Here is a 114086-nt window from a genome sequence, read left to right as displayed (position 1 = left end):
GGGGAGGTCGTCATCGCCGGGAACGGCGGCAGCGGCATCTTCGCCGAACGGCTCAGTGGCGCCCTGGCGCCCGACTCGAGCTTCGGCTCCGGCGGCCTCGCGACCGCGCTCACCGGCCAGTCGGGGACCGCGAACGCGATCACGATCGCCCCGGGCGGCGACATCGTCGTCGGGGGCGCCGAGAACCCGCCCGACACCCAGGCGGTCGCCGTCGAGTTCACCCCCTCCGGGGCGCTCAACGGCGCCTTCGGCAGCGGCGGCATCCAGACGGTCAGCACCGGCTTCACCGCCTTCGGCGGCGGCTACGCGCAGATCAACGGCCTCGCGGCCGAGCCGAGCGGCCAGATCGCCTACGTCGGCAGCCAGACGACGACCCAGGGGATCACCAACGGCGTCGTCGGCATCTTCAACGCGAACGGGTCAAACGACGGATCGTTCTCCGCCGCCCCCTACCACTACACGCCCGCGGGCGGCTCCTCCGGCTACACCGACTTCCAGTCGGTGGCGATCGCCCCCGGGGACGAGATCATCGTCTCCGGCGTCGACTACGGCGGACAGAACGCGCTCATCCTCCGCTACACCCCCTCCGGCAGCCTGGACTCGAGCTTCGCCAACGGCGGGGTCGCGGTGATCCCGGCGGCATCCAACCACAACCCGGACTCGGCCGTCGGCGCCTACGGCGTCGCCCTCGCGGGCGGCGACACGGTCGTCGGAACCGGCCAGTTCGAGACCTCGGCGACGAACTACAGCGGCGCGGTCTGGGGCCTGTCGAGCAACGGCAGCTTCGACAGCGGGTTTGGCAGCGGTGGCACGACGATCGCACCGGTCGGGTCGAGCAGCACGCCGTATGAGGCCTGCGGGATGACGGTCGCCCCGGACGGGACGATCTACACGGTCGGCTACACGCCGACGGCAACCCCGGACCCGTACCCGTGTGCGGCCAACGCCGGCTCCGCCGGCGGCTTTGTCGCCAGCTTCGTCGGCAACGGCCCGCCGCCGGTGATCGGCGCCGGATCCGCGCCCGCGGTGAGCACCGGCAGCGTGAGTGCGCTGACGAGCAACAGCGCGACGGTGACCGGCACAGTCAACCCGGACGGGCTGGACACCACGTACGCGTTCCAGTACGGGACGAGCACCGCCTACAGCTCAGAGACCACCATCGAGAACGCCGGGGCGGGCACGAGCGCGACGGTGCTGAACGCCACCCTCACCGGGCTGGCCCCCGGGACGACCTACCACTACCGGATCGTCGCCACCAACGCCGACGGGACCGTGGACGGGGCGGACATGAGCTTCACCACCCCGACCGGTCCGTCGGCCCCGCCACCCGGCGGGGCGAAGCCGACGGTGAGCACCGGCGGCACGTTCAAGGTCGGTGAGGCGTCTGCCCGCAGCGTCGGGATGGTCAACCCGGACGGGCTGGCGACCACCTACACGATCCAGTACGGCAAGACCATCCGCAACGGGCTGCACACCGCGACGTTCAAGCTCGCGGCGGAGACGAGCAGCGTCAGGACCTTCCCGGTTCTGATGAGCCGGCTTGCCCCGGGCACCGTCTACCACTACCGGCTCGTGGCGACCAACGCGGACGGCACCGTCTACGGCGCCGAACGGAGCTTCAAGACCGCCCCGCGGCTGAAGACCTCGCTGCGGATCAGCCACATCGACGTGCTGCACAACCGCCGTCTCATCGTCGGCGTCACCTGCAGCGCGACCTGCAACGTGTACGGGGCGCTGAAGCTGTCCGCGCCGCTGTCCCGGGCGTTGCACCTCGGCCGCGGAGTGACGACGGTCGCCTCCGGCCGCGGGCACCTCAACCGCCGCGGCCTGCTGCACCTGTTCATCACCGCCCCGATCAAGGACGCCCGCGCCCTCGCCAGCCGTCACGGGCTCACCGGGGTGCAGCTGCTCGTGATCATCCGGCCGAACATCAGCGGCCCGGCCGTCTTCGCACGGCGGAACCTGCTGCTGCGCGGCTAGAGCCAAGCAACGACGGACTCCGGGGTGCGGGCGACCTGCCTGCACCCCGGCCCGGCGTTCAGCGGATCCTGGGGCAGACGGAGAACGCGGTCGCCGGCGAAACGCGCGTGACGAACCTGAGGTGGTCAGCGAGCAGGCCGATCAACCCCGGAATCTCGGGTGACCGCCAGTCGTAGGTCATGGTGGGTACAGCCAGCTTGAAGCTGATGATCGAAGGTCAGCACGGCCTCGATCGTTCCCTCCTTGTGCAGCTCGACCGCGGCCTGCGGGTCGATCGCGTCGATGATCGTTGCAGCGTCAGGCTCCGCGAGCAGCACGCGCCCCAATGCCGAGGTGTCGACATACAGGCCGCCCATCAATAGGGACGATTCCGGTCAGCCTCGAGCAGCCGATCGGCCGTGCCGGTTGCGTCGAGCACGACGTTGTCGGGAGCTGCGGCCAGACGGAGGTTGCTCGTGAGCGGCACCACGACGGTTGTGGAGATTCGGCTCGCGTTGAAGCTATCGCCCTGGACGACCACAACGGGCCGGCGAAACCCGGGCCCGAGCCGGTGGGAGACTCCAGCGACGCCCAACAGACGTCGCCCTGGCTGATCACCATTCGTCGCGTGCGAGCGCGCGTCGCGCAGCCTCAGCTGAGAAGCCGTGGCGCTCAGTTGCCAGGCCGTCGGCAACCTCGTTCAGGGCCGCGGTGACGGCTCCCGTGTCGCGGCGCGCGACGTAGTCGGCGAGCGCCTCCCGGTAGAGCTCACTGCGGCTCTTGCCCAGCCTGCTGGCGAGCTGGTCTGCGCGCTCAAACAGATCGTCGGGGATCGACACCGCAGTCTTCATACCAGAAGTATGACCGTCTGCCGACGATCAGTGACACGCGAAGGCTCTCCCGCCCCTCCACCTCCATGCGGCCTGGCCTGGCCGGGCCGCTCACGCCTCACCGCTCATAGCCGACGAACACGAGCTCACACACCCCGCTGCTCTGCACGCTCACCCGCCGGGTGCCGGGGGCGACGGTGACGGAGCTGTAGGCGTGACCGCCGGGCCCCTCGCGGTGGTGGATGACCTGACAGTCCCCGGCGAGGGTCCTCACGGTGAGGATGACCGGGTCACCGTGGGAGGTGACCGACCCGAGCACGATCCGCTCCGTCGGGGCGGGCAGGTCGATGACGAGCTCGGCGCCGGGGCGGGTGAGGATGAGGCGCTCCTCCGCGCTCCAGCCGACCGCGGTGCTCGCGCACGTGTCCGCCACCCACGGGGTCAAAAGCGGCGGGCGGCGTTCGCGCGGGGCGGGGGTGAGGATCACGTCGAGCCAGTAGCGGGACCAGTTGGGCGCCAGGTCGGGGCGCATCCGCCCGAGGTAGCGGGACAGGGTCACGTCATCAGCGTGGACGGGCCGCTCACCGAACAGGAGCGGGTCATAGCTGGAGGCGATCACGTGCCCGGCGAGGTCGCCGAAGACGAGCTCGAACTCATGGAAGCTGACCCCACGCCCCCAGCGGGTGAGCGCCTCAGCGGCCTCCGCGGGACCCTCGGCGGCGGCGGCGCTGATCGCATCGGTGAAATCCCGGCGCGGTGAGTGACGAGCGTAGGCGAGGGCGACCTCGGCGGGCAGCATGTGCAGGTAGGGGATCTGGCCGGTGTGATGGTCAAAGCTGATCAGCCGGTTGGGGGTTTCGGCGACGACGATCACCCCGCCGGGGCGGACGACATCGCGGGCGAGCGTGAGGACCGCCACGCGTTCCTGCGGGGTGAGGTGCTCGAGCACCGCATAGAGCAGGAAGACATCCACCTCCCCGCGGTGGGCGGCCACCGCCTCCAGGATCTGCTCCAGCGGGTGGTGGGCCAGCTCGAGGTTGGTGAGGCCGCGCTGCTGGACGTGGGCGCGACCCTCACTGACCGCGTCCGCGTCGATGTCGACGCCGATGTGGCGCCGCACCCGGGGCGCGAAGGCGCAGGCGACGGGCCCGTTGCCACAGCCGTACTCGAGCACCGTCGCCCCGTCCAGCTCGACGTTCTTGGCGATCCAGGGGAGCAGGAACCCCTCCGCTCGGCGGCGGCGGCTCTCCCAGCTGTTCGGGTCCTCCCCGGCGGCCAGCGCCAACCCGCGGGCCGGGGTGGCGAGAATCGCCGTCTCCAGCGCCGCCTCCGGCGGCAGGCCGGTCCCGAACGCGGCCGCGCCCGCGGCGGCGGCGTGCTGGAGCTCGAGCTGCGCGGCGCGCTCCTGGGCGACGCGCAGCTCATGGCTGAGACCGCGGACGCGCTCCTCCAGCTCGGCCTGGCGGGCGACCGCCGCCGCGGCCGCCGAGCCGCCCTGGCCGAGGTGGCGGCGGGCGAGCCGGGCGTTCTCGCGCCGCAGCCCCCACACGCCGAGCTTGAGCCCCTCTGACCAGCGGTTGAAGATCGGGTTGGCCGCCAGGCTCATCTCCCCGTGCACGGCGGCGGACACCTCGGCGGCGGAGAAGCCGACGGTGATCAGGAAGTGGTTGGCATACGCCGGCTCGGGGGCGGGCGCCCCCGCAAGGGTGACCGTCACCCCGTCCGCCCCCGGCGGGGCGATCAGTGACCCCTCCGCGAGGAACTGGGGCAGCAGCTCGGCGCCGGGGAAGCGGGCCGCCAGCTCCCGCGCCTCGTCATAGCCGAACACGGTGACGTGGAAGGGGTTGGTCACGCCGGTGAGGCGGTCGTTGGGGACCGACAGCAGCAGCCGGGCACCGTCCTGCGCCCGGTGGCCGAGGACGGTGAGGGTGGCGTCGAGGTCGGGGAGGTGCTCGAGCCCCTCAAAGCAGACGATCAGCTCGGGGACGGCCGCGGCGGCGGGGCCGCGCAGGTAGGCGAGCGCGTCCGCAGCCTCGAAGCGGACGTTCGGCCGGGTGGCCGCGACGGTCCTGCGCGCCGTCTCGATCGTCGCGACGTCCGCGTCGACGCCGGTCACCTCCGCGGCGGTCTCGGCGAGGATGGCGCTGCCATAGCCGCTGCCACAGCACAGGTCGAGCACCGTCTGACCGGCCGCGAACCCGGCGGCGAAGCGGTAGCGGTGGCGGTGCTCGGCGGCGAGCATCGTGTCCTCCTGGGCGGCCTCGAAGGTGAGCCGCTCTACGCAGTCCATCGCATCCCCCTTGCTCTCACGTGGGCGTTGATCTCCCCGAGCAGCCGCGCCCGGTGGGGCCGGGCGACGGTCGCCTGCATCGAATCGTCGCGGAGGCGGTAGCCGAGCAGCCGTTCGGGGATCACCGCGCCGTGGTGGCCGGCGGCGGCGAGGTGACGGTAGAGCGCCCAGTCCTCGAAGCTCGTCAGCTCCTCGCTGTAGCGGAACCCGAGATCGAACAGGCGCCGGCGCCACAGCGCGGCGGCGTCCCCGGCGACGTTGTCCTCCACCAGCAGGCTCGACCAGTTCCCGAGCGGGGCGTAGCCGACGTTCGGTTCCGGCCACGGGTTCCCGTCCGTGCCGATGTAGCGCGACCAGGGGGTGACGTAGGCGACCTCCGGGCGGGCCTCGAGCACCGCGACGGCCCGGGCGGTGAAGTCGGGGGCGATCACGTTGTCGGCGTCGAGGGGGAGGATGTAGGGGCCGACGCTCTGGCCGATCCCGAAGTTCCGGGCCGCGCCGAGACCCTGGTTCATCTGGGTGACCACGAGCACCGGGAAGCGGGCCGACAGCTCCGCGAGGATCCAGTCGGCGTCGGTGAAGGAGCCGTCGTTGACGAGGACGATCTCCATCCGCGGATGGGTCTGAGCCAGCAGCGAGTCGACGGTCGCGCGGACGTGCGCCTCGGCCTGGAAGTAGGGGACGATCGCGGAGACGAGCGGCACCTCCGCGGCCCGCGGGCGGGCCGGGTCAGCCGGGGCCGCGGCGGTCGGGTCCGGGGCGGCGGGGCGGGCGGGGGCGGCGACCGGGCGGGTGAGCGGGGTGGCGAGCAGGCGCCGGTAGGCGTCGAGGATCTCCTGATCGGGGGCGAGGGAGCGGGCGTGAGCGAGCGGCGCGCCGGAGACGACCATCTCCGCAAGCCCCGCCCGGTCCTCGAGCACGGTGATCAGCGCCTCCTCCAGGGCGGCGGCGTCGGTTCCCGCCGCCTGCCAGCCGCTCACCCCGCCCTGGACGATCTCGACGAGCCCGCCGACCGGGGTGGCGAGCACCGGCCGGTTGAGGTGCAGGGGCTCCAGCGCCGCGTAGGGCCAGCACTCCCATGCGGACGGGATCACGATCACGTCGTGGGCGCGGATGAGCGCGGGCAGCTCGGTCGGGTGCACCCCGCCGAGCAGCGCCATCCGCGGATCATCGGCGATCGCGAGCTCGAGGTTGGCGGCGACCGACCCGCCGAGCGGGGCGGTTGTGGTGTCGGCCCCGGCGAAGGTGAGGGAGAGGTCCTCCCGGGGCAGGCCGGCGACCGCGCCGGCGAGGGCGAGCACCCCCTTGCGCCGCTCCAGCCGGCCGAGGTAGAGCAGGGACAGGGGCCGTCCGGACGGATCGAAGTCGGGGTCCGGACCGGCGCTCGGGCCGGTGAACGGGTAGCGGATGCGGGTGGCGGGGGCGATCGCGGCAGCCCCGTAGAAGCGTTCGTAGGTGGCGAGGATGTCCCCGCCCTGGAAGATGACGTGGTCGGCGTGTCTGAGACAGAAGCGCTCGAACTCATAGATCGCCCGGGCGGAGAAGGCGGACGGGCAGTAGCCGTTGAGCAGGTCACACAGCTCGGCGGTCGTGTGGATCCGCACGGCGAGGTGGGTGCGGGCGAGGAACGGGTCGAGGGTGTGGGCGGCCTGGAGGGTGACGAACCCCTCCCCCAGGTAGTCACAGAACTCGATCAGCTCCGGCGGCGCCGAGCCGTAGTGGGCCTTGAGGGCATCGAGCACCCGGGCGCTGTAGGGGTGCATCACCGTGTAGGCGACCTCGGTCTCCTCCGGGGTCGGCTCGGGCACGAACACGATCTCCACGCCGGGCGGCGGCAGCGCCGGGTCGGCGGCGGCGACAAGCTCGGCGTGACGGGCGGTGTAGACGTCGGTGGTGAAGATCGTCACCTCCGCGATCTCGGCCAGCAGCGCCGCGGCGGCGGCGACGTAGCGGCCGATCCCCCCGCCACAGAGCGGGTGCACCTCCCGGGAGACGAGCGCGATCCGCACGAGCAGACGAGGGCCGGACGCCTCAGCCGCGCCGGGGGCCGAGGGCGCCCTTGGCCGCCCGCAGCGGTCCGGTCAGCTTCCAGCTCGGGGAGGCGAACACCTCCGTGAGGATCCGGTCGAGCTCCTCCCGGCGCTCCCGCTCGTGGGCGTGCCCGTCCCGGGCCGCCGACAGCTCGGCCCGGGTCTCCTGCAGCTGGGCGGTGCAGCCGTCGAGGTGCTCCTGGACCTGGCGGAGGTGGACGAGCTCGTCCTGGAGGGCGAGGGCGCGCAGGCGCAGCGCCGCCGTCTCTGCCCGGGCGGCCTCCAGCTCGGCGGTGAGCACGCCGACGGGGTCGCCGTCCGGGTCCGCGAGGCGGGCGGCCTCCCGGGCGAGCCACAGCGTCTTGGCGAGGCCGAGCAGCGGCGCGGTCGGCCGGTAGCGGGGCTCGAACACCTCGGGCCGAGCGAGCGCGTCGGCGCTCGCGTCGACGAGCACGAGCCCGAGCCCGTACCACAGCTCATCCCGCAGGGACGGCTCGGCGAACATCCGGCCGGGCACCCAGTCGAGGTCGACGTAGGTGACCTTCGGCCAGGCGGCGAAGCGGACGGCGTCGACGCCCTGGCGGACCCGCTCGTTGGCGGTGTCGTGGATGAGGATGACGCTGTGGGCGACCGCCGGGGAGTCGAGCAGGTCCTCCAGGTCCTGGCGCACCCCCTCCGGGGAGTGGTCGCCGTCGACGAGGATGAAGTCGACGTTCTCACCGGCGGCGGCGAACTGGGCGAGCACGCCGGGGAGCAGCTGATGGGAGTCACCGGTGTGGAGGGTGACGTTGGCGGGCTGGGGCAGGGTCGGGGGGGTGAGGTCGAAGGAGTGGACCTCCCCGCTGTGGGCGGCGATCTGGCGCAGGCAGGCGCCCTCCATCGACCCGATCTCGATCGCCCGGGCGGGGGTGAGCTGGGAGAGCAGGCCCGTCAGCGCCGCCCGTTCGCCCCAGGCCATCTGCCAGACGGTGTCGGAGAAGATCTCGATCGGCACGGGGCCATCCTACGAGACCCCGGCGGCGGGGTGAGGGCCACGCGGGCCTGGCGAAGGCCCGGGGCGGGGTGAGGGGAAGGGCCCGGGGGCGAGATGAGGGCCGTTGAGGGCGGGGTGAGGGGCCCTGGCCGCCGACGCGTGAAGCGGCGCTCCCCCTTGAGAACGACCCAAACCCGGCAATCTCGGGCCGCCCGGGCGGGCCGGCGGCGGGCCGCGCGGGCGGGGCCGGACGCCGACGGGAGTCAGCCGCGGCCGGACGCCTCGGTGATCTCCGCGAGCCGGCCGGCGTCGGCGGCGCCGAGCGCCCGCGCGGGCATCTGCCAGCGCCAGTTGCCGCCCGGCCGGCCCGGATCGTTCATCCGCGCCTCCGATCCGAGGCCGAGGACGTCCTGGGCCTGGACCATCGCGACCTTCGCCGGGGAGGCGTGGGCGAGGCTGATCAGCCGCCACCACGACTGGGCGGGCAGCCGCAGGCCGAGGGCGACGCTCGCCCCCGTCGCCGCGCGGGTGACCCGGTCGGCGGTCGCCTGATCGAGGCTCTCGAACCAGCCGCGGGCGGTGTCGTGGTCGTGGGTGCCCGTGTAGACCCAGCGGTGCTCGGGATGGTTGGCGGGGGCGTGCGGGCTGTGGCGGTCCCCGGCGCTGAAGCCGAACTGGAGGACGAGCATGCCCGGGAGGCCGAGGTCGTCCCGGAGGCGCTCGACCGCCGGGGTGATCACCCCGAGGTCCTCGGCGATCAGCGCAAGCGCGTCCCCGAGCTGGGCGGAGAAGGCGTCAAACAGCGCCCGGCCCGGTCCGCGGCGCCAGCGGCCGCCGCGGGCGTCGGGGTCCCCGGCGGGCACCGACCAGTAGGCGACGAAGCCGCGGAAGTGGTCGAGGCGGGCGGCGTCGACGAGCGCGAGGGTGTGGGCGAGGCGCCTCACCCACCATTCGTACCGCTGCGCGGCCAGCCGGCCCCAGTCATAGAGCGGGTTGCCCCACAGCTGCCCGCGGGCGGTGAAGGCGTCCGGGGGCGCCCCTGCGACCGCCCCGTCCTGGAACAGCTCCGGGTGGGCGCGATGGTCGGCGCTCCCCGGAGCCACGTAGATGGCAAGGTCCCCGCACAGAGCGACGCCGCGGTCGTGGGCGTAGGTGCGCAGCGCCGTCCACTCCCGCTCGGCGCGGACCTGGTCGGCGACGACCTCATCACGCCGCCCGCGCTCGAGCCGGGCCCAGTCGGTGATCCAGTAGGCGTGCCGGTCGGTGAAGTCGATCCGCTCGGCCGCGCTCACCCGCGCCCGCGGGGCCGCGAGCAGCCCCGGCCAGATCGCGAAGGCCGACCGGGCCTTGTACGGGGAGCCGTAGCGGTCCGGCGGGGCGAGGGGCAGCACCTGCCACCAGCGCTGGCGGGCAGCGGCGAGCCAGTCGACGAACGTGAAGGCGGGCGCGCCGAGGCGACCGCCGGGCAGGGAGGTGATGTGGCACTGCACGCCGGCGGCGCGCTCGGCGGCCGGGGTGGGGGGCGGGGCGGGCATCGGCTCGCCTGGGGTGTTTAGCGCACGATGAGGAGGGCAGAAAGGGGGCATGCGCGCGACCGTCACGGCCCCGGAGGGAACCCGGTTTACTTCCGGGTCGGTGAACGCCCCCCCACGGATCGTGATCGAGGCACCGGCGCCCGCCGTCGACGGTGGCCGCTATGCGCCCAAACGCTGCGTCGGGGACGACGTGACCGTCAGCGCCGACATCTTCAGAGACGGCCACGACCGGCTCGGCGCGGCCGTCCGCTTCCGCCGGGTCGGGACCGACCCGTGGGGGGAGGCGCCCCTGACACCGGTCGACGCCCACCACGACGGGGTCCGCTGGGCTGGCCACTTCAGCGTCGACGCGGTCGGGGACTGGGAGTACATGATTGACGCGTGGGTCGACCCGGTCGCCACCTGGCAGCAGGAGCTGACCCGCAAACGGGAGGCCGGCCAGAGTGACCTGCGCGGCGAGCTGTCAGAGGGCGAGCGCCTGCTTGGGATCACCATCGACGCCGACGCGCCCGACTGGGCGGCCCTGCTCGACCCCGCCACGATCCCGGACGGCCCGGCGCGGCGCACCGGCGGCGCGAGCCTCGGACCCCTGCCGCTGCGCGTCGACCGGATCCGCGCCCGCTACGGCAGCTGGTATGAGCTGTTCCCCCGCTCCTGGGGGGGCCTGGCCGGGGTCCGCGCACAGCTGCCCGCCTTCGCCGAACTGGGCTTTGACGTCCTCTACCTGCCGCCGATCCACCCGATCGGATTGACGAACCGCAAGGGGGCCAACAACACCCTGCAGGCCGCCCCGGGCGACCCCGGCTCCCCGTGGGCGATCGGGGATGCGACCGGCGGCCATGAGGCGGTGCACCCCGAACTGGGAACCGTCGCGGACCTGCGAGCGCTCAGCACCGCCGCCGCCGAACTGGGGATGGAGGTCGCCCTCGACTTCGCGATCCAGTGCAGCGCCGACCATCCGTGGCTGACCGAGCACCCGGAGTGGTTTCACCGCCGCCCGGACGGGAGCCTCAAGTACGCGGAGAACCCGCCCAAGAAGTACCAGGACATCTACAACGTCAACTGGGACACCACGGAGTGGGAGGCACTGTGGGCCGCCCTGCTGGAGATCGTCCTCGGCTGGGTCGACTGCGGGGTGAAGATCTTCCGGGTCGACAACCCGCACACCAAACCCGCCGCGTTCTGGGCGTGGCTGATCGCAGAGGTCCACAACCGGGATCAGGACGTGATCTTCCTCGCTGAGGCGTTCACCCGCCGGCGGGTGATGCAGCACCTCGCCAAGGTCGGCTTCAGCCAGTCCTACACGTACTTCACCTGGCGCAACGCGAAGTGGGAGCTGACCGAGTACCTCACCGAGCTCGCCCACGGCCCCGAACGGGAGTACTTCCGGCCGAACTTCTTTGCCAACACGCCCGACATCCTCCACGCCTCCCTCCAGCACGGCGGCCTGCCGGCGTTCGCGGCCCGGCTCGTCCTCGCCGCCACCCTCAGCCCGAGCTACGGGATCTACAGCGGCTTTGAGAACGCGGAGAACGTCGCCGTCGCCGAAGGGTCGGAGGAGTACCTGCACTCGGAGAAGTACGAGATCAAACCGCGCCGCCTGGAAGGACCGCTGCTCGGCCTGATCGGCCGGCTCAACCATGCCCGCGCAGCCAACCCGGCTCTGCAGCGCCTCGACAACCTGACGTTCCTGGAGACCGAGAACGACCAGCTGATCGCCTACGCGAAGCAGACGGGCACCAACACGGTCATCTGCATCGTCAACCTCGACCCCCACCACCGCCAGGAGGGGCTCTGCGTCGTCCCCGCCGAACTCGGGACTGCCCCGGTGTTCGGGGTCGCCGACGTCGTCGGCGCCACCCACTTCCAGTGGCGGATCGGCCGCAACTACGTCGCCCTCGAACCCGGGGACGCGCACGTGGCGGTGCTCGAACGGTGAGCGGCGCGGTCTCCCCCGACCCGGCGGGCCGGCCCACCCCACGGTCCGCCCCACGGCCCACCCCGGCGACCCCGCAGGTCGGCCCCACCCCCGGCCCGCCCCCGCGCGACCCCGCTGCCGCCGCCCCCGGCTTTGCCCAGACGAGCCAGTGGTTCGAGGGCGACCCGCTGTGGTTCAAGCGGGCCGTCTTCTACGAGATCCACATCCGCGGGTTCTTCGACGCCAACGGGGACGGATCCGGGGACGTGCGCGGCCTCACCGAGAAGCTCGACTACCTGCAATGGCTCGGGATCGACTGCATCTGGCTGCTGCCCTTCTACGAGTCGCCGCTGCGGGACGGCGGCTATGACATCGCCGACTTCCTCAAGGTCCACCCCGACTACGGCAACGTCGACGACATCAAGCAGCTGATCGACGCCGCCCACGCCCGGGAGATGCGGGTGATCGCCGACCTCGTGATGAACCACACCTCGAGTGAGCACCCGTGGTTCCAGGCGTCCCGCTCCGAGGGGCCCGACGGGCCCAAACGCGACTGGTACGTGTGGTCGGACTCCCCCGAGCGCTACCGGGACGCGCGGATCATCTTCGTCGACACCGAGCAGTCGAACTGGACCTATGACCCGGTCGCGGGCGCCTACTACTGGCACCGGTTCTTCTCCCACCAGCCCGACCTCAACTACGACAACCCGGACGTGGCGGCGGCGATGCTGGAGGTGCTGCGCTTCTGGCTCGACCTCGGTCTGGACGGGTTCCGCCTCGACGCCGTCCCGTACCTGTTCGAACGGGAGGGGACCAACTGTGAGAACCTCCCCGAAACCCACGCGTACCTGAAGCGGGTGCGGACCGAGATCGAGGCCAACTACCCGGACCGGGTGCTGCTCGCTGAGGCGAACCAGTGGCCCGCAGACGTCGTCGAGTACTTCGGGGACGGGGACGAGTGCCAGATGGCCTTCCACTTCCCGGTGATGCCGCGGATGTTCATGGCGATCCGCCGGGAGGAGGCCACCCCGATCTATGAGATCCTCGAGCAGACCCCGGCGATCCCCGAATCCTGCCAGTGGGGGCTGTTCCTCCGCAACCATGACGAGCTGACGCTCGAGATGGTCACGGACGAGGAGCGCGACTACATGTACGCCGAGTACGCCAAGGACCCGCGGATGAAGCTGAACGTCGGGATCCGCCGCCGGCTCGCGCCGCTGCTCGACAACGGTCGCGATGAGATCGAGCTGATGACCGCGATCCTGTTCGCCCTACCGGGCTCGCCCGTTCTCTACTACGGTGATGAGATCGCGATGGGAGACAACGTGTTCCTCGGTGACCGTGACGGCGTGCGGACCCCGATGCAGTGGACCCCGGACCGCAACGGCGGGTTCTCCCGGGCTGACTTCGCCCAGCTGTACGCGCCGCCGCTGATGGACCCCGTCTACGGCTACCAGGCCGTCAACGTGGAGGCGGAGCTGCGCACCCCCACCTCACTGCTGCGCTGGATGCACCGGTTCATCGCCCTGCGCAAGGAGCACCCCGTCTTCGGACTGGGCAGCTACGAGCCGCTCGCCTCCGACAACCCGCGGATCTTCGCGCTGATCCGCCGCTATGAGGAGGACGTCGTCCTCTGCGTCCACAACCTCTCCCGGGCCGCCCAGTTCGTCGAGCTCGACCTGTCGGCGATGGAGGGCACCCACCCGGTCGAGATGCTCGGCCGCACCCGGTTCCCGCGGATCGGCCAGCTCCCGTACCTGCTCACCCTCGCCCCTCGCGGGTTCTACTGGTTCACCCTGGAGCCCGGCGATGAGTGAGCTGACCGACTGGCTGATCCAGCAGCGCTGGTATGCGTCAAAGAGCCTGGAGATCGCCCGGGTGCAGGAGCTCGACGCCGCCCCGCTCCCCGGCGGTGAGGAGCTGCGCCTGATCGCCGTCTCCTTCACCAACGGCACCCACGCCCTCTACCAGCTCGTCCCGGCCCTGTCCGCCGGGGTCCCCGATGCGATCGCCGCCGCCGGCGAGCACCGCACCGAGCACGGCCTGTTCTGCTTCCGCAGCCTGCTCGGGGACACGGCGCTGGCGCGCCCGGCGCTCGCCCCGGTCGGCGCCGAACAGTCGAACACGTCGGTGATCGTCGATGACACCTACGTGCTGAAGGTGTTCCGCCGGCTCGAGGCGGGCATCAACCCGGAGCTGGAGATGCTGCGCTTCCTGAGCGCCCGGCACTACCCCCACATCGCGACGCTGCGGGGCTGGTATGAGTATGAGAGCCCGGCGCTCGCGTGCACCCTCGGGGTGCTCCAGGACCTCATTCCCGACGGGCACGACGGCTGGCAGCTCGCCCTCGCCGAGATCCCGACCGCGCCCGACAGCTTCCTCGCCCGCGCCGCCTCGCTCGGGGAGGCGACCGCGACGCTGCACAGCGTCCTCGCCACCGACCATGACGACCCGGCCTTTGCCCCGGAGGAACCCTCGAACGAGTCCGTCGCGCTGCTGCGCGCCAAGGTCGACGAGGACATCGAGCGGATGTTCCTCGCCCTCCCCGACAATCCGGCGCTCGCCCCGCTGAGCGGACGCGGCGCCGACGTCCGCGAACGGCTCGCCGCCTGGCCGCAGATCAGCGCGATCGGAAAGATGGTCCGCCTCCACGGCGACTACCACCTCGGCCAGACCCTCGCCCGCCCCGACGGCAGCTGGGTGCTGCTCGACTTCGAGGGCGAGCCCGCCCGGTCGCTCTCCCAGCGGCGGATGAAACGCTCCCCGCTGCGGGACGTCGCGAGCATGCTGCGCTCCTTCGCCTACGCGGTCGCCGCCGTCGGGCTGGCGGGCGAGACCGCCCCGGACGGGATCGAGACGGCCGCCCGGGAGGCGTTCCTGTCCGCCTACCTGGACGCGGTCGACCCGAGCCTGCTGCCCTCCGGCAGCGCCGCGATCGACAACCTGCTCGGCATCTTCGAGCTCGAGAAGGCGATCTACGAGCTCGGATATGAACTTGACCACCGTCCCGACTGGGTGTCGATCCCGGTCGCGGGCATCGAAGCGCTGCTGGCGGCATGAGCGGGGTGCGCAGCTACTCGCCGCTGGTCGGCGAACTGGACCTGCACCTGCTCAACGAGGGCCGCCACGAGCGCGCGCATGAGCTGATGGGCGCGCACCTGCGCACCCATGACGGCGTCGACGGCACCGCGTTCCTTGTCTGGGCCCCGAACGCGCTGGCGGTCAGCGTCGTCGGCGACTTCAACGGCTGGGAGGTCGGCGCGGACCCGATGCGACCGCTCGCCGACGGCCTGTGGGAGCTCTTTCACCCCCACCCGCTCGAGGGCGAGAACTACAAGTACGCGGTCTGTGGGGCGAACGGGCAGGTCAACCTGAAGGCCGACCCGTGGGCCCAGGCGACGGAGATGCCGCCGAAGACCGCAAGCGTCGTCACCGCCTCCCGGCACGTGTGGGCCGACTCGGAGGCCCGCTGGGCCGCGCGCCGGTCCGCCGGGGCCCCGCACGCCCGCCCGCTCAGCGTCTATGAGGTCCACCTCGGCTCCTGGCGGCGCAACCCGCTGGAGCAGAACCGGTCACTCAGCTACCTTGAGCTCGCCGACGAGCTCGCCGACTACGTCTGCGACCTCGGTTTCACCCACGTCGAGCTGCTGCCGGTGATGGCCCACCCGTTCGCCGGCTCCTGGGGCTACCAGGTCACCTCCTACTTCGCGCCGACCCCGCGCTTCGGCAGCGCCGACGACCTCAAGGCGATGATCGAACGCCTGCACGAGCGCGGCGTCGGGGTGCTGCTGGACTGGGTGCCCGCCCACTTCCCCCGTGACGCGTTCGCCCTCGCCGAGTTCGACGGGGGGCCGCTGTATGAGTACGCCGACCCGCGCCGGGGCGCCCACCCCGACTGGGGGACGCTCGTGTTCGACTTCGGCCGCCGGGAGGTGCGTAACTTCCTGATCGCCAACGCCCGCTACTGGCTGTCGGAGTTCCACGCCGACGGCCTGCGGGTGGACGCGGTCGCCTCCATGCTCTACCTCGACTACTCACGGGCCGACGGCGAGTGGGTGCCCAACATCCACGGCGGCCGCGAGAACCTCGAGGCCGTCTCCTTCCTCAAGGAGCTCAACGAGCTGATCCACGCCGTCGAGCCGGGCGTCATCTCCGCCGCGGAGGAGTCGACCGCCTGGCCGGGCGTGTCACGGCCGACCTACCTCGGCGGGCTCGGGTTCGGGTTCAAATGGAACATGGGCTGGATGCACGACACGCTCGAATACTTCGCCCAGGACCCGATCTACCGCCGCTACCGCCACCATCAGCTCACCTTCAGCCTGATGTACGCGTTCTCGGAGAACTACATCCTGCCACTCTCCCACGACGAGGTCGTCCACGGCAAGGGGTCGCTGTATCAGAAGATGGCCGGCGACCACTGGCAGAAGCTCGCGAACCTCCGCACCCTGTACGCGCACATGTGGGCCCACCCGGGCAAGAAGCTGCTGTTCATGGGCACCGAGCTCGCCCAGCCGACCGAGTGGAACCACGAGACCTCCCTCCCCTGGCATCTGCTCGAGCACGCCGACCACGCCGGCGTCCAGAGCCTCGTCCGTGAGCTCAACCGCCTCTACGTCGCCGAACCGGCGCTGTGGGAGCTCGACGGCGACCCGGCCGGGTTTGAGTGGCTGGAGGCCAACGACGCCGACAACAACGTCGTCGCCTACGTCCGCCGCTCCCTCGGCGGCGCCCGCCAGCTCGTCTGCGTCCTCAACCTCAGCCCCGTCCCCCGCCACGGCTACCGGATCGGCCTGCCCCGCCCCGGCGTCTGGCGCGAGGCGCTCAACAGCGACGAGCACGCCTACGGCGGCAGCGGCGTCACCAACCCGGCGGCGCTGGCGACCGAGCCGATCCCGTGGCATCGCCAGGACCAGTCCGTCGCCCTCACCCTGCCGCCGCTCGGGGCGCTCTGGCTGATGCCCGATGGTCACTGAGGCGGGCGGCCACCGGGCCGCCCCCTCACCGCTCCCGTGGCTGGAGCGCCTCGGGGCCCATCCCGTCAGCGCCGAGGAGACCGCCTTCCGGGTGTGGGCCCCGGCCGCCCGGGACGGGGTCGCGGTCATCCTCGGCAACGGCCGGCGGGTCCGCGCGGAGGCGATGGCGCCCGCCGGCTACGGCGTCTACACCCTCACCACGACCGCCCCGGCGGGCACCGACTACCGCTTTCAGGTCAACGGCCGGCGCCTGCCGGACCCGGCGAGCGCGAGCCAGCCGACCGGGCTGCGCGGCCCCAGCCGCGTCTGGGCGCCCCCCGCCCCAGGACCCGCGCAGACCGGCAGGTTCTCGCCCGCCCCGCTGGCCGAGCAGGTGATCTACGAGCTGCACATCGGCACCTTCTCAGAGGCTGGGACGTTCACCGGGGCGATCCCGTATCTCGCCGGCCTCGCCGAGCTCGGGGTGACCGCGATCGAGGTGATGCCGATCGGCGAGTTCCCCGGCGCCCGCGGCTGGGGCTATGACGGGGTGTACCTGTCGGCGGCCCAATCGACCTACGGTGGCCCGGACGGGTTCCTCGCCCTCGTGGAGGCCGCCCACGCCTGCGGGCTGGCGGTGATCCTGGACGTCGTCTACAACCACGTCGGCGCCTCCGGGGTCAAGGCGCTCGAGGCGTTCGGGCCCTACTTCACCGACCGTTACGAAACCCCGTGGGGCCGGGCGCTCAACTATGACGACGCCGGGGCTGACCCCGTGCGGGAGTGGGTCTGTCAATCGGCGGAGCGCTGGGTCGGGGACTTCGGGGTGGACGGGCTGCGCCTTGACGCCGTCCACGCGATCTTCGACGCCTCCTGTGAGCATCTCGTCGCCGAGCTCAGCCGGCGGGTCAAGGCGATCGACGTGCGGACGGTCGTGATCGCCGAGTCGGCGCTCAATGACCCGAAGGTGATGCGCCCGCCCGACCGTGGGGGCTGGGGTACCGACGCGAGCTGGGCCGATGACTTCCACCACGCCGTCCGCACGCTGCTCACCGACGAGCATGAGGGCTACTACGCCGACTTCGGGGCCGTCGGGGACCTCGCCAAGGCGCTCGGGCGCCCCTTCGTCTATGACGGCGTCTACTCCCCCGTCCGGGACCGGGTGATCGGCGCCCCCGCCGGGGACCTGCCCCGCCACGCCTTCGTCGTCTGCACCCAGAACCACGATCAGGTCGGCAACCGCGCCTTCGGGGACCGGCTGGCTGCCCCCGCCCGGCCGCTCGCGGCGATGCTCACCCTGCTGTCCGGGTACGTGCCGATGCTGTTCATGGGGGAGGAGTACGGGGAGGACGCGCCGTTTCAGTTCTTCTGCGACCACATCGACCCGAAGATCGCCGAGGCGACCCGGCAGGGCCGGCGCGCCGAGTTCGCCGCGTTTGCCTCCTTCGGCAGCGAGATCCCCGACCCGATGGCCCCCGACACGTTCGCCGCCTCCACCCTCACCCGCCGCGAGGACCCGCAGCTCGCCGCCCTCTACCGGGCGCTGCTGTCCCTCCGCGGTGAGCTCGACCTCGGCGACCCGACCGGCCTGGAGTGGGATGAGGATGCCCGGCAGCTGACGGTGACCCGGCCCGGCTGGACGCTCGTCGCCAACTTCGGCCCTGAGACCGTCACCCACCTGGCCACCGGGCGACGGCTCGCGCTCGGCTCCGACCCGGCGGTCAGCGTCGCCCGCGGGACGCTCACCCTGCCGGCCTGGGGCGGCGCGGTGCTCGTCGACGAGACGGCGGCGCGATGACGGAGGTGTGGCCGGGGCGCCCGTTCCCGCTCGGGGCGACCTGGGACGGGCAGGGCACGAACTTCAGCCTGTTCAGCGAGCACGCTCAGGCGGTGACGCTGTGCCTGTTCGATGAGGACGGAACGGAGACGCGGGTGCCGGTCACCCAGCGCCGGGCGATGAGCTGGCACTGCTACCTGCCGGGGATCGGCCCCGGCCAGCGCTACGGCTTCCGGGTGCACGGCCCCTACGACCCCGTCAACGGTCACCGCTTCAACCCGGCCAAGCTGCTGATCGACCCGAACGCGAAGGCGATCGACGGGGTCGTCAACTTCCATGAGGACGCCAACCTCCTGCCCTACGTCCCCGCCCCCGAGAACCCGGACGCCGACCTCACCGCGGACGGGGCCGATGACGCCCGCGCGGTCCCCAAGTGCGTCGTCATCGACGACGCGTTCAACTGGGAGGGCGACCGGCCGCCGCGGACCCCGCTCGCGGACACCGTCATCTATGAGGTGCACGTCCGCGGGTTCACCCGCCGCCACAGCGGGGTCCGGGCGGACCTGCGCGGCACCTACGCCGCGCTCGCCTCCCACACGGCGATCCGCTACCTCACCGACCTCGGGGTGACCGCCGTCGAGCTGCTGCCGATCCACCACATCGCGGATGAGTCGTTCCTCGCCGACCGTGACCTGACCAACTACTGGGGTTACTCGACGATCGGGTATCTCGCCCCCCACTCCGAGTACGCGGCGACCGGTCGCCGCGGTGAGCAGGTGCGGGAGTTCAAGGGGATGGTCAAGGCGCTGCACCGGGCGGAGATCGAGGTGATCCTCGACGTCGTCTACAACCACACCGCCGAGGGCAACGAGCTCGGGCCGATGCTGTCCTTCAAGGGGGTGGACAACGCCTCCTACTACCGGCTCGTCCCCGACGACAAGCGCCGCTACATGGACTTCACCGGGACCGGCAACAGTCTCAACCCGGTCCACCCGAGCGTCCTGCGTCTGATCATGGACTCGCTGCGCTACTGGGTGCTCGAATGCCACGTCGACGGGTTCCGCTTCGACCTCGCCTCCGCGCTCGCCCGCGAGTTCTTCGACGTCGACCGGCTCTCGAGCTTCTTCGACATCATCCACCAGGACCCGATCCTCTCCCAGGTGAAGCTGATCGCGGAACCGTGGGACGTCGGCCCGGGCGGCTATCAGGTCGGCAACTTCCCGGTGCTGTGGTCTGAATGGAACGGCATCTACCGGGACACGGTGCGGGACTTCTGGCGCGGGGAGGCGAGTTGCGGGGCGTTCGCCCAGCGCCTCGCGGGCTCCTCGGACCTGTATCAGTCCGACGGGCGGGACCCGTTCGCCTCCATCAACTTCGTCACCGCCCATGACGGGTTCACCCTGGCGGACCTCGTCGCCTACAACGACAAGCACAATGAGGCGAACCTCGAGGACAACCGGGACGGGACCGATGACAACCGCTCCTGGAACTGCGGGGTGGAGGGACCGACCGATGACGCGGCGATCCGCTCCCTCCGCGCCCGCCAGCAACGGAACTTCCTCGCCACCCTGATGCTGTCCCAGGGCACCCCGATGCTGCTCGGCGGGGATGAGTCCAACCGCACCCAGGGCGGCAACAACAACGCGTGGTGCCAGGACAATGAGACCTCCTGGTTTGACTGGGAGTGGACCGAGGAGGCCGAGAGCCTGCACGCGTTCACCCGGCGGCTCATCCGCCTGCGCCGCGAGCACCCGGTGTTCCGGCGTCAGGCGTTCCTCGTCGGCTCGAACGTCAACGACGACCCGGGCGGGGCCGTCGGGGAGTCCGACCTCGCCGACGCCTGGTGGTTCCGGCCCGACGGGGAGAAGATGGAGCCCGCCGACTGGGACGGGCCCGATCACGCCTTCGGCCTGTTCCTCAACGGTGAGGCGATCCCCAACCTCGGCCCCCAGGGCGAGCGGATCACCGACGCGAGCTTCCTGCTCCTGTTCAACGCGTGCGCGGACAACGTCGACTTTCACCTCCCGCGCCGGTACGAACGGATGCGCTGGGCGCTGGAGATCTCGACGATGGCCCCGGGGGCGCTGGCGGGCTCGAGCGTCTATGACACGGACACGCCGGTGGAGCTGATCCACCGGTCGATGGTCGTCCTCAAACGGGTGAGCTGACAGGGAGCCTGCCGATGCCCCCGACACCATCCCCCCGTGAGCTGCGCGCCACCTACCGGCTCCAGCTCACCCCTGCCTTCGGGTTCGCCGCCGCCGCCGAGCTCGTTCCCTACCTCGCGGAGCTCGGGGTCTCGCACCTCTACCTGTCCCCCTGCCTGCAGGCCCGGCCGGGCTCGACCCACGGCTATGACGTGGTCGACCCGTCCCGGCTCTCGGACGACCTCGGCGGTGAGGACGGCTTCCGTGCCCTCGTCGGCACCGCCCACACCGCCGGGCTCGGACTGATCCTCGACGTCGTCCCCAACCACATGGGCGCCGCGGAGGAGAACCGGTTCTGGGCCGACCCGGAGCTGCGCGCGACGTTCTTTGACATCGACCCGGCGACGGGCGCCTGGCGACGCTTCTTCGACGTTGACGACCTCGCGGCGATCCGGGTCGAACGGGAGGACGTGTTCGTCGCCACCCATGCGCGGCTGCTCGCCCTCGTCGGCGACGGGCTCGTGGACGGGCTCAGGGTCGACCATCCGGACGGGCTTGCCGACCCTGAGGCGTACCTGCGCCGCCTCCGGGACGCCGGCGCGACGCGGGTGTGGGTGGAGAAGATCCTCGCCGCGGACGAGCGTCTGCCCGACAGCTGGCCGGTGTCGGGCACCGTCGGCTATGAGTTCCTCAACGACCTGACCGCCCTGTCGGTCAACCCCGACCCGGCGGCGGAGGCGACCTTCGACGCGCTGTGGCGCGACGTCGCCGCAGACCGGCGGCCCTTCAGCGCCTGGGCGTGGGAGGCCAAGCTGGCGGTCGCGACGTCCACGTTCACCGCGGAGGTCGACCGGCTCGCGCGGATCGACGGCGCCCCGGGCGCGGAGGCGATCGCCGTCGCCCTCACGAGCCAGCCGGTGTATCGCAGCTACCCGCCACCGCACGCCGGCGAGTTCCTCACCCGGTTTGCCCAGACCGCCCCGGCGGTGATGGCCAAGGGGGTGGAGGACACCGCCTTCTACCGCTACGCGCGGCTGATCGCCCTCAACGAGGTCGGCGGCAGCCCGGAGCGGTTCTCCCTCCCCGTCGGCGCCTTCCACGCCCACAATGCCGAACGGGCCCTCCGCCACCCCGAGGGGCTGTTGACGACGATGACCCACGACGCGAAGCGCTCCGCGGACGTCCGCGCCCGGATCGTCGCCCTCACCTGGTTCCCGCAGGCGTGGGACCGGTTTGCCCGACGCTGGCTCGGGGTCGACGCCGGGACCGGGGCGGGGACCGAGGCCCGGGCCGAGGCGGACGGACCCGACCTGATCGACCGTTACTTCATCCTCCAGACGCTCGTCGGGTTCCCCCCCACCCCCGAGCACCGCCCGCGGATCGACGCGTACCTCGTCAAGGCGCTGCGCGAAGCCAAACGCCACAGCAACTGGATCACCCCGGATGAGGCCTATGAGCGGGCCGCCCAGGCGTGGGTCGCCGGCCTCGCCGATGACCCGGCCTTCGGCACGGAGCTGGCGGCGCTGCTCGCCGACGTCGAGCCGCTCGGCGCTCAGATCTCGCAGGCGTGGGTGGTCCTCAAGCTGACCTGCCCCGGCGTCCCGGACATCTACCAGGGGGACGAGCTGACCTTCCGCGCCCTCGTCGACCCGGACAACCGCCGGCCGGTCGACTGGGCGGCCCGGCAGGCCGCCCTCACCACCCCCACGCCCGAGCCCAAGCTCGCCCGGATCCGTGAGCTGCTCGCCCTCCGCGCCCGCCTGCCCGAGGCGTTCGGGCCCGCCGGCGCCTACCAGGCCATCCCCGCGCCCGCGGGAACGGTCGCCTTCTGCCGCGGGGACCGGGTGGAGGTGACCGTCGGGCTCGCCCCCGGCTCGGTGAGCGCCGTCAAGGTACGCTGAACCCCCTGATGCGGGTCCTGCTTCTCTCCTGGGAGTATCCGCCCGTGATCGAGGGCGGCCTCGGCCGCCACGTCACCCAGCTCGCCGCCGGCCTCGCCGCCGCCGGGCACGACGTGTCGGTGCTCACCCGGGCCGGGACCGAGGACGCCGGGGAGCCCGAGGCGTCCGGGCGCGGACCGGTGCACGTGCACCGGGTGCCGATCGCCCCGTTCAGCGCCGACCTCGACGGGTTCATGGCCTGGGTCGGTGAGCTCAACGAGCGGCTGTTTGCCCGCGGTGCCGCGCTGGCCGGCGGCGGCCGCTTCGATCTCATCCACTCCCACGACTGGATGGTCGCCCCCGCCGCAGAGGCGCTCGCCGCCGCGCATGACCTCCCGTGGCTCGTCACCGTGCACGCGACCGAGTTCGGGCGCCACAACGGCTGGGTCCACACCCACCCGCAGCGGGCGATCCACCGCGCGGAGCGGCGGATGGTCCGCACCGCCGGTCACGTGATCTGCTGCTCGGAGTACATGGCCGGCCATGTCCGCCGCGTGTTCGGGCTCGCCCCCGGACGGGTGAGCGCGATCCCGAACGGGATCGCCCCGGCTGAGCTTGAGGTGGCCCCCGGCACCGACGTCGCAGCGCTGCGACGCCGCCACGCCCCCGGCGGGGAGCCGCTCGTGCTGCTCGTCGGCCGGCTCGTCTATGAGAAGGGCTTCCACGTCAGCCTCGAGGCGATCGCCGCGCTCGTCGCCGCCGGACGCCCCGTCCGGTTCCTGCTCGCCGGGACCGGCACGGCGGAGGCGGAGCTGCACGCCCAGGCGGAGAGCCTCGGGCTGCGCGAGGCGGGCGTCTTCCTCGGCCGAGTGGACGACGACACCCTCCACGGCCTCTACCGCGCCGCCGACGTGACCGTCGTCCCGTCCCTGTATGAGCCCTTCGGGATCGTCCCGCTCGAGGCGATGGCCTGCGGCTGTCCGGTGATCGTCACCGACACCGGCGGTCTGCGCGAGGTGACCGACGCCCCCGGGGTCGCCGTGCGGGTCCCGCCCGGGGACGTTCGCGCCCTCACCGGCGCGCTCGCCGGCCTGCTTGACGCGCCCGCCCGCCGGGCGGCGATGGCCGCCGCCGGGCGGGCCCACGCCGCCCGCTTTGACTGGCGCCAGGTAGCCGGCCAGACCGAGGGGGTCTACGCGGAGCTGCTGAGCGCCGGGGCGGCGGTCACCCCCGCTCTGGCCTGATCAGCCTTCGTCCTCGCGCCGGTCGGCCTCCGTCGCCCGCCGGCTCGCCGCCTCGGCGCGTTGGCGTGCCTTCTCGGCTCGGATCTGGGCGGCGGCCGCCCGGTCGCGGAGCTGCTCGAGCCGGCGCTGGCGTGCTGCCGTGAGGCCGGGATCGGCGGCGGCACTGAAGCTGTGGTCGGGCAGGGAGGCAGGCTGAGCGTCGGACAGCTCGCGGTATTGGGCGTCGAGCAGATCCTGGTAGGCGTCACGCCCGTCATAGATGCTTTCGAGCTGATCCTGTTGGGCATCCACCCGCGCCTGGGCTCGATCGAGGATCGCCTGGTCGCGCTCGGAAATCGGACTGGCGCGGACGCCGTCACGGGACTCGCGGGCGTCGAGCTGTTGCTGTTGGTGATCGAGGGAGTCCTGGGTGCTGTCGGCGATCGCCTGCTGGCGGTCGACGACCGCCATTTCCAGGTCGGCGATCCGTTGATCGGTCTCGAGATCGTCGCGGGACGCATCGTTGGTCATGGCAGCAGTGTCCTCGGTCCGGGAGACGGCATGTGGAAGACGTCATCGGCCGGAGCCGGACGGGCGAACAGATACCCCTGGACGCAGTCGACGTTGAGCCCCCGGAGGATCGCATGGGTCGCCTCATCCTCCACGCCCTCCGCGATCGTGCGTTTCCCCAGCGCCCTGGCGAGCCGGACGATCGCGTCCACGACGTGCCGGTTGGCCGGGTCGCCGTCCAGGTCGGCGACGAACTCGCGGTCGATCTTCAGGGTCTGGGCGGGAAGCCGCTTGAGGTAGTGGAAGCTTCCGTAGCCCGTCCCGAAGTCATCGAGGGCGACCTCACAGCCGAGCGCGTTGATCTCATTCGCGAACCGGATCGCCGCCGCCTCGTTCTCGAGCAGCGCCGTCTCCGTGATCTCGAACACGAGCCGCCGCGGGTCGACCGCATGCTCGAGCAACCGGCGGTGGACGAAGTCGCTGAGGTCCGCGTCACCGAGGGACGCGGCGGACAGGTTCAGCTCCACCAGGTGTCCCGCCGCCGCGTAGCGCACGCCCCGCTCGATCACGTACCGGTCGATCTCACGGATGAGGCCGAACCGCTCCGCGGTCGGGAGGAACTTGTCGGGGGCGATCACGCTCCCGTCGTCTGCGAGCATCCGGATGAGGAGTTCGTGCTGCACCGTCTCCCCGGAGCTGAGGTCGATGATCGGCTGGGCGTAGAGCACGAACCGCTCCTCATCAAGGGCGGTGCGGATGCGCGTCACCCAATCGAGTGCCTCCAGTTCGCGCCGCAGCCGTTCCTCCCGTTCCTTGCGCTCGGTGATGTCGTTGAACACGACCACCCACCCGACCCCGCCGGTGGGCAGCTCGCACGGCGCCGCCGAGTAGGTCACCGGCAGCAGCGTCCCGTCCCGGCGGATGAACACGTCACTGTCGACGCGTACCGCCGTTCCGGTCGCCCGCGCCCGGGTGATCGGACTGTCCTCGCAGCGGAGCGGGCTGCCGTCCTCCCGCCGGCTGTGGGTCAGGTCATGCATCACCTGCCCGATCAGCTCCTCCCGGCTCCAGCCGAACATCCGCTCGGCCGCCTCGTTGATGAAGACGAGGCGTCCGGCCTCATCGAGGACGTAGAGACCGTCGGCCATCGTCTGGGTGACCGTGTCGAGGAAGTCCCGGGTGCCTCGCAGCTCCTGCTCGATCGCGACCCGATCACTGAGATCGATCAGGACACGAACATGGCCGGCCGGCCGTCCGTCCGGATCCTCCAGCACCGTCTCTCGCGCGTACACCGGAAAGCTGCTGCCGTCCTTGTGGCGCGCGGCAAAGCGCCACTCCCGCTGCCCGGCCTCAACCGCCCCGCGGAGACCCCCGGCGCTCCCGTCCAGGCCCCCGGGCACGACCCCGAACTGAGAGAGCGACCGGCCGATCACCTCGCCGGCGGACCAGCCATACAGCCGCTGCGCCGCCGCGGTCCAGTGCGTCACGACCCCGTCCAGATCGGTGGCGATCACCGCCGCGTCGGCTGCGTCCAGCAGCGACGCGTGTTCGGCGACCGACCGTTCCGCCCGCCGGCGAGCCGTGATGTCATGGTGCACCACCACCGCACCGGAGATCTCGCCGCCGCCCACGAACGGCGTGATGCGCATCGCGAACCAGCGCTCCTGACCGGCCGCGTGGCAGGGATACTCGAACCGGAACCCGTCGCGCCGCCCGCCGAGGATGTCCTCGAGCGCCCGGTGGACCTCGGCGGCCAGTGGCTCGCTCACGCTCGCCGCCGCGCACACCCCGAGATAGTCAGCCCCGACCCCGACCCCGACCCCGTCTCCGGGGCGGCTCGTCGCACAGCGCGCACCGTTGTCGATGGCGAACTGCGCCCAACCGTCGTTCACGGCGACGATCACGCCGTGACGGTCCAGCACCGCGACGTTCGCCACGAGGGCGTCAACCGTCGCCTGCCAGAAACCCGCAGCGGACTGCGGCGGAGGCGAGGGTGCGAGCGTCAGCTCACTGCGGCGGTTGAGCGCGGTCATAGGATGGGGCGGTCGAGGGATCCCGGGGGGCCGTTCCCCAGCCATCGGCTCCCAGGGCCGAGAGCTTGAATGGTTGGTCAGAGATGAAACCGTTGGGCCGGGCCGGTGGGCACGGCGCCCTGACCGGCCTCATGTGCCCCGGCAGGCTTCTCGTCGGTCTTCGGCGAGGTCAGATCGACCCCCCCGGATCGGCGCTCAGGCGCCGGCCTGCACGCGTGCGTCCGCCGCCCGGGCGGCGTCGGCCTGCGTGTCGGCGAAGGCGCGGAGGCGCTCGCGCAGTTCAGGGTCGGCGACCCCGAGGATCCGGGCGGCGAGCAGGCCGGCGTTGCGGGCGTTGTCGATCGCGACGGTCGCGACCGGGACGCCGCGGGGCATCTGCACGATCGACAGGAGGCTGTCGAGTCCGTCGAGCACCTTGAGGGCGACGGGCACGCCGATCACCGGCAGCGGGGTGACCGCGGCGAGCATCCCGGGCAGGTGCGCGGCGCCGCCGGCCCCGGCGATGATCACGCCGAGCCCGCGCGCCTCGGCGCCCTGACCGTAGGCGAGCATGTCCACGGGGGTGCGGTGGGCGGAGAGCACCCGCAGCTCGGCGGGGATCTCCAGCTCGGCGAGCACCTCGGCGGCGGCCGCCATCACCGCCAGGTCACTGTCGGATCCCATCACGACTCCCACCCGCGGCTCAGGCATGCCCCTCCAGCCTAGCGGCCGCCTCCCGGGCGCGGGCGAGCGCGTCCTCCGGGGTGTCGTCACAGACGGTGACGTGCCCGAGCTTGCGGCCCGGCCGCGCGGTCTTGCCGTAGAGGTGGACGTGGGCGCCCGGGACCGCGAGCGCGTGTGCGCGCCGGTCGGCGGGGTCGGAGCCGTCGGGCGGCCCGACGATGTTGACCATCGCGGCGGCGGGGGCGCGCGGGGACGGGTCGCCGAGGGGCAGGTCCAGGACGGCGCGGAGGTGCTGCTCGAACTGGGAGGTGACGGCCGCCTCCGTGTGGATGTGGCCGGTGTTGTGGGTGCGGAGGGCGAGCTCGTTGATCAGCAGGCCACCGTCGGCGGTGAGGAACAGCTCGATCGCCATCAGCCCCTCAAGCCCGACCGCCTCGGCAAGCCGGGTCGCCAGCGTGTGGGCCTGCTCGGCGGTCGCGGGGTCGACCCGGGAGGGGAGGACGACCTCCCGGCACATCCCGTCGACCTGGCGGGTGTCGACGAGCGGGAAGACGGCGACCTGTCCGGAGGGGGAACGGGCGACGATGATCGCCGCCTCCCCGGCCAGGTCGACGGCCTCCTCCACGTACAGGGTGAGGCCGCCGGCGGCCGCGTCGGCGAATGCGGCGGCCACCGCCTCCGGGTCCGGACACATCCACACCCCGCGGCCGTCATAGCCGCCGCGGACGGCCTTGAGCACGACCGGCGCGCCGAACTGGTCGACGAAGTCGACGACCGCCTCCGGGTTTGGAGCGGGAGCGAACGCGGGGACGGAGAGGCCGGGGCGCTCTGACAGGGTCCGGCGCTGGTGAAGCTTGTCAGCGGCGAGCTCGAGCACCGCGGCGCTCGGGCGGACCGCCACCCCCGCCGCCTCGAGCGCGCGGACGGTGTCGAGGTCGACGAGCTCATGCTCGAAGGTGAGAACGTCCCCGCGCCCGGCGAGCTCGCCCAGCGCAGCCGGATCCTTCGCGGACCCGGTGAGCAGCTGGGCGCCGGCCCGGATCGCCGCGTCCCCGGGCTCGCCGAGACAGACGAGCCCGAGGTCAAGGGAGATCGCCGCCTGCCAGGCCATCCGGGCGAGCTGGCCGGCGCCGACCATCGCCACCGTCGACTCACTCGGTTCAGCCATGACGGCCGGGATGGTAGTCGGCGGGGAGGCTCAGCTACACGGCGAGTGACTCCCAGCGCGCCCGGGGCCGCTTGCCCCAGCGTGCCGCGGACGCATAGCGCATCAGCGCGCCGAAGTACGTCTCCAGGGCCGGGGGTTTGAACCCGAGTGAGTGCCCGCGGGTCGCGTCAAAGGTCCCCCGGACCCGGAAGTAGGGCAGGTAGGGGCCGGCGAAATCCTCCACCTCCGGGGCGGTGCCCGGCTCGACAAAGGACGGTCGGTCCTGACCGAAGGCGTCGGCGGCGAGCGCGGCGAGGGCGGAGGCGGTGATCGCCTGATCCCCGGCGACGACGTGATAGGTCCCCGTCCGGCGGGTCCCGACGGTCAACTCGTGCAGCGCGTTGGCGACGGCGTCAACCGGGACGATGTCCGCGCGACCATCCGGGTCGGCGGGGACGCACGGCAGCAGACCGCGGGCGAAGGCCTGGATCGGCCAGTAGATGACGTTGAAGGCCGGGGTCCACCCGGTGTGGGAATCCCCGACGACGATGCTGGGACGGAGGATCGCCGCGGGCAGACCGCTGGCGCTGACGAGACGCTCCGCCTCCAGTTTGGTCTGCTCATATGTGTTGCGTGGCCGCTGACCGATGTCGACCTCATGCTCGTGACAGACCCCGGGGCGGTCGCCGGCGACATAGGCGGTTGAGACGTGGACGACACGGTCGAGGTGGGCCGCCCGCGCGGCAAGCTCGAGCACCTGCCGGGTGCCGCCGACGTTGATCGCGCGGGCCTGCTCGATCGGCAGCGTGAACTGGATCGACGCGGCGGAGTGGACGACGGTGTCGATCTCATCGGCGAGGCGGTCGCGGACGGAGGTGCTCAGCCCCATTCCCGGCGCCTCGAGATCGGCGGCGACGGCGCGGACGCGCCCGTGGGGGATGAGGTCGGGCGGGAACAAGGTCTCGAGGACCCGCTCGATCCGGGCGTGCGCGGTCGCGTCATCAGCGGCGCGGACGAGCGTGATGACGGTTCGGTCGGTGCGCTCGAGCAGGCGCACGAGCAGTTCCATGCCGACGAACCCGGTCGCGCCCGTGAGGAGGATCGGTCGGTCGCTCAGCGTCGGCTCTGACATCGTGCTCACAGGGGGATGTTCCGGTTCGGGCGCAAGGGCCGCCTCGGGGTTGACAGAGTCTCCAGGGCCGCGATCACCCGGGCCCGGGTCTGTGACGGTGTGATGATCTCGTCGATCACGCCCTCAGCCGCGGCGGACGCGGCGCTCAGATGTTCGGCGGCATAGGCCCGGGCGAACCGGTCCCGGGCGACGGTCGGATCGGCCGCGGCCGCGATCTCACGGCGGTGCACGAGATCGACGGCCTGTTGGGGTCCCATGACGCCGATCTCCGCCGTCGGCCAGGCGAGCACCAGGTCGGCACCGAGGTCCCGGCTGTTCATCGCGATGAAGGCCCCGCCGAACGCCTTGCGCAGCACGACGGTGATCCGGGGCACCGTCGCGGCCGCGAACGCGTGGACGAGCTTCGCTCCATGCCGGATCACCCCGCCACCCTCCTGCCGGGTTCCCGGGAGAAAGCCGGGGGTGTCGACGAGGACGAGCAGCGGCACCCCGAACAGGTCACAGGTGCGGACGAACCGCGCGGCCTTGGTGGCCGAGTCCGCGTCCATGACCCCGCCGAGGTAGCGGGGGTTGTTGGCGACCACCCCGACCGCGTGGCCGTCGATCCGGGCCATCGCGGTGACCATGTTGCGCCCCCACCGGCCGTTGAGCTCGAGCAGGCGGCCACCGTCAACGAGCGTCGGGATGACATCACGGATGTCGTAGACCTTCCGCGGCTCGTCGGGAACGGCCGCATCCGGACGGCCGGGTCGCGGTTCGGCCGCCGGCCAGCGGCTGATGCTCGCCTCCGCGTGTTGGGGAAGGTGATCGAGCAGGTCGCGGACCGTGAGGGCGGCGTCCACGTCGTCCTCACAGACGATCTGGCAGACACCGTTGCGCTCATGCACCTTGGGTCCGCCGAGCGTGGCGGCGTCGACGTCCTCCCCCGTCACCTCCCGCACGATCCCCGGTCCGGTCAGGAACATCGATGCGCGCCGGGTCATCACCACGAAGTCTGTCAACGCCGGGGCGTAGGAGCCACCACCGGCTGAGGCGCCGCAGATCACGCTGATCTGCGGAACGACGCCGGACAGCTGGGTGTGGGCGTGGAAGATCCGCCCGTAGCCACACAGGGCGGCGACCCCCTCCTGCAGCCGCGCGCCCGCGGACTCGACGAACCCGACCACCGGAATCTGGGCGTGGCCGGCCAACCGCAGCACCCGGCAGATCGTGTCCGCATGCGCCTCCCCCAGCGACCCGCCGAGGAACGAGCGGTCCTGGGCGAAGCAGGCGACGGGCCGTCCGTCGACCCGGCCGGTCGCTCCGATGACACCGTCGCCGGCGACCGCGCGGCCGCCCATCCGGCGCGAGACGACATCACCGCGGACGAAGTGCAGCGACCCGGGATCGCACAGCGTCTCCAGCCGTTCGATCGGCCCGAGCGTCTCCGCCGGCCGGGGTGCGAGCTTGAGGGAGCTCACGCCGGCGTTCCCTCCAGGCACAGGGTGACGTTGTGGCCCCCGAAGCCGAACGAGTTCGACAGGCCGATGCGAGGGCGGTCGCGGCAGAGCGGTTTGGCGTGGTTGGGAACGTAGTCGAGGTCGAGTCCGTCCTCGGCCTCCTCCCAGCCGAGCGTCGGCGGGGCGATCCCGTCCCGGAGCGCGAGCAGCATCGCGACCGCCTCGATCGCCCCGGAGGCGCCAAGGGTGTGGCCGATCGCCGACTTGGTCGACGAGACGGGGATCCGGGGGGCGAAATCACCGAGCGCGTGCTTCAGCGCGGCGGTCTCTGACCGGTCGTTGAGCGGTGTAGAGGTTCCGTGCGCGTTGACGTAGGTGACGTCGGCCGGACCGATGCCGGCGTCACGCATCGCGCCGGCGATCGCCTTGGCGCCACCCCGGCCCTCGGTGTCGGGTGCGGTGAGGTGATGGGCGTCTCCGGTCATCCCGTATCCGCGCACCACGCCGAGGATCCGGGCGCCGCGGGCACGGGCCAGATCGCCGTCCTCGAGCACCAGCACGGCGCTGCCCTCCGACAGGACGAACCCGTCCCGGCGCGCGTCAAAGGGCCGTGAGACCCCCATCACAGACAGGGCGTTCATCGCACTGAACGCGGCGCGGGTGAGCGGGGTCAGCGCCGCTTCGGCGCCGCCGGTCACGACCGCGTCAGCATCCCCGTGCTGGATCAGGCGGGCGGCGGTCCCGATCGCGTGCCCACCGGCCGCACAGGCGGACATCACGCCGAACACCGGACCCTGGAGGTCATACCGGAGCGACAGGGCGGCCGCACCGGCGTTCCCCATCATCAACGGCACTGCCAGCGGGGAGACCGGCCGCTCCCCCTGGAGCTGGGTGTGGTTCTGCTCGATCGTGCCGATCCCACCGATCCCACTGCCGATCACGCTGCCGACCCGGTCGGGGTGGTAGGGACGTTCGTCACTCCAGCCGGCTTCGGCCAGCGCCTCCGCTCCGGCGGCGAGGGCGAGCTGGGTGAACCGGTCCGCACGGCGCGCGTCCTTGCGTGACATGAAGTCGGTCGGATTGAAGTCGCCGCAGGCCCCTTCACCGGCGGTGATGCCGGACTGCCCGGCGCTCCAGCGCTCGTGCAGGGTCCGTGCCCCGAGCCCGAGCGGCGTCACCGCGCCGACACCGGTGATCACGACCTCGCGCACAGGAAACGCGCCGTGGGGGGTGTCGTCTGCCATGGCGTTCACCTTGACGGGCGCGGGCGCCGCGCGCTCGCCGACCCCGGCATTCGGGGGGGTGCATACCCCCCGTCGGGGGGCGGGGAGACGCGCGGGTGCGACCGGCGGGAGGGAACGGTCGGCGCAGCGGCCGATCAGGCGAGGACGCCGAGGCGCTGGGCGCGCTGGACCGCCTCCGCGCGGTTGCGCGCGTCGAGCTTGCGATAGAGCGTGCTCGCGTGCTCCTTGATCGTGTGCGGGGACAGGTTGAGCGTGGCGGCGATCTCCCGGTTCGTCGCGCCGGTCGCGATCAGCTTGAGGACGTCGAGCTCACGTTCGGTGAGCAGCGGCACGGCCGTGTCCGGCGCCTCGGCGTCTGCCTCGATCATCGACATGCCGAGTGCGACCATGCGCAGCGCACGGGCGATATCGGCGGCCGGCCAGGACTTCGGCACGAACCCCACCGCCCCACACGCCCGGACCGCGGTGGAGGAGATCCGGCCCGCCCCGGAGATCAGGAGCACCTTGATCTCCGGAACCGTCCCGAGCAGCTGCTCACAGATCTCCGGCCCGGACTCCTCCGCGACGAACAGGTCGATCAGCGCGACGTCAGGCAGGAAGCGACGTCCGAGTTCGATCGCCTCCGCCCGGCTGCGGGCTGAGAAGGAGCGCTCGATCCACGGAAGGTCACTGAGCATCAGACGGAACCCCCAGTGGACGACGTCATGGTCGTCAACGATCATCACCCGGATCGGGTGCGCGAGGTGAGCGCCGGTATTCATGGTTCACGCTCGGGGACGGCGAGACGCACCCGCCAGGTACCGGGAACACGTTCACCGAACTCCACCACCCCACCGAGCTGGAGGGCCTCGAGCGCAGCCAGGCGCAGCCCCATGCCCGGGGGGCCCGGCGCCCGCCGCTCACCGACGCCGTCGTTCTCCACCTCGAGGACGAGCGCACCGTCGGCCCGCGTCAGGCGCACGAGCAGCGCGCTTGCGGCGGCGTGCTTGCGGACGTTGCGGACCGCCTCGGTCAGCACGGACTGCATCAGCGCCTCCAACCGCGGCGGCACCGGCGGCAGCGTGCCCTCCACCGTCAGGGTCAGGTCCGGCACCTCAAACGGGAGGCGTGCCAGCTCGGCGGCCAACGTCGTCCCGGTCAGCCGCGGCACCCGCCCCAGCGGCCGCTGCAGCGCGACCCGGAGATCCTCCAGCGCGGTGGTCAGCTCGCTCTCACAGCGCACCCGGATCTCCTCCCGGACCGGCCCCTTGGACAGGGCCATCAACACTCCGAAGACGCGCTGGGCGACCCCGTCGTGGATTTCGCGGGCAAGGTCGATGCGCTCCTGCAGCTCCCGGGCCCGTTCCCCGTTGAAGGTGGCGATCCGGGCCGCGGAGGCGAGCGCCAGCGTCTTGCCGAGCGTCCAGAGCAGATCGCGACGACCGGCGTCCAGCGGGGCGGCGCCGCTGGAGGGCTCGGCGATGATCACCCCGGGCCAGCGTCCCGCGGCGGCCATCGGGATGTAGATGAGAGCGTGGTCTCCGACGAGGCTCGCAAACTCCGGGGCGATGTCATGCACCGCGGGGGGGCGGATCTCGACGACGCGATCCTCGGCGAGCGCGCGGGCGGCCTCGGGCGCCTGGGCGAGGCTGATGTGGGCGTGGGTGAAAAGGTCGAGGGCGATCCCGTGCGCGCCGACCGCACCGACCTGGTGGGTCGCCTCGTCGTAGCGGAAGATGATCGCGCGGCGCACGTCCGCGACCCGGCAGAGGGCCGCGGCGAGGTGGGAGTAGAAGCCGGCGTTGTCCAGGTCCGAGCTCGCGCCGGAGAGCACCTCCACCAGCAGCTCAAGGCCGGGGATGCCGTCTTGGGCGGGAGATCCCGGGGGCAGCGCCGTCACCGGATGAGGCCCGCCATGTGCGTCATCGCGCCGTCCGGGCCGCTGGGAAGGTGCCCGTGCGCAACGGGGCGAGCTGGCTGAGGAACCCCTCGAGAGCGACGGTGAACACGTCATTGTCGTCGCCGGCGACCATGTGCCCGGCGGCCGGCACGTCAACCGTCGCGGCGCCGGGCATCAGCTCGAGCATGTCCCGCATTCCCCGCTCAGAGACGACGTCAGAGCGGGCACCGCGCACGATCAGCGCCGGTGCGGTGACCGCAGCCGCCGCCGCCCGCAGGGCGCCGAGGTCGACCTTCCGCTGAGGCTCGTCATCGTTGGCTTGCATGAACGTCGGGTCCCAGTGCCAGTACCAGCGCCCGTTCTCACGCCGGCGCAGGTTTTTGGCCAACCCCGCAGGGCTGGGGGGACGCTCACGGTTCGGGTTGTAGCGGGCGACCGCGTCAGCGGCCTCCTCCAGGGAGGCGAACCCGTCCGGGGCGGAGGTCATGAAATCCCGGATCCGCCGCACGCCGGCCATTTCCACCTTGACGACGACGTCCACGAGCACGACGCCGCGCACCCGTTCGGGTTCCGCGGCCGCGGTGGTGAGCGCGACCATTCCGCCCAGGGACGCGCCGACCAGGACGGCCGGCTGATCCTCGGCTTTCAGCAACGCGACCAGGTCGTCAGAGAACGCGCCGAGCGAGTAGTCGCCGGCCGGATCCCAGTCACTGTCGCCGTGGCCGCGAAGATCGAGCGCAAGGGTCTCCCAGCCACGGTCGGCGAGCCGGCGGGCCGTCACGCTCCAGGAGTGGCGGGTCTGACCGCCGCCGTGCATGAGCACGACCAGCCCGCGCGGGCTCGCCGCCTCCCAACGCTCGCCGCTGAGCGACAACCCGCGACCGCGCCAGTGGAAGACCGTTCCGCTCAAGGTCTGAAAGGTAGCGGTGGGAGCCCGCGAGGCGCGGGGCGCCCCAACGGGTGTGAGCGCTCGGTCCTGATGTCATTGGGGAGGCACTCGATCCCAGTGCGGCCATGCCAGGCGGACCGTGACGCCTCTCACTGCACCCCGGTGCGTAACACTGCAACGGTGTCCAGTTCCCAGGCCAGCGGTACGGAGTATGCGGACGCAGCCGAGCTGGGCATCCACGTGATCCCGCTCGACACGCCGTTTGCGGTCGGGCAGGTCAACACGTACCTGATCGAGGACGATCCGCTCACCCTCGTCGACTGCGGGCCGAACACGGCCAGCGCGCTGACCCAGCTCGAGCGCCAGCTCGAGGACCGCGGCCACCGCCTCAGCGACCTTGAGCAGATCTTCATCACCCACCAGCACCTCGACCATTCGGGGTTGGCGGGCATCCTCGCCGCCCGGTCAGGGGCGGAGCTCGTCACCCTCGACCGGCTCGCGCCGGTGCTCGAGAACTGGGCGGGACAGGCGGGTCGCAGCGATGATGACGCGCTCGCGCTGATGCTCGCCCACGGGGTGGAGGCGCCCGTCGCCGAGGCGCTGCGAGCGGTCGCGACGATCATCCGCGGCTACGGCGGCGCCGCACGGGTCGACCGGACCGTGAACGACGGTGAGGAGATCGTCTTCACCGGCCGCCGCCTGGAGGTCCAGTACCGTCCCGGCCACTCGCCGTCGGACACGGTTCTCTATGACCGGGCCAACCGGGTCGCCCTGCTCGGCGACCACCTCCTCGCGAAGGTGTCCTCCAATGCGCTGGTGGACTCTCCCCTCCCCCTGCCCTCGGACCCCGCAAGGTCCGCGGCGGCGACCTCCGACTCAACGACCCCTGGCCCACCGCCACGACGACCCGAGCCGCTGCTCGCCTACCGGGACTCGCTGATGCGCACCCGCCTCCTGGAGATCGACCTCGGCCTGGGCGGCCACGGGCCGCCGGTGCGCGATCACCGGCCGCTCATCACCGGCCGCCTCAGTGCCCAGGAGCGCCGAGCCGAGCATTTCCTCACCCTGCTCGCGGACGGGCCACGGTCCGCGCACGAACTCGCGGTGCTCCGGTGGGGGCGGGTGGCGATCACCCAGGCGTTCCTCACCCTCTCTGAGGTGCTCGGCCACCTCGGGCTGCTGCTCGCCGACGGTCGGGTGATCGAGGACGCCTCCGGGGCGATCGTCCGCTTCCACGCCGCGGACTGACCGACCGGGATCGTCCGAAGCCGCGGCCCGCCCCCACGGCCCGCCGGCACCGCCCGGCACCACGGCCGGGAGCGGCAGCTCAGCGCCCCGGTCCGGAGCCACAGCCCCGGTCAGGCGCCCTGCTGCACCCGCGCCTTGAGCTCGTCCGCGCGGGCGGCGACGAGGATCGAGCGGACCGCCGCCTCGACCGGACCGCGCACGAGTGCGCCGAGCATCCGGCCGAAGTCGACCTCGATCTGATAGGTCGCGCGTGTCCGGCCGCCGAGGTCCTCGAGCACCCAGGCGCCCTCCACCGATTTGAGCTCGCCTTTCTCCTGACGCCAGGACAGCCGGGTCGGGCCGTCGGCGTAGCTGAAGCGGACCGTTGACTTGACCTTGCGGACCTTGATGTCGGCGATCGCCTCCGTGAGCACCGCCCGGCCCTCACCGTCGCGCTCGAGCGCGGTCAGGCCGTCCATGCCGCCCTGCCAGTCGGGGGCACGCTCGACGTCGGCGATCACCGCCCACACCGTGTCGAGCGGGGCGTTGATCTCCGCGGTCGCGGATCCGGTCAGGGTGCCCATCGCGGGGTTCCTCTCATCCGCCCGTGTCGGGCTTCAGCCGCGGGTAGGCGGTCGTCAGCGGCTGGGGGTTGTCGGCGGTCCCGGGGGCCGGGTAGGCGTTGACACCCTTGAGGTTGACGACCTGTGCCGCGCCGCTGCCGACGAGGGCCTGCAGCAGGGCCTTGTCCTGGTTGGAAAGATTCATCACCGTGGACGAGCTGACGTCAAGGGTGAGTCGGGCGAGGGCACTGTTGCCGTCGGCTCCGGTCCCGACCGAGTTCATGTCATAGAGCAGGCTGTCGAGGTCCTTGGCGTAGGGGGCGAGGTAGGAGATCAACGGACGGAGCTGGTTGACGACCCCGGCGAGCGGCGGGACGAAGTGCGTGAGTGACGGGGCGGTCAGCCGTAGGGCCTGCGCGAGCCGGTCGGCGATCGGGGTCACCGTCTTGAGCCGGTCAAGCGCGGTGAGGGTCGCCGCCCCGGCGGCGGGGAGGGCGTGCAGCGCCGGGGTCAGGTCCGCCAGGGCGCCACCGAGGTGGTCGAGGACCGGGTTGGCGTTCGTGCCGACGCTCGCGAGATGGCTGGTGACCCGGGTCGCGGTCGCGAGCACGGCCGGCAGTGACACGAGGTCGGCCTTGAGGGCGCGGTTGCGGGCAGCGACGGTGATCGCCGCCGCCGTCCCGGCGGTGACGAACTGGTGGATCTCCGCGGCCCGTTGGGACAGTGCCGTGAGGACGCTGCCGAGATTGCCGATCAGCCCGGTGAGCTGCTGGGACTGGTCGGAGATCGCCTGGGCGACCGGGGCGGCGTTGCTGACCAGCCCCGACAGCGCATCGAGGGTTTGGTTGAGCTGCGGCCCGGAGTGGGCCAGCCCGCCCCCGAAACCGGCAAGCGCGCGGCGCATCGCCGCCTGACGGGCCGGGGAGAACACCGACAGGATCTGGTCGAGCTGAACGGCGGGGCCGGCCTGGCTGACCGGGAGCGTCCCGCCGTTGGGCAGCGCCCCGCTGACCCGGTCACCCGGGTTGAGGGCGATGTAGTTCTCCCCCACCAGCGTCTTGGTCGCCACCGCCACGGTCGCGTCACGGTAGATCGGCCCGTACTTCTTGTTCAGGGCGATCCCGACCACGGCGTCCTGGCCCCGGTTGAAGATGCGCGTGACGGTGCCGACGTCGACCCCGGCCTCCCGGACGTTCGCCTCGGGAACGAGCTGGACGGCGTCGGGGACGACCGCGTCGAAGCGGTACTTGGCGCCGAAGTTCGTCCCGCCGGCGATGTGCAGCAACAGCACGAAGATGCCGGCGCAGACGACGGCGAAGGCGATCAGGACAAACCCCTGGATCCGGCGGCGGCGTTTCATGTCTGGGGACTCGTGGGAGCGGGTTGACCGTCAGCGCAACCGATGACGGGGGTGAGCAGCGGGTCCTTCGTGCCGGCGTTGAAGATGCCGAAGGTGAGGTTGCCGCGCGGGGAGGCGGTGAGGTTGGAGGCGTTGTCGAACTTGGCCAGCGACAGGCTCCAGGCGAAGAACTTGTCGACGGGCAGCTCACACGGCACGATCGCGCTCGTCACGTGGTTGAGCTCCGGGGCCTGGGGCAGGAGCCGGCTGAAGGCCGTCTTCAGCGCGGTGGCGGTGCCCGGCAGGTTCCGTGCCAGCGGCACCAGCGCGGTGACGGCCGGGTCCAGAGCAGCGAGCGCCGGGGCGGTCGCCGCGGAGAACCGCCGCAGTGCCCGCAGGCCGCTGGGCAGGGCTCGGGCGGTCGGCAGCAGGTCGGTCAGGGCGGGGCGGACGATCCCGAGCGTTGTCTGCAGTTGCCCGAAGGCGTTGTGCAGGTCGGTGAGGGTGCCGGGAAGCTCGGCGATCGTCTGGCCGAGCGCGCCGCTCTGGCTGCCGATCGCCGCGAGGGTCGTGCCGCCGTTGTGAACGAGCGTTCCCAGCTCGGTGTTGCGGGCGTTGAGGGCGCTGAAGAGGACCCCGCTGTTGTGCACGAGCGACTTGACGAGCTGCTGGCGCGTGTCAATGACGTCGCTGAGCTGTTTCTGGGCGACGAGCAGCTGGGCGATCGTTCCGTAGGCGGTGCGCAGCTCGCTGCCGCCGGCCGGGCTCAGGCCGGTCGCCAGCTCGTCGAGAAGTTCCTGCAGACGGAGGCGGATCGGCTCGGAGAAGGTGTCGAGCACGTCAGCGATGTTGACCGGGGTCTGGGTCTGGGAGGCTTGGAGAACCTGGTTGGGGCCGAGCAGGCCGGCACTCGGGTGGCCGCGGAAGACGACGTCGAGGTACATGTCGTCGAGGGGGGTGGCCGGTCGCAGCTGCACCTGCGCGTCCCGGTACAGGCGGGCGCCGTTGAGCTTGGAGGTGGCCAGTTCAACGGTGAGCACCGGCTCACCGTGGTTGAACCGCTCGGCGGTGATCCGGCCGACGACGATCCCGGCCCAGCGCACCTCATCGAGGCCGGGCACGACGCCGTCGGCGTTGGAGACGGCGATCTGGGCGGTGTACTGGCCCTGCCAGGGCAGGTGGACGTTCTCCTTCGAGATGATGATTGCGATCGCGACCAAGCCGGCGACGATCCCGATCGCGAGCAGCACGACCTCACGCCGGGCCCGGCGCATCTCCACCCGCAGACGGGAGTTGAGGATTCTCATCGCCGCGCCCCCGTCAGGCTCGACGGCGCGGCCCCGAGCAGATCCCCGAGCATGGTGTTGAGCGCGTTGCAGTTGCTCTGCTGGGTCGGGTTCGGGTTCGGGGCGAACACGGTGCAGGGGAGGAAGTCGAAACTGTTGAGGCCAGGTGGAGAGGGGAAGTGGATGAGGTGGGTGTGGCCGTCGTACTCGGAGGCGACCGAGTTGAGACCGGAGAAGAACGGTCCGATCAGCTGGTAGATCGGCCGCTTGATCGTGCTGTCCTGGCTGTTGAGCCACGGCAGCAGCTGCTGGTTGAGACGCGTGAAGGTCGGTGCGAGTCCGTGAACGAGGCCGATTCCCGGGCCTGAGGCCTGCGCGAGCGTGCGGATCGCGGGCCGCAGACTGCTCAGGAGCGGCTGCAGGCGATTCAGGACGCGGCGCAGGGAGATGACGGCGGGCCGGGCGATGTCGCTGGAGGGAGCGAGCTCACGCGAGCCGGGGATGAGCGCGGTGAGGAGGCGTTGCAGCGGCGGGACGGTCGCCTCAATCGACCGGCTCGCCGCAACGGTCGCGTCGAGGGCGCCGGGGGCGAGCTGGAGGGCGCTCGCCAGGGCGGTCGCGTGATCGGAGATCGCGCTCACCGTCGCATCGCCGCCGCTGATCAGTGCGCTGAGCGACTGGCGGTCCGCAGCGAGGGTGGAGACGGTCGTGGCGGCGCTCGCGACGAGAGTGCTGAGGTCGTTGGTCTGCTCCCCACGCAGGGCGTTGAAGGCGGCCGGCACCGGCGCGAGGCTCGGGGCGAGGACGGTGATCAGCGACCGCTGCTGGGGACCGCTCATGCTCGCCGCGAGCTGGCGCAGATCGACCTTCGTCGCCAGCCGCTCGCTGTGTCGGAACACGCCGAGGATGTCGTCAAATCCGACCTGGACGGTCGTGTGGGCGAGTGGGATCGTGTTGTCGGCGAGTGTCGGCGCCGACGGTGAGCCGGGGTCGAGGTTGACGACGAAGTTGCCGCCCAGGAGGGTGCGGTACTGCAGGGCCGCGCTCGCGTCACGGTGCAGGACGAGACTTCCGTTGGTGATCAGCAGCTTCGCGCGACCGTAGCGGCCGCCGTCAACGGCGGTGACCGAGCTGACCGTGCCGACGTTGTAGCCGTCGACCCGGACGGGGGTGACTCCCGCCTGGATCTGGTTGGGCTCGCTGAAGTAGGCGGTCACGGTGCGGCCGCCGGGGCTGGTGAACGGAAGCCGGTGGGTGATCGCGTAGTAGAACCCGAAGGCCCCGACCGCGATCATCGCGATCCCGGTGGAGAACATCCGCTTGCCGTCGGAGCGCCGCCGCTTGTGGACGTGCTTGCTCATGGTCCTCCGGTGCCCAGGCACGGGCTCGGGTTCGGGTCGGTGACGATCGGCGTCGCTGACAGGGCGCTCGCGTTCAGCGCCGGACCGGCGAGCACGAGCCGCAGGGTCGTGTACGGCCCGAGCGGGCCGGACTGAGGGGCGCCCTGACCGAGGAAGCTGCGCCAGTCGTGGGTGAACCCGGCGAAGTTGCAGCCATACGGCGCGAGCGTGTTGAGCACCGGGATGGTGACCTGGAACAGGCGGGAGAGGTGGGGCAACTCCGGATTGAGGGTCGCCGCCATCACCTCAGTCGGCGCGATCGACGGTTGCAGGTGGATGAGCACGGTCCGCACCGACTGGATCGGGACGCGGCCCTTGGTCAACAGGCGGGTGAGGCTCCTGAGTGCCGGCGGGGCGACGCTGGCAAACCGGGCGGTCCGGGCGGAGAAGGTCGTGAGGTGCGCGAGCGCCACATCGGTGCCGGCGAGAGCCCCGTCGAGGGTGCGGATGTCACCGGGCGCGATCCGCAGGAGCCGGGCGAGGCTGGGGGTCTCGGCGGCGAACGGCTCGAGGCTGCGCGCCCCGTTGACCAGACCGGGCTGAAAATCGCCGCGCACGGGGACGAGATCCCCGTTGAGCTGGCTAGCCCCGGAGAAGAAGGACGGGATGACGTCGGCCTGCACGAGCGGCGTGAGCCCGCTGATCAGGTTCTTCAGGACCCCCGGGGCGATCCCGAGGGTCTGGTTGAGCTGCGGGCCGCGGCCGAAGACGGCCGCACCGAGCCCGTCGAGCATCTCCTGGAAGTGCAGGCGGGCCGGGGGCGTGAACGCGGCGTTGAGGTCGGTGACGGAGATCGCGATTGAGGTATCCCGGGCGGGGATCATGCCCCCGTTGGGGATCCGCCGGGTGGACCGGGCGGGAAGGAGGTCGATGTACTCCTCACCGAGGAGCCCGCGTGGCCGGATCCGGGCGGTGGTGCCAACCGGAAGGTGCGTGAGCCCCGGGTTCATCTGCAGGTCGACCGTCGGGACGCGGTGGACGAGGCGGATGTCGACGACCTGCCCGACGAGACGGCCGCGAACGGTGACGTTCGCACCCGTGGAGAGGGTGCCGATCGACCGGAACTGGGCGGTGACGTTGTAGTACGGCTTCAGCGGGATCCCGGTCGGCGCCTTGAAGGCGACGTAGAGGAGACCGAGCGCGGCGAGCACGGCGAGCGTTCCGAGGCTGAGCAGGGACACCCGCTGGCGGGCGTCCCGGCGGGCGCGGGAACTCGTGTTCCGGGGGGAACGGGTGCTGCTCACCGTCCGCCTCCCAGCAGGTAGGAGAGCAGTCCTGGGGCCTGGGATGAGGTCGTGGTCGAGCTCGCCGACGGTGCCGAGGCGGCCGTGTGCCCAGATCCGGTGACGCTGGAGAGGCCGGAGGCGATCGTCGACAGCGTGCTCGCCAGCCCGCCGGAGACCGAGTGCAGCAGCGAGCCGGCGGGGGACGGCAGCGAGCGCACCGGCCGGGTCACCGGGTTGGCGACCCGGCCGAGGGCACGGGTTCGGCCGGTCGTCCGGTGGCGCCTGGCCGGGATCGGCAAGCCGCTGATGATCGGCAGAAGCTCCTTGATCTCCGTCGGGGTGAAGTCCACGGAGAGGCGGAACTGATGCCCGACGCTGTCCACCTCCTGGATCGCCCGCGACCAGTTCTGCACGGTGCCGAGCAGGTTGCCGATGCTGCCGTTGAGCGTCTGCAGGTTCGACGCGTTGGCGGTGGCGAAGCTCGCGAGCTCCTGGGTGGTCGGCTTCAGCCGTGCGATCACGGGCGCGACCTGGCGGCCGAGGCCGGTGAGCTGGGGGGCGATCGCCCGGGTCTCGGCGAGGGATGGGAGGGCAGCGGCGGTGAACGCGGGGAGGGCGTGCAGGGTGGCGGTGAGCGCCGGGGCGGTGTGGATGAGCCCGCGCGCGGCGGGCCGCAGCTGCTGTCCCGCGGCGGTGAGCCGACCGAGGGTGGTGTCGAGCTGGGTGAGCAGCCCGGGCGTCTCGGCGATGCTCTGGGCGACTCCGGCCGGGTTGGCCGTGCTGGCGGTCATCGCCTGCGCGCCGGTGGCGACGAACCGGCCCAGGGCGGTCTGGTCGGCGGCGAGGGTCGCCATCACCGCGCTGGAGTGGTCGATGAATCCGCGCAGCTGCGCGTTGGAGGAGTCGACCTGGTTGATCATCTGGCGGGCGTCACTGAGCGACGGGGGCAGCGCCGACAGAAGTGCGGCGACGTCGGCGCCGCGGCCGAACAGGGCGACCCCGGTTTCGTGGATGAGGATCGCCAGCCGGTCCCGCACGGTCGGGGCGAACATGTTGACGAACTGGTCGTAGTCGGTCGCCTCCTGGGTCCGGGCGAGCGGGATCGAGAATCCCGACGGCGCGGGGTCGGTCCGGTTGCCGGTGCTGAGGTCGATGTACTTCTCGCCGAGAAGGTCGGCGGGACGGACGACGAGGCTCGCGTTCCGCCCGAGTGGAGCGTCGGCCCTCGCGACGGTGAAGATGACCCGCGCGTGGTCCTGGCGGGTGATCGCCAGGGACTGCACCGTCCCCACAGACACGCCGCCGATCTCGACACGGGAGCCGCTGAGCAGCCCGTCGGCGTCCGCGAGGGTGGCGTACACGCGGTAGGGGGCGGGACCGGAGCCGAGCAGCAGGAGCACGGCCACGATCAGCACCACGAGACCGGCGACGGGGGCGAGGATGCGGACGTTCACGGTGCCTCCGGATCGTCGGCGGCGGTGATGCCCTGCACGTTGTCGCCGCACTGGGGCCGGAACCACGCCTGGTTGAGACCGGCGTTGAATCCGGGCGGGCGGATCAGCGCGTACCCGAGACCGGGGTTGCCGGCAACCAGCTGCGCGGGGGTTTCCGTCGAGGGGCTGGTGGCAGGGAAGCTCTGCACGAGGGTGCGGGCATAGTGGCCGGCGGAGTCATAGCCGGAAAGGAAGGAGTCCCAGTTCTCGATGAAACCGCTGATCTCGGGACCGTAGGGGAGCAGGCAGGCGGCCATCGGCTCGAAGGTCGCCAGCGCCGAGCTGGAGCTGACGAGCACCGGCCGGGAGGCGTTGAGCAGCCCGGTGATGCGCGGCGCCCCCGTCTGCACGGTGGCGAGCGTCCGGTCGAGCTCCGGGGCGACGGTGGTGAGCTTGGTGAGGGCGCCGTGGAGTGGTCCGGCGAGAGCCTGGAGGGCGATGGCGCCGGGGCGGACGACGTTGACGACGGTGTTCAGCGTGGTGAGCGCCGGGTTGAGCCGGTCAAGCGCCGTCCGGGCGCCGTTGAGGGCCGGGGCGAGCCGGCTCAGGGTCGCCTGGGTCGCTCGCGCATTCGCGGCGATCGTGGCGAACGTGTTGGCGGCGCCGGCGACGAGGTGCACGAGCTGCGGCTGCTGGGCCTGGAGGGCGCCGGCGGTTGTCGCCCCGGCGGAGATGAGCGTCTCCAGCGCCGCGGGGTCCTCGCCGAGCTGCTGGAGGACGTTGGACACCGAGGTGATCGCCGGCGGGCTCGCGTCGATCCCGCGGTGCAGGTTGCCCGCCTCCCCGCCGTAGGTGCTCGCACCGGTGTCGACGAACGCGCCGAGGGAACGCCGCGCCGGAGCGGTGAAGATGTTGAAGAGCTGGTCGAACTCGACGGGCGTGATCGTGTTCTGGGTCGGCAGCTGGGCGCCGTTGGCGAGCGCAGGGTCTCCGCGAGGTCCGGGAAGCAGCTCGACGTAACGGTTGGAGTAGCTGATCGTGCCGCCCCAGCGGATCTCCGCGTTCGTGCCCTTCGGGAGCGGCCAGACACTGTTGTCGGTGATGTCGAGCTGCACGGAGGCGAGGTTGTGGGCGAGCTTGACCGTGCCGACGTGGCCGACCGTCTGGCCGCCGGCGGTGACGTTGGCCCCGCTGACGAGGTTGGTCGCGCTCTCGAAGTTCGCATACAGCGTGTGGGTCGGGGCCGCCGGCCCGCTCTGGGTGGCGAACAGGACGACGACGACCACGATCGCGGCGGCGAGCGCGAGGATGGCGGCGAGACGGCGTCCACGCATCTCAGCCACCGATCGGAAGCTTCACGTTCGTGCCCCAGAACAGGAGTGACAGCGACCCGCCGATGAAGTGGATCATCACGAGGTTGACCATCATCGATCGCGCCGTCGCCTTGCCGACGCCGACCGGCCCCCCGGAGGCGGTGTAGCCGTAGTAGGTGCCGACGAGGATGATCGTGATCCCGATCGCCATCGCCTTGATCAGCGATTCGAAGTCGAGCCCGATCGTGTGCGCGGGACCGAAGGCACCGGAGGCCCAACCGGCGCTCGAGACGTTGCCGATCTGGACGACGATCACGAAGTAGCTGCCGAAGGTCCCGGCCGCGAGACACATCAGGTAGGCGATCGGCAACACGATGATCGCGGCGAAGACGCGGGTGCCGACGATGTACCGGATCGCCGGAATCCCCATCACCTCCATCGCGTCGATCTCCTCGGCGATCCGCATCGAACCGATCTCCGCAACGAGTCCGCAGCCGACCTTCGCGGCGAGGATGTACCCGAACATGTACGGGAACATCTCCCGCTCGTCACAGACGAGACTGAACAGTCCGACCGCGCCGCTGGCCCCGAAGGACTTGCTCAGGTACGCGGTGAAGAGCCCGCACTCCCCGCCGATGACGACTTCCATCCCGACGAGGATGAGCGCGGAACCGGTGAGGAGGATGCCGGCCTGACGGAGGATCTCCGCCGCGTACCGGAGGGTCGGGATGAGCTCCTTGATCGATCGGATCGAATGGCTCGTGAGCCGCCCGACCTCCTCCGTGCCGCTGCGCAGCGCCGACATCTATCTGAGCCCCCCGAGGTTCGGGAACTGGGCGAGCAGCACGGAGGTGTAGGCGTAGTTGAAGATCCACAGGGCCGCGAAGGAGATCACGACCGCCTGGTTCACCGCTCGTCCGACCCCTTGGGCCCCACCTTCGGCGTTGAGGCCCTTGTAACAGCAGACGGCGGCGATGATCGCGCCGAAGATGACCGTCTTGAACACGCTCGCGAACAGTTCGATCGGGATGAAGTTGGCCGAGAACGTCGCCTCGAAGGACGCCGACGGCTCGTTGAAGAGCAGCTTCATCACGAGGATGCCGGACAGGGTGATGAAGAGGATGGCGACGAGGTTGAGCAGCGGGGTCATGATCGTCAGGGCGATCATCCGCGGCAGCACGAGCTGCTTGATCGGGTTGATTCCGAGAACCCGCATCGCGTCGATCTCCTCGCGGATCTTGCGCGCGCCGAGGTCGGCGCAGATCGCCGTGCCGCCGACGCCGGCGACGACCATCGCGGTCGCCCACGTGGCGACCTCGCGGACGGCGGCGGTGACGAACACGCCACCGGCGCGATCGGCGGCGCCGAGGGCCTGGAAGGTTCCGCCCGCCTCCACCCCGATCGTCCCGAAGCCGAAGGCGAACACGGCGAGGATCAGCGGGAGGCTGCAGCGGACGAGGATGAGCGTCGACTCCTCGATGAACTCGCCGAACCATTTGTAGGGCCCGCGGGTGAGCTCGCGAGCCGCCTGGATTCCGAGCATGACCATTCCGCCGGCTTCGAGCAGGCCGCTCTCCACCTTTGCCATCCCTGGAATCGCGACCCCCCGTGCGCGGGTGGTGAAGCTCACTGTCTCAACTCTCCCTTGGCGTTCGGCCCCGGTCCGAGACCGCCCAGACACCGTACCCGGCGTCTGAAGTTTCTGTCAAAGGGGATCCGTACCGTTCCGACGCGCCAGTCCCTGGCGCCGGTCGCAACGCACCGGACCATCCTTCCCTGCCGCCCCTCTCCCGGGCGGGTCGCCATTGTTGCGTGTCGCGCATCACTTGGCAACGGAGAACCGGCCAATCTTCAGTGGCCGACTTTGGATCTTTCACCAAGATTCCTTCTCCTCTGCCCCCGGACGGCGGTCTGTGCCTGTGTGTTCCGCCAGCCGGTGGCGCTCCAGCGCCCACCACAGCTCGAACGCGGTCTCCGGCTCACGAAAGCTCCGCCCGGTGAGCTCCTCGAACCGGGCGAGGCGGTAGCGGAGCGTGTTGGGGTGGATGACGAGCGCCCGGGCGGCCGCCTCGACGCGCTGGCCGGCGGAGAGGAACGCATCGAGGGTGCGCAGCAGGTCCAGGCCGGCACCCGCCTGCTCGAGGGGAGCGAGGTAGCGGCGGGTGAGCGTGTCGCCGACATCACGGTCACCGGCGACGGCGGCCCGCAGGCCGAGGCTGTCGAGGCTGACGAGGCCGCTGAGCCCGAACCCGCGAGCGGCGGTGAACGCGCGGCGCGCGAGCCGGGCTGAGTCACTGAGCCGCTCGAGCGGTCCGGCCGGCCCGACCGCACACAGCTCCCCGGCCGGGACCCGCGGGACGCGGGTGGCGAAGCCGACGAGGTGCCCGTCCAGGATCGCGAGCATCGCCACGTGCGGATCATCCCCGGCGCCGAGCCCGAGCCGTTCGGCACAGGCGTGGATCTCCGCCTCCGCGGGGACGCTCGCGTGGATGGCACGGTAGGCGTGCGCGCCGTCGCTCCCGCGGCCGCCGGCGAGCGCGCGCACCTCGGCCACCGACAGCGACCCGTCGAGGAGGGCCCGGATGAACGCCCCCCGCCTCCCCTCATCCGCGCGGGCCTGGGCGAGCTCGGCGGCCCGGTGCCCCTTGCTCACCTCGACCATCGCCAGGTCCGACCAGGTGAGGATGGCGCTGAAGAAGTCGAACAGGTCGTCCCTGCCGGCGCCGAGCTCAGCGCTGCGCGCGTGGGCGGCGGTGATCGTCACCTCGACCCCGAGACGCCAGGCCCGCAGCATCGTCTCGAGGTCGATCCCGAGGGCGACGCTCGAGCGCCCGACCTCCTGGAGCGCGGCGACCTCGGCGACCGTCGCGGACCGGCTGCCCGCCTGGGCCGAGCGCAGGGTCGTCCCGATTGAGAGGGCGACGTCCTGTTCCATGCGCTCGGCGTCAACGACGCTGAAGGCCGGCAGGTCGCGGAGGATCCGCGCGAGGATCTGGGCGCCGAGGGCGTCCGCGTCGGCGATCAGCGCCTCCAGCAGCCGCACCCAGCCCGGCTGGGCATGGGCCCCGTCCACCGTCTGCTCGTCCACCGCGTCCCGCATCCTCTCTCCTCACCGCATCCGGCCCCGCTCTCACCGTCAGCTTCTCATACGCATCCCGGGCCCGCGCGGATGCCTCGCGGGCGGCGGCCGCCGCGGCCTCAGGCGAGCGCTTCCGCGAGCGTGCGCTGATAGTCGATCAGCGCCCGCGGCCGGTTGAACCCGATCGCGCCGACGAGCTCCTCACCGCGCCGGGCCTCGATCACGAGCCCGGGCCCGTCGGGGTCGTCCTCGACGACGGTGAAGGCGTCGGCGGCCGTCAGCAGCCCGGCCGACTTGATCTTGTGGTCGTACTGATCGGACCAGAAGGTCGGGACGGCCCGGAACGGGGTCCGCTCCCCCGCCGCGACCATGAGGTTGTGGGCGGCGAGCGCCCCCATCTCCCGGGCGGTCGCCCAGTGCTCGATCGACACGGGGCCGGCGGCGTGGGGGTGCGGGAAGGCGGCCATGTCCCCGGCGGCGGCGACGTTCTGGGCCCCGACGGCGAGGCAGTGCTCGTCAACGACGACGGCGCCGCGCTCGAGGGTCAGCCCCGACCCGGCGAGCCACTCGGTGTTCGGGATCGCGCCGAGGGCGAGCAGGACGACGTCGGCCTCGAGTCGCTCCCCGTCGGCGAGCCGGACCGCGCAGACCGCCCCGTTCACCCCGTCGAAGCCCTCGACGGAGGCACCGAGACGAACGTCCACGCCGTGGTTGCGGTGCAGGCGCACCGCCCGCTCCCCGACCTCGGGACCGGCGACGGGCATCAGATACGGGGCGATCTCGACGATCGTCACCGCCTCAACCCCGAGGCCGCGCAGGGTCGCCGCCACCTCACAGCCGATGAACCCGCCGCCGACGATCACGACCGACGTTCCGGGCCGGGCGACCTCGGCGAGGGCGAGGCTGTCCTCGAGCCGGCGGAGGGTGTGAAAGCCGCTGAGGCCGAGCGGAGCCGGCCATGGCCGCGCCCGCCGCCCGGTCGCGAGGATCAGCCCGTCGTAGGGCACCGCCTCTTCCCCGGCGTAGAGCACCCCGGCGGCGAGGTCGAGACCGGTCGCCGCCACCCCGAGACGCCAGTCGCATTCGATCTCCGGCCCGGGCAGGGTGACCTGCTCGGGCGCGAGGGCGCCGGCGAGCAGCTGCTTGGAGAGCGGCGGGCGGTCATAGGGTGCCCGCGCCTCATCGGAGATGACCACGAGCTCGCCGGCAAACCCCTCACGGCGCGCGGTGTGCGCGGCCCGATGGGCGGCCAACCCGCCGCCGACGATGACGATCCTCTCTGGCACCTCGATCTCCTCCTGCCCGGGCGGGCGCTCCCGCGTGACGCATCCCCGGCCGCGGTCCGCGCGCCGGGCGGGCTGGGACGTTAGCTCAGACCCGGCCGGGGGTCAGGGCCGACGCAGATGGGCGAGCAGGCTCCAGGTGGCCGCGTCCTCATCCCCGGCCGCCCACAGTGCGATCCCGGCGAGGTGGTCATCGGCGGCGAGCACCGCCCGGTCGGCGACGGCGGTCCCGTCCTCGAACCAGACGGTGTGGCGGACGCGGTGGCGCCGCGGCCCGGTCAGGTAGGCGAAGAACGGTTCCGCGTCCGCACTGTCCCAGCGGACCGGGACCCGCTGCGCGGCGGCGAGCGCCTCCGCCCCGGCGGCGGTGACGGTGCTCGCGCTCCCGGAGCTGCCGCTCCAGTCATAGCCGTAGGTGGGGACGCCGAGGATCACCTTGTCGGCGGGGATCTCACTGAGCGTGTAGGCGAGCACCGATTGGACCCACGGCCACGGCGCGATCGGCCCGGACGGACCGCCCGGGGTGTGGTCGTCGTAGGCCATCACCTGCACGCGGTCGGCGGCCCGGCCGAGGGCGGCGTCGTCATAGACGGACGGGTCCAGTCCACCGGCCCCGCTGAGGATCGCGCTGTTGTTGGCCATCACCGTCACCTCACAGCTGCGCCCGATCCGGTGCAGCCGGGCACACAGGCGCGCGACGAAGACGGGGTAGAGGGTGGCGACCCGGGCGGCTGCGATCGGGTTGCCGTTCCCGACGGCGAGGTTCTCGAAGTCGAGGTCGATCCCGTTGACGTGCGGCGCGGCGGCGATCCCGACGAGGGCGTCCAGCAGCGCCGTGGCCCGCCGAGGATGGCTGAGCGTCGCCGCGAACGCGTCCATCCGTGCCGTCTCCGTCACCGTCGGGATCACCTGCAGGTGCGCGGCGGCGAGCTGCGCGTCAACGGCGGCGGCCTGGCCCCCGGACTGATCGACGACCGTCGCGGTCTGGGTGATCTCCTGCAGGAACGGGTGGGCGACGGCGATCTCGCCGGCGTGGGCGAGCGCGGAGGCGAGGGAGGCCGAGAGGTCCCAGTAGGGCACCCAGACGCTGATCCCGTTCAGGCGCGCGCTCTGGGCGGGGGCGAGCGGGGTCACCGCGCTCGCGGCCGGCGCCCCGGCGGGTCGGGGAGCGCGCGCGGCGCCGGTACCGGCCCGTGAGCCGGTACCGGCGAGGGACCGTCCCGGATGTCCGAGGATCCGCCGGCTGGCCGAGGGGCTCGCCGGGACGGCCCGGTCGGTGAGGGCGGCGAGGTTGACCGTGACGGTGTCGGCGGGACCGGCGCCGGCACAGCCACTGAGACCGGTCAGCAGGAGGACGAGCAGCCCGAGGCGGGCGACGGCACGGGCACGACGGCGCATCGACGGGAGCGTAGGGCCTCACCGGCGCGGGGTGGGCGACGAGCTGGCAGTCTGGGCGGGGAGATGGCAGCGATCGCGGTCGTCGGACACATCGAGTGGGTCGACTTTCTCCGGGTCGCCCACCTGCCTGACCGCGGACAGATCACCCCGGCCCAACGGGTCCGCGCGAACGCCGGCGGCGGGGCGGTCGTCGCCGCGGTCACCCTCGCCCGGCTCGGCGCCGACGTCGACTTCTTCAGCGCCGTCGGCGCCGACGCGCTCGGGGAGCGGGCAATCGACGAACTCGAGCGCCACGGCGTCCACCCCCACCTCAGCCGTCGCCCGGTCACCACCCGGCAGGTGATCACCCTGCTCGAGGCGGGCGGTGAGCGGTCGATCATCACGATCGGGGAGCGTCTCGCCCCCCACGGCGGCGACCCGCTGAGCTGGGACCGCCTCGAGCGGGCCGACGGCGTCTACGTCACCGCCGCGGACCGGGAGGCCCTGCACGCCGCCCGGACGGCCACCGTGCTGTGTGCCACCCCGCGCATCGCCGAGACCCTTGCCGACGTCGACGTCGCGATCGACGCGCTCATCCTCAGTGCCTCCGACCCGGCGGAGGTCGCGTGGGCCGCGGACCTGAGGGACCGGGCGGCACTGACGGTGTGCACCGACGGGGCGGCCGGTGGGCGCTGGTCGGGTCAGAGCTCGGGGTCCTGGTCGGCGACGGCGCCACCCGGCCCGGTCCTCGACAGCTACGGGGCGGGCGACGCCTTCGCCGCCGGGTTCACCTACGGCCTCGCCGTCACCGGGGATCCCGCCGAGGCGGCCCGGATCGGGGCGGAGTGCGGCGCCCGCGCGCTCACCCGGCCCGGCGGCCCCTGACGGGGCGCCACCCCGGCCGCGGGCGGGTCGGCCGCGGCCGCGGGGTCGGCCGCGGGCGCGGGGTCAGCCGCGGGCGCGGGGTCAGCCGCGCGCGAGCAGGGTGACCTCGGCGTCGGGCTGGGCGGGGAGCTTGAACCACTGGGTGTCGGAGTCCTCGACGAAGGCGATCATCCCGGGGAAGATGAACGGCTCGATCCGGGTGACGGTCATCTCGGTCCCGTCGCGGGAGCGGAGGCGGTCACCGATCTGGACCTCGGCGGCGGCGATCGTCCGTTCGCCGGCGGCGTCGGCGGGCGTGGGGGCGGTCATGCGAGCACCCGCTCGATCGCGGCGATGACCTCGTCGCTCTCTGGCTCGACGGTCGGGCGGAAGCGGGCGACGATGTTGTGAGCCCCGTCGAGCAGGAACTTCTCGAAGTTCCACTGCACCTCACCGGCCTCCCCGGCGGCGTCCGGGAACGCGGTCAGCTCGCGGTAGAGCGGGTCCTGGCGGACGCCGTTGACGTCGGTCTTGGCCGCGAGCGGGAACGTCGTGCCGTAGGTGGCCGAGCAGAAGGACTGGATCTCCTCCGGGGTGCCGGGCTCCTGCCCGGCGAACTGGTTACAGGGGACCCCGAGGACGGTGAACCGCTCTGAGCCGAACCGCTTCTGGAGCGCCTCGAGCCCGGTGTACTGGGGCGCGAGACCGCAGCGGGAGGCGACGTTGACGATCAGGAGGGCCTTCTCATCGAGTTCGCCGTCAGCGAACGGGGTGCCGTCAAGGCGCGTCTGGGGAAGGTGCATGGCCCTCATGGTAGGTCGCGGGGAACCGCCCGTGGGCCCGCCGTCACCCCCTTGTGCCCGCACCGCCACACCCCCCGGTTGCCCCCAAAACCACCGATCTCACACATATCTGACGCCGTCACCGGCTAGCTTTGTCCCCCGATGAGCTCTCCGCGGGTTGGCGTGCTGCTGCCGACGTTCGACGCGACGCACCGTTCTCTCACCCCGCCCGTGCTGGAGGGGGCACGGCTGATCGAGGCGGCCGGATTCGACGGCGCCTGGGTCGGCGACCATCTCGCCTGCCCGTCGCCGCTGCTGGACGCGGTCACCTGCCTCGGGGCGGCCGCGGCGGTGACGCAGCGGATCACGCTCGGGTTCAGCGTGCTGCTGCTCGGCCTGCGCCCGCCCGCCTGGACGGCCAAGTGCCTCGTCACCCTCGACGCGCTCGCCCCCGGCGGCCGGCTCGCCCTCGGGGTCGGGGTCGGCGGTGAGTTCCCGGAGGAGTTCGCCGCCGCCGGGGTGCCGCTCGCCCGGCGCGGCCGGCGCGTCGATGAGATCCTCGAGGCCCTGCCCGACCTGCTGTGCGGGCGGCCCGTCTCCTACCACGGCAGCGTGCTCGAGCTCGAGGTGCACGGACCGCACACCCCCGAGCGGGGCCTCAGCCCGGCGATCTCTCAGCTGCCGCCGGTCTACGTCGGCGGTCGCGGCGAGGCGGCGCTCGCCCGCGCGGCCCGGCACGCAGACTTCTGGATGCCGATGTGGCTCTCCCCCGATTCGATCACCCGGCGGGTCGAGCGTCTCGGTGAGCTCGCCGAGCGGGCCGGACGGCCAACGCCGGCCCTCGCCACCCTCGTGCTCGTCCACGCCGACGCCGACCGCGCCCGCGGGCGGCGGGCCGCCGAGGCCCACCTGCGCGGTCAGTACGGGATGGGGCTCGACCGGGTCGAGCACTGGACCGGACTCGGGGACGCCGCCGCGATCGCCGAGCAGCTCACCGGCTACCTTGACGCCGGCGTCCGGGAGTTCGTGCTGATGCCCCTCGGAGCCGACCCGCTCGGCCAGATCGAGGCGCTCGCCGACGTCGCCGACCGCCTCCGCGCCCACGGCGTACAGCCTCAGACCGCGACCGCCACCGCCACCCCCTAGGAAGGACACCCAGCGACGCCATGCGACTGCTCGTAGCCGGAGCCCGACGCCCGCTCGAGGGCACGATCGAGATCCCGCCGTCCAAGTACCACGCCCACCGGGCGCTGATGCTCGCCGCCCTGTCGGAGGGGACCGCGAGAATCGCCAAGCGGACCGACGCCCGGCACGTCCAGTTCACCCTCGGGGCCCTCCGCGACCTCGGGGTGAAGATCACCACCCGCCCCGACCACTGGGAGGTGACCGGCGGGCCGTTCACCCCGCCCGGCGATGTCGTCTCGGTCGGCAGCTCCGGCACGACCCTGTACTTCCTGATCGGACTCGCCTGCCTCGGGGACCGGCCCGTCACCTTCGTCGGCCAGCGCTACTTCAAGCGCCGTCCGATCGGCCCGCTCCTGCGCGCCCTCGAACGGCTCGGGGTGCGGATGGAGTACGAGAACCAGGCGCTGCCGGTGACCGTCTACCCGGGGCGCCCGCGCGGGGGGAGCATCCGCATCGACGGGACGCTCAGCCAGTGGATCTCCGGTCTGCTGATGCTCGCCCCGTTCGCCCGGGAGCGGACGGTCATCCACGTCGAGGGCGAGCTCAACGAGCGGCCCTACCTCGAGCTGACCGTCGCGATGATGGCCCAGTGGGGTCTCCACGTGACCGTCAGCGAGGACTGGCGGCGCTTTGAGATCGAGCCCGAGCAGACGCCGGTCCAGACCGACATCCTGCTGCCGCCCGACATCGGCTCGGTCGCCTTCGGGATCGGCGCGGCCGCCCTGCACCCGTCGAAGATCACCTTCGTCTCCCCGACCCCGATCCACGGCCACCCGGAGGCGCGCGTCCTCGAGGAGCTGCGCGGCGTCGGCGTGCCGATCCGGATCGCCCCGGACGGGATGGCGATCAGCATCGACCACGACGGAACGCCGCCGGTCGCCGGGCGGCTCGACTGCCGCGAGATCCCGGACATGGTGCCGATCCTCTCCACCCTCGCCGCTCGCGCCCGCGGGCGGACCGTCCTCTCCCACGTCAGCCACGTCCGGCTGAAGGAGTCCGACCGGGTCGTGTCGATGCTGCAGCTCAACAGGATGGGCGCGCGGGTCGACTTCGACGGCACGGACATGGAGTTCCACGGCGTCGAGCGCCTGCACGGCGCCGCCCTCTCCTCCTACAACGACCACCGTGTGCTGATGGCCCTCGCGGTCGCCGGGTCGACCGCGGCGGAGGGGATCACCGAGCTCTCCTACCCCCACGCCTACCGGATCTCCTACCCGGAGTTCATCGACCACATGACCGCGCTCGGGGTGCCGATGGCCGTCGGCGCCGAGCTGCCGAACCTGACGTGAGCGACCCGGCGGACGCCTCCGCAACGGTCCCGAGCCCCCCGGCGGACGCGCGTGCGCCCGGGCGGCCCGGCGCCGACGACGCGCCCGCGCCGGGTCTGCTCGGCGCCGCGGTCGCCGCCGCGGTCGCCGCCCACCCGGAGGCGACCGCGGTCGTCGAGGTCGGCCCCCACGGTGAGCGGGCCTGGAGCTGGGCACAGCTCGCCGCCGCCGCCGACGCCGCCCGCGCCGAGCTGACCGCGCTCGGGGTCGGCCCGGGGGAGACCGTCGCCTACCAGCTGCCGAACCGGCTCGAGTTCGTCTCCCTCACCCTCGCGATCGTCGAGCTCGGCGCCACCTGCATGCCGCTGATGCCGATCTTTCGTGAGCACGAACTCGCCTTCATGCTCGCCGAGGCCGCCCCGCGGGTGCTGTATGTCCCCGACCGCTTCCGCGGCCACGACCACCTGAGCATGGCCCGCGGACTCGCGGCCGAGCTGCCGTCGGTGAAACACGTGATCGCGCTCCCGGACACCCCGCGGGAGGCCTCCCCGCGGGGGCCGGCTGACCGGCTCGGCCCCCGCGCCGGCAGCGCCGACCAGCTCGTCGACCTGCTCTTCACCTCCGGGACGAGCGGTGAGCCCAAGGGGGCGCTGCACCGCCACGACCGGCTGATGGCCGCCGTGAACCGCCACGTCGAGCATTTCGGCCTCTGCTCTGAGGACGTCATCTTCTCTCCCGCCCCGCTCGCTCACCAGACCGGGTTTCTCTACGGGATGTGGCTCGCCCTCTCCCTCGGGGCGACGCTCGTGCTCCAGGAGGTGTGGGAGCGTGAGCTCGGCTTTGCCACGCTCGAGCGCCACGGCGTCAGCTTCTGTCAGGCGGCGACCCCGTTCCTCGCCGACCTCGTCGAGGTCGCCGAGCGCCACGGCCGGGTCCCGACCGCCCTGCGCACGTTCGTCGCGACCGGGGCGGCGGTGCCGCGCGAGCTCGCCCGTCGCGCCCGGGTCCGTCTCGGCGCCGAGGTCGGCGGCGGCTTCGGGTCGACCGAGACGTGCATGGCGGCCGCCTTCGCGCCCGGCGCCGACCCCGGGCGCGCCGCCGATACCGACGGGGTGGCGATGGCCGGGGTGACCCTTCGGGTCGTCGACGACGCCGGGACGGTTCTCGGACCCGGGGTCGAGGGCCACTTCGAGATCGCCACCACGACCCTGTTCTCGGGCTACCTGAACCGGCCCGAGCTGACCGCCGCCGCGCTCACTGCCGACGGCTTCTACCGGACCGGGGACCTGGCGGTGATCGACGCCGACGGCGCCCTGTCGATCACCGGCCGGGTCAAGGACGTGATCAACCGCGGCGGCGAGAAGGTGCCCGTCGCGGAGGTCGAGCAGCTGCTCTACGGGCTGCCGGGGGTGCGGGAGGTGGCGGTGGTGGCGATGCCGGACCCGCGCCTCGTCGAGCGCGCGTGTGCCTTTCTCGCCCTCACCCCCGGTCACCACGTCGACCTGGCGGCGGTGCGCGCCCATCTCGACGCGCACCGGCTCGCGAAGCCATACTGGCCCGAGCGGGTCGAGCTGCTCGACGCGCTCCCCAAGACGCCGTCAGGCAAGATCAAGAAGTTTCTGTTGCGCGAGCAGGCTGCCGCGCTGGTCAACCATGAGGTGGTGTAAGACGAGATGACGACCGTTGCGGCTCCTGAAGTCGTGGATGAGGTGGCGTTCGCCGCGTTGAAGGCGGAGATCGCCGAGTACGTCGAGACCGAGGGGGAGCGCTGGACCGAGTTGATTGAGGCCGAGGGCCGGGTCCCGCAGGAGCTGTGGACCCAGCTGCGTGACCGCGGCTACCTGCGGCTCGCCGCGCCCCGCGAGTTCGGCGGGGCGGGGCTGCCGTTCCCCCGTTACCTTGAGCTGCTTGAGCTGTTCGCCCGGCCGCACGCCTCCCTGCGGATGATCGTCCACGTCTCCAACGGCACCTGGCGGTCGATCCTCCCCCACGCGAACGCCGATCAGCTCGACCGGTTCGTCGCGCCGCTGATCCGCGGGGACCTGAAGATCGCCTTCACCCTCACCGAACCCCACAACGGCACCGGGGCCGACATCACCACCTACGTCGAGCGTGAGGGCGATCACTACTACCTCACCGGGGAGAAGTGGCTGATCACCTTCGGGCACATCTCCGACTATCTGCTGCTGTTCGCCCGGATGCGCGGCTCGGTCGGGGCCCAGGGCACCGTCGCGTTGCTCGTCCCCTCCCACGGGGAGGGGGTCACCAACAACCTGATGGGCGACTCGATGGGCGTGCGCGGCACCGATCACGCCCACCTCTTCTTCGACCGCGCGCCGGTCCCGGTCGCCAACCGGCTCGGGGCGGAGGGGGACGGTCTCACCGTCGCCCTCGGCGGCTTCCTCGTCCCGAGCCGGATCAGCGTCGCGATGACGTGTGTCGGGCTCGCCCAGAAGGCGCTCGACCTCGCCGTCGCCCACGCGAAGGAGCGGATCACCTTCGGCAAGCCGATCGCGTCCCGGCAGGCGATCGCCTTCCGGCTCGCGGAGGCCGCCGCCGACCTGCAGGCCGCCCGCCAGCTCACCCTGTTCGCCGCCGCCCAGTGGGAGTCGGGGGCCGGCGGCGCCGCCGAGTCCGCCCAGGCGAAGCTGTTCGCCTCCGAGATGCTCCAGCGCGTCACCGACCACGCCCTGTCCGTGTTCGGCGGGGCCGGCTACTTCAAGTCGCCGATCGAGCGCGTCTACCGGGATGCCCGAGCCCAGCGGTTTGAGGAGGGGACCGTCGAGGTGCAGAAGCAGACGATCGCCCGTGAGCTCCTCGCCTGAGCGATGGCCGATCGGGGTCGTGGACTGGTAGCGTCCCGCCGGTGCCCGCCGAGGAGTTGACCCCGGAGCCGATCCGGATCGTGATCGCCGATGACCACGCGATCGTCCGCCGCGGCCTGCGGACCCTGCTGGACGCCGAGCCCGGCATCGAGGTCGTCGCCGAAGGCGGGACCGTCGATGACGCCCGCCGGTACGTGCGCGGCCACCATCCCGACGTGCTCGTGCTCGACCTCAACATGCCGGGGGAGCCGACCCTCACGGCGCTCCCCGATCTGCGCAACGAGTTTCCCGACACTCAGATCGTCGTGCTGACGATGCAGGACGAGCCCGCCTACGCCCGCCAGGCGCTCAGCTCCGGGGTGCTCGGCTACGTCCTCAAGGAGGCGGCGGACGCCGAGCTCGTCGCGGCCGTCCGTGCCGCCGCCCGCGGGGAGAGCTTCCTCAACCCGCGCCTGGGCGCCAAGCTCGCCGCTGCCCCGCCGCCCGGCCCGCCCGGCGGGCTCTCCGATCGGGAGGCCGAGGTGCTGCGCCTACTCGCCCTCGGCTACACGAACACGCAGATCGGCGAGCGGCTGTTCATCTCGGTCCGCACCGTCGAGACGCACCGAGCCCATATCCAGCAGAAGCTCTGCCTCTCAGACCGCCCTGCACTCGTCAAGTTCGCCCTCGACCACGGGCTCGTCGGGCAGGGAAGCTGAGCCGGTAGGGACGCGGTCACCGGCCCGTCCCGCCGGGCTCGGCCGGCCCGGGACTTCCAGCTGACGCTCGTGTCCGGCGAGCGGCAGGCTGGCGATGAGGGTCGTGCCCGCCCCGGGAGCCGAGCGCAGCTCGACGCTGCCCCTCAGCAGGTAGACGCGTTCACGGATCCCGGCGAGCCCGAAGCCCGCTCCCTCAGCCCCAGGGTCAAAGCCGTCGCCGTCATCGGCGACGGTGACGGTGAGAACGCCGTCCTCGACGCAGGCGCGCACCTCCACCCGGCTGGCTCGCGCATGTTTGGCGACGTTCGTCAGCGCCTCCTGGATGAGCCGGTAGACGGCGGTCTCGAACTCCGGGCTGACGGTGTACCGGTCTGCGCGGGGGAGGGTGAGCTGGGTGCTGATCGCCAGCCCGGAGGCCCGGCGGCGCTCGGCGAGTGCCTCGATCGCCGGGGCGAGGCCGAGGTCGTCAAGCAGCATCGGTCGCAGCTCGGTGATGATCGCGCGGAGATTGTCGATTCCGTGCTCGATCTCGGTGACCGCGGCGGCGACGGTCTCCCGGGTCGCGGCCGGGTCATCCTGGCGCAGGGCGGTGGCGAGCATCACGCGGAGACCCCCGAGGGCCTGGAGGGTCTCGTCGTGCAACTCTCGGGCCCAACGTCGCCGTTCCGCCTCCGCGGCGGCGATCGTCGCGCGCAGGCGGTCGGCCTCGACGCTGCGGGAGATCGCCACCGCGTTGGCCGCCGAGGTGGCGTAGGTCCGCAGCAGCCCCTCATCCGCATCGCTGAACTCACCCCGGCCGACCCCGCGGTCGAAGGCGAGCAGGACACCGATCCGCTCGCCCCGCTGGATCATCGGGACGATCAACGCGTTCGCGCTTCCGCGGACCCCGATGTCCTCGGGATCGACCTTGAGCGCCGGCGCGGGGACCCGTCGGGGAACGCCGCCGATCAGCACGTCTCCGCAGGTCGAGGCGCCGACGGGAACCCGCCGTCCGAGCACCGGGTTGCTCTGGCCGGCGCTTGCCGCGGTGACGAGGTCATCCCCCTCCAGGAGGAGGATGAGGACCGCCTGCGCGTTGATCAGGGCGCGGCCGCGATTGGCGATCAGCTCAAGGACCCGGTCGAGCTCGGACTCGGCGCTAATCGCGTCCGCGATGTTGCGGGCGGCGTCGAGGGCGCGCACGGTTGCCTCGAGCTCGGCGCGGCGCTGCTCCGAGGCGCGGTGACGACGGGCGTTCTCGATCGCGGTGGCCGCAACCTCAGCGAGGACGGCCGCCGTCCGCTCGTCCCCGTCGGTGAACGGTTCGCCGTCCTCCTTCTCCGCGCAGTAGAGGTTGCCCCACACCTCCCCGCCGATGAGGATCGGCACCCCGAGGAAGCTCCGCATCGGCGGGTGACCGGCTGGAAACCCGAAGCTGTGGGCGTGGGCGCCGAGATCGGCCAGGCGCAGCGGGTGGGGCTGTTCGATCAACACCCCGAGCACACCACGGCCGCGGGGCAGCTCCCCGATCAGCCGGGCCGTGTCCGGGTCGATGCCGCGGGTGAGGAAACGGGCGAGCTCGGTCCGCTCGTCGTTGAGCACGCCGAGGGCGACGTAGCGCGCCCCGGTCGTCTGCTGAGCCTGTTCGAGCAGCCGCTCGAGCACCGTCTCGGTGTCGAGCTCGGCGAGGAGGCGCCGACCGATCGCCCACAGGGTGCCGGCGTCCGCCGGCGCGTCAGTCATCACGTGAGCCATCTCTCGCCCCGGTACCCATCCGTAGTTTGCCGCAGTCGGGTTGCGGACGTACCCATCCCCCGCGGGGATAACAACGTATCGGCAATCGGGGGCAGGGACCTGAACCGCCGCGCGGTTCCCCGGTGTGTGGGAGCGGTGATTTGAGGGATCGTTCTCGAACATGCAGGTACCGCCCGTCCTCACCCGCCACTGCGCGATCTGTGGCCTCGCCGTCGGCGCCTATGAACCGTCGTTCTTCGTGCACGGCACCGACGTCGTGCGGGGGTCCCGGGCATCGGAACCCGAGCTGGCGATCACACCGGGCTGGCATCTCCTCCATGAGCAGTGCTTCCTCGATTCAGATCCCGAGCCGAGCCTGCAGTTCGTCGAGCACACCGCCGGCTGAGCCGCACATCGGGCCACACCACCGGCTGAGCCGCGCACCGGGCCGTACCGCCGGCTGAGCCGCACATCGGGCGGGCGTCGGCTCGACCGGCACCGGGCGTCGACTCGACCGCCTACCCTGCAGCGCAGGAATGGAATCCCGCCGTCACCCGCGTCGGCTCGGCCCCCGCCGCGTGCTCGCCCTGCTCAGCGCCGTCACCCTCCTCGGTCCCGGTGCTGCGCTCGCCCGCGCGGACGGGGTGATCGCGGCCGCGCCCGCTCCGACGATCACCCTCAGCAGCGGCCGCGCCGGCTCCGCTGCCGCCCTCACGGTCAACCTCGCCTTCGCCGCGCCGGTGCGCGGCGACTCGGTCCGCTCACTCGCGATCCTCCTGCCGTCCGGCATGACCCTCGACACCGCCGCCGTCCCCGCCCGCTGTGCCCCGGCCGCGCTCACCGCGGGCGACTGTCCCGCCGGGGCGCAGATCGGGGCTGGGACGGCGATCCTCACCCCGGTCGGGACGCTGCTCACGCTCCGCGACGGCAGCGCCCCGCTGAGTGCCCATGTCGACCTCTACCTGATGGCCCCGACCACCGCCGGCGGAACCGGGGCTCCGGCGGGGGTGGGAGTCGAGCTCACCGACCCGACTCACGGAATCGCACTCGCGGCGAGCGGTGACATCGTCACCACCCCCGCCCCCGCCACGCCCGGACGCCCCGGCGCCGCACCGACCACGACCACGGAGGCGGTCGAGCTGACCGAGCTCCCCGACGCGACCGTGCCCGACACTGCGGGGGCGCCGCTGTCGACCCTGCTCAGCGCTCCGACCGCGTTCACCCTCAGCGCGCTCACCCTCGGACTCGGCATCGGCCCCGCACCGGCGCTCACCGGCACGAGCCCCTCCACGGCTGGAGCGGCCGAGGTGGCGGGCCCGCCGCTGCTGAGGCTCCCGGACGCGTGCGTGCCGGCGACGGTGACCGTCGGGGTGAGCACCGTCACGGGGGCGACCGGCGCGACTGCGGCGCGGTTCACCCCGACCGGGTGCGGGGCGCCGACACTCGCCTTCACGCTCACCCTCGACACGACGAGAGGTCCGCGGGCGCCGGTGGCGCTCACCCTCAGCCTGGCCCGCGGGCTCAGCTTCACGCCGCGCGCGGCCGGCGGCGCCCTCCGCGTGCAGGGCGCGATGGTGCGCGCCCGGCTCCTCGACGGCCACCTGCTCATCCTCATCCACCACCCCGGCCCCCGGCTGTCGATCAGCCTCGCCAGCGCCGGGATCGCCGTCGGCCTCGACGCGCCCGCCCACCCGCGGCTGCACCTGAGCGCCCGGAACGCGCGCGGACAGGTCACCGTGCGCGACTACAGCCTCGCCCTCGCCGGCTGACGGTTGCGGCCGGCGGTTGCGGCCGGCGGCGGGTACGCGCGCCCCGCAGAGGTCGCGGTTTCTCCCGTCCCGGAGCCCAGCCTCGAGCGAGTCACGGGTTGCGGTCACTCCGGACGGGACCGAGTACGCCGGGAGTGCCGCGGGCACCTCCGATGACGGCGGCTACGCGACGCCGGCGGCGGCGGGTGCCGGCGCGCCCGCCCGGGACGCCTCAGCGTCACCGACCTGGCCGGAGCCGGCGGCGGTGCCGGAGAAGCGCATTCCCTCATCCGCAAGCGGGGCACGGGTGAGCAGCCGCCAGTCAGCCAGCCAGCTCTGATGGACCCGCCAGGGCTCGCGGAGACCCTGACGCGGGAGCTGGTCGATCATCCGCCGCACGTACCCGGACTGGAGCGTGATGAACGGCTGGCGCTCGGGCTCGGGCGGGCCGACCGGGCGCGCCTGGCTGTAGCCGCGCTCGTCCATGAAGGCGATCAGCCGCGTGAGGTAGCGGGAGATGAGGTCGGCCTTCAGCGTCCAGGAGGCGTTGATGTAGCCGAAGGTCATCGTCAGGTTCGGCAGGCCGCTGAGCATCGCGCCCTTGTAGCTGACCGTCGCGGCGGGATCGACGGGCGCCCCGTCGACGCTCAATGCCGCCCCGCCGAACAGCTCGAGGGTGAGCCCGGTCGCGGTGACGATGACGTCGGCCTCCAACTCCTGCCCGGAGACGAGCCGGATCCCCGACTCGGTGAAGGTGTCGATCCGGTCGGTGACGATCTCCGCGTTCCCCTCCCGGAGCGCGCGGAACAGGTCGCCGTTGGGGACGATGCAGAGCCGCTCATCCCACGGGTCGTAGCTGGGGCTGAAGTGGACGTCGATCGGGTAGCCCTCCGGGAGCATCCGCTCCTGCATTCGCCGGATCGTCGCCTTCGCCCGGCGCGGGGCGCGACGGAAGTACTGGTAGCTGGCGAACGTGAGCGCGAGGTGGTTGGCGCGGGTGAGCCGGTAGGCGAGCCCGGCGGGGAGGACACGGCGCAGCAGGTTGGCGAGGTCGTCCTCCGCCGGCAGGGCGATCACGTAGGTCGGGGAGCGCTGGAGCATCGTCACCTTCGCGGCACTGGCCGCGAGCGCCGGAACGAGCGTCATCGCCGTCGCTCCCGACCCGATCACGACGACGCGCTTGCCCGCATAGTCGAGCTCCTCAGGCCAGAACTGGGGGTGGACGATCTGACCGGAGAAGCGCTCCTCCCCCGGGAAGGCGGGCCGGTGGGGACGGGTGTAGCTGTAGTAGCCGGCGCCGAAATGGAGGAACTGCGCGGTGAGGCAGAGCCGTTCGCCTCCGGCGACCTCGACGGTGACGGTCCACCGTGCACGGGCGCTGTCCCAGTCGGCGGCGATCACCTTGTGGCCGTAACGGATCGTCTGATCGATCCCGTGCTCGGCGGCCGCCGCGTGGATGTAGTCGCGGATCGTCCAGCCGTCGGCGATCGCCTTCGTGTGCTCCCACGGCTTGAAGGCGAAGCCGAGCGTGTACATGTCCGAGTCCGAACGCACGCCCGGATAGCGGAACAGGTCCCAGGTGCCGCCCATCGCCTCCCGCTGCTCGAGGATCGTCACCGTCTTCTCCGGGAACGCTTGGGCGAGGTGGACGGCAGCGGAGATGCCGGAGAGTCCGGCGCCGATGATGAGGACGTCATGATGGTCGGTCACGGCTCTCACTGTCGCGTACCGACCACGAGCGGTCTAGGGCAGATCGCCTAAGCTTCCTTCTTCCAATTGTGCAGAAGGCCCACACCCCAGCTTCGTCGCGCGCCCAGGCGCTGATCCGGGAGGCGACGACCCGGCTGATCGCCGACCCCGAGGCACTGTTCGGTGAGGTCGATGCTGCCGTGCTCGCCACCCAGCCGCCCGCGGCCCTCGCCGACGCCGAGCTGACCGAGGCGATCCGTGCCTCGAACCGTTCCAACCTCGCCCACTGGGCGGCGGCCAACCTCGCCGACCCCGGCGTGCCCGTCGACCCCAACCGGGCCCCCGAGACGCTCGGGCTCGCCCGCCTGATCGCCCGGCGCGGGATCGAGGACACATCCCGGGTCGCCTACGGCGCCGGGCAGAACGCGGCGTGGACGGCGTGGATGCGGGCCGTGTTCACCGTCACCAGCGACCCGGGTGAGCTGCAGGAGGTGCTCGAGGTGAGCGCCCGCTCGGTGTTCGGCTTCGTCGATGCGATGCTCGAACTGCTGCGGGTCGAGATCGAGCGGGAGCGCGGCCAGGTGCTCTCCTCCGACAACGCCCACCGCCTCCACCTGATCAACCGGCTGCTGCGCGGCGGCGTCTCCCCTCAGCTGATCCAGGAGCTCCGCTACCGGGTCGACCTGTTCGGCCAGACCGCCGTCGTGCTGTCACACCGCAACGACCCGGAGACGCTGCTCGGCCTCGTGGAGGCGGCCGCCGCCGAGGTCGGCGCCCGGCTGCGGCGCCGACCCCTCACCGTCGTCGCCGACGCCGACACCGTGTGGGCGTGGTTCGCCTCGGATGAGCCGGGCGAGCCGATCGACCCGCTGCTCGCCGACACGTTCGGTGCACTGCTTCCCGACCCGCTGATGCGGATCGGGATCGGCCCGACCCAGCCCGGATACGCAGGCTTTCGCGACGGGCACGCCGATGCCGTCGCCGCGGTCGCGGTCTCCCACCTCCCGGTCATCCGCTCAGAGGCGGTCGCGATCGCCACCCTCGCCGTCAGCGACCCCGACCGGGCGCGGGCGTTCGTCGCCCGGCGCCTCGGCGGCCTGTCCGGGGAGCTCGCCGACACGCTCGCCGCCTACCTCGCCCACCGCGGCAGCCCGACCCGGACCGCAGCGGCGACCTTCACCCATCGCAACACGGTGATCGACCGCATCCGCCGCGCTGAGGCGCAGCTGCCGATCCCGATCCGCGGACACGAGCTCGAGCTCGGGGTCGCCCTCGAGCTCGCCCGCGCCTACCGCCCCCGAGGTCAGCGTCACGCTTCGACGACACGTCCTGGGACCTGACTCACGCCGCCGCGTCTGGATGACTACGGTATCCCTGATCGCGACCTGCCCTCGCTGCCAGCCTTCGCCCTGGGGCGATGAGCAGCGGCATCGGTCGCCGCACCGCCGTCACTGCGCCGTTCCGATGGTGACTTGGGTATCGCGCTCAGAGACTCGGGATTGGCGAATATGGGCGCTTCTGCGGTCGGGCGCCGCGAGCCCTGCTTTGGTGTGGGCGCGGCTGCAACGACTGACGGGACCCGTGTCTGACCAGGGCAGCAGGCGCCCAAGGTTCTGCTGCGCTTCAGCGTGGCACAGCAAGCAGGTGTCAGCATCTGAACCGGCGCTCTGCGGTGCGGCTTTCCGGACGCTGAGCATCCATTGTCCTCAGGTGCCGGCCAGTTTCCTGAGCAGGTCTACCTCGCGTTCGGCCGGTACACCTGACTTGCGAACACGGTCAAGGCCCTGCTCTCGCTCCCAGATGAGGGTGTCTGTGATGGTGTCGCTGACGGGCCTGTGCGCCAGGCCGGCCTTCATTGCCCTAGCGCCAGTGCGTGCGCAGAACCCCTGCCATCCGGGGTCGGCTAGCCAAAGTGGAAGCGACCCGGGGCCCATGAACTCATCAACGCCTTCAGCCAACAGCCAGTCGTCGCCGGCGCGCACTACGGCCCCCATATGGCCGCCGATCCTCCGCGAGAGCTCGATCCACTCCTCCAGCGCGATCATCGGTCCGACCGCGTCATAGATGCCCACCGTCCGAGTCTCGGCGCAGTCGATCAGCCAAGCGGCGAGGTCGCGAAAGTCGATTACCTGGGTCACCCCGTCCGGGCTGTCGGGCACGAGCATCGGTGCACGCGGGTCCCGCGCGGCGCGAGCGACCCAGTAACCCGCGCGATCACTGCCATCGCCAGGACCGCCAATCAAACCCGATCGGGCGATCAGCACATTCGAGTCCCCGCTGGACAGACACGCAAGCTCACAAGCGACCTTCGCCGCGCCATAGAGGTCCATGCCGACCTCGTCCAAGTCCGTTGGCACCAGCAACTCAGCAGTCTCGTCCGCGTCTCGTTTGGCGTGTGAGGCATAGACGCTGCCAGATGAGACGTAGATCCATTGAGCAGTCCGCTCGCCTAGCGCCGCGAACGCCGAGCGCACCACTCCCGGCTGCCAGGCGACATCAACCACGGCATCCCAGTCTTGGCGGCGCACCTCGTCATAGGCACCTTCGGCACGGCGATCGGCGTGGATAAGCCTGGCTCCTTCTGGTGCCGGGCCACTCTCGCCGCGAGCCAAGCACTGGACCACATGTCCACGATCCAGCGCCTCGCGACACAGCTGACGCCCGAGCCACGCAGTGCCGCCGAGAACGAGGATTTTCAGCTGTGATCCAGACATCGAGGTCGAGACTACGGGACGAAATCGACTAGTTGTCCAATTGCCCGGGCACACTAACCCGCCGGAGCCTCCCGGGGCACAGGCTGATGACGCCTCGGTCCTCCTTCATCGTCGCGACGAGTACGTCGCCCTTGCAGAACTCTGACCCGCGACGCGCGGCAGGCAGGCCCGCGAGTGATATCCTTACTTGTGGTAGCTGGTAAGGAGGAGCGATGGATGTGAGCGCGAAGATCACTTCGAAGGGACAAGTCACAATCCCCAAGAGCGTCCGGGATGCGCTTGGGCTGCATGAAGGGGATGAGCTCCTGTTCAGGGTCGAGCGCTCGCGAGCGGTGGTCGCCAAGACACCCGACTTTCTTGGTCTTGCCGGCAGCGTTCCCGTACCGGCCGCCAAGCGTGGAACTCCGTGGGATGAGGTCGTGCGTCAGACACGCTCCGCGCGCGCGGAGCGGCGACCCTGACCGAATTCGTTGACACCAATGTGCTGATCCGTCATCTGACGGGCGACCCGCCGCAGATGGCCGCCCGGGCTACCTGGGCGCTGGCCAGTTCCGATGAGCTGCTGCTCGCCGACGTGATCGTCGCGGAGTGCGTGTACGTGCTGGAGTCCTTCTACGAGGTACCTCGCGAGCGTGTCGCCGAGCTGATGCGCGCGGCGATCGCTCTGCCAGCAATGAAGACCCTTGACCCAGCGACCCTGCTCCGCGCGCTCGAGGTCTACGAGGTCGACCGTCTGGATTTTGCGGAGGCCTACCTAGTCGCGCAGGCCGAAGCGACAGGCGTAAACCAGATCCTCTCCTTCGACAAGACGATCGACCGCATCAGCACAGTCGCCCGACACGAACCCTGACAGCCCAGCGGCCGCTGACCCGCATTACTCCCGGGACACAAATCGTGTGAGGCCGGTGGTGTCCCCCGCTTTGCGCGGGACACCAGGTGCCCGGGGCTCAGAGCGCCTTGAGTGTGGCCTTGATCGCTGAGGTCAACAGGTAGAGGTCCAGTTGGTCAGGATCAGCCTGATCGAGTGGCTGGAATCCCAGCCGGATCCACCACGTGCGGGCGGTCGGGTTCAGGGCTGTGACGACGACCGCGCGACAGGCGGCTTTCTCGTTGATATCGACGGCACTCGCGAGCACATGGCTGGCGAGTGCCGTGCCGATCCCCAGGCCCGCGTGGCGTCGGTCGGCTGCGAGCCGCCCGATGAGTAATGCCGGGACTGGATCGGGTGAGCCCTTGGCGAGCGTGGCCGGAGCGGCCGAGCGGTCGATGCCGGTCATCGCGACGCTGGCGTAGGCAACGACCACGTCGTCGGCGTCGGCGACGACCCAGGTCGCGGCGGTGTCACGGCGGCGGCTCTGCCCTGCGTAGCGACGCAGCCACTGGTCGAGCACCGACTCGCCGCTGTCGAACTGGTCACGCTTGTGACGGCCGGTGTCGAGCGGTGCCGGCCGCCGGAGCTCAGTCAAGCCAGCTGAACTTCCGCTCGTGGCGTAGTGCTGCGGCGAGCCGCTCGTTGACCTCCGCCGGATGCTCGAGGGCCTCACTGAACACGGCTGCAGCTTCCTCTGACAGGCGAATGCTGGAGCGCTCGGCAAGCACTTCTTCGGCCTTGAGAGCGGCTGCTTGGACGACGAACGAGGACACGTTCAGGTGCGACGCGGCGGCCGCACGCTCAAGGAGCGCCTTGTCCGAGGGGTCGACGCGGATCTGTAGCCGTTGTTCCTTGGTCGTTGACATGTACTCACAATGGCAGTACAGCATGGGATTGTCAACCAAACCCCACGGGGGAGGAACCATGGAACCGATACTGCTGGACGCGGCCGGCCATCGGCGTTCACCTGCGACGATGCCGGCTACCACCGCGGTCGCCCGTCCCGGAACACAGGCGAGCAGTACCCGGCAGACCCGCCGACGGTTGAGGCAATCATTGCTGTAATGCGTGCTGCCGGCGACCGCGCCGACGGGCAACGCCTCCGCGCGCTGATCGTTCTGCTGTGGCGAGCCGGATTGCGGATCAGCGAGGCGCTGGACCTGCGCGAGGGCGATCTCGACGCCACGCGTGGCGCAATCCTGGTCCGGCACGGTAAGGGCGGCGAACGATGCGAAGTCGGGATGGACGGATGGGCATGGAAGCAGCTCGATCCTTGGCTAGAGAGGCGCCGCGACCTGCCAATCGGCGCGCTGCTGTGCGTACTCCACGGCAGCACCGCAGGTCGTCGCTGGGAGCCGTCAGCGGCACGGAAGCAACTGCACCGCACCGCGGCCGACGCCAGTATCAGACGACGGTTCGCACCCCATCAGCTTCGGCACGCGCACGCGATCGAGATGGCCCACGAGGTCGTTCCACTGGTCGCGATCCAACGACAACTCGGACACGCACACCTCGGCATCACCTCGAGAAGATCGTCCAAACCGAGACCTTCGAGCCGTTCCCCGACGCCACCGCAACGATGTGCATGTCGCGGGCGTGCGCGGTCATGTGTTGCACGAGCGTGCGCAGGTGCGTGGCGCCGTCCCGTTCTGTCAGGGTCGTGGTGTTCGATCTCGCATGCTGTGATCTCGCCTCGGTTGGCGTGCCACCAGCGTCGCACGAGCTCGGGCTCTGTCATCGCGCGCCACACCAGTGACGCTGGGGCCGCGAACTCACGCTCGATCAGGATCTGGTCGGCGGCGGGAAGGGTCACCGTCGCGCTGCAGCTACTGGTCACTGTCATCTGCCTGCTGCTTTGTGAGGTCGTCAAGGACGTCGTCCAGCAGTTCGAACCGCTCCGACCAGAGCCGCTCATAGCTACTGACCCAGTCATGAATTGGCTTCAGCGCGAGACCGTTGAGGCGGTAGAGCCGCTGCCGACCCTGGTCGCGCACGGTCAGCAATCCGACTTCCCTGAGTACGCGCAGGTGCTTGGAGACCTGCGGCTGGCCGAGCGCGAGTTCTTGTACGAGGTCGCCGACGGCCCGCTCCCCGTTGGCGAGCAGATCCACGATCTGCCGCCGACGTGGCTCGGCCACCGCGTTGAACGCGTCGGTCGTGGTCGCTGCCCGGGCCATGCAGACACCCGCTTGCACGCCTGGACACGTAGTCGCACCGCCCGGCGCGCCGGCACTCCTGCGCGCCGGATGTGGCGCGGAACCAGAATCCTTCCGACTGCCGTTTTAGGGCGTTACCCATCGGGGATATCCTCGTATACACTTACGGTATGAAGATCGTGAAAGTGCGACGTGTCGGGAACAGCAACGTCGTCTCGCTCCCGCGCGAGCTCGAGGCGAGCGGCTATGTCCCGGGCACCTCGGTCCTCGTTGAGGCGCTCGCTGATGGGGAGCTGCGGATCCTCCCGACCGAGATGGTGCGCAAACGGGTACGACAGATCGCGGCTCGCACGGTCAGTGAGCGTTCTGGGGCGCTTCAGATCCTCGCCGACCACGATGCTGAGCGCGACGCGTCGCAGTGAGCGGCGACCCCTACGAGGAAGAGCTCGTTTATCTCACGCTAGATGATGCACTGGAGATTTACGCTGCGATCTTCAGCCTGAGCGTCGAGCGGGCTGCCGACCATCTCCGTAGCCGGGAAGCTCTGGAAGGCGCGCTCGGGCGGCCAGCGAGCTACGCGCACTATCAGCAGGCTGACCTGGCGCTACAGGCGGCAGTGCTCGCGCATGGGATCGCCGAAACGCAACCGTTTGTGGACGGCAATAAGCGGAGCGCTCTGATTGCGATGCTGACCTTCCTTGAGCTCAACGCCCATGAGCTGTCGGCGACGGATGCAGAACTCGCGGCCTGGATCATCGGCTTCAGCTCCGGCACCACCCCCGAGCAACTCGCCGACCAACTCCAACCGCGCATCGAGCCGATGCCCTGAGCCGGCCGGCCGAGCGCCCTACGCGCGAACCCGCTTTCAAAGCGGGCAGAGGTATCTCGAACCACGCGCGAAAAGACGTGCTTCGCGCGGAAGTGGGGAGCGATAATTGATGACCGCGCGGGTCGCGTGTGCTACAAATAGCACGTGACTAGCGTGGGTGTTCGGGAACTGCGACAGCGAGCCAGCGAGCTTCTGCGGCTGGTTGAGAGCGGTGAGAGCATCGAGATCACCGATCGTGGCCGACCGGTCGCGATACTGGGGCCGCTGCCTGAGGATCCGCTTGAGCGGTTGAGGGCGTCGGGCGATCTCCAAGCGGCCGACGGCGAGCTCGCGGATCTTCCTGATCCGCTGCCACCTCCCGCCAGCTCGGCGCTACCGTCCTCAGTGCTCGCGCGACTGCGGCGAGATGAGCGCTGATCGGCGGCTGTCCTACCTGGACTCCTCGGCGATCGTCAAGCTTGTGATCCAGGAGCCCGAGTCATCCGCGCTGCGCCGCCACCTGTCGCGACGCCAGCCCGTGGTCAGCAGCGCCCTGGCCCGCACAGAGGTCGCGCGAGCGCTGCTGCCGAGCGGACCCGAGGCTTTGGCACGGGGCGAGCAGGTTCTGCGGCGCATCCAGCTCCTACGAGTCAACGATCGCGTCCTTGACCAAGCCGGTCCGTTGGAGCCGCCGGAGCTGCGTGCGCTCGACGCAATCCACCTGGCCAGCGCGCACCAGCTCGGAGTGTCGGTGCGCCAGATCGTCACCTACGACCACCGTATGGCCGACGCAGCCCGCTCGCTCGGCTGGACGGTCATAGCCCCAAGCTGATCAGCCGCGGCTCCTGCAATCGCCACACCACGGCATCGCCCGCAACCATCGCCCGCACGCGGATCGCGCGGACAGGAGGAGTCGCCGCTGGCGCTTACGCGAAGTGGAGCGCCGGGGTTAGGTCGTCGGCGCTGGCCTCGACGGTCTCAGGGACCGTCACGATGAGACGCCCGTCGCGACTAAGCGGATGCCGTGCGCTGATGACGGTCAGGCCGATGATCCTCTGGGTGCCGGGAGCGAACCGAACGAGGTGGCCCTCGGGCGTCTCCTCGCCCTCACCGGGCTGAGGCTCGCCGATATGCAGGTAGAGGACGTCGCCGTCGGCGTCGTAGTCGGCGTGATCGAAGGTCAGCGGTCCGATGCGGATGTTCACGGCTTCCATCGCTTTGGGTCCTTCCGGTTGGCCGACGCGGTGATCATCCGCACCGGCTGCTGCTCGCGATCTACCTCCAGGGCATCCGCAGCAGCGAAATCATCAGACACGGACGGCCTGGGGAGAGATGTGCGAAAGCCGCCCGGTTGGGACTCTGTCTGTCGGGGTGCCTGGGATCGTTTCATCCGAACCCGGTCGCGTCACTCGCTGCGCAGCGCGTCGATGGGCGCGAGTTTCGCAGCCTGCGAGGCGGGGTAGACGCCGAACACGAGGCCGACGCCGGCGGCGACGATCAGCGATCCGATGATCGCGGGCGTGGAGATGGTGATCGGCTGGCTGATCAGGCGCGTGAGCACGACCGCTGCGCTGATGCCGATCGTGATGCCCGCGAGCCCGCCGGCCAGGCCGAGCAGGACGGCCTCGATCAGGAACTGACGACGAATCGTCCCGGGGGTCGCGCCGAGCGCTTTGCGCAGGCCGATCTCACGGATGCGTTCGGTCACTGAGACGAGCATGATGTTCATCACGCCGATCCCGCCGACGAGCAGCGCAATCGCGGCGATCCCGGCGAGCAGGATCGTCAACGTCCTGGTGATCTGGGTCTTGGCGGACAGCAGCGAGGTTTGCGGGATGATCGTGAAGTCGGCCTGGCTCGGGTTGGTGATGTGGTGCAGTTGGTCGAGAAGCGTGTTGGCCTCCTGGTAGGCGGCGCTCATCGCCTGTGATGAGCGCGCGGACAGCAGGATCTCGTTGAGGCCACCGGTTCGGGGGCCGGTGGCCCCGAACAGCGCCTGGTCGGTGGTGATCGGGATCAACCCCAACGCGTCCTGGTTGGCCGAAGCGGTGGACCCTGCGGTGTTGAGAACGCCGGTGACCGTGAACGGCACCCCGACAATGGTGATCGTCTGTCCGACCGCTGCGGTTCCGGGGAACAGGGTCTGCGCGACTTGCGACCCGATCACGATGTCGTGAGCGTCGGAGCTCAGCTGTGCCTGGGTCAGTCCCTGGCCGGCGGCGGTCGTGCGGTTTCGGGCGGTGAGCCAGCCGGGGGTGGTTCCGATCAGCGGAGCCGTCATGCTGTTGATGCCCGCGACCAGTGTCGCGTTGGTCTGGGCGACCGGGGCGGCGACCGACACGCTGGGCACGTCCAGATGGTTTGCGAGGGCGTTTGCGTCAGCAAGCGTCAGCGGACTGACGATCCCCGGTGCCCCGGCCTGCTGACCCGCGCCGGCCGCGCCCGGCGTGATGATCAGCAGGTTCGTTCCCAGTGAGGAGAGCTCGGAGGAGATCGTGCCCTGTGCGCCCTGCCCGAGGCCGACGGTGAGGATCACGGCCACGATCCCGATCAGGATGCCGAGCACCGTGAGCGCGGAGCGGGCGCGCCGGTCCGCGAGGCTCTCGACCGCGACCCGCAGCGTCTGGGCCCAGTTCATCGGGTGACCGGCTCGTCTGCGACGACACGGCCGTCGCGGACGCTGATGAGCCGGCGAGCGCGTCCGGCGACGTCTGGCTCGTGGGTGATCAGGATCACCGTGCGGCCCTGCTGGTGCAGTCCGTGAAAGATCTCGAGGACCTCGTCAGTCTGGTCGGAGCCGAGATTGCCGGTCGGCTCGTCTGCGAGGATGATCGCGGGATCGGTGACGAGCGCGCGGGCGATCGCGACGCGCTGCTGTTGGCCGCCGGAGAGCTGGTTGGGGCGGTGCTCGGTCCGGTCGGCCATCCCGACCGCGGCGAGCGCGGCCTGGGTGCGAGCGTTCCGCTCAGCGCGGGAGCGCACGCCCGCATAGAGCAGCGGAAGCTCGACGTTGCGCGCAGCGGTCTGGCGCCCGAGCAGGTGAAACTGCTGGAAGACGAAGCCCACCAGCTGGTTGCGAATCCACGCCAGCTCGAGCTCATCGAGCTTGGACACGTCCTGACCGTCGAGCACGTAAGTTCCCGACGTCGGCGTGTCCAGGCATCCGAGGATGTGCATCAGCGTCGACTTGCCCGAACCCGACGGGCCCATCAGCGCGAGGTACTCCCCGCGCGAGATTGACAGGTCGACGTCAGCCAGCGCGTGGACCGCGACCTCGCCGGCCAGGTAGGTCTTGGAGACGCCGGTCAGCCGCAACAGCGGAGCGTCGGCCTCAAGCGCCTGCGGCTGCCGCGCGGGGGCGCTGCTGAGGGAGTCAAACCGCGGATCAGACAACATCGTTGCGCCGTGCTCAGCCGAGCAGTTTGCGGATCTGAGGGGCTTTGCCGGAGCCTCGCTGGGAGACACTGGTGCTCGACGGCAGGGGCGTGTTGTTGTTGGCGAGCACCACCTGCGCCCCCGCTGCCAGTCCGGAGCGCACGATCGTCAGCCCGCCGCCGCTGGGACCGACGACGACCGACTGGCGTACCGCCCGGCCGCCGCGCCCGCGGTGGCCTTTGTGCACATGGGCGCCGTGCAGCACCAACACCCAGCTCTGCGTGCCGCTGGTTTGCACCGCTGAACTCGGCACTGTGACCCCGGATGCCGTCGCGACGACGACCGAGATCTCGGCGGACATGCCGTTGAACACGCCCGCCGGGTGCCCGCTCCAGGCGATCTCGACCGGGTAGGTGATCACACCACCGATGGCCGACGGGGTTGGAATGATCGCCTCAACCCGGCCGTGGATCGCGGTCGTCTGGCCGGTGGGAATCACGAGCGCCCGCTGGCCCACGTGCACCTGTGCGATCTGTGAGTCCGGCACCTGGCCGAGTGCCTGCAGTGACCCGTTCATGAGGCTGACCGCCGCGTTTGAGCTGCCCGTGGTCGCTCCCGCCGAGCCTGAGGCGCCCGCCGGGTTCGAGCCGCCCCCCGATCCTGACGGGGCTCCGCCGCCACCGCCGATGTTCTGGCCGGCGTTGACGTTGACCTGCGCGACGATCGCCGCCGCGGGGGACCGCAGCGTCGCCGCGGCGAGGTTCGCCTGGGCTGTGGCCAGCTGCTGCTCGGCAGCCGTGGAGGCGTCCTGGTCGGCGGTGATGGCGCTCTGGTCTGCTGCGATCACCGCCGCATCGATCGTCGCCTGCGCCGACGTCGTGGCCGGATGGGCGGCCTGTTTGGCCTGCTCGCCGTCGAGCTTGACCTGGTCGGCGCTCAGCTTCGCCTCCGCGGCGGCGACGGCTGCCTGCAGGGAGCTCACCTGCGCCTGCAGCGGACCAGGGTTCACCGTCGCCAGCGCCTGGCCGGGATGAACGTGCTCGCCAGGCCTGACGAGCACGCTGGTGACCGACCCGGAGCTGCGGAAGTACAGGTTCCAGGATCGCGTTGGCGCCAGGGTGCCGGACATGGCGACCGTCTCACTCACGGTGCCGTTCCGGGCGCTGCCGAGCACGTAGGAGGGAGCCTTCCCCTGCGCGGTGACGACCACCACCAGGATCGCGAGGACCAGCACGATCGCCAGCGACGGCCAGCGTCTGGCAAGCCGGGACGAGCGACGGCCCCGGCCCCCGGCTGCGGTCGGGTTGGTGGCGTGGGCTTGGTCGGCGGTGAGCTGCGTCATGTCGTGAGGACACTAGGAGCTGTCAGGCGATCCGGCATCCACCGAGAGAACCTTTCCGCTCATCCCCCGGACGGATTCCGATGGCTCGCCGAACGTCCCACCGGATGGTGCGCGCCCCCGGATGACCACATATGGTTTGGTGATGCGAACCGGTCGCTTGGCGCAGCTCGCGGCGACTTTCTCGGGCCGCGTCACGGCCCGCGAGGGTGACTGGCTTGCGTTTGCGGCGACGCTCGCGCTCGCTGTGCCTGAGCTCGTGCGGATCGGCTCGCGGACTGGCTCGAGTGGTCGTCTGGTGATGAGCCTGGCGATCCTGCCGCTGGCCAGCGTCCCGCTGCTGTGGCGGCGGCGCGCCCCGGCGGTCGTGCTGCTCGTGCTGGTCTGTGCGTTGATCCTCTCGGCGCTCGTCGGCAACGGGGGCCTCAGCAACATTGGGTTGCTGTTCGGTCTCTACGCGGCCGCGGCCTACGGCCAGGATCGACTACGGACGCTCACCGGCATCGCGGTCGGCATCGCCAGCACGGTCACCTTCGGTGTGCTGCTGGTTGATGACGCGACCGGGTATCCCCCGCACATCGCGCACGCGACCGTGTTCGGGGCCGGCGCCGCGTGGTTGCTCGGCCTTGCCGCCCGCAACCATCGGACGGCTGTCGCCCAGCTACAGCAGCAGGCCAGCCGGCTTGAGCGCGACCGCGAGGAGCACGCGTTGCGCGCCGCCGAGCGCGAGCGGATCCGGATCGCGCGTGAGCTGCATGACATCGTCACCCACCACGTCAGCGCGATCGCCGTACAGGCCGGCGCTGCGCACAGTACCTCCCGGCACCGGCCCGAACGGGCGCTCGAGACCCTCGCCGTGATCGAGCGGACGGCGCGGACGACGCTCAGCGAGCTGCGCACGCTCCTCGGCGTGCTGCGCACGGGGGAGGTGGGCGAGGCAGGGACCCCGCCGGCGCCGCTGCGACCCCGCCCATCGCTCGCCGCGCTGGACGAGCTGATCGCCGACACCCGTGCCTCCGGGGCCACGGTCGAGGTACAGGTCCGCGGGCTGCCGGCGGTGCTCGATCCCGTCATCGACCTGAGCGCCTACCGGGTGCTTCAGGAGGCGCTGACCAATGTGATCAAGCACGCCCCCGGTGCCACCGCCTCGGTGCTGATCGACTACCTGCCCGACCAGCTGCAGGTCATCGTCGCTGACGACGGGCAGCGCCCCGGCGGCACCGAGACGACCGGCTACGGTCTGCTCGGCATGCGCGAGCGCGTACACGTCGCCGGCGGCCAGTTTCACGCCGGCCCCGTCGCCGGGCACGCCGGCTTCGAGGTACGGGCCCGGTTCCCGCGATGATCCGCGTGCTGCTGGCTGACGATCAGGCGCTGGTGCGCGGCGGATTCCGGATGATCATTGACGACCAACCCGACATGGAGGTTGTTGCCGAGGCGCCGGACGGGGCCCTCGCCGTCGACCTCGCGCTGCGCACACAACCGCACGTCGTGCTGATGGACATCCGCATGCCGAACATGGACGGGATCGAGGCAACCCGCCGCCTCACCCGCCAACGCCCCTCCCCGAAGGTGATGATCCTCACCACCTTCGACCTTGATGAGTACGTCTACACCGCGCTCGCCGCCGGTGCCAGCGGCTTCCTGCTCAAGGACCTTCCCCCCGCGGAGCTTCCGACGGCGATCCGGGTGCTGGCCGGCGGAGACGCACTGCTCGCACCGGGGGTGACCAGGCGCTTGATCGAGGAGTTCGCCCGCAGCCGACCACCCGCCGCTGCGTCACAGCGGCTCGCTGCACTGTCCGATCGGGAACTGGAGGTGCTGCGCCTCGTCGCCGAGGGCAAGTCCAACACCGAGATCGCCGCGACGGTCTTCCTCGGAGAGAGCACGATCAAGACCCACATCGGACACCTGCTCGCCAAGCTCGAGCTCCGTGACCGCGTCCAGCTGGCGATCTACGCCTACGAATCCCGGCTCGTCCACCCCGGACACGCGGCCGACCGCGACACGCGTGCAAAAGGCGAGGGAGGAGCACCACCTCAATGAGCGCCGCTTCTACGTGCGGGTGACGGCGTGTCCGCCGCGCTGCAGGGACAGGGTATGGGATCGGCGCTCATGCAGCCGACACTCGAGAAAGCCGATTCCGCCGGGCTGCCCCTCGACCCCGAGGCGTGCAGCCCGCGCAGCGCCGCACTCGAGGAACGACTCGAGTTCGACCACCTCGACGTGCTCCAGCTCCCCGACGACGGACCGCCGATCTGGAGGATGCGCAGACGACCGGCAGGCGCCACCCACCACACCGTCGACACCTGAGCCACCTCACCCTCGGAACACCCACTCAGACCCACAGCAGATGTGGCCGAGCGGCCGGGACGCGTTGTGCCCCTCGCCCGGAAGCGGGATTTCAGCCGCGCCGGCACCAGCGACCTGCGTTGCGCGTCGAAGACGTCACCGGAGCTCGTCATGGTCATCCCGGCGTCGTGCAGGATCCCGACGAGCGCGCCCCGCTTGCGGTCGCTTCCTCCAGCGTGTCACCGTGGGTGTGGAGCCCGGAAGATCCGGCGCGTCGACGTGGTAGCCACGCTCCTGCTGGGTCATCATTACAGGCGTCCGGAGGGTTCGCCGATAGTGGCTGATATGGAGACTGTCAGGCGAGCTTCGCGGGTTCAGGTCCCGGTGATGCCGCCCGCACCGCGGGCGCGTTGGCGGTTACCGCGCCTGACCCCCAGCGTGTTCCGCGATCTCGCCGTATGGATGGTCGGACTCGGCTTGCTGACCGGTGCGGTGTTCCCGCTGTTCATGCTCGCCCTCGGCGTGAGCGTCGGCCAGGCGCTCACTGTTCGCTTTTTTGCCGCGACCCTAACGGCCGGCCTGGTTGTCGGCGGGGTGAACTATCTGCTGGCTCGCGGCGTGGTCGGCATCCGGGTACAGCTGCTGGCCCAACGCACCGGTTTCGTCAGCGAGATGGTCAGCTACGCGACCGATACCGGAGACTGGTCGCACTGCGACCCGGAGCGCTGCTCGATTCCGGTCGACTCAGACGATGAGCTTGGCGAGTGCGCACGCGCGTTCAACAGTTTGATCGGGGCGCTGGAGCGCTCACACGGAATCGAGGCCGCCATCCGTGACCTCTTCGAAGTCCTGTCCAGTCATCTCGAGATCGACGCGCTCAGCCAAGCCGTTCTCGGTCGCCTGCTGCAGCACTGCAGCGCGCAGACCGGAGCAGTGCTCGTTGACATCGACCGTGAACTGCACGTCACCGCTGCCCATGCCCTGCCTGACACCGATTGGCTCACAAGCGCGCCGGAGGTGCTTGCGGTCCTTCGCACCCGTGTGCCTGAGCGGCTGCCGTGCCCCGGCGCCGGCGGCGTGGCGCTGATGATCACACCGATCGAGTTTGAGCAGCATGTTCTTGGCTGTCTCGCCCTGCCGGTCGCCGAGGACGGAGATGCAAAGCGGCTGATCGCGCTGTTCTCCCATGCCTTCGGGGTCGCGCTCAACAACACGCTGACGCACGCCCGCTCCGAGCGCCTGGCCAGTTTGGACGCCCTCACCGGCGCTGCGAGCCGCCACGCTGGCCTGCGTGTCCTTGAACGTGAGATCGACGCTGCCCACCACAGTCAGCGCAACCTCTCTGTGCTGATGATCGACCTCGATCACTTCAAGCGCATCAACGACCGCCATGGCCACCTCGCCGGCGATCGCGTCCTGGCCGCCGCAGCCCGCGCGATCCAGACCGCGCTACGGGCCGGCGATACCCTCATGCGCTACGGGGGGGAGGAGTTCCTGGCCGTTCTGCCGGGCGCGGACGCCGCCTACTCCGACAACGTCGCCCAACGCGCCCTCCAAGCCGTCCGTGACGCCTCCCAGGCCGATATCACGACCACGGCCAGCATCGGCTCAGCCACGCTGGCCGCCGGCGAACACACCGACGACCTCCTGGAGCGCGCCGACCAAGCCCTCTACGCAGCCAAGGCCGCCGGCCGCGACCGCGTCATCGCCGCCAAGCCGCCCCAACTCACACCCACTTGATGCCCCCTGCGACGCGGGTGAACCCCAGACACCGCGCCGCAATCATCGTGCCACGAATCCCCAGCACGGCGCAGACGCCCCCGCATGTCAGCTCACACCAAACCGGCGGATGGGAATCCCGCGATGACCAGGTTCGAGAGAGGAACCTTGACCGCGAGGGCTCGTGCTCCTGCCTTCGGGATCCGATGGCCTGGCACGACAGCCGACACTGCAGGGCGCCGCGGGCGAGGGTCGCGCCGAAACGGTTGAGACGTGGCACAACCTGTGCTACGGTCTCGTTTGTGGCGTCCCGCACGGTCAGAGCCCGTCTGGATGACGCGTCCGAGCGGGCGCTGTCGGTGCTGATGCGCGAGGGACGCAACGAGTCGGAGGCGGTCCGTACTGCGCTGACCGAAGCGGCACAGCGGCGCGCTCGGCGCTCGGCCCTCGCGGCCGAGGTTGCCCGACTCGCCGCCGACCCGCACGACACAGCCGAGCGGCGGGCCGTCGCGGCGGATATGGATGCTCTCGCGCCGGACTGGCCGGCGTGACCCGCGGCGAGATCTACCGACTTCGGCTGCCTGCTCAACGTGGCCGGGAGCAGGCCGGGGCGCGCTTCGGCGTCATTGTCCAGGCGGACGCACTCCTCGGGCTGTCCACCGCAATCGTCGCGCCGACCTCCCGAAGCGCTGCTGCGGCAACGTTCCGACCCGAGATCGAGCTGCACTCCGAGCGCACACGCGTGCTCGTCGAACAGCTGCGCGCGGTCGACGTGGGGCGCCTCGAACAGCTCGCCGGTCGGCTCACGACGGCCGAGCAGCAAGCGGTCGACGATGCCCTCGCGCTCGTCCTCGACCTGTGAGTGCGACTCCGCCCACGCCTCAGGCCGGGACCTCGAGGTGGCTCGCCCACGTCGCGTACATCTCCGCGTAGCGTCCGCCGCGGGCGACGAGCTCCTCGTGGCTGCCGGCCTCGGCGACCCGGCCGTCATCGATCACGACGATCCGGTCGGCCTTCATCGCCGTGCTGAGGCGGTGGGCGATCAGCACCGCGGTGCGGGCCTCGAGCAGAACGTCGAGGGCCGCCTCGATCCGCGCCTCCGACAGCAGGTCGAGGTTGGAGGTCGCCTCATCCAGGACGAGGACGCGCGGCTGGGCGTGGAAGGCGCGGGCGAGGGCGATCAGCTGGCGCTCCCCGGAGGAGAGCGACTGGCCGCGCTCGTGGACGACCGTGTCCAGGCCGTCGGGCATCCGCTCGAGCACCTCACCGAGACCGACCGCCTCGACGGCCGCCCACACCTCCGCATCCGATGCCTCCGGCCGGGCGAAGGCGATGTTGTCGCGCAGGCTGCCCGCAAACAGGAACGGCTCCTGGGGGACGACGCCGAGCTGGCGCCGGAGGGAGGCGATGCTCACCTCACGCAGGTCGTGGCCGTCGATCCGCACCGCCCCGGCGGTCGGGTCATAGAAGCGGGTGATCAGCTTCGCCATCGTCGACTTGCCCGCCCCGGTGCGCCCGACAAAGGCGACGCTCTCCCCGGGAGCGATCGTCAGGGTGACGTCGTGGAGGACCTTCGCGCCGTCGGGGGTGTAGGAGAAGTCGACGTGGTCGAAGGCGATCTCTCCGCGCACCGGGGGCAGCACCGGCGCGTCCGGGACCTCGGGGGTCGACGGGGCGGTCCGGAACAGCCCGCGGAGCTTGACGATCGAGGATTGGCCCTGCTGGAAGGTGTTGTACTGCTGGACGAGCAGCTGGATCGGCGCGAAGAACCGGTTGAGGTAGAGGAAGAAGGCGACGAGGGCGCCGATCGACAGGCGGTGGGTGAGGACCATGTGGCCGCCGATGACGAGCAGGGCACCCTGGCTGAGATAGCCGAGCATCGCCGTCCCCGGCCCGTACAGGGCGCTGATCTTCGCCGTGTAGTTGTTCGCGTCCCGGTAGGCGCCGAGGACGTTGCGGTGGTGGACGATGTTGCGCTCGAAGCGGTCGTAGGCGGCGACGGTGCGGACGCCGTGGAGGGACTCCGACAGGTCCCCGAGGACGGCGGCGATCCCGTCCCGGACGCGGATGTAGCCGGCCGCCGAGGCGGAGCGGAACCACAGTGAGGAGATCGTCAGGAGCGGGACGACGAGGGCGAGGGTGAGCAGCGTCAAGGTGACGTTGAGGGTGAACAGGATCGCCGTGATGACGACCATCGTCAGCGCCTGCACAGCGAGCTGGGCGAGCCCGTCCTGGAGCAGCTGCTGGAGGTTCTCGATGTCGGAGGTCATCCGGGTCATGATCACCCCGGCCTTCTCATCGGTGTAGAAGTCGAGGCTGAGGCGCTGGAGGTGGGCGAAGACGCGGACGCGAAGGTCGTTCATCACCCGCGCGGCGAGCCGTCCGGTCACCCGCGCCTGGGAGCGCTGGGCGATCGCGGTGATCAGGACCGCGACGATGAACGCGGCCCCGGTGAGGATGACGACGCGGACGCTGTGGTGGTGGGGGAGCATCCCGTGGTCGATCCCGTACTGGATCAGCCACGGACCGGCCTGGTTGAAGACGGAGACGACGACGATGACAAACAGCGCGGCCACCCCGAGGCGCCAGTGGGCGAAGATGAGCGCGCGGAGGGTGAGTCTCTCCCCGGCCCGATCGGCGGCGGCATGGGAGAAGACGGCGTTCGGCGGCCCGTGGTCGGGCTCCTCCGCGAGCAGGGCGTCGACCCCGGCCTGCATCTCGCTCGGGACGCCGGCGAACGGAAGGCCGTTGCCGGGTGAGGCGGCCGAGCCGACGAACATCGGTCCACCCCCGAAGCTCATGCGGGCGCTCCGCTCGGCTCGTTCTCGGCCACCTGGGCGAGCACCTCCCCATACAGCGGGGTCGACTCCATCAGCTCGGCGTGGGTGCCCTCGGCGACGATCCGGCCGCCGTCGAGGAGGACGACCCGGTCAGCGAGGTGGATCGTGGAGAGGCGGTGGGCGACGATCAGCGTGGTGCGGCCGGCCATCAGCACCTTCAGCCCCTCGTGGATCGCCTGCTCGACCTGCACGTCGACGGCGCTCGTGGCGTCGTCGAGGATGAGGACGGGCGGGTTGACCAGCAGCGTCCGGGCGATCGCGACGCGCTGGCGCTGGCCGCCCGAGAGCGTGTAGCCGCGCTCCCCGACGACCGTGTCATAGCCGTCGGGGAGGGCGGAGATGAACTCATCGGCACCGGCGGCCCGGGCGGCGGCGACGATCGCCTCCCGGCTGGCGTCCGGGGCGCCGTAGGCGATGTTGGCGGCGATCGACACCGAGAACAGGAACGGCTCGTCGAGGACGACGCCGACGTGGCGGCGGACGCTCTGGAGGGTGAGGGTCCGGAGGTCGTGGCCGTCGATGGTGATCGCCCCGCCGGTGACGTCGTAGAAGCGGGTGAGCAGACGGCTGACCGTCGACTTGCCGCTCGCGGTCCGGCCAACCATCGCGACGGTCTCCCCCGGCGCGAGGTGGAGGTTGAAGTCGCTGAGCACCGGCGGGCCGGCGACCGCCGCACCAAGCGGGCTGTGGGCGGCGCTCGCCGCCGTCCCGTCGGGATGGTCGTCCGCGTCGGCGCCGTAGTGGAAGTTGACGTGGTCAAAGCGGACCTCCCCGCGAACCTCGGGGAGGTCGATCGCGTCCGGGGCGTCGCGCACCGACGGCTCCTCGTCGAGGATCTCATAGATCCGCTGGGCCGAGGCGGCGGCGCGCTGGCCGAGCATCACGAGCATCCCGAGCATCTGGAACGGGGCCTGGAGCATGACGATGTAGATCGAGAAGGCGAGGATCGCCCCGACCCCGAGGTGGTCGTCGATCACGAGCAGGCCGCCGATGAGCAGGACGAAGGCCATCCCGAGCTGGGGGAGGTTCTGCACGACCGGGCTGAAGCGGGCACGCAGGTCGGCGTCGCGGATGTAGGCCCAGCGCAGCTTCGCCGCCTCGCGAGCGAGGTGGTCCAGCTCCCGCTGCTCGGCGGTGAAGGACTTCACGACGCGGACGCCGTTGACGTTCTCATCGACGACGGTCGCCACCTCGGCGAGGCGGGCCTGGATCAGCCAGGAGACGGGGAACATGCTGGCGCGCATCCGGATCGACAGCCAGAACACGAACGGGAGCGTGCTCATCGCCACGAAGGCGAGCGGCACGTTGATCGTCAGCATGTAAATGAACGCGACGATCGCGATCGAGCACTGGACGAGGATGTTCGGCCCGAAGGTGAGATAGAGGTTGACGCTGCGGATGTCCGAGTTGGCGCGGGAGATGAGCTGGCCGGACTGGACGCGGTCATAGAAGTCAAAGCCCATCCGCGTGAGGTGCTCATAGAGCAGGTTGCGGAGGTCGAACTCGACCGCGTAGGCGGTGCGCATCAGCAGGTAGCGTGAGCCGAAGCCGGCGAGGCCGGCGCCGAGCGCGAGGCCGAAGACGATCCACACGTAGTGGTCCAGCGGCGTGCTGTGGCGCTCGAGGGAGTTGCTCACCGCCCCGTTCAGCAGGCTCGGGATCTGCACCTGCAGCATCAGGGTGAGAAACGACATCCCGAGCGCGCCGGACAGGCTCAGGCGGTGGGCCCCCAACACGGGCAGCACCCGTCGCAGCCAGGAGCGGGAACGGTCGGGATCGACGTGCACCTTGGGGCGGAGGTGGCGGTCGGCGATGCCCACCTGACCCAGACGTTTCGCCGGGTCGTTTTCGGAGCGTCGCATGACCATATGGTACCTAACGGATTTGCGAATCCTCATTCGCCCCTCACCCGTGTCTTACACAGCAGGGGCTACCGTCTCCAACCAGGAGCCACCACCGCACGTGGACCCGTACCGATCGAGCCAAGGACCGTCCACGCATGAAGCAACCGCTCGTCCTCCTGTCCGCGGCGATCGCCGCGATCGCCATCGCCGCCGTGATCGTCCTCAGCTCGGGCGGCCCGGGCGCCTCCGCGCGCACGGCCGCGCTCGCCGACGTGGAGAATGCTCCGCCGGCCTCTGAGACGGTCGCGGTCGGGGCGGCGCCGATCGCGCCCGCGCTCTCCCCGGGCTTCCTCGGCTTCTCCGTCGAGTATCAGTCGATCGCCGTCAACACCGGCCCGGCGTCACACCCGGACACCGTCTTCGATCAGCTCGTGACCAACGTCAACCCGGGCCAGCGGCCGGTGATCCGGATCGGTGGCGACTCGACCGACCACACCTGGTACCCGACCCCCGGGGTCAGCTCCCCAGGACTCACCTACACGCTCACTCCCGCCTGGATGCGAAGCGTCGCGACGTTCGCCCGGGCGACGAACGCGAAGCTGCTGCTCGGCATCAACCTCGAGGTCAACAACCCGAAGGTCGCCGCCGCCGAGGGCCGGGCGATGCTCGCCGGGATCGGGGCCGACCACATTGACGCCTTCGAGGTCGGCAACGAGCCGAGCCTGTTCTCCGCCTTCCCGTGGTACCTGCGCACCCCGAACGACCAGGCCTCCGGCGTCTTCGCCCGGCCCAAGAGCTACTCCTTCAGCCAGTTCGTCCACGAGTACGTCGCCTCCGCCGCGGTGCTGCCGAAGCTGCCCCTCGCCGGTCCGGCGCTCGGTTCGGCCACGTGGATGCAGAGCCTCCCCCAGCTGCTCGCGGCCGAACCGACGATGAAGACGGTGACCTTCCACGCGTACCCGATGAACTGCTTCGCCTCCGAGGACTCACCCGAGTACCCGAGCCTCGCCAACCTGCTCGCCCCCACCGCCTCTGACGGGCTCGCCGCCGAGCTTGCCGGCTTCGTCAAGGTCGCCCACGCGGCCGGACGGATCTTCCGTGTCGACGAGCTCAACTCGGTCGCCTGCGGCGGAACCGCCGGGATCTCCAACACGTTCGCCTCCGCGCTGTGGGTCACCGACGCGCTGTATGCGATGGCGAGCCGCGGGGTCAACGGGGTCAACATCCAGGACTTCAACGGCGGCCGCTACAAGCCGTTCGGTTTCAGCCTTCTCAATGGCCACTGGGTCGGGCGGGTCTACCCCCTCTACTACGGCCTGATGCTGTTCAGCCGGGCCGTTCCCCCCGGGTCACGACTGCTCGCCCTGCACACGAGCGGCGGCACCTCGGTCCGGGCCTGGGCGGCCCAGACCCCGGCGAACTCGGCCGATCACGGTGCGGAGACGGTCACGTTGATCAACGCGAACGCGACCCACACCGAGACGGTGAACGTGCGCGTCCCGCACACGACCGGCGGTACGTTCCTGCGGATGCTCGACCCCGGTGGTGCGGCTGCGACCTCCGGGGAGACGCTCGGGGGCCTCAGCTTCGGCTCTGCGACGACGACGGGGCGCCCCGGCGGTCACCTGACGCTGAAGGCCATCAGCCCCGGCAAGCAGGACACCTACGCGGTGTCGCTGCCAGCCGCCTCGGCGGTGCTGCTCACCCTCCACCGCTGAGGCTCGGCGTCACCGGCGGGCGGGACGGCCGGAGACCGGGGAACCGCAGCCCGGAAGGCGGGCGGGGGGTCTGCCGGGGTGCGGTCGGCGATCCGGCAGGCGAGCGCCTGCCCGGCCGGGAGCGACCCGACGAGACCGCGGAGGACCGGCAGCACCGTCGCGAGCTGCCCGTCGTCGAGGAGCGCTCCGAGCGCGGCGGAGAGGTTCGCCTCCGCCTCTCCCACCGCACGCGCGGCGTCGATGCCCTTCGCGGTGAGGGAGAGAACGGTCGTTCTTCGGTCCGTCGCACCGACGGCGGACTCGACGAGCCCCTTCTGCGCGAGCGTGCTCATCAGCCGACTCGGGCTCCCGCCCTCACAGACGAGACGGCTGCCGATCTCCTTCACCGACAGCGGGCGCTCAGCGTCCGCCAGGACGCTGAGCGCCTCCGCCTGGGCGGGCGTCAGCCCGACCGGCGCGAGCGCGAGCGTGAGGGCTCGGGCGCCCTCACGCTGGGCGGCGAGGATCAGGTAGCGGAACTCCTCGATCGGCTCCATCGCCGCATCGTACGACAGGTGGGTGACACATCATCTATTATCAGTGACACGTCATCTATTTTGATCGGAGTTCGATGCCCACCCCTGCGGCCGTCCCCACCCTCGTCACCGTTCCCTGTTTCTCCGGCGCCCCCTGGACCGCGGACCAGCTCGCGCCGCTGCGGGCCCATTCGGTCCGGACCCTGCGCCTGCCCGAGGGGGTCGCCGACATCGATTCCTACGCCGACACCCTCGCCGCCGAGGTCGCCGACCTCACCGACTACGTGCTGATCGGAGACTCCTTCGGAGCGGTGATCAGCCTCGCTCTGGCGATCCGGCAGCCCCCCGGCCTGCGTGGGCTGGTGCTCTCCGGGGGATTCGCCGCCGACCCGCTCCCGCGCGGGAAGGCGATCGCGAGCCGGGCCTCGCGCTACGCGGTCGGACCGCTGTACCGGCAGCTCACGCTGCGCATCCACGCCCACCAGCTCGCCTCACGCCATGACGCCGGCGCCGAGGTCCCCCACCGTCCCGCCGACTACCGCCGGCTGTTCATCGAGCACACCCCGCGCGCCTCCTACGCCGCCCGCGTCCGCAGCGTCATCGGCTTCGACGTCCGCGACCGGCTCGGCGCGGTGCGCGTCCCCACCCTGCTGATCACCCCTGCAGATGACCGCCTGATCGGCGCCCGGGCCGCCCGTGAGCTCCGGGATGGCCTCCCGAACGCCGTCGAGGCCGTCCTGCCCGACACGGGTCACATGTTCCGCTTCACCCACCCCCGGCTGTACGGGGAGACGATCCTCGCGTTCCTCGACGGGCCTCAGGGTCGCTGATGAGCCTCACGGCTCGCTGATGCGCCCGAGCAGCTCGACGGCGCCGCGCAGCAGCACCCGCTCGTCCTCGGAGAGGCGCTCGTGAATCAATTCGGCGAGGAATCCCTCTCGGTGGACCCGGTCCTCCTCCAGGACGGCCCGGCCCGCCGGCGTGATGGAGACGAGGCTGCGACGGCCGTCGCTGGCGTCGGCGCCGCGGGAGACGAACCCGGCCGCCTCCAGCTCGGCGACCGTCTGGCTCATCGACTGGGGTCGGACCCCCTCGGCGCGAGCGAGCAGCCCGGTCGGCTGCGGGCCGTGGCGCTCGAGCCGGGCGAGGACGGCCGTCTGGGTGAGGCCGAAGCGCTGCTCGGTCCGCAGCCGGCGCATCATCTGCCCGATCACGACCCGCAGGTCGGAGGCGAGGGCGAAGTTCTGCCCCGCGTCCGCATCCGATCCGGGGGCGACCCCGTGCCGCGAGTCGATCAGCGGGGCGTTCGCGGAGGTGGACACGCGAGGAATCATACGGAGGATTGGTCTCCGTTTTCACGGGACCTTCCCCCGATGAGACGGTTTTTAGTGCGGAGGCGTCCGACGGGAGGGTGTCGACCCGTCCATCCGCCGGGGGTGGCCACCCCGAACCCGCGAGTCAGGAAAGTTGCCTTCGGTAAACTACTCACGCATGCCAGCCCTGCAGGCCCGTGGGACCGTCGACACCCGCTCCCCCTCCTACAAGTGGCTCGTGCTGTCGAACACGACGCTCGCGGTGCTGCTGGCGACCCTGGACGGGTCGATCACGATCATCGCGATGCCCGACATCTTCCGGGGCATCAGGCTCGACCCGCTGCAGTCGAGCAACAGTTTCTACCTGCTGTGGATGGTGCTCGGTTACCTGATCGTCTCGAGCGTGCTGATCGTCTCCCTCGGACGGCTCGGCGACATGTTCGGGCGCGTGCGGATCTACAACATCGGGTTCATCATCTACACGGTCGCCTCACTCCTGTTGGCGGTCGATTGGATGACCGGGCAAGCGGGGGCGATGTACCTCGTCGTCCTTCGGCTCGTGCAGGGCGTCGGTGGCGCCTTCCTGCTCGCCAACTCCGCCCCGATCCTCGCGGACGCGTTTCCCGCCAATCAGCGCGGGATGGCGCTGGGGATCAACAACATCGTCGGTGTCTCGGGAATGTTCATCGGGCTCGTCGTCGGCGGGCTCCTCGCCCCCATCGACTGGCGCCTCGTCTTCCTCATCTCCGTCCCCGTCGGCCTGTTCGGCACCGTCTGGGCCTACCTCAAGCTGCAGGAGCTCTCGACCCCGCACCGCGCCCGGGTCGACTGGCTCGGCAACGTCACCTTCGCCGTCGGCCTGATCCTGATCATGATCTCGATCACCTACGGGATCCGTCCCTACGGTCATGACGCGACGGGCTGGACGAGTCCTCGAGTCCTCGCCCTGCTCGGCGCCGGAGTGGCCTCCCTGATCGCCTTCGTCTGGATCGAGTCCCGCCAGGCCGACCCGATGTTCCGGCTGCGGCTGCTGCGGATCCGCGCCTTCAGCTTCGGGACGCTGTCAACCTTCCTCGCCGGCGTCTCCCGCGGTGGTCTGATGTTCATGCTGATCATCTGGCTTCAGGGGATCTGGCTGCCCCAGCACGGCGTCGACTTCACCCAGACGCCGCTGCTCGCGGGCCTCTACATGCTGCCGCTCACCGTCGGGATGCTGTGTGCCGGGCCGACCTTCGGCTATCTGTCCGATCGCTACGGCGCCCGACTGTTCGCGACCGGCGGGATGCTCGTGACGGCGCTGTGCTTCGTCGGCCTGTGGCTGTTGCCGACCAACTTCAACTACGTCCTGTTCGCGGCGATCCTCCTCGTGATGGGAGTCGCCTTCGGTATGTTCGCCTCCCCGAACCGGGCGGCGGTGATCAACAGCCTGCCGCTGGCTGACCGCGGTGCCGGATCGGGGATGAACCAGACCTTCCAGAACTCCGCCCAGGTGCTGTCAGTCGGCGTCTTCTTCAGCCTGATGATCGTCGGCCTCTCCACCTCCCTGCCCCATACCCTCAGCGCCGGCCTGGCCGCCCACGGGGTGAAGGCGGCCAGGGCGGCCCAGATCGGCCGTACCCCCGCGGTGTCGGTGCTGTTCGCCGCCTTCCTCGGCTACAACCCGATCCAGCACCTCGTCGGCGCCCATGTGCTCGGCGCGCTCAGCCTCCACAACCGGGCGGTCCTGACCGGACGGGCGTTCTTCCCCGCCCTCATCTCCGGTCCGTTCCGGACCGGGCTGCAGACCGCGTTCGGCTTCGCGATCGTCGCCTGTCTCGTCGCCGCCGCCGCGTCTCTGATGCGCGGTGGCCGCTACGTCGACGCCGACGGGGCGGCCGCCCGCACCCACGCAACAGATCGAACCGGTGCGCCGGAGCCGACGGCGGGCGGCGCCGGAGTCGCCGAGCCGGTCGGCGCCACCGGGCCGGTCAGGACCCAAGCCGCGCGGGCCGCTCCAGGCTGAGCGTCCTGGTGACCGCGGCGGCCTGCTCGGGCGTGAGGTGGGCCGCCAGCGCGGCGAGCTGCTCGGTCAGACCCTCAGCCTCGGCGCAGGCCACGAGCTCTCCCAGCCGCACGCTGCCGCCGATCTCAAGGACGTGGCTGAGCCGCGACTTATCCTCGAGGACGAAGGCGATCTGCAGCAGCGCATGGGCGTCCGTCTCGGCCATCGCCGCCTGAATCGAAGCGTCCGGAAGGAAGCCGTAGAAGCTGCCCATCGCGACCCATTCTCGTCGTTGGACGAGGACCCGGGTGACCGCCGCGACGGTCGGGGCGGGGATCGCGGCGAGGATCGCGGCGACCCGCCGCGGGTCGAGTTCGCTGGCGACGTCAGCGAGGAAGTCGACCGGCAGCCGCGCGGCGATCTCGACCGCCCGACCCGGTTCGACGGTCCCGGCGACCCGAGCGGCGAGCACCGGGCCGAAGATCCGCTCGGTGAGGCTCGCGGTGAGGGCCGCGGGGAGCAGGCGGGTCGCCGCCCCGAGCCGGGCGAGCGCACCGTTGCCGTCGAACAGCACCTGTGTGATCTGGGCACGGAGGGCACGCAGGTCGGCGGAGGAGATGTCGGCGAGGTATCCGAGTTCGCCGGGCGCCAGGCCGAGCAGTCGCCCGAGGCGCTGCAGCTCGGCGTCGACCTCGAGCCGCTCACTCGGTGAGCGGCCCGCGACCGGGGTCGGGTCGGGCGGAGCGGTCGTGTCCGAGTCGCTCGCGGGCGGGTCCGTCACCGGCGGGGCGGTCATGTCGGAGATACCCACGCCTCTCACCCGACGATCTTCTTGATCGGTCCGCGCAGCAGCCGCGGAATGTGGTCGAGCGCCTCGTCGGAGGCGTTCTGCAGCTGCTGGGCCTGGCGCCGGCGAGCTCCCTGCACGGCTCCGGCGAGGTGGGTGAGGTGATCCTCGAGCAGCCCCCCGATGGCGGCCGGGGGCTCAGCGCGCAGCTGACCGACGAGGAACGTGTGGCCGTCTCTCTCCATCACAGAAATGTAACGATTGCTACGGCGCTGTGACGAGCGGCCGGCGTGGCCTGGGCGCCCCTCGGGTTGATCGATCCGCTCCGAGCGGCGAGGGAGGCCGGCGTCGTTGACCGTCCCGCCGATTGGGGTGCCCGCCGCTGGGTACAGCAGAAGAGACGCCACCGCCACGGGTGGCGAGACGTCTTGACACCCGCGCTGAGAGGAGCCCCCATGAACGAGCCCACCTACGTGATCGTCGGCGGGGGCCTGTGTGGCGCCAAGGCGGCCGCCCAACTGCGCAGCAACGGAGCCGACGGTCGCGTCGTCCTCGTCAGTGAGGAGACCGAGCTGCCCTACGAGCGTCCGCCGCTGAGCAAGGATCTCCTCCAGGGCACCTCGACGCCGGCCGACGCCCGGGTCTTTGACGCCGACTTCTACGCTCAGGAGCAGATCGAGCTGCTCAGCGGGGTCACCGCGACGCGGCTCGATGCCGGCGCCCGCCGCGTCGAGCTCTCCGACGGCCGGGAGATCGCCTTTGCCGCGCTGCTCATCGCCACCGGCGCCGCCCCCCGGCCGCTGGCCGTCCCCGGCGCGGAGCTCGACGGCGTCTTCACCCTGCGGACCCTCGCCGACGCTCAGGCGCTCGCCGGCCGGCTCCGCGCCGGCGGCGCCCTCGCCGTCATCGGCGGCGGCTGGATCGGCTCGGAGGTCGCGGCCTCCGCCCGCACCCTGGGCATGGAGGTGACGGTGATCGATCCGGCGGCGCTGCCGAACGCCCAGCGGTTCGGCCCCGAGGTGGCGGGCTTCTACGCCGCCCTTCACGCGCGGCACGGGGTGTCGCAACGCTTCGGGGTCGGGGTGGAGGCGATCGAGGGCGGCTCGCAGGTGACCGCCGTGCTGACGACCGACGGTGAGCGGATCGAGGCCGACACCGTCGTCGTCGGGGTCGGGGCGGCGCCGCGAACCGAACTGGCGGAGGGCGCCGGCATCACCGTCGCGGACGGCATCCTCACCGACGCGAGCCTGCGGACCGCCGCCGCCGGCATCTTCGCGGCCGGGGATGTCGCCCTCGCCCACCATCCCTTCTACAACACACGGGTACGCGTCGAGCACTGGGCCAACGCCCTCCACCAGGGCCCGGCGGCGGCACGGGCGATGCTCGGCCAGAGCGTCAGCTACGACCGGCTTCCGTTCTTCTTCTCCGACCAGTTCGAGGTGGGGATGGAGTACTCCGGACAGCCCGACCCGGCCGCCCAGGTGCTGATCCGCGGCGAGCTCGCGCGCGGAGAGTTCATCGCCCTGTGGCTGCTCGACGGGCGGCTCATCGCCGGAATGAACGTCAATGTCTGGGACGTCAGCGAGCCGATCCAGACGCTGATCCGCTCCCGCGCCCGCCTCGACGTCGGCCCGCTCCTTGACCCCGACACGCCGCTCTCGGCGATCGCCGAGTCGGTGACCGCCGGGTCCGCCGGTTAGCCGCCGCGGCCCACGCGCGCGAGGATCGGTCCGCGGAGCTCACCGGCACGGTTAGTCTGGCCTCATGCCCGAGCCGTCCCCCGCGCCCGCCCGCCCGGTCGATCCCGAGCCCGCCGAGGCGGTCACCTCACACCACGGGTCTCCCGTCGCCGCCACTCCGGAAACCGCAGGGCTGCACTTCCCGGCCGAGTGGGAGCCCCACGAGCGGACGCTGATGGGCTGGCCCTGCCGGCAGACCCTGTGGGGAGACACTCTCGCTCAGGCCCGGCACGAGTACGCGGCGGTCGCCAACGCGATCGCCGCCTTCGAGCCGGTGACGATGATCGCCAACCCGGGGCCGGACGCCGCCGCCGCGCGGGCCGCCCTCGGCGGCCGGATCGACGTCGTTGCGTTGGGCATCGATGACTCGTGGCTGCGCGACTCCGGCCCGATCTACGTCATCGACGCCGCCCGCCGCCGCCGGGTCGCCCTGCAGTGGCGCTTCAACGCCTGGGGGGAGAAGTTCCCTCCCTGGGATCTCGACGCGACGATCGCCCGCCGGATCGCCGCCCACCTCGGCGACCCGGTCGAAAGCGTTGACGTCGTCCTCGAGGGCGGCGCCGTGCTCGGTGACGGGGCGGGGCTGCTGCTGACCACCGAGCAGTGCCTGCTCGCCCCCAACCGCAATCCGCACCTGAGCGTGACCGAGATCGAGGCGACCCTCTGTGCCCAGCTCGGCGCCGACCGCGTCGTCTGGCTCGGCGAGGGCCAGTACGAGGACCGTGACACCGACGGGCACGTCGACATGATCGCCGCGGTCTGCCCCGACCGCCGCGTGCTGCTGCAGACCGCCCCACCGGGGGATCCCAACCACGAGCGCGGCGTCGACAATCTCCGTCGCCTCGCGGCCGCCGGACTCGAGGCGATCCCGTTCCCGTACCTCCCGCGGACGACCGTGGCGGGGGAGTCCGTCGCCGTCTCCTACCTCAACTTCTACGTCGCCAACGGGGCGGTGATCGTGCCGGTCAGCGGCGCCGACTCCGATCCGGCGGCCTGTGCGCTGATCGGCGACGCCTTCCCCGGCCGCGAGGTCGTGGCGGTGGAGGCGGCCGTGATCGCCTACGGCGGCGGTGGCCCCCACTGCATCACCCAGCAGGTGCCCGCGCTCGCTCTAGGATCGCCGGCGTGACTGAGCTGATCACCAACTTCGACGTGCCCGCCTCACTCGCGCGGGTCCAGCCGCCCCGCCGGGCGCCCCTGCGGATCGGGCTCGTGCAGGAGGCCTTCCACGCCGACCCGAGCGAGCACACCGCCGCCCTGAACGCGGGGATCGCCGCCGCCACCCAGGCGGGCGCCCGCCTCGTCGCCCTCCAGGAGCTCACCCTCTCCCCGTACTTTGCCGTGAGTGACGCCGGCCCTGCCGGGGCCGGCGTCACCCCGGAGCCGCTCAGCTCCGGACCGACGGTCGAGTTCGCCCGCCAGGCGGCGATCGCCCACGGCGTCTACGTCCACGCCTCCCTGTTCGAGGCCGCCGACGGCCCCGACGGTCCGGACGGGCTCGGCTACAACACCGCGGTGCTCATCACCCCGACCGGCGAGCTGATGCACCGGACCCGCAAGCTGCACATCCCGGTCACCGCCGGCTACCACGAGGACCGCTACTTCCGGCCCGGTCCGGCGGGGGAGGACGCCTTCCTCCCCGTCGAGGTGCTCGACACCCAGATCGGGCTGCCGACCTGCTGGGATCAGTGGTTCTGCGAGCTTGCCCGCGCCTACTCCCTCGCCGGCGCGGAGGTCCTCATCTACCCGACGGCGATCGGCTCAGAGCCCGATCACCCTGACTTTGACACTGAGCCGCTCTGGCAGCAGGTGATCGTCGCCAACGGGATCGCCAACGGCACGTTCATGGTCGCGGTCAACCGGACCGGGACGGAGGGGCCGCTCAGCTTCTACGGCTCCTCCTTCATCTCCGACCCCTACGGCCGGATCCTCGTCCAAGCCCCCCGGGACCGCCCGGCGGTCCTCGTCGCCGACCTCGACCTCGACCAGCGTGGCGACTGGCTCGAGCTGTTCCCGTTCCTGCGGACCCGTCGCCCCGACGCCTACGGCCCGCTCGTCGCCTGACGGCCGCTGGTTCGCCGGCCCGATCGTCGAGCGCTGCCCACACGCGAGCGTCCGCCACGACCCGTTCCACCTCGTCGTCTCCAGGACCGACCCGCTCGACGTGAGTCCTTTGAGGATCAGAAGGAGCGCATGAAGGAACCGCGTTGAGCGCGGGTCCGCGTCAGGGCCCTGTCAGCGATCCCGACCTCCGCAACGGCGCCGCGGCGGATCTGCAGGACGGCGGTGACAACCCCGGAGCGCGCGAGGTACCACTGGTTGCTTCCGATGCGCAACAGCGTGCCGTGGGCCAAGCGCCGGCGGTCCGCCGCGGTGAACCGGGTGCCGGGGTGGATGCCCCGGATCGCTGCGTGCCTGTCGGCGGTCAGGATCAGGACAGCGTGGCCGCGGATGCGCCCGCGGGCACGTGTGGCCAGACGCGCGAGCAGCCGCGGCGACGGGTAGCCGACCCGGATTCCGGTCGGTCTCAGGCAGAGGTAATCCATCACTGCGGTGGACCTCCGGCGTTGCAGGCGTCCGGCGTGACGGACCTTGGCACGGATCATCCCGAGCCGGATCGGTCCCAACGATTGCCCGCGCACGCGGCCAGACCACGGCGGGCAGCGGGACACTCCGGGTGGTGAGTCGTTTGGCAGGATCGTCGTCGACTTGGTGTTGGCCAGAACGGCGGCCGGGCAGAAGGTGTCCGGCACCCACTTCCCCTGAGCGAACAGCCGTGTCTGGTCGCTGTGGAACGGTGAGGCGGTGCTGTCGGACTCCGAGTAGGTGAGCATCGTCGCGCCGACCGGGCAGGGGCCGTTGTTCCAGGTGACCGCCTGGATGAAGGAGGAGCCATCGACCACGGGGCCGTACCCCTTGCCGGGGATGAACGGCGAGTAGATGGCGTCAAACTCGCCGTTGGGGTCGCCGGGGCCACCGGGGATCGAGATGTGCGGCCCACCGGCCGCCGAGGCGCCGGCCACGGTCGCACCGCCGGAAAACAGGCCGGCGTTGTCAAACGGCAATTGCTGGTTGACCGCCACGTACTGGACCTGTCCGGGGCTGGCGTTGAGCGGGATGTGAGCCTTCTCCAAGTCGGAGATCGCGTCGCCGAGGTCCATCGCGATCTCCGGATCGGAGGTGTTGAGGCCACTGGGCGTGTTGACTGGATTGTTGACGTTGAACGGCACCGAGAAAGGTGAGACGGCGTCGGCCATCGCGTGGTCGACAAACCGTCGGAAGAGAATCGCCCCGGCCGAGTTGAGGTTCTCGTGGAGGTCCCAGTTGGCCAGCACGGCGCAGGCGTCTCCGACGGCCACAGGGACACCGGAGGAGGTCGGCGCGAGGCCGCCGGGCAGGCTACGACACAGCTTCACGAGCGCGTCGCGCCAGAGGATTCCGGCGTACTGGACGTTGGAGTACATCAGGTGCTCCATGTTCTGCAGCGTGAACCCGGGCGGACCCTGCCCGTCGGTTCCGGCGATCCGCTGCATCGTCATGATCAATCCAAGCCGTGTCCGTAGCGAGCGGGCCGTGTCCTCGCTACCGATGATCGTGGCGAATCCAGTCAGCGGCTGATACGGGTTCGACAGCCAGAAACTGTCGTTGGAGTTGGTCACGAAGTCGGAGCGAACCAGATACGGCAGGTGACTTGGGCCAAAGATGCCCGGGACCACCGAGTCCGGGTTGGTCTGCCAGTTGCACGCCGACCGCGACCCGTCGAGGATCGGCAGGCGTAGCTTGGCGAACGTGGCGGCCCCCAGCGCGGTATCACACGCGGCTGCGAGCGAGTTCGGCACGTTCGGGATCGCGCCGATGTCCGCGTACAAGACGTTTCCGTAGCGGTCGGCCACGATCGTGTTGACCCACGGAATCCCCTCGTAGCGCTTGAGGATCGCCAGCATCTGGGTGACTGAGCCGGCACGATCGAAGCCGTAGAAGGTGTTGAGGATCCGTGAGTTGCCCGCGTTCGCGTCGCCCAGCGCGAACGCCTCGGCCGTGGTCCACGGCAGCGGGACTCCCTCGAGAGAGTTGAACACCGGGCCGAACCGGGTCGAGTACAGCGTTCGCGTCTCCGGCTGGATGCTCCCGTTGGCCTGTTTGACCGCGACGGTCACCGTCCGTGAGGTCATCGGAACCGCCTGCCCGTTGTACATGTACTCGGTCGGGTGGCCGGGTGCAAGGCTCAGCTGGAACGGCGTGAAGCGATAGGCGGTTGAAACCGTGTGGCTCCATGCCATCGTCATCGTGTGGCCGATCAGGATCAACGGCACCCCATACAGCGTCGCTCCGGTCACGTTGACCTGGCCCGGAATGGTGATCTGGGCCTGGTAGAAGCGCTCGGGCCCGGTCCACGGGAAGTGTGGGTTGCCGAGCAGCATTCCATGCACGTGATCGCGGGTGCCGGCCCGCCCGACCGCGATCGCGTTGGAGCCGATCCCCCCGAGCACGCCGTGTTTGATCCGCTTGGCCAGCAACCCGGCCACCTGAGAGGCCGACAGCCGGCCGACCCGGCGTGTGTGAAGCGTCGGCAGCGGAAGCGACGTCGGCGTTGACCCGACCGGCGGCGCCGCGTCCGCGATTCCGGGGATCACAACATCGCCACTCGCCAGTTCGACCAGCTGGTTCAGCCGCCGGTAGAAGTCAGTGATCGTGATCGGGTGAACCCACCCAGCGCCACGGCAGCGCGGATCGGGGATTCCCTTGGCGCCGCCGACGCTGGCGAGATAGCGGTTGTAGCCGTCGACGTAGCCGGCGGCGAGCTGCTTGACCTGGGAGACCGGCCCCAACGGCGGCGGGGTGTTCGCCAGCTGGTTGATCATGCCGGACTGGTTGATCTGCTGGTAGTAGAAGTCCGACTCGAGATTCGTCACCGTGACCGAGTTGCCGCCCTGGGTGTAGGTCGCGTTCGGACCGAAGTAGCGCGAGCGCTGCGCATCGACGGTGACGTAGTCGTTGGCCATCGTGCAGATGTCATCCTGGGCGAAGGCGAATCCGTACCCCTCTCCGGCGCCGAACCAGTCGCTCGCGAGGATGTGGGGGATGCCGTAGGCGGTGCGGCGGATGATCACCTTTCCGGGCAGAACGACCCATCTGCCGACCATCCCGGTGGCGCTCCTGCGATGACCGAGAGTCACGGCCTGGGCACCGGTCCCGGCGATCGTGATTGACACGGTCACGCCACCTAGAAGGAGCATGAGCATCAGGACAACCCAGCTTCGTTTCAGCAACCTGACCCCAATCGAGTGCCCGATCTCAGTGGCCAGCGTTGACCGACCCGGCCGGCGGCTGGCGATGCTACCAGAGGGCTGACCTTCTCACCTACACCCGGAGCCCCCGAACCTTCGTGCTGGATCTCGCCCGCACGGCGGTCCCGCGGAGGGCCAGATCTCGGGACGGCCCGTCCGGCGCCTGCCCCGGCAGGCAGGCGCCCGGTCAGCTGCGCACGCCGATCAGGTCGACGATGAACACGAGCGTCTCATCCGGACCGATCACCCGGCCGGCCCCCCGCTTGCCGTAGCCGAGCATCGGCGGGATCGTGATCTGGCGGCGACCCCCGACGCGCATCCCGACGACCCCCTGATCCCAGCCGGGGATGACGTCGCCCTTGCCGAGCTTGAAGCTGAAGGTGTCCCCCCGGTCCCAGGAGGCGTCGAACTGGCGCCGGGTGCTCCAGGCGACCCCGACGTAGTGGACGGTGACGATCTGGCCCGCGCTCGCCTCCTCACCGTCGCCGGTGATGAGGTCCTCCAGTTCAAGCTGGTAGGACGGTGGCCCGTCGGGAATGGTGATCTCTGGCTTCTGGGCAGACGACATCGCGTCACCGTAGCGGAGGCGCAGTCGACCGGATCGCGCCGGTCCGCCGGCACGACACCCCATCGGGCCGGCGCTCAGGGCAGCTTGACCCCGGGGTTGAGCAGCCCCTTGGGATCGAGGGTGGCCTTGACCGCCGCGTTGAGGGCGATCACCGCGGGCGACAGCGCGCGCGCAACGGCGGCTCGCTTGACCGTGCCGATCCCGTGCTCGCCGGTGAGCGAGCCGCCGAGGGAGAGGGCGTAGTCGAACAGTTCGGAGGCGGCCGCCTCGGCCCGGTCGATCTCCTCCGCGTCCGTACGGTCGATGAGGAACGTCGCGTGGAGGTTGCCGTCGGCGGCATGTCCCCAGCTGCAGGCCGGCAGGTCGTGGCGGGCGCCGATCTCGGCGATCGTCTCGATCGCCTCGGTGAGGTGGGCGGGCGAGATGACGATGTCCTCGGACACCTTGCCGCCGCGCCGCGCGGTCACGGTGAGCGACACCCCGTCCCGCCAGCGCCACAGAGCGGCGATCTCCGCGGCCTCCGTCGGGGCGCGCAGCGTGAGGGCGCCGGGCGCCATCGCCTCGGTGAGGATCGCCGCCTGCTCGGCGGCGGCGGCCGATGAGCCGTCGGCCTCGGCGAGGACGGTGAAACGGCCGTCCTCAGTCGCCCGGGCGTCGAGGTACTCGAGTGCGGCGGGAACGATCCCGGAGGCGAGCACGGCGTGGATCGCCGCCACGCCGGTGACCGTGTCCGGATAGGCGGCGAGCACCGGGCGGCGACATTCGGGCCGGGGGATGAGGCGTAACCGGGCACCGCAGATGATGCCGAGCGTCCCCTCCGAGCCGATCAGCAGCGAGCGCAGGTCGTAGCTGGAGACGTCCTTGGCGACCGGAGCCCCGAGGGTGACGAGCTCCCCGGGGGCGAGAACGACGTCGAGGGTCTCCACCCAGCGGCCGGTGACCCCGTACTTGAAGGTGTGGGGACCGCCGGCGTTGGTGGCGATGTTCCCGCCGATCAGGGACACCTCCTGAGAGCCCGGGTCCGGCGGGTAGTGCAGGCCGTGCTGGGCGGCCCGCTCGCGAAGGGCGGCGGTGGTGGCCGCGGCGGGCGTGTCGATCGCCCACCCGTCGAGGTCGACCCGCGGCACACCGGTGAGGCGCTCGGTCGCGATCACGATGCCGCCGGCGGGGACCGCGCCGCCGGAGAACCCGGTCCCGGCGCCGCGCGGGGTGAGGGGAACGTCCTGCGCGTAGGCGTAGGCGACGAGGGCGACGACCTGGGCGGGGCTCGTCGGGAGGGCGATCGCCTCGGCGGCACCGTGCAGCCCACGCGATTCGGTCGCGTCCCCGAGGTAGGCCTGGGCTCCGGGTCCGTCGCCGGCGATCACGTTCTCGGCGCCGAGCAGGCGGGACAGGTCGTCGGCCAGTGCGGTCACCTCTCCACCTTACCCGGGCGCCCCACGCCCGTCCGCGTGCCCGGGCTCGATCCTGGTTTTCAGAACCTCTTCAGCGTTTCCCGACGGCCTATTACGGGACGGGGGCAACCTGAAGTTCATGAACGCACGCCTCATTGCCGTTCTCCTCCCGGCCCTCGCCACCGCCGCGCTCGCCGCGCCGGCGGTCGCGTCGGCCTCCGCGGTGTCCACGGAGGCCGTGAGCGAGAACTGGGCGGGGTACGAAGCAACCACCACCAATGCATCAGGATTCTCCGCCGCCTCCGGCAGCTGGACTGCGCCGAAGGTCAGCTGCACCTCCGGCGCGAGCTACAGCGCCTACTGGGTCGGGCTCGGCGGAGGCTCGAGCAACTCGAGCGCACTCGAGCAACAGGGCACCCAGGCGGACTGCTCGGCCTCCGGTCAGGCGACCTACTACGCCTGGTATGAGCTCGTGCCCGCCGCCCCGGTGAAGGTCGCCCTCGCGATTCACCCCGGCGACAGGATCTGGTCCCGGACCGCCGTCAGCGGGAACCAGGTGACCGTCCAGATCGACAACAAGACGACCGGGCAGCAGTTCGAGCGGACGCTGAGCATGAGCAACCCGGCGCCGGACACGACGACGGCCGAGTGGGTCGCTGAGGCACCCTCGACCTGCCAGGGCGGCGCGACGGGGGTCTGCCGGCCCCTGCCGCTGTCGGACTTCGGGTCGGTGAGGTTCACCAACGCGTTTGCCACCTCCAACCACAGCACCCGCTCGATCTCCGGCTGGAACGCCCAGCCGATCGCCCTCTCCCCCGCAGCGGACGCGACCTACGGCTACGGTGGGGGCTTCGGCGGAGGCTTCAGCGCCTTCTCCAGGACCGCGAACGGCGCCGGCCAGGGCGCGAGCCCGGGATCGCTGTCGGCGAGCGGGAGCGCGTTCACCGTCACCTACGGCGCCACTCCGAGCCTGCTCGGGGGTGGGTCGGGCACGGGTTCCGGGTCCCCCGCGACGAGCGGGTCCGGGACCGGCTCGGGCTACGGGGACTCCCCGTACGGCTACTCGACCAGCGGCGGCTATGGCGACGGCGGCTACGGCTACGGCTACGGCGGGTACGGTGGCTACGGCTACGGCGGCTACGGTGGCTACGGCGGCTACGGTGGCTACGGCGCGGCCTACGGGATCTACGGTTCCGGCGACGGCTACGGCTACGGCTACGGCGCCTACCTTCCGGGCGGCTCGGTGACCGTGATCTACGGCTACTGAAGCTCAGCGCGCGCGCCCGGCGCGAGCCGGGCGCGCCTCCCGCTTCTCTCTCGACCGGTCACGTCGGCGGGGTTGCCCGGCCGACGTGACCGTCGTTCGGGGCCGATCGCGCACAGCCCGGCGCGAGCTCAACCGTCGACGCTCCGAGCTCGGTGAGGGCAGCGGCGACCTGCAGCCGGTGGTCGACGTCGTCGCAGAGACAGACGACCGCACCACCCGAGCCGGTGTAGTTGACCGCCGCCCCAGCCCGGCGCCCGGCCGCCACCATCGCGACGTGGGCGGGATCGAGCTCGAGCAGCCCGGCGCGAAGATCGAAGCTCTCATCGACGGCGGCCCGCAGACCGGCGTGGTCGCCGCTGCGGACGGCATCCCGGGCCGCACGGGCACACCGGCCGAGCGCGACCATCGCCGCGTGCACGGCCGGCTCACCCCGCCGGTGCCGCTCGGCGAGTCCGCCGTGGACGGTGCCGGACGGGGCGCCGGCGCCACCGTCCCAGGCGATCAACAGCGGTCCCAGCCCTCCGGGATCGAGCGGCTCGGCCCGCACCGGGGTCGTGGCGAAGTCCATGAACAGCAGGCCGCCGTGGGCTTGCACGAGCCGGTCCTGCAGACCGGCGGTGATCTGGAGGTCGTCGACCTCGATGGAGAGGGCGAGCTCGGCCAGGGCCAGGGGGGCGAGCGCGATCCCGGTGAGCGCGCAGAGTTCGCGCAGGGTCGCGATGACCAGCGCGCTCGAGCCACCGAGCCCGACCGAGCGGGGGACCGTCGTCTCCCAGGCGAACCGGACGTCGCCGAGCTGCGCCCGCGCGGGCTCGCTCAACTCCCCGGCGAACTCCCGCCGAAAGCGGGCGTGGGTCGCGCCGATCAGCTCGGGCAGCGGCGCCACGGCGGGGCCCCGGTGCGGGCCGGGAAGTGCCCGCACCGACGCCGTGAAGGGGTCGACGGTGAGGGCGAGGACCCCCCCGCCGTACCCGTCGGACGGGTTCCCCGCGAGCGCCGCGCGGGCGGGGACCTCAGCCATCGAGCAGGGCCGAGAAGCGCGGGTCGGCCCGGGCGAAGTGCACGAACGTCGCCACGTACGCCTCGACGGTGCCGATGTCGTGGCGCCGTTCGCCCGGGCCGAGCGGTACCGCGATCACCCGCTCCCCGCCTGCGATGAGCGCGTTGAGGGCATCGGCGACCTGCACCTCCCCACCGGCGTCCGGCGGCGTGCCGGCGAGCGCGTCGAGCACCCGGGGAGCGAATACGTAGCGGGCGGCGACCGCCCACCGGCTCGGGGCGCGCTCGGCGGGCGGCTTCTCGACAAGGCCGGTGATCGCCTCCAGCGGGCCGGCGACGATTCCGTAGCGGCTCACCCGTTCGGGAGCGACCGCCTCAACGGCAATGACGGCGGCCGGCCGCTGCGCCTCGAAGGTGTCGATCAGGCGCCGGCTGAGGGATGGGTTGCCCGCCGACTCGAGGATCGCGTCGCCGAGGGCGACCATCACCCCGTCGGTGGCCCCAAGCCCCCGGCCGTAGCCGATCGCATCCCCGAGCCCTGCCGGCCGGGCCTGGCGGGTGTAGAGGATCTGCAGGCCGCTGGCCGGGTCAAGCAGCGGCGACGACCCGAGCTCGGGGTCGGCGTCGAAGTGATCCTCGATTGCGCGCTTGCGCCGGCCGGTCACCAGCAGCACCCGCCGGACCCCGGCGGTGACGAGCTCCTCCACCACGTACTGGACGACCGGGCGGTCGAGGACGGGCAGCATCTCCTTGGGTTGGGAGCGCGTCGCGGGCAGCAGCCGCGTCCCGAGGCCGGCCACCGGGATCACCGCATCGGTCACGGGCACGCGGCAGATCCTAGAGCGCGGGTCCGTGCGCGGGACCCGGCGGCCGTCCCCGGCCGTCCGTCAGCGCCCGCCGACCTCAGGCGACCTCACGCACCCCGACGGTCTGCGCCCGCTCGAGCGCCGCCCGGTAGCCCGCCCCGAGGGCGGCCATCGACGCCTCCCAGGTCCGGTCGCGGACGGCACTGAGGCCAGCCCGTCGCAGGGGTGCGGCGATCAGGTCTGATCCGGTCACCGTCAGCAGGGCGCCGGCGAGCGCGCCGGCGTCGGCGGCGGTGAGCAGGCCGGTGTGGCCGTCTCGGATCAGATCCGCGGGCCCGCCGGCGTCGACGGCGATCACCGGCAGGCCACTTGCCTGGGCTTCGAGGATCACCTGCCCGAACGTGTCGGTTTCGGAGGCGAACAGGAACGCGTCCGCGGAGGCGTAGACGGTCGCGAGCTCCTCCCCGTGGACGAAGCCGAGGAACGTCGCGGCCGTTCCGAGCCGATCGGCGAGCGCGGCCCGCTCGGGGCCGTCACCGGCGAGGATGAGGTGGAGGCGTGGGTCCCGCGAGCGGGCGGTGAGGAACGCGTCGGCGAGCAGCTCGACACCCTTCTCCCGGGTGAGCCGGCCGGTGTAGAGGACGTTGATCTCCCCGGGGAACCGGCCGGGCTCCCGGCGCTGGGGGAAAAAACGGCAGAGGTCGACCCCGCGATCCCAACGACCGATCCGCTCGCGAGCGACCCCGAGCCCCTCGAGCCGCTCGTCGGAGGCGGTGGACGGGGAGAGGACGACGTCACAGGCGCCGTAGAAGGCGCCCATGCCCGCGTCGACGAGCGTCTCGAGGAACGCCTGGCCGGAGCGCAGCCCGGCGTAGGCGCCCAGTTCGGTGTGGTAGCTGCCCAGCAGCGGCAGCCCGAGCAGCCGGGCGACGAGCCAGGCGCCCGCCCCGGCCGGGCCGGGGGTGACGACGTGGATGAGGTCATAGCGTCCCTCTGCGAGCGCGTCCACGAGCGACGGGACCGTCGGCACGCCGATCATCAGGCCGGGGTAGAAGGGCATCTCGAGCTCGGCGGCCGCGCACAGGCGACGGTCGACGTCCGCGTCGGTCCCGATCACCTCAACGTCGAACCCGGGCACGCCCCGATCCCGGATCTGGGTGAGGGCGCGCGAGACGCCGTGGGTGCCCGACATTCCGTCCGCGACGATCGCCACCCGCGGCCGGTCACCGTCCCCGCGGGTCAGCTTCTGCTTCTCCCGGCCGAGGAAGGCGGCCGCGGCCGCGTAGGGAACGGCGGGCAGGCAGGCGTTGAACAGCTTCCCCGGGGTGTCAGCGAGGGCCATCAGCTGGCCGTGGGCGACGGCGTCCGCCCCGTCGGCGACGACGCGGGCGAGCTCCCGCTCGTGGATCCGCCGGGCGCGGCGCTCAAGGTCGTGGTGGCTGAGTTCACCCTCCTGGAGGGCGCGGATGAGCTCGTGTTCGTCGCTCTGCAGCTCCATGCTCGCCAGCCAGGCGCGCAGCAGCGCGAGCGCATCCCGCGGACCGACGTCCTCCTGGCGCTCCCCGTGGCGCAGCTCACCCTCGGCCATCACGCGGCTGACGATCGCGAGCACCGTGGCCGGATCGGGCCGGCCGGGGCGTTCGCCCGCCCGGTCGCTGAGCGAGCGGATCGCGAGCGCCATCGCCGCGTGTGTCCACTTCGCCGCCCCACCCTGGGCGCCGTGGCTGACGGCGGCGCCGGCGCGGATGTGGGCGAGGAACGCCCCCGGGGTCGCCGCCACCGGCGTCTCCGTGAAGGTCCGTCCGATGTCGATGCCCGCGTGGTCGTCGCTGCCGCCGATCCCCGTCCCCCCGTGGGTCTCGATGTAGACGAAGGCGGGCAGGTTCAGCTCCTTGGCCCGGCTGCCGTTGCGGGTCTCCCAGACCGGGAAGAGCTGGGCGAGACGGCGGCGGTGCCGGGGCGACAGCGGCGCGGCGACCGCGTAGAAGGGGTGGGCGAGGGCGCAGCAGATCTCCTGGGCGTGCAGGTATTCGGCGCACTCCTCAATGTTGGTGCGGTGGGCCTGGAGGTACTCGTGGTCGGCCTCGGTGATCCCGTAGCAGAGGACGTGCACGGCCTGGGGCTCGTGCGGGAAGGAGACGGTCAGCTCCTCAGAGACGAACACGTCCGGGTGGTGGGAGATCGCGAGCGCCCCGGCGATCGTGTCGTGGTCGGTGATCGTCACGAAGTCCATGCCCCGCCGCTTGGCCAGCTCATAGACCTCCTCGGGCTCGGTCGCGCACTCCGGCAGGGCGAGTGAACGCTGAATCCCCAGCTTCGACAGCTCCGACGCCGTCGAGTGCACGTGCATGTCGGCGCGGCTCACGTGCCGTTCGGTGCGGTTCTCCTGTGTCATGGTCCCAGGATCGAGGGACCGTCCCGTCGGGTCGTGAAGAAGCCGCAGCGGACCTGTGAAGTTGTCGTGAAGCGCGCATGGATCTCCGCCTCAGGTGCAGAACGATCCCCTCCATGTCCCCGCCCCCCACCCGCCGACCGTCCGCGGACGTCACCCTCACCGACCACGGGGCGGACGGCCTCACGCTCACCCGCGGGCGCCTCAGCGTCGAGGTGAGCCTGCGCCCCTTCAGCCTCACCGTCCGCCGGGACGGGCGTCGGCTGCTGCGCAACCTCGGCGCCTGGATCGCCGACGGCACCGTGCATGACACCTTCATCCACCTCACCGAAGGAGTGATCGCCGCCGAGAACCTCGCCCCGCAGGAACGGGCGCTGCGGGCAGACCGCGTCGCGAGCGACCTCGACGCCCTCATCCTCACCCTTCGCTTCAGCGCGAACCGTGTCGGCCGGCTCGAGCTGACCCTCCCGAGCGATCTCAGTCTCACCCTGACCCTCCGTCTCAGTGAACCGACGCCGAGGCCCGGCCCGGGAGACGCGCCCGGTGCCTCGGACCCGCCGCCCGAACCGCTGCGCCTCACCCTCGACTGGGACCGCCGTACCGTCGAGCACTTCACGGGACTGGGCTTTCGCCACCACCCCGACCTCGACCACCGCGGCCGGCGCATCCAGCTCGGCGCCGACCGGCGCTACACCGGACCGGACTGTCCGGCGGAGATGCTCGCCGCCGGCGGCATCCCCCAGGGTGACTGTGCCCCGGTCCCGTGGCTGGAGTCGAGCCGCGGTTATGGCGTGCTCGCCGACACGTCCGCCAACGGGACGATCTTCGACCTCTCCGGCGAGCGTACGAGCGTGTCCACCCGCGCCCAGGCCGGCCCGCTGACCTTGACGATCTTCGCCGACCCGACCCCGGCGGCACGGCTGCGGGCGCTCTGTCGGTCCACCGGCTTCCCCGCCCTGCTGCCCGAGTGGGCCTACGGGTTCTGGAAGAGCCGTGACGTGCACGAGGACACCGACGCGGTGATGGACGACTTTCTCGGCTTCACCGGCGCGCAGATCCCCCTCGACGCGATCGTGATCGACTCGCCATGGGCGACCCAGTACAACAGCTGGCAGTTCAACCCCCACCAGTTCCCCGACGCCGCCGCAATGGTCGCGCGGATGCGCGCGGCCGGGGTGCGGACGGTGCTGTGGTGCACCCCGTGGGTCAACCTCGACTCCTCCGACGGGCAGATCCCACCCCAGCCCGAGTCCGAGCGCCTGCACACCGCCCCCGCACCCAACTACGCCGAGGGGGCCGCGGCGGGCCACTTTGTCCAAGCCCCGGACGGCGGCCCGTGGGTCGGCCGCTGGTGGATGGGCAGCGGCTCGCTCGTCGACTTCACCTCCCCGACCGCGGAGGCGTGGTGGCGGGAGCAGGTCAAGTCCGTCCTTCAGCTCGGCGTCGAGGGGATCAAGATGGATGACGGGGACGGCTACTACGTCCCTGATGACGTGCGCTTCCAGGATGGCCGCAGCGGGGCCGAGGCGGCGTGGGAGAACGGGTCCTCACACCGCCGCTCCCTGCAGCGCGCACTCGATGAGGTCCATCCGGGGTCGGGGGTCCTGTTCGGCCGTTCGGCGTGGATCGGCCAGCAGGCGACCGGGCTCACCTGGGGCGCCGATCAGGCCTCTGACTTCTGGTCCCTGCGCGTCCTCGTCGTCGCGACGCTGAACGCGGCGCTGTCGGGCCTCTCCAACGTCTCCCATGACATCGGCGGCTACCTCGGCCACCGGCTCACCGAGCGCTGCCCGCCCGAGCTGCTCATCCGCTGGCTGCAGTTCGGGGCGTTCACCCCGTTGATGCAGGCCCACTCGAAGATGGCCCATGAGCCCTGGCACTACGGGGAGCGGATGGTCGACACCTACCGCGGCCTCGTCCTCCTCCACGAACAGCTGATCCCCTACGTGCGGGCGGCCGCGGCGACCGCGGCCCGCTGTGGCCTGCCGATCATCCGCCCACTCACCCTGCTGGACCCCACCGACGAGCGCGGGGCGAACCTCACCGACGCCTACGGCTACGGGCCGTCGCTGTGGGTCGCCCCCGTGCTCGAGGCGGGCCTGCGCGAGCGCGAGGTACTGCTGCCCCGCGGTGACTGGGTCGAGACCTGGTCGCGGCGGGCGGTGACCGGCGGCGCGGAGATCACGGCGCCGGCGCCGCTGTCGCGGATTCCCGTCTGGGTGCGGCGCGGGGCGATCATCGTCACCTACCCGGCTGACCACGTCCGGGCCGGGCTCGGTGACGTCCCCGAATCCGAGCGCCCGTTGACGGCCGCCCTGTGGGGGCGGCCCCCCCACGGCCGGGCCCACGTCCGCCTCGCCGACGGCACCCGGATCGGCTGGTCAGAGGCTGACGGCTGGTCGGGCTCTGACCCGCGGCGAGAGGTGAGCTGCGAGCTGCTCGACCTCGACGCCTGATCCCGCCCGAGCCGGGCAGCGCGACGGTCCATACTGTCGCTGTGACCTTCCTGTCGGCTCGAGGGCGCCTCGCCCAAGTCTGGGAGCGCGCGATCGTCCGGATCTCGCTCATCCAGGTCATCGTCGCCGCCGCGGTCCTGTTCGGCGCCGACGCGATCTATGACCGGCTCGGCGCCACGCTGCTCGGCGGGGTCTTTGATGAGCTCGCGCACGTCAGCACCGCGCTGCTGTGCCTCAACCTGCTGCCGACCCGTTGGCGGCGCCCGATCCTCCTGCCCGCGCTGATCGCGTCGGTGCTGATGGACGCCGACCACATCCCCCAGTATCTCTTTCAGGCCTACTTTCTCACCGTGGGGACCCCGCGGCCCTACCCCCACTCGCTGTTGACCCTCCTGATCTGTCTCACCTTCGCCGCCGCGTCGGTGCGCCACGGCCGGATCTGGCTGGGGATCAGCGTCGGGGTGGCGTTGCATTTCCTGCGGGACATGGCCGAGGGCAGCGGCACCGGGATCGCCCTGTTCTGGCCCCTGAGTGACCGCGGCTACGCCTACCCCCACGCCGTCTACCTCGCGCTGATGGGGGCCGTCACCCTCGTCAATCTCGTCCTTGTGGAGCGCCGGGCGAGCGGCCGGGTTCACGGGAGGTCGGTCGCCCCGGGGGGCGCGGAGATGCGCACGTCATTCCAGCCGGAGAACGTGAGCTCCGCGTGCCCGTCCCCGGCCGTGGGGCTCGCCCCGCACGGTGATGCGGTCCCAGCCCGCGGCGGACCGGTCTGAGCGAAGCGAAGCGGGTAGTGGGGGGCGGCGACGGCGACGTCGAGGTCACCCGGGCTCGTGCCCGGACCGCCGCCGCGGCTGTGGAGGATGACCGCTGCCGCCCCGTCGACCCGGGTTGCCCCGATCACCCTCGGCTTGCGGAAGGCCCGGGCGAGGCAGCGCGCGAGCACCCGGGGGGAGAGGTGTCGCAGCGCGCCGGCGAGTCGTGAGCGGTCCAGGTCGGGGGTTTTGAACCAGCGGTTCGCGAGCTGGGAGATGACCCTCCTCGGAACCTCTCTCGCCTGGGCCTGCCAGAAGGCGAGGTTCGCGCGGATGTACACGCTCGTGCCGAGGATGACGAGTCGCTGCCGCATCTCACCCCGGATGAGGGTTGCGGCGACCGCCGCCGGGGCGTGGACGGCGAGGCTCGCACGGAGCGAGCGGCCCTGCTGGGTGAGGATGCCGACGGCGCGGTAGCCCTCAGCGGCGCCGATCGCGGCGACAGCCTCACCGAGGATGCTCTCCGCGGGCTGCGCGGCGTAGGCGGCGACGGTGGCGGCTGGCACCGGCGCCGCGGTCCCGCCGGTCGGGCCGGTGGCACCCGCCCCGGTCGTGCCGGGTGCCGCGCTCGGGCCTGGCCCGGATGTCCCGCTCCCAGTTGCGCCGGTCGCCCCGGTCGCCCCGGTCGCCGCGGTCGCCCCGGTCCCCGTGCCGCGCACCCCCGTTGCGCCGGTCGCGCCGCCAGTGGTCGTCGAGGATGCGCCGGAAGCGGTTTGGGGCGGGGTGAGACCCCCGGCCGCGTGGGGCCGCGCGGACCCGCCACAGCCGGCGAGCGCCAGCACGGCCCCGACGCAACCGCAGGCCACACCACAGCGAACCCGGGTCAACATCGTCGGTACGTTATCTGCCGCCGATCCCTCCGGCGAAAGCGCCCGCCCGCGGCCGGCGATCTGGTCGTGCCCGGCCCCGCCGGCCGGCGGCGGTTACCCTCCCCACCGTGCACTTCAGCGTCCTCACCCCGGCCGAGCAGCGGGTGCTCGGCTGCCTGATCGAGAAGCGCTTCACGACCCCGGAGCAGTATCCGCTCAGCCTCAACGCCCTGCGGCTGGCCGCCAACCAGGCGACGAACCGGGACCCGGTCACCGCCTATGACGAGGCGACGGTCAATGCGGCCGCCCAGCGCCTGTCCCGCTACGGCCTCGCCCGCCTCGCAAGCGGCCACAGCAGTCGGGCGACCAAGTACCGTCACCTCGCTGAGGAGGCGCTCGGGATTCGCGGCGGCGAGCTGGCCGCTCTCTGCGTACTGCTGCTGCGCGGGCCCCAGACCCCCGGCGAGCTGAAGGCCCGCACCGAGCGAATGGTCGCCTTCACGTCGCTGGAGGCCGTCGACGCGGCCCTCAACGAGCTCGCCGGCCGCGGGTACGCCCAACGGCTCGAGCGTCGACCCGGCCAGAAGGAGGACCGCTGGGCTCACCGCCTCGGCGGGACCGCGGACGCGACCGTCAACGACGTCACATCACCCGCCGCGGCGCCGGTGGTCCCGCTCGGCGACGGCCAGGCGGCGCCGCCCGTTGCAGCCGCCCCGCCCGCGCATGCAGCCGCCCCGCCCGGCCCGCTCGGCCCGCTCGGCTCGCCTGCGGACGTGCCCGCAACCGCCGGGGACCTCGCCGCCCTCCACGCCCGGGTGAGCCGGCTCGAGGAGGAGGTCGCCGCCCTGCGGGCCGCCCTCGGCGAGTAGGTGAGGGCTGCCGCGCCCCCGCGCACGACGGCTCAGCTCGGCAGCGCCAATCCGATCAGGAACGTCGCCCCCCCGACGATGACGCCGGCGAGGGTCATCTCGAGGCCGGCCGACCACCAGCTGCGCAGCGTCACCAGCGATTTGGCGGCGCCGACGGCGAAGTGACCGAGCAGGGAGACGATCGCGGCGATGATGATCGCGACCGTTCCGGTCATGAAGAGGAACGGCAGCACGGGCAGCATCGCCCCGATACCGGTCGACAGGCCGGCGGCGACGGCGGCGCCGGCGGCATCGTCCACCTCCCCCATCCCGCCGAACTCCTCCTGGGAGAGCGCCTGGAGCATCGCGTCCGGGTTCTCGGCGATCTGGGCGGCCATCTGATCGGCCAGATCCGGCTCGACCCCCTTGAGCTGGAAGAACAGCGACAGTTCCTCCCGCTCCTCCTCAGGATGCTCGGCGATCTCCCGCCGCTCATGCTCCACGTTCGCGTGGGCGATCTCCTGCTCCGAACGGGAGGCGAGCCAGGCGCCGGTCGCCATGCTGAGCGCCGCCGCCGCCGCGCCCGCCACCCCGGCGGTGAGGACGATCGATGAGCCGCCGGTCGCGCCCGAGACACCGGCGACAAGCCCGAACACGGAGGCGAGGCCGTCGTTGGCGCCGTAGATCACCCCGGAGACCCAGCCGCCCCCGGAGGAGTGCCACTTCTCCCGGTTGGTGATCTTGTCGAGCCGTTCCTTCGCCGCACGCTGGACCGGGCTGAGCTGCGCGTTCGGGTCGGCGGCGTCCTCGGAACGGCCGCTGCTGCGAATCTCGTTGACCGCCCGGGAGTGGCTGCGCTCCTCCTTGCGGAGCTCGCGCAGCAGTGCGTCGGTCTGCCCGTCCCCGGTCGCCCGCTTGTAGAGGTCGTCGACCTCATCATCCTCAGCCGCCTCACGGGCGGCGAGGAGGCGGTCCACCGGGGCGACGCGGCTCTGGAGCCGCGCCCACGCCGACAGCCGGACGGTCGCCGGGTCCGGGATCGGGATCCCCAACTCAGCCATCCGCGCCTCGATCCGGCCCCGGTGGCTCGCCTCGGCGGCCGCCATCTGCCGGAGGATGTCGGCCTCCCGCGGGGCGAGGCGCCCGGCGATCAGCTCATAGCTCTTGCCGGCGAGGATCTCCCCGCGCCAGGCCTTCAGCAGACGGTCCTTCGCATCGGCGGTGGGGGTGGGTGAGGAGACGTTGGTCACCCCCCTGATGCTAGCCGGTCCGACACCGTAAAAACCCTTACGCCATAAGGGTTTTCGCGACCTTGGGAGTTAGGCTCACCTAACCCTCGGGGCGGTCGGGAGAGGTAAGGGTGACCTCACTTTCACGCCCCCTTCACAGCCGGGTCACTCAGGCGGGGCCACGACCCTGGGGCGGACCGTCGCGGTCCTCGGGCCAGTGGCCGTACTCGGCGAGGTAGCGCCGCGCGTCCTCCTCATCGTCCCGGTCATGGTTGCCCGAGATCCCGATCCGCCAGAGGACGTTCGTGAGCGCCACCGACAGGCCCGCCCCACAGAACGCGGCGAACGCGTCGACCCCGAACAGGTTGAAGTCATCGGCGATCAGCAAGATCACTCCGAGCAGGCACAGCGCCGCCGGCAGCCAACGGCGCCAGAAGGCGACCTGGAGTTTGTGCCGCGCCATGGATCGAGCGTAGACGGGCTGACCGGTCGCCGTCCACCGCCGCGCGCAACGACCCGAGGGCAGCCATTTCCGGCCGCACGCCCCGGCGATGCACGATTGGGTGCGCTCAGCGACCCCAATCACGCCCGGCCGTCCCGCCGCGACCGAAAATGCCTGATCTGGGTCGTGGGGTTCTGCCCGGCCGGCCCCTCAGGCGGGCAACTCCACCCGCAGCCGCCGTGACCCGCGAGCACCCGCCGGGCACCCACCCCCGCCGGGCACCCACCCCCGCCGGCCCCCTCAGGCAGGCAGCTCGACCTCAAAGGCCGCCCCGCCCGTCGGCGCCTCACGGACCCGGACGCTGCCGCCGTGGGCCTCCACGATCGCCTTGACGATCGCCAGCCCGAGTCCCGCCCCGCCCTTCGCTCGGGCGCGGCTCGGATCGGCGCGGTAGAAGCGTTCGAAGACCTGCGAGCGCAGCTCGGCAGGGATCCCCGGCCCGTCGTCAGAGACGGTGATGAGCACCCGCCGGGGCCCCTCCCCGGAGCGCAGGACGGCGGTGATCGCGACGAGGCCGTCGGGCGCCTCGGTGTAGTTGATCGCGTTCGTGCCGAGGTTGCGCAGCGCCTGGGCAAGCCGGTCCGGGTCCGCGGAGATCGTCACCTCGGCGATCGCGCCGACCTCGAACCGGCGCTCGGCGGTGAGGCTGAGCCCGTCCCACAGCTCGGGGATGAAGGAGGCGAGCCCCAGCCGCCGGCGGCGGAGGAAGTCGTCGGTGTCCGAGCGGGCGAGGACGAGCAGGTCGTCGGTGAGCCGGGTGAGCCGGGAGATCTCCGCCTGGATCAGCCGTTCGGTGCGAAGCACCTCGTCGCGCTCAACCTCCTCACTGCCGGCGAGCAGCTCGAGCTGGCCGCGGATCACCGTCAGCGGCGTGCGCAGCTCGTGGGAGGCGTCGGCGACGAACTCGCGCTGACTCTCGAAGGCGGCGGCAAGCCGGTCGAGCATGTGGTTGAACGCCTCCGCGAGGACGATCAGCTCGTGGCTCGTGTTGGCGGGCAGGTCAAGCCGCGGGGTGAGGTCACCGCCGTCGACCTGGGCGGCGACCTGGGAGGCCCGCCGCAGCGGGGCGGACATCCGCGCCCCCGTCAGCCAGGCGAACGCGAGCGCGAGCGCAAAGGCGAGCACACCCCCGACGGCGAAGGACTTCAGCACTCCGTGCTTGGCCCGCTCGATCCCCTCCAGCGACTCGGCCGCCCCCGCGTAGAAGCTGAGCCCCGAACCCAGGCGCACCCGCCGTTCGTAGATCCGTAAGGGGCCCAGATCTGGCCCCTGCTGGGTGCTGTAGCCGGTCACCGGCGCCGCCAGCGCGATCCCCTGGTGGTTCTCGAGCAGCTGCTGATCGGTGGACTCGCCGTCATCGGGCCCGAACTGGCCGAACAGCTCCGGGTGGCTGGAGGCGATCCCCTGCCCCGGAACGATCGCGAAGAACAGCACCGCCCCGTTGCTGTAACCCTGAGAGTCCGCGTACTCCCGGGCGGCGATCAGCACCGACGCCGACCGGCCGTCACTCTGCTCGGTGACCGCCTCTCCGAGCTGGCCGGCGTCGGCCCGCAGGGAGACGTCGAGCTGGGTGGTCAGCTCCGCCCCCGTCGTGCGATAGACGACGGCGAAGGCGACCGCGACGGTGAAGGTGACCATCGCCACGACGGCGACGATCAGCCGGGCCCGCAGGCCGGTCGGGGTGAGGCGGGAGAACAGCCGGCCGGGCGCCACCGCGATCCGGCTCAGCGCGGCTCCCCGTCAAAGCGATACCCGAGCGAGCGCACCGTCGTGATCTTGCCGGTCGCCTCCGTCGCCGACAGCTTGCGACGCAGATAGCCGATGTAGACGTCGAGGACGTTGGTGCCGGGGTCGTGCTGGTAGCCCCAGACGGCGCGGAGGATCTGGTCGCGGGCGAGCACCTGGCCCTCGTGCTGCATGAGGAAGACGAGCAGCTCGAACTCGGTCGTCGACAGCCGCACCCGGTGATCGCCGACGGTCGTCACGTCCCGGCTCAGCAGGTCGACCCGGATCCCGCCGGTCACCAGCGTCGTGTCGCCACGGCGGGCCGAGCGCAGCTGGGCCCGGACCCGGGCGGCGAGCTCGTCGATCGAGAACGGCTTGACGAGGTAGTCGACGGCGCCCGCATCGAGCCCGGCGACGCGGTCCTCGACCTCCCCGCGGGCGGTCAGGACGATCACCGGCAGCTCCGGCCGGGCGGCGCGCAGCTCCCCGAGCACCTCCTGGCCGCTGCGGCGCGGCAGCATCAGGTCGAGGACGACGAGTTCGATCTCCGCCTCGAGCGCCCGGGCGAGCCCGGCCTCACCGTCCGTGGCGGTGTCGACCTCGAGCCCGTGCCGGCGCAGACCCCGTTCGACGAAGTCGAGGATCCCGGGCTCATCTTCGACGACGAGGATCATGGCCGGATCATAGGCCGGGGGGAGACCGGCGCGCCGACGTCGAAAGGACATCCAAAGAGTGTTCTCACGCCCATGACACGCTCGACTTACGAAAGCGCACAACACTCCCCGGCATGAATCACGCACAGGCCAACCGCGACGCCGCCTTTGACCGCCTCGACCGGGTGAACCGGAGGATGGCGGTCGGATCGGTGCTCGGTGCCGGCGTGCTCATGGTGCTCGTGGCGACCGACGCCCACGTCGCCCACCACATCAGCACGCTCACCGCCACCCCCGCCGCCCAGACGAGCTCGAGCAGCTCGGATGAGACGAGTGCGGCGACCGGATCCGATGACGGATCAGCCACCTCGAGCGAGTCGAGCCCGTCGACCGCATCACCGGCGGCCAGCTCGGCGCCGGCCCCGGCCCCCGCGAGCAGCGCGGCCGCTCCCGCCCCGGCCCCGGTCGTCTCCGGCGGATCATGAGCGCCTCCGCCCCGACCATCTCGGCCCCCGCCCGGGTCGAGTGGACGGCGATCGGCACGACAGCGGTCCTCGTGGTCTGTGACCCCGCCGTCCTCGAACCGGCCCGGGTGCTGCTCGCCTCTGAACTGGACCGGATCGACCGGGCCGCCTCGAGCTACCGCGCCGACTCGGAGCTGACCGCCCTCAACGCTCGCGCCGGCGCGACGGTGTCCGTCAGCGCCGCTCTCGCCGAGGCGATCGCCACCGCCTGTCAGGCAGCGGCGATCAGCGGCGGCCTCGTCGACCCGACCCTGTCGGCTGACCCCGGCTGGCGGGGGATCACCCTCACCGACTGGTCGGTCCGGCTGCCCTCCGGCATGCGGCTCGACCTCGGCGCGAGCGCGAAGGCCCTCTGTGCCGACCGCGCCGCCCGACGGATCGCCGCGGCGACCGGCGTCGGGGTGCTCGTCTCCCTCGGCGGTGACATCGCCGTCGCCGGCCCGGCCCCGGCCGGCGGCTGGCTCATCCATGTCACCGACGATCACCGCGCCGGCCCCGAGGCGCCCGGCCAGCGGGTGACGATCTGCGAGGGGGGGCTTGCCACCTCCTCAACCACGGTCCGCCCGGGCCCTGACGGGCACGGCCACCACATCATCGACCCGCGCCGGGGTACCCCGGCCGACGTGCACTGGCGGACCGTCAGCGTCACCGCCGCGACGTGCGTCGACGCGAACACCGCCGCGACCGCCGCGATCGTCCTCGGCCCCGACGCCCCCGCCTGGCTGGCGGCCCAGGGCCTGTCGGCCCGCCTCGTCCACGCCGACGGGAGTGTGGCGACCGTGGGGGGCTGGCCGGAAGGGGATCCGATGCCCGCGTGGAAGCCCGAAGCGGAGTCGCTGTCCTGATGCTCGTCCTCCAGTACTACGTGATCCGGGCGACCGGCACGATGACCCTGATCCTGTTCACCGCCACGGTGACCCTCGGGCTGCTCAACCGCTCCCGGGTGGCGACGGACCGCTGGCCGCGGTTCGTCATCGACCGCATCCACCGCAACGCCTCGCTGCTCGCCGCCGCCTTTCTCGCCGTCCACATCCTCTCCGCGGTGACCGACA

102 protein-coding genes and 1 pseudogene (2 of these 103 cut by a window edge) are annotated in these 114086 nt (G+C 71.5%); 45 read left to right on the top strand and 58 right to left on the bottom strand.

Going from position 1 to position 114086, the window contains the following annotated elements; translation table 11 throughout:
- Positions 1 to 1980 carry the 3' portion of a hypothetical protein gene (locus M3M55_RS04545; RefSeq protein WP_249011639.1) on the top strand. It extends 306 nt beyond the left edge of the window, so 1980 of the gene's 2286 nt are visible here — the last part of the coding sequence; its start codon lies beyond the left edge, outside the window; it ends in the stop codon at positions 1978 to 1980.
- 125 nt (positions 1981 to 2105) lie between these two features.
- Here M3M55_RS04545 and M3M55_RS04540 read toward each other — a convergent pair whose 3' ends face one another.
- The 7 genes from M3M55_RS04540 to M3M55_RS04510 form a co-directional block, all read right to left on the bottom strand.
- Positions 2106 to 2336 carry a hypothetical protein gene (locus M3M55_RS04540; protein WP_249011638.1) on the bottom strand — a complete coding sequence of 77 codons (231 nt, stop codon included), beginning with the start codon at positions 2334 to 2336 and terminating at the stop codon, positions 2106 to 2108.
- A complete protein-coding gene (locus M3M55_RS04535) occupies positions 2336 to 2500 on the bottom strand; it encodes a type II toxin-antitoxin system PemK/MazF family toxin (RefSeq protein ID WP_249011637.1) in 165 nt (54 codons plus the stop codon). Before M3M55_RS04535 ends, M3M55_RS04540 begins: the two co-directional genes overlap by 1 nt.
- A 73-nt stretch (positions 2501 to 2573) precedes the next feature.
- A complete protein-coding gene (locus tag M3M55_RS04530; RefSeq protein WP_249011636.1) occupies positions 2574 to 2798 on the bottom strand; it encodes a ribbon-helix-helix protein, CopG family in 225 nt (74 codons plus the stop codon).
- 109 nt (positions 2799 to 2907) lie between these two features.
- Positions 2908 to 5079 (bottom strand): class I SAM-dependent methyltransferase, encoded by a 2172-nt coding sequence (locus tag M3M55_RS04525; protein ID WP_249011635.1) that lies wholly within the window; start codon positions 5077 to 5079, stop codon positions 2908 to 2910.
- A complete protein-coding gene (locus tag M3M55_RS04520; RefSeq protein WP_249011634.1) occupies positions 5067 to 7088 on the bottom strand; it encodes a glycosyltransferase in 2022 nt (673 codons plus the stop codon). Before M3M55_RS04520 ends, M3M55_RS04525 begins: the two co-directional genes overlap by 13 nt.
- A gap of 22 nt (positions 7089 to 7110) precedes the next feature.
- Positions 7111 to 8103 (bottom strand): class I SAM-dependent methyltransferase, encoded by a 993-nt coding sequence (locus M3M55_RS04515; protein ID WP_249011633.1) that lies wholly within the window; start codon positions 8101 to 8103, stop codon positions 7111 to 7113.
- Between the two features lie 242 nt (positions 8104 to 8345).
- On the bottom strand, positions 8346 to 9617 hold the full coding sequence (locus tag M3M55_RS04510) for a 4-alpha-glucanotransferase (RefSeq protein WP_249011632.1): 1272 nt from the start codon (positions 9615 to 9617) through the stop codon (positions 8346 to 8348).
- Between the two features lie 100 nt (positions 9618 to 9717).
- Between M3M55_RS04510 and M3M55_RS04505 the strand changes: the two genes are divergently transcribed.
- From M3M55_RS04505 to M3M55_RS04470, 8 genes are all read left to right on the top strand, one after another.
- Positions 9718 to 11556 (top strand): alpha-1,4-glucan--maltose-1-phosphate maltosyltransferase, encoded by a 1839-nt coding sequence (locus tag M3M55_RS04505; protein WP_249011631.1) that lies wholly within the window; start codon positions 9718 to 9720, stop codon positions 11554 to 11556.
- A gap of 167 nt (positions 11557 to 11723) precedes the next feature.
- Positions 11724 to 13352 carry a maltose alpha-D-glucosyltransferase gene (treS, locus tag M3M55_RS04500; protein WP_371878799.1) on the top strand — a complete coding sequence of 543 codons (1629 nt, stop codon included), beginning with the start codon at positions 11724 to 11726 and terminating at the stop codon, positions 13350 to 13352.
- A complete protein-coding gene (locus tag M3M55_RS04495; protein ID WP_249011629.1) occupies positions 13345 to 14595 on the top strand; it encodes a phosphotransferase in 1251 nt (416 codons plus the stop codon). Before treS ends, M3M55_RS04495 begins: the two co-directional genes overlap by 8 nt.
- A complete protein-coding gene (gene glgB / locus M3M55_RS04490; protein WP_249011628.1) occupies positions 14592 to 16508 on the top strand; it encodes a 1,4-alpha-glucan branching protein GlgB in 1917 nt (638 codons plus the stop codon). The genes M3M55_RS04495 and glgB overlap by 4 nt, the downstream gene beginning before the upstream one ends.
- Positions 16498 to 18285: a malto-oligosyltrehalose trehalohydrolase gene (treZ, locus tag M3M55_RS04485; protein ID WP_249011627.1), complete on the top strand. Its 1788-nt coding sequence runs from the start codon at positions 16498 to 16500 to the stop codon at positions 18283 to 18285. The genes glgB and treZ overlap by 11 nt, the downstream gene beginning before the upstream one ends.
- Positions 18282 to 20432: a glycogen debranching protein GlgX gene (gene glgX / locus M3M55_RS04480; protein ID WP_249011626.1), complete on the top strand. Its 2151-nt coding sequence runs from the start codon at positions 18282 to 18284 to the stop codon at positions 20430 to 20432. Before treZ ends, glgX begins: the two co-directional genes overlap by 4 nt.
- A gap of 14 nt (positions 20433 to 20446) precedes the next feature.
- Positions 20447 to 22312, top strand: coding sequence for a malto-oligosyltrehalose synthase (locus M3M55_RS04475; protein WP_249011625.1), 1866 nt, complete (start codon positions 20447 to 20449; stop codon positions 22310 to 22312).
- Between the two features lie 8 nt (positions 22313 to 22320).
- Complete coding sequence (locus M3M55_RS04470) at positions 22321 to 23535, top strand: glycosyltransferase family 4 protein (RefSeq protein WP_249011624.1); 1215 nt, start codon at positions 22321 to 22323, stop codon at positions 23533 to 23535.
- Here the strand turns inward: M3M55_RS04470 and M3M55_RS04465 are convergent, their stop codons facing one another.
- The 10 genes from M3M55_RS04465 to M3M55_RS04420 all read right to left on the bottom strand — a co-directional run bounded on the left by M3M55_RS04465 (position 23536) and on the right by M3M55_RS04420 (position 34471).
- Positions 23536 to 24045 (bottom strand): hypothetical protein, encoded by a 510-nt coding sequence (locus tag M3M55_RS04465; RefSeq protein ID WP_249011623.1) that lies wholly within the window; start codon positions 24043 to 24045, stop codon positions 23536 to 23538.
- Positions 24042 to 26057, bottom strand: coding sequence for an EAL domain-containing protein (locus M3M55_RS04460; RefSeq protein WP_249011622.1), 2016 nt, complete (start codon positions 26055 to 26057; stop codon positions 24042 to 24044). The genes M3M55_RS04465 and M3M55_RS04460 overlap by 4 nt, the downstream gene beginning before the upstream one ends.
- A gap of 195 nt (positions 26058 to 26252) precedes the next feature.
- Positions 26253 to 26747 carry a 5-(carboxyamino)imidazole ribonucleotide mutase gene (gene purE, locus M3M55_RS04455; RefSeq protein WP_249011621.1) on the bottom strand — a complete coding sequence of 165 codons (495 nt, stop codon included), beginning with the start codon at positions 26745 to 26747 and terminating at the stop codon, positions 26253 to 26255.
- Positions 26740 to 27888, bottom strand: a complete 1149-nt coding sequence (locus M3M55_RS04450) for a 5-(carboxyamino)imidazole ribonucleotide synthase (protein ID WP_249011620.1) — start codon at positions 27886 to 27888, stop codon at positions 26740 to 26742. Before M3M55_RS04450 ends, purE begins: the two co-directional genes overlap by 8 nt.
- Before the next feature lie 34 nt (positions 27889 to 27922).
- Positions 27923 to 28999, bottom strand: a complete 1077-nt coding sequence (locus M3M55_RS04445; protein WP_249012445.1) for an SDR family oxidoreductase — start codon at positions 28997 to 28999, stop codon at positions 27923 to 27925.
- Positions 29000 to 29004: 5 nt separating this feature from the next.
- Positions 29005 to 30459: an acyl-CoA carboxylase subunit beta gene (locus tag M3M55_RS04440; RefSeq protein ID WP_249011619.1), complete on the bottom strand. Its 1455-nt coding sequence runs from the start codon at positions 30457 to 30459 to the stop codon at positions 29005 to 29007.
- Positions 30456 to 31682, bottom strand: a complete 1227-nt coding sequence (locus M3M55_RS04435; RefSeq protein ID WP_249011618.1) for a beta-ketoacyl-ACP synthase II — start codon at positions 31680 to 31682, stop codon at positions 30456 to 30458. The genes M3M55_RS04440 and M3M55_RS04435 overlap by 4 nt, the downstream gene beginning before the upstream one ends.
- A 134-nt stretch (positions 31683 to 31816) precedes the next feature.
- Positions 31817 to 32443, bottom strand: a complete 627-nt coding sequence (locus tag M3M55_RS04430) for a LuxR C-terminal-related transcriptional regulator (RefSeq protein ID WP_249011617.1) — start codon at positions 32441 to 32443, stop codon at positions 31817 to 31819.
- The gene (locus tag M3M55_RS04425; RefSeq protein ID WP_249011616.1) at positions 32440 to 33561 is read right to left on the bottom strand and encodes a sensor histidine kinase; all 1122 of its coding nucleotides are present in this window, start codon (positions 33559 to 33561) and stop codon (positions 32440 to 32442) included. The genes M3M55_RS04430 and M3M55_RS04425 overlap by 4 nt, the downstream gene beginning before the upstream one ends.
- Positions 33562 to 33583: 22 nt before the next feature.
- Complete coding sequence (locus M3M55_RS04420) at positions 33584 to 34471, bottom strand: alpha/beta fold hydrolase (protein ID WP_249011615.1); 888 nt, start codon at positions 34469 to 34471, stop codon at positions 33584 to 33586.
- 159 nt (positions 34472 to 34630) lie between these two features.
- Here M3M55_RS04420 and M3M55_RS04415 point away from each other — a divergent pair, with 159 nt between their 5' ends.
- Positions 34631 to 35698: an MBL fold metallo-hydrolase gene (locus M3M55_RS04415; RefSeq protein WP_249011614.1), complete on the top strand. Its 1068-nt coding sequence runs from the start codon at positions 34631 to 34633 to the stop codon at positions 35696 to 35698.
- Between the two features lie 110 nt (positions 35699 to 35808).
- Here the strand turns inward: M3M55_RS04415 and M3M55_RS04410 are convergent, their stop codons facing one another.
- The 12 genes from M3M55_RS04410 to M3M55_RS04355 all read right to left on the bottom strand — a co-directional run bounded on the left by M3M55_RS04410 (position 35809) and on the right by M3M55_RS04355 (position 49997).
- Entirely contained in the window at positions 35809 to 36261 is a 453-nt protein-coding gene (locus tag M3M55_RS04410) for a type II toxin-antitoxin system RatA family toxin (RefSeq protein ID WP_249011613.1), read from the bottom strand.
- A 13-nt stretch (positions 36262 to 36274) separates the two neighbouring features.
- Positions 36275 to 37600 carry an MlaD family protein gene (locus M3M55_RS04405; protein ID WP_249011612.1) on the bottom strand — a complete coding sequence of 442 codons (1326 nt, stop codon included), beginning with the start codon at positions 37598 to 37600 and terminating at the stop codon, positions 36275 to 36277.
- Positions 37597 to 38886 carry an MlaD family protein gene (locus M3M55_RS04400; protein ID WP_249011611.1) on the bottom strand — a complete coding sequence of 430 codons (1290 nt, stop codon included), beginning with the start codon at positions 38884 to 38886 and terminating at the stop codon, positions 37597 to 37599. The genes M3M55_RS04405 and M3M55_RS04400 overlap by 4 nt, the downstream gene beginning before the upstream one ends.
- Positions 38883 to 40226, bottom strand: a complete 1344-nt coding sequence (locus tag M3M55_RS04395) for an MlaD family protein (protein WP_249011610.1) — start codon at positions 40224 to 40226, stop codon at positions 38883 to 38885. Before M3M55_RS04395 ends, M3M55_RS04400 begins: the two co-directional genes overlap by 4 nt.
- Positions 40223 to 41509, bottom strand: a complete 1287-nt coding sequence (locus M3M55_RS04390; protein ID WP_249011609.1) for an MlaD family protein — start codon at positions 41507 to 41509, stop codon at positions 40223 to 40225. The genes M3M55_RS04395 and M3M55_RS04390 overlap by 4 nt, the downstream gene beginning before the upstream one ends.
- Entirely contained in the window at positions 41506 to 42945 is a 1440-nt protein-coding gene (locus M3M55_RS04385; protein ID WP_249011608.1) for an MlaD family protein, read from the bottom strand. The genes M3M55_RS04390 and M3M55_RS04385 overlap by 4 nt, the downstream gene beginning before the upstream one ends.
- Positions 42942 to 44258 carry an MlaD family protein gene (locus M3M55_RS04380; protein ID WP_249011607.1) on the bottom strand — a complete coding sequence of 439 codons (1317 nt, stop codon included), beginning with the start codon at positions 44256 to 44258 and terminating at the stop codon, positions 42942 to 42944. The genes M3M55_RS04385 and M3M55_RS04380 overlap by 4 nt, the downstream gene beginning before the upstream one ends.
- Before the next feature lies 1 nt (position 44259).
- Complete coding sequence (locus tag M3M55_RS04375; protein ID WP_249011606.1) at positions 44260 to 45042, bottom strand: ABC transporter permease; 783 nt, start codon at positions 45040 to 45042, stop codon at positions 44260 to 44262.
- Positions 45043 to 45867, bottom strand: coding sequence for an ABC transporter permease (locus M3M55_RS04370; protein WP_249011605.1), 825 nt, complete (start codon positions 45865 to 45867; stop codon positions 45043 to 45045).
- A 243-nt stretch (positions 45868 to 46110) separates the two neighbouring features.
- Positions 46111 to 47337, bottom strand: a complete 1227-nt coding sequence (locus tag M3M55_RS04365; protein ID WP_249011604.1) for a CdaR family transcriptional regulator — start codon at positions 47335 to 47337, stop codon at positions 46111 to 46113.
- Positions 47338 to 47435: 98 nt separating this feature from the next.
- A complete protein-coding gene (locus M3M55_RS04360) occupies positions 47436 to 48602 on the bottom strand; it encodes an NAD(P)/FAD-dependent oxidoreductase (RefSeq protein WP_249011603.1) in 1167 nt (388 codons plus the stop codon).
- A gap of 102 nt (positions 48603 to 48704) precedes the next feature.
- Positions 48705 to 49997 (bottom strand): glycosyl hydrolase family 18 protein, encoded by a 1293-nt coding sequence (locus M3M55_RS04355; protein WP_249011602.1) that lies wholly within the window; start codon positions 49995 to 49997, stop codon positions 48705 to 48707.
- 63 nt (positions 49998 to 50060) lie between these two features.
- On the opposite strand from M3M55_RS04355, the gene M3M55_RS04350 reads away from it, so the two are divergent.
- Complete coding sequence (locus M3M55_RS04350) at positions 50061 to 50861, top strand: PfkB family carbohydrate kinase (RefSeq protein ID WP_249011601.1); 801 nt, start codon at positions 50061 to 50063, stop codon at positions 50859 to 50861.
- A gap of 81 nt (positions 50862 to 50942) precedes the next feature.
- On the opposite strand, the gene M3M55_RS04345 is transcribed toward M3M55_RS04350, so the two are convergent.
- Together M3M55_RS04345 and M3M55_RS04340 are read right to left on the bottom strand one after the other, a co-directional pair.
- Positions 50943 to 51170 carry a hypothetical protein gene (locus M3M55_RS04345; protein ID WP_249011600.1) on the bottom strand — a complete coding sequence of 76 codons (228 nt, stop codon included), beginning with the start codon at positions 51168 to 51170 and terminating at the stop codon, positions 50943 to 50945.
- Entirely contained in the window at positions 51167 to 51652 is a 486-nt protein-coding gene (locus M3M55_RS04340) for a glutathione peroxidase (protein ID WP_371878726.1), read from the bottom strand. The genes M3M55_RS04345 and M3M55_RS04340 overlap by 4 nt, the downstream gene beginning before the upstream one ends.
- 132 nt (positions 51653 to 51784) lie before the next feature.
- Between M3M55_RS04340 and M3M55_RS04335 the strand changes: the two genes are divergently transcribed.
- Genes M3M55_RS04335 through M3M55_RS04315 form a run of 5 tightly spaced genes read left to right on the top strand, consistent with a single transcriptional unit; the run spans position 51785 to position 57598 of the window.
- Positions 51785 to 52768 carry an LLM class flavin-dependent oxidoreductase gene (locus M3M55_RS04335; RefSeq protein WP_249011598.1) on the top strand — a complete coding sequence of 328 codons (984 nt, stop codon included), beginning with the start codon at positions 51785 to 51787 and terminating at the stop codon, positions 52766 to 52768.
- Between the two features lie 20 nt (positions 52769 to 52788).
- On the top strand, positions 52789 to 54096 hold the full coding sequence (locus tag M3M55_RS04330) for a 3-phosphoshikimate 1-carboxyvinyltransferase (protein ID WP_249011597.1): 1308 nt from the start codon (positions 52789 to 52791) through the stop codon (positions 54094 to 54096).
- Complete coding sequence (locus M3M55_RS04325) at positions 54093 to 55742, top strand: AMP-binding protein (protein WP_249011596.1); 1650 nt, start codon at positions 54093 to 54095, stop codon at positions 55740 to 55742. Before M3M55_RS04330 ends, M3M55_RS04325 begins: the two co-directional genes overlap by 4 nt.
- Before the next feature lie 6 nt (positions 55743 to 55748).
- Positions 55749 to 56900, top strand: a complete 1152-nt coding sequence (locus M3M55_RS04320; RefSeq protein WP_249011595.1) for an acyl-CoA dehydrogenase family protein — start codon at positions 55749 to 55751, stop codon at positions 56898 to 56900.
- Positions 56901 to 56941: 41 nt separating this feature from the next.
- Positions 56942 to 57598 (top strand): response regulator, encoded by a 657-nt coding sequence (locus M3M55_RS04315; protein WP_249011594.1) that lies wholly within the window; start codon positions 56942 to 56944, stop codon positions 57596 to 57598.
- Here the strand turns inward: M3M55_RS04315 and M3M55_RS04310 are convergent.
- Positions 57536 to 59320, bottom strand: coding sequence for a GAF domain-containing sensor histidine kinase (locus tag M3M55_RS04310; protein ID WP_249011593.1), 1785 nt, complete (start codon positions 59318 to 59320; stop codon positions 57536 to 57538). The two genes, M3M55_RS04315 and M3M55_RS04310, sit on opposite strands and share 63 nt — an antisense overlap.
- Before the next feature lie 172 nt (positions 59321 to 59492).
- On the opposite strand from M3M55_RS04310, the gene M3M55_RS04305 reads away from it, so the two are divergent.
- Both M3M55_RS04305 and M3M55_RS04300 read left to right on the top strand, forming a co-directional pair.
- On the top strand, positions 59493 to 59717 hold the full coding sequence (locus M3M55_RS04305; protein ID WP_249011592.1) for a hypothetical protein: 225 nt from the start codon (positions 59493 to 59495) through the stop codon (positions 59715 to 59717).
- Positions 59718 to 59847: 130 nt separating this feature from the next.
- The gene (locus tag M3M55_RS04300) at positions 59848 to 61080 is read left to right on the top strand and encodes a hypothetical protein (protein WP_249011591.1); all 1233 of its coding nucleotides are present in this window, start codon (positions 59848 to 59850) and stop codon (positions 61078 to 61080) included.
- 162 nt (positions 61081 to 61242) lie between these two features.
- On the opposite strand, the gene M3M55_RS04295 is transcribed toward M3M55_RS04300, so the two are convergent.
- Entirely contained in the window at positions 61243 to 62769 is a 1527-nt protein-coding gene (locus M3M55_RS04295; RefSeq protein WP_249011590.1) for an NAD(P)/FAD-dependent oxidoreductase, read from the bottom strand.
- A 68-nt stretch (positions 62770 to 62837) separates the two neighbouring features.
- Here M3M55_RS04295 and M3M55_RS04290 point away from each other — a divergent pair, with 68 nt between their 5' ends.
- A complete protein-coding gene (locus tag M3M55_RS04290) occupies positions 62838 to 64088 on the top strand; it encodes a helix-turn-helix domain-containing protein (protein ID WP_249011589.1) in 1251 nt (416 codons plus the stop codon).
- Between the two features lie 366 nt (positions 64089 to 64454).
- Here the strand turns inward: M3M55_RS04290 and M3M55_RS04285 are convergent, their stop codons facing one another.
- Positions 64455 to 65447, bottom strand: coding sequence for an NAD-dependent epimerase/dehydratase family protein (locus M3M55_RS04285; protein WP_371878798.1), 993 nt, complete (start codon positions 65445 to 65447; stop codon positions 64455 to 64457).
- 227 nt (positions 65448 to 65674) lie between these two features.
- Here M3M55_RS04285 and M3M55_RS04280 point away from each other — a divergent pair, with 227 nt between their 5' ends.
- The gene (locus M3M55_RS04280) at positions 65675 to 65923 is read left to right on the top strand and encodes an AbrB/MazE/SpoVT family DNA-binding domain-containing protein (RefSeq protein ID WP_249011587.1); all 249 of its coding nucleotides are present in this window, start codon (positions 65675 to 65677) and stop codon (positions 65921 to 65923) included.
- Positions 65920 to 66312: a PIN domain-containing protein gene (locus M3M55_RS04275; protein ID WP_256469069.1), complete on the top strand. Its 393-nt coding sequence runs from the start codon at positions 65920 to 65922 to the stop codon at positions 66310 to 66312. The genes M3M55_RS04280 and M3M55_RS04275 overlap by 4 nt, the downstream gene beginning before the upstream one ends.
- Before the next feature lie 97 nt (positions 66313 to 66409).
- Here the strand turns inward: M3M55_RS04275 and M3M55_RS04270 are convergent, their stop codons facing one another.
- Together M3M55_RS04270 and M3M55_RS17550 are read right to left on the bottom strand one after the other, a co-directional pair.
- A complete protein-coding gene (locus M3M55_RS04270) occupies positions 66410 to 66928 on the bottom strand; it encodes a GNAT family N-acetyltransferase (RefSeq protein WP_249011585.1) in 519 nt (172 codons plus the stop codon).
- A complete protein-coding gene (locus tag M3M55_RS17550; protein ID WP_371878797.1) occupies positions 66921 to 67199 on the bottom strand; it encodes a DUF1778 domain-containing protein in 279 nt (92 codons plus the stop codon). Before M3M55_RS17550 ends, M3M55_RS04270 begins: the two co-directional genes overlap by 8 nt.
- Before the next feature lie 9 nt (positions 67200 to 67208).
- On the opposite strand from M3M55_RS17550, the pseudogene M3M55_RS17545 reads away from it, so the two are divergent.
- Positions 67209 to 67799, top strand: a pseudogene (locus M3M55_RS17545) (tyrosine-type recombinase/integrase); the annotation flags it as partial.
- On the opposite strand, the gene M3M55_RS17540 reads toward M3M55_RS17545, so the two are convergent.
- A complete protein-coding gene (locus tag M3M55_RS17540; protein ID WP_371878796.1) occupies positions 67760 to 68176 on the bottom strand; it encodes an SRPBCC domain-containing protein in 417 nt (138 codons plus the stop codon). The pseudogene M3M55_RS17545 and the gene M3M55_RS17540 sit on opposite strands and share 40 nt — an antisense overlap.
- Complete coding sequence (locus tag M3M55_RS04260) at positions 68160 to 68510, bottom strand: ArsR/SmtB family transcription factor (protein ID WP_371878795.1); 351 nt, start codon at positions 68508 to 68510, stop codon at positions 68160 to 68162. The genes M3M55_RS17540 and M3M55_RS04260 overlap by 17 nt, the downstream gene beginning before the upstream one ends.
- Before the next feature lie 149 nt (positions 68511 to 68659).
- On the opposite strand from M3M55_RS04260, the gene M3M55_RS04255 reads away from it, so the two are divergent.
- The 4 genes from M3M55_RS04255 to M3M55_RS04240 all read left to right on the top strand — a co-directional run bounded on the left by M3M55_RS04255 (position 68660) and on the right by M3M55_RS04240 (position 70129).
- Positions 68660 to 68911 (top strand): hypothetical protein, encoded by a 252-nt coding sequence (locus M3M55_RS04255; protein WP_249011582.1) that lies wholly within the window; start codon positions 68660 to 68662, stop codon positions 68909 to 68911.
- On the top strand, positions 68908 to 69318 hold the full coding sequence (locus M3M55_RS04250) for a type II toxin-antitoxin system death-on-curing family toxin (protein ID WP_249011581.1): 411 nt from the start codon (positions 68908 to 68910) through the stop codon (positions 69316 to 69318). The genes M3M55_RS04255 and M3M55_RS04250 overlap by 4 nt, the downstream gene beginning before the upstream one ends.
- Positions 69319 to 69462: 144 nt before the next feature.
- A complete protein-coding gene (locus tag M3M55_RS04245; RefSeq protein ID WP_371878725.1) occupies positions 69463 to 69735 on the top strand; it encodes a type II toxin-antitoxin system Phd/YefM family antitoxin in 273 nt (90 codons plus the stop codon).
- Positions 69725 to 70129, top strand: coding sequence for a type II toxin-antitoxin system VapC family toxin (locus M3M55_RS04240; RefSeq protein ID WP_249011579.1), 405 nt, complete (start codon positions 69725 to 69727; stop codon positions 70127 to 70129). The genes M3M55_RS04245 and M3M55_RS04240 overlap by 11 nt, the downstream gene beginning before the upstream one ends.
- A 94-nt stretch (positions 70130 to 70223) precedes the next feature.
- Here the strand turns inward: M3M55_RS04240 and M3M55_RS04235 are convergent, their stop codons facing one another.
- From M3M55_RS04235 to M3M55_RS04220, 4 genes are all read right to left on the bottom strand, one after another.
- Entirely contained in the window at positions 70224 to 70511 is a 288-nt protein-coding gene (locus M3M55_RS04235) for a DUF2283 domain-containing protein (RefSeq protein ID WP_249011578.1), read from the bottom strand.
- Positions 70512 to 70702: 191 nt separating this feature from the next.
- Positions 70703 to 71935: an ABC transporter permease gene (locus tag M3M55_RS04230; RefSeq protein WP_249011577.1), complete on the bottom strand. Its 1233-nt coding sequence runs from the start codon at positions 71933 to 71935 to the stop codon at positions 70703 to 70705.
- Positions 71932 to 72693, bottom strand: a complete 762-nt coding sequence (locus tag M3M55_RS04225) for an ABC transporter ATP-binding protein (RefSeq protein ID WP_305883316.1) — start codon at positions 72691 to 72693, stop codon at positions 71932 to 71934. Before M3M55_RS04225 ends, M3M55_RS04230 begins: the two co-directional genes overlap by 4 nt.
- A gap of 13 nt (positions 72694 to 72706) precedes the next feature.
- A complete protein-coding gene (locus tag M3M55_RS04220) occupies positions 72707 to 74014 on the bottom strand; it encodes an efflux RND transporter periplasmic adaptor subunit (RefSeq protein WP_249011576.1) in 1308 nt (435 codons plus the stop codon).
- A 142-nt stretch (positions 74015 to 74156) separates the two neighbouring features.
- On the opposite strand from M3M55_RS04220, the gene M3M55_RS04215 reads away from it, so the two are divergent.
- The 6 genes from M3M55_RS04215 to M3M55_RS04190 all read left to right on the top strand — a co-directional run bounded on the left by M3M55_RS04215 (position 74157) and on the right by M3M55_RS04190 (position 78884).
- A complete protein-coding gene (locus M3M55_RS04215; protein ID WP_249011575.1) occupies positions 74157 to 75356 on the top strand; it encodes a sensor histidine kinase in 1200 nt (399 codons plus the stop codon).
- A complete protein-coding gene (locus tag M3M55_RS04210; protein WP_249011574.1) occupies positions 75353 to 76057 on the top strand; it encodes a response regulator transcription factor in 705 nt (234 codons plus the stop codon). The genes M3M55_RS04215 and M3M55_RS04210 overlap by 4 nt, the downstream gene beginning before the upstream one ends.
- 27 nt (positions 76058 to 76084) lie before the next feature.
- A complete protein-coding gene (locus tag M3M55_RS04205) occupies positions 76085 to 76324 on the top strand; it encodes a hypothetical protein (protein ID WP_249011573.1) in 240 nt (79 codons plus the stop codon).
- A gap of 258 nt (positions 76325 to 76582) precedes the next feature.
- On the top strand, positions 76583 to 78043 hold the full coding sequence (locus tag M3M55_RS04200; protein WP_249011572.1) for a diguanylate cyclase: 1461 nt from the start codon (positions 76583 to 76585) through the stop codon (positions 78041 to 78043).
- 281 nt (positions 78044 to 78324) lie between these two features.
- Positions 78325 to 78573, top strand: a complete 249-nt coding sequence (locus tag M3M55_RS04195; RefSeq protein WP_249011571.1) for a hypothetical protein — start codon at positions 78325 to 78327, stop codon at positions 78571 to 78573.
- Positions 78570 to 78884 carry a type II toxin-antitoxin system PemK/MazF family toxin gene (locus M3M55_RS04190; protein ID WP_249011570.1) on the top strand — a complete coding sequence of 105 codons (315 nt, stop codon included), beginning with the start codon at positions 78570 to 78572 and terminating at the stop codon, positions 78882 to 78884. Before M3M55_RS04195 ends, M3M55_RS04190 begins: the two co-directional genes overlap by 4 nt.
- A 19-nt stretch (positions 78885 to 78903) precedes the next feature.
- On the opposite strand, the gene M3M55_RS04185 is transcribed toward M3M55_RS04190, so the two are convergent.
- Positions 78904 to 80823 carry an ABC transporter ATP-binding protein gene (locus tag M3M55_RS04185; RefSeq protein ID WP_249011569.1) on the bottom strand — a complete coding sequence of 640 codons (1920 nt, stop codon included), beginning with the start codon at positions 80821 to 80823 and terminating at the stop codon, positions 78904 to 78906.
- On the bottom strand, positions 80820 to 82724 hold the full coding sequence (locus M3M55_RS04180; protein WP_249011568.1) for an ABC transporter ATP-binding protein: 1905 nt from the start codon (positions 82722 to 82724) through the stop codon (positions 80820 to 80822). The genes M3M55_RS04185 and M3M55_RS04180 overlap by 4 nt, the downstream gene beginning before the upstream one ends.
- A gap of 137 nt (positions 82725 to 82861) precedes the next feature.
- On the opposite strand from M3M55_RS04180, the gene M3M55_RS04175 reads away from it, so the two are divergent.
- The gene (locus M3M55_RS04175; protein ID WP_249011567.1) at positions 82862 to 84424 is read left to right on the top strand and encodes a hypothetical protein; all 1563 of its coding nucleotides are present in this window, start codon (positions 82862 to 82864) and stop codon (positions 84422 to 84424) included.
- Here the strand turns inward: M3M55_RS04175 and M3M55_RS04170 are convergent.
- The gene (locus M3M55_RS04170; RefSeq protein WP_249011566.1) at positions 84370 to 84960 is read right to left on the bottom strand and encodes a MarR family winged helix-turn-helix transcriptional regulator; all 591 of its coding nucleotides are present in this window, start codon (positions 84958 to 84960) and stop codon (positions 84370 to 84372) included. The two genes, M3M55_RS04175 and M3M55_RS04170, sit on opposite strands and share 55 nt — an antisense overlap.
- Before the next feature lie 74 nt (positions 84961 to 85034).
- Here M3M55_RS04170 and M3M55_RS04165 point away from each other — a divergent pair, with 74 nt between their 5' ends.
- Complete coding sequence (locus tag M3M55_RS04165) at positions 85035 to 85769, top strand: alpha/beta fold hydrolase (protein ID WP_249011565.1); 735 nt, start codon at positions 85035 to 85037, stop codon at positions 85767 to 85769.
- A gap of 6 nt (positions 85770 to 85775) precedes the next feature.
- On the opposite strand, the gene M3M55_RS04160 is transcribed toward M3M55_RS04165, so the two are convergent.
- Positions 85776 to 86261, bottom strand: coding sequence for a MarR family winged helix-turn-helix transcriptional regulator (locus M3M55_RS04160; RefSeq protein WP_249011564.1), 486 nt, complete (start codon positions 86259 to 86261; stop codon positions 85776 to 85778).
- Between the two features lie 169 nt (positions 86262 to 86430).
- Between M3M55_RS04160 and M3M55_RS04155 the strand changes: the two genes are divergently transcribed.
- Positions 86431 to 88254, top strand: a complete 1824-nt coding sequence (locus M3M55_RS04155; RefSeq protein WP_249011563.1) for an MFS transporter — start codon at positions 86431 to 86433, stop codon at positions 88252 to 88254.
- Here M3M55_RS04155 and M3M55_RS04150 read toward each other — a convergent pair.
- Together M3M55_RS04150 and M3M55_RS04145 are read right to left on the bottom strand one after the other, a co-directional pair.
- Positions 88220 to 89053, bottom strand: a complete 834-nt coding sequence (locus M3M55_RS04150) for a hypothetical protein (protein WP_249011562.1) — start codon at positions 89051 to 89053, stop codon at positions 88220 to 88222. The genes M3M55_RS04155 and M3M55_RS04150 overlap by 35 nt on opposite strands.
- Positions 89050 to 89265: a hypothetical protein gene (locus M3M55_RS04145; protein ID WP_249011561.1), complete on the bottom strand. Its 216-nt coding sequence runs from the start codon at positions 89263 to 89265 to the stop codon at positions 89050 to 89052. Before M3M55_RS04145 ends, M3M55_RS04150 begins: the two co-directional genes overlap by 4 nt.
- Before the next feature lie 210 nt (positions 89266 to 89475).
- Between M3M55_RS04145 and M3M55_RS04140 the strand changes: the two genes are divergently transcribed.
- From M3M55_RS04140 to M3M55_RS04130, 3 genes are all read left to right on the top strand, one after another.
- A complete protein-coding gene (locus M3M55_RS04140; protein WP_249011560.1) occupies positions 89476 to 90720 on the top strand; it encodes an NAD(P)/FAD-dependent oxidoreductase in 1245 nt (414 codons plus the stop codon).
- A 64-nt stretch (positions 90721 to 90784) separates the two neighbouring features.
- Complete coding sequence (locus tag M3M55_RS04135) at positions 90785 to 91888, top strand: agmatine/peptidylarginine deiminase (RefSeq protein ID WP_249011559.1); 1104 nt, start codon at positions 90785 to 90787, stop codon at positions 91886 to 91888.
- Complete coding sequence (locus M3M55_RS04130; protein ID WP_249011558.1) at positions 91885 to 92823, top strand: nitrilase-related carbon-nitrogen hydrolase; 939 nt, start codon at positions 91885 to 91887, stop codon at positions 92821 to 92823. The genes M3M55_RS04135 and M3M55_RS04130 overlap by 4 nt, the downstream gene beginning before the upstream one ends.
- Before the next feature lie 116 nt (positions 92824 to 92939).
- Here M3M55_RS04130 and M3M55_RS04125 read toward each other — a convergent pair whose 3' ends face one another.
- The 3 genes from M3M55_RS04125 to M3M55_RS04115 all read right to left on the bottom strand — a co-directional run bounded on the left by M3M55_RS04125 (position 92940) and on the right by M3M55_RS04115 (position 98030).
- Entirely contained in the window at positions 92940 to 95972 is a 3033-nt protein-coding gene (locus tag M3M55_RS04125) for a penicillin acylase family protein (RefSeq protein WP_249011557.1), read from the bottom strand.
- Between the two features lie 262 nt (positions 95973 to 96234).
- Positions 96235 to 96615 carry an FKBP-type peptidyl-prolyl cis-trans isomerase gene (locus M3M55_RS04120; RefSeq protein WP_249011556.1) on the bottom strand — a complete coding sequence of 127 codons (381 nt, stop codon included), beginning with the start codon at positions 96613 to 96615 and terminating at the stop codon, positions 96235 to 96237.
- Positions 96616 to 96689: 74 nt separating this feature from the next.
- Complete coding sequence (locus M3M55_RS04115; protein WP_249011555.1) at positions 96690 to 98030, bottom strand: FAD-binding oxidoreductase; 1341 nt, start codon at positions 98028 to 98030, stop codon at positions 96690 to 96692.
- A 118-nt stretch (positions 98031 to 98148) separates the two neighbouring features.
- On the opposite strand from M3M55_RS04115, the gene M3M55_RS17440 reads away from it, so the two are divergent.
- Complete coding sequence (locus M3M55_RS17440) at positions 98149 to 99276, top strand: G1 family glutamic endopeptidase (RefSeq protein ID WP_305883315.1); 1128 nt, start codon at positions 98149 to 98151, stop codon at positions 99274 to 99276.
- Between the two features lie 58 nt (positions 99277 to 99334).
- Here M3M55_RS17440 and M3M55_RS04105 read toward each other — a convergent pair whose 3' ends face one another.
- The 3 genes from M3M55_RS04105 to M3M55_RS04095 form a co-directional block, all read right to left on the bottom strand.
- Positions 99335 to 100297, bottom strand: coding sequence for a mevalonate kinase (locus tag M3M55_RS04105; RefSeq protein ID WP_249011554.1), 963 nt, complete (start codon positions 100295 to 100297; stop codon positions 99335 to 99337).
- On the bottom strand, positions 100290 to 101102 hold the full coding sequence (locus M3M55_RS04100; protein WP_249011553.1) for a UTP--glucose-1-phosphate uridylyltransferase: 813 nt from the start codon (positions 101100 to 101102) through the stop codon (positions 100290 to 100292). The genes M3M55_RS04105 and M3M55_RS04100 overlap by 8 nt, the downstream gene beginning before the upstream one ends.
- Before the next feature lie 76 nt (positions 101103 to 101178).
- A complete protein-coding gene (locus M3M55_RS04095; protein ID WP_249011552.1) occupies positions 101179 to 103476 on the bottom strand; it encodes a glycosyltransferase in 2298 nt (765 codons plus the stop codon).
- A gap of 113 nt (positions 103477 to 103589) precedes the next feature.
- Here M3M55_RS04095 and M3M55_RS04090 point away from each other — a divergent pair, with 113 nt between their 5' ends.
- From M3M55_RS04090 to M3M55_RS04080, 3 genes are all read left to right on the top strand, one after another.
- Positions 103590 to 105929 carry a TIM-barrel domain-containing protein gene (locus M3M55_RS04090; RefSeq protein WP_249011551.1) on the top strand — a complete coding sequence of 780 codons (2340 nt, stop codon included), beginning with the start codon at positions 103590 to 103592 and terminating at the stop codon, positions 105927 to 105929.
- Between the two features lie 41 nt (positions 105930 to 105970).
- Positions 105971 to 106705 (top strand): metal-dependent hydrolase, encoded by a 735-nt coding sequence (locus M3M55_RS04085; protein ID WP_249011550.1) that lies wholly within the window; start codon positions 105971 to 105973, stop codon positions 106703 to 106705.
- A gap of 976 nt (positions 106706 to 107681) precedes the next feature.
- Positions 107682 to 108422, top strand: a complete 741-nt coding sequence (locus tag M3M55_RS04080) for a YceH family protein (protein ID WP_249011549.1) — start codon at positions 107682 to 107684, stop codon at positions 108420 to 108422.
- A gap of 32 nt (positions 108423 to 108454) precedes the next feature.
- On the opposite strand, the gene M3M55_RS04075 is transcribed toward M3M55_RS04080, so the two are convergent.
- The 4 genes from M3M55_RS04075 to M3M55_RS04060 all read right to left on the bottom strand — a co-directional run bounded on the left by M3M55_RS04075 (position 108455) and on the right by M3M55_RS04060 (position 112531).
- Entirely contained in the window at positions 108455 to 109651 is a 1197-nt protein-coding gene (locus M3M55_RS04075; protein WP_249011548.1) for a VIT1/CCC1 transporter family protein, read from the bottom strand.
- A 148-nt stretch (positions 109652 to 109799) separates the two neighbouring features.
- Complete coding sequence (locus M3M55_RS04070) at positions 109800 to 110093, bottom strand: hypothetical protein (RefSeq protein WP_249011547.1); 294 nt, start codon at positions 110091 to 110093, stop codon at positions 109800 to 109802.
- A 279-nt stretch (positions 110094 to 110372) separates the two neighbouring features.
- Entirely contained in the window at positions 110373 to 111845 is a 1473-nt protein-coding gene (locus M3M55_RS04065) for a HAMP domain-containing sensor histidine kinase (protein WP_249011546.1), read from the bottom strand.
- Between the two features lie 11 nt (positions 111846 to 111856).
- Entirely contained in the window at positions 111857 to 112531 is a 675-nt protein-coding gene (locus M3M55_RS04060) for a response regulator transcription factor (protein ID WP_249011545.1), read from the bottom strand.
- Between the two features lie 113 nt (positions 112532 to 112644).
- On the opposite strand from M3M55_RS04060, the gene M3M55_RS04055 reads away from it, so the two are divergent.
- The 3 genes in view from M3M55_RS04055 to M3M55_RS04045 are tightly spaced (each overlapping or abutting the next) and all read left to right on the top strand, a layout consistent with a single transcriptional unit that may run on beyond the window.
- On the top strand, positions 112645 to 112995 hold the full coding sequence (locus M3M55_RS04055; RefSeq protein ID WP_249011544.1) for a hypothetical protein: 351 nt from the start codon (positions 112645 to 112647) through the stop codon (positions 112993 to 112995).
- Entirely contained in the window at positions 112992 to 113879 is an 888-nt protein-coding gene (locus M3M55_RS04050; protein ID WP_249011543.1) for an FAD:protein FMN transferase, read from the top strand. The genes M3M55_RS04055 and M3M55_RS04050 overlap by 4 nt, the downstream gene beginning before the upstream one ends.
- A protein-coding gene (locus tag M3M55_RS04045; protein ID WP_249011542.1) for a ferric reductase-like transmembrane domain-containing protein crosses the window boundary here: on the top strand, positions 113879 to 114086 show its beginning. The gene runs 329 nt beyond the window's last position; only the first 208 of its 537 coding nucleotides appear in the window; the start codon lies at positions 113879 to 113881; its stop codon lies beyond the right edge, outside the window. Before M3M55_RS04050 ends, M3M55_RS04045 begins: the two co-directional genes overlap by 1 nt.

The sequence above is a fragment of the Conexibacter sp. DBS9H8 genome, from assembly GCF_023330685.1.
Taxonomy (GTDB): Bacteria; Actinomycetota; Thermoleophilia; order Solirubrobacterales; family Solirubrobacteraceae; genus Palsa-465.
Note: the sequence above shows the minus strand (reverse complement) of the source record. Positions and strands in the feature narration are given on the sequence as shown.

Excerpts from the sequence above, each read along its gene's own strand:
- M3M55_RS04540 (WP_249011638.1), bottom strand. The coding sequence starts at position 2,336 with ATGGGCGGCCTGTATGTCGACACCTCGGCATTGGGGCGCGTGCTGCTC.
- M3M55_RS04525 (WP_249011635.1), bottom strand. The coding sequence starts at position 5,079 with ATGGACTGCGTAGAGCGGCTCACCTTCGAGGCCGCCCAGGAGGACACG.
- M3M55_RS04510 (WP_249011632.1), bottom strand. The coding sequence starts at position 9,617 with ATGCCCGCCCCGCCCCCCACCCCGGCCGCCGAGCGCGCCGCCGGCGTG.
- M3M55_RS04495 (WP_249011629.1), top strand. The coding sequence starts at position 13,345 with ATGAGTGAGCTGACCGACTGGCTGATCCAGCAGCGCTGGTATGCGTCA.
- glgB (WP_249011628.1), top strand. The coding sequence starts at position 14,592 with ATGAGCGGGGTGCGCAGCTACTCGCCGCTGGTCGGCGAACTGGACCTG.
- treZ (WP_249011627.1), top strand. The coding sequence starts at position 16,498 with ATGGTCACTGAGGCGGGCGGCCACCGGGCCGCCCCCTCACCGCTCCCG.
- glgX (WP_249011626.1), top strand. The coding sequence starts at position 18,282 with ATGACGGAGGTGTGGCCGGGGCGCCCGTTCCCGCTCGGGGCGACCTGG.
- M3M55_RS04475 (WP_249011625.1), top strand. The coding sequence starts at position 20,447 with ATGCCCCCGACACCATCCCCCCGTGAGCTGCGCGCCACCTACCGGCTC.
- M3M55_RS04470 (WP_249011624.1), top strand. The coding sequence starts at position 22,321 with ATGCGGGTCCTGCTTCTCTCCTGGGAGTATCCGCCCGTGATCGAGGGC.
- M3M55_RS04465 (WP_249011623.1), bottom strand. The coding sequence starts at position 24,045 with ATGACCAACGATGCGTCCCGCGACGATCTCGAGACCGATCAACGGATC.
- M3M55_RS04460 (WP_249011622.1), bottom strand. The coding sequence starts at position 26,057 with ATGACCGCGCTCAACCGCCGCAGTGAGCTGACGCTCGCACCCTCGCCT.
- purE (WP_249011621.1), bottom strand. The coding sequence starts at position 26,747 with ATGCCTGAGCCGCGGGTGGGAGTCGTGATGGGATCCGACAGTGACCTG.
- M3M55_RS04450 (WP_249011620.1), bottom strand. The coding sequence starts at position 27,888 with ATGGCTGAACCGAGTGAGTCGACGGTGGCGATGGTCGGCGCCGGCCAG.
- M3M55_RS04445 (WP_249012445.1), bottom strand. The coding sequence starts at position 28,999 with ATGTCAGAGCCGACGCTGAGCGACCGACCGATCCTCCTCACGGGCGCG.
- M3M55_RS04435 (WP_249011618.1), bottom strand. The coding sequence starts at position 31,682 with ATGGCAGACGACACCCCCCACGGCGCGTTTCCTGTGCGCGAGGTCGTG.
- M3M55_RS04430 (WP_249011617.1), bottom strand. The coding sequence starts at position 32,443 with ATGAATACCGGCGCTCACCTCGCGCACCCGATCCGGGTGATGATCGTT.
- M3M55_RS04410 (WP_249011613.1), bottom strand. The coding sequence starts at position 36,261 with ATGGGCACCCTGACCGGATCCGCGACCGCGGAGATCAACGCCCCGCTC.
- M3M55_RS04405 (WP_249011612.1), bottom strand. The coding sequence starts at position 37,600 with ATGAAACGCCGCCGCCGGATCCAGGGGTTTGTCCTGATCGCCTTCGCC.
- M3M55_RS04400 (WP_249011611.1), bottom strand. The coding sequence starts at position 38,886 with ATGAGAATCCTCAACTCCCGTCTGCGGGTGGAGATGCGCCGGGCCCGG.
- M3M55_RS04395 (WP_249011610.1), bottom strand. The coding sequence starts at position 40,226 with ATGAGCAAGCACGTCCACAAGCGGCGGCGCTCCGACGGCAAGCGGATG.
- M3M55_RS04380 (WP_249011607.1), bottom strand. The coding sequence starts at position 44,258 with ATGCGTGGACGCCGTCTCGCCGCCATCCTCGCGCTCGCCGCCGCGATC.
- M3M55_RS04375 (WP_249011606.1), bottom strand. The coding sequence starts at position 45,042 with ATGTCGGCGCTGCGCAGCGGCACGGAGGAGGTCGGGCGGCTCACGAGC.
- M3M55_RS04365 (WP_249011604.1), bottom strand. The coding sequence starts at position 47,337 with ATGCGGGACGCGGTGGACGAGCAGACGGTGGACGGGGCCCATGCCCAG.
- M3M55_RS04355 (WP_249011602.1), bottom strand. The coding sequence starts at position 49,997 with ATGCGCCGTCGTGCCCGTGCCGTCGCCCGCCTCGGGCTGCTCGTCCTC.
- M3M55_RS04350 (WP_249011601.1), top strand. The coding sequence starts at position 50,061 with ATGGCAGCGATCGCGGTCGTCGGACACATCGAGTGGGTCGACTTTCTC.
- M3M55_RS04345 (WP_249011600.1), bottom strand. The coding sequence starts at position 51,170 with ATGACCGCCCCCACGCCCGCCGACGCCGCCGGCGAACGGACGATCGCC.
- M3M55_RS04340 (WP_371878726.1), bottom strand. The coding sequence starts at position 51,652 with ATGAGGGCCATGCACCTTCCCCAGACGCGCCTTGACGGCACCCCGTTC.
- M3M55_RS04335 (WP_249011598.1), top strand. The coding sequence starts at position 51,785 with ATGAGCTCTCCGCGGGTTGGCGTGCTGCTGCCGACGTTCGACGCGACG.
- M3M55_RS04330 (WP_249011597.1), top strand. The coding sequence starts at position 52,789 with ATGCGACTGCTCGTAGCCGGAGCCCGACGCCCGCTCGAGGGCACGATC.
- M3M55_RS04320 (WP_249011595.1), top strand. The coding sequence starts at position 55,749 with ATGACGACCGTTGCGGCTCCTGAAGTCGTGGATGAGGTGGCGTTCGCC.
- M3M55_RS04310 (WP_249011593.1), bottom strand. The coding sequence starts at position 59,320 with ATGACTGACGCGCCGGCGGACGCCGGCACCCTGTGGGCGATCGGTCGG.
- M3M55_RS04305 (WP_249011592.1), top strand. The coding sequence starts at position 59,493 with ATGCAGGTACCGCCCGTCCTCACCCGCCACTGCGCGATCTGTGGCCTC.
- M3M55_RS04300 (WP_249011591.1), top strand. The coding sequence starts at position 59,848 with ATGGAATCCCGCCGTCACCCGCGTCGGCTCGGCCCCCGCCGCGTGCTC.
- M3M55_RS04280 (WP_249011587.1), top strand. The coding sequence starts at position 65,675 with ATGGATGTGAGCGCGAAGATCACTTCGAAGGGACAAGTCACAATCCCC.
- M3M55_RS17550 (WP_371878797.1), bottom strand. The coding sequence starts at position 67,199 with ATGTCAACGACCAAGGAACAACGGCTACAGATCCGCGTCGACCCCTCG.
- M3M55_RS17540 (WP_371878796.1), bottom strand. The coding sequence starts at position 68,176 with ATGACAGTGACCAGTAGCTGCAGCGCGACGGTGACCCTTCCCGCCGCC.
- M3M55_RS04260 (WP_371878795.1), bottom strand. The coding sequence starts at position 68,510 with ATGGCCCGGGCAGCGACCACGACCGACGCGTTCAACGCGGTGGCCGAG.
- M3M55_RS04255 (WP_249011582.1), top strand. The coding sequence starts at position 68,660 with ATGAAGATCGTGAAAGTGCGACGTGTCGGGAACAGCAACGTCGTCTCG.
- M3M55_RS04240 (WP_249011579.1), top strand. The coding sequence starts at position 69,725 with ATGAGCGCTGATCGGCGGCTGTCCTACCTGGACTCCTCGGCGATCGTC.
- M3M55_RS04235 (WP_249011578.1), bottom strand. The coding sequence starts at position 70,511 with ATGGAAGCCGTGAACATCCGCATCGGACCGCTGACCTTCGATCACGCC.
- M3M55_RS04230 (WP_249011577.1), bottom strand. The coding sequence starts at position 71,935 with ATGAACTGGGCCCAGACGCTGCGGGTCGCGGTCGAGAGCCTCGCGGAC.
- M3M55_RS04225 (WP_305883316.1), bottom strand. The coding sequence starts at position 72,693 with ATGTTGTCTGATCCGCGGTTTGACTCCCTCAGCAGCGCCCCCGCGCGG.
- M3M55_RS04220 (WP_249011576.1), bottom strand. The coding sequence starts at position 74,014 with ATGACGCAGCTCACCGCCGACCAAGCCCACGCCACCAACCCGACCGCA.
- M3M55_RS04215 (WP_249011575.1), top strand. The coding sequence starts at position 74,157 with ATGCGAACCGGTCGCTTGGCGCAGCTCGCGGCGACTTTCTCGGGCCGC.
- M3M55_RS04210 (WP_249011574.1), top strand. The coding sequence starts at position 75,353 with ATGATCCGCGTGCTGCTGGCTGACGATCAGGCGCTGGTGCGCGGCGGA.
- M3M55_RS04185 (WP_249011569.1), bottom strand. The coding sequence starts at position 80,823 with ATGAGCTTCGGGGGTGGACCGATGTTCGTCGGCTCGGCCGCCTCACCC.
- M3M55_RS04180 (WP_249011568.1), bottom strand. The coding sequence starts at position 82,724 with ATGCGACGCTCCGAAAACGACCCGGCGAAACGTCTGGGTCAGGTGGGC.
- M3M55_RS04175 (WP_249011567.1), top strand. The coding sequence starts at position 82,862 with ATGAAGCAACCGCTCGTCCTCCTGTCCGCGGCGATCGCCGCGATCGCC.
- M3M55_RS04170 (WP_249011566.1), bottom strand. The coding sequence starts at position 84,960 with ATGGAGCCGATCGAGGAGTTCCGCTACCTGATCCTCGCCGCCCAGCGT.
- M3M55_RS04165 (WP_249011565.1), top strand. The coding sequence starts at position 85,035 with ATGCCCACCCCTGCGGCCGTCCCCACCCTCGTCACCGTTCCCTGTTTC.
- M3M55_RS04155 (WP_249011563.1), top strand. The coding sequence starts at position 86,431 with ATGCCAGCCCTGCAGGCCCGTGGGACCGTCGACACCCGCTCCCCCTCC.
- M3M55_RS04145 (WP_249011561.1), bottom strand. The coding sequence starts at position 89,265 with ATGGAGAGAGACGGCCACACGTTCCTCGTCGGTCAGCTGCGCGCTGAG.
- M3M55_RS04140 (WP_249011560.1), top strand. The coding sequence starts at position 89,476 with ATGAACGAGCCCACCTACGTGATCGTCGGCGGGGGCCTGTGTGGCGCC.
- M3M55_RS04135 (WP_249011559.1), top strand. The coding sequence starts at position 90,785 with ATGCCCGAGCCGTCCCCCGCGCCCGCCCGCCCGGTCGATCCCGAGCCC.
- M3M55_RS04120 (WP_249011556.1), bottom strand. The coding sequence starts at position 96,615 with ATGTCGTCTGCCCAGAAGCCAGAGATCACCATTCCCGACGGGCCACCG.
- M3M55_RS17440 (WP_305883315.1), top strand. The coding sequence starts at position 98,149 with ATGAACGCACGCCTCATTGCCGTTCTCCTCCCGGCCCTCGCCACCGCC.
- M3M55_RS04105 (WP_249011554.1), bottom strand. The coding sequence starts at position 100,297 with ATGGCTGAGGTCCCCGCCCGCGCGGCGCTCGCGGGGAACCCGTCCGAC.
- M3M55_RS04095 (WP_249011552.1), bottom strand. The coding sequence starts at position 103,476 with ATGACACAGGAGAACCGCACCGAACGGCACGTGAGCCGCGCCGACATG.
- M3M55_RS04090 (WP_249011551.1), top strand. The coding sequence starts at position 103,590 with ATGTCCCCGCCCCCCACCCGCCGACCGTCCGCGGACGTCACCCTCACC.
- M3M55_RS04070 (WP_249011547.1), bottom strand. The coding sequence starts at position 110,093 with ATGGCGCGGCACAAACTCCAGGTCGCCTTCTGGCGCCGTTGGCTGCCG.
- M3M55_RS04060 (WP_249011545.1), bottom strand. The coding sequence starts at position 112,531 with ATGATCCTCGTCGTCGAAGATGAGCCCGGGATCCTCGACTTCGTCGAA.
- M3M55_RS04055 (WP_249011544.1), top strand. The coding sequence starts at position 112,645 with ATGAATCACGCACAGGCCAACCGCGACGCCGCCTTTGACCGCCTCGAC.
- M3M55_RS04050 (WP_249011543.1), top strand. The coding sequence starts at position 112,992 with ATGAGCGCCTCCGCCCCGACCATCTCGGCCCCCGCCCGGGTCGAGTGG.